We start from the raw sequence: 115,343 nt of genomic DNA on the forward strand, positions 1-115,343 counted from the left end.
TCGCTGACGTCGCAGCGGTACCAGCGGGAACCGGCCGCCCAGCCGGGGGCGGTGGGCAGCGCCACGGCCAGCCGCAGCCGGCCGGCCCGCCAGTCGTCGCCGACGTACCCGCTGGCGCGCGCGTCGCACTCGGCGAAGGCGCCGCGCAGCTCCGCGGAACCGGTGGCCGGACGGGTCGGGCGGTCGCCCGGGAAGGCGCCCACGTGCACGGTCTCCACCCGGTGCGGCACCGCGCAGTCGACCGGGGCGTACCCGGCCAGCGGGACCTCGTCGGCGAAGTCGGCGACCTGGCAGACGCCGGCCGCCGGAGTGAACGCGGCCGCCGTGGGCAGCGCCGCCCAGTCGTCGGTGAGATTCCCGTCCAGCCCGGCCGCGTTCCCGCAGCCGGCCAGCAGCGCCGCCGCCAGCAACGCGGCGACCACGATCGTCATCGCACGGCGCATCGCGGCCTCCCCCGCCGACGACCGTCAATCCGACGGTTCGACCAGGGTAACCAAAAATGACCTTCCGGTGACAGACCGGATGTCCGGCTCAGCCGAGGACGGCCAACGGGCTGGAGACGGGATCGCCGGCGGTGCCGGGGGCCACGGCGGCCGGGTCGGCGCCCAGCTCGACCACCCGGTTGTCGGCGTCGACGTGCACCACCCGGGGCTGGTACGACCGCGCCTCGGCGTTGTCCATCTGCCCGTACGAGATGAGGATGACCAGGTCCCCGGGGTGCACCAGGTGCGCCGCTGCGCCGTTGATGCCGATCACGCCGCTGCCCCGCTCGCCCGGGATCACGTACGTCTCCAGCCGGGCACCGTTCGTCACGTCCACGATCGCCACCTGCTCACCGGGGAGCAGGTCGGCGGCGTCGAGCAGATCCTGGTCCACGGTCACCGAACCGACGTAGTGCAGGTCGGCCTGGGTCACCGTGGCCCGGTGGATCTTCGACTTCAGCATGGTCCGGAACATCAAGGGTGCCTTTCAGCAGGGTGTGGTGGTGGGTGTTCAGGAACGGGGGGCGAGCCGGATCGCCAGGTTGTCGATCAGCCGGGTGCCGCCCACCCAGGCCGCCACCAACAGCCGGGCCGGGCCGGCCACCGGGCCGGGTTCCAGGTCCGGGTCGGTGAGCACCAGGTAGTCGAGCCGGGCGTCCGCGCCGGACGCGCCGAACGCCCGGTGCGCCTCGGCCAGCACCCCGCCCGCGTCGTGCCCCGCCTCGGCCGCGGCGACGCCGGCCCGCAGCGCCGCCGACAGGCTCAGCGCGGTGCGCCGCTCCTCCGGGGAGAGGTACCGGTTGCGGCTGGACAGCGCCAGCCCGTCCGGCTCCCGGACCGTCGGCACGCCGACCACCTCGACCGGTACGTCCAGGTCCCGCGCCATCCGCCGGACCAGGGTGAGCTGCTGGTAGTCCTTCTCACCGAAGAAGGCCAGGTCGGGGCGGGTGAGCTGGAGCAGCTTCAGGACCACGGTCAGCACCCCGTGGAAGAAGCCCGGCCGGCTCTGCCCCTCCAGGTCCTCGCCGAGCGGGCCCGGGTTCACCCGGATCCGGGGCTGCCCGTCCGGGTACATGTCGGCCACCGACGGGGCGAACACCACGTCCGCGCCGGCCCGGCGGCAGATCTCCAGGTCCGCGTCGAGGGTGCGCGGGTACCGGTCGAAGTCCTCGTTCGGGCCGAACTGCAACGGGTTCACGAAGATCGTCACGATCACGTGGTCGGCCCGCTCCCGGGCCGCCCGCAGCAGCGTCTCGTGGCCCGAGTGCAGCGCACCCATGGTCATCACCACGCCGACCGTGCCGGTCAGCCCGTCCCGGGCCTTCGCCAGCTCCGCCCGCGTGTGCACCAACTCCGTCATGGGGCCACCTCGGATCGCGACTGCGGGGCTCGCAAGATCGGCTCACTCCTCGCGCTCACAGACACCTCCCGATGGATTCCCGCCAGCACGTCGAGCAGCGATTCCGCGTCCACCGGCCGCAGCCGGCCCGCCGCGATCGCCCGATCGGCGCTCCGTCGGGCCAACGCCAGGTAGGGGGCCACGGATTCCGGGGCGGTCTCCGCCAGCCGGTCCAGGTGCCGCCGTACGGTGCCCGCGTCACCCCGGGACACCGGGCCGGTCAGCGCGTCGTCGCCGAGGCGCAGCGCGTTCTCCAGCGCGGCGCGCAGCAGCGGGGCCAGCACCTTCTCCGGGTTCGCCACCCCGGCGTCGCGCAGCCGGTCGGCCGCCTCGTTGACCAGGGTGACCAGGTGGTTGGCGCCGTGCGCCAGCGCCGCGTGGTAGAGCGGCCGGTCCGCCTCGCCCACCCACTCGGGCACCCCGCCCAGGTCGGCCACGAGCCGGGCGGCCAGTGGACGCAGCTCCGCCGGGGCGGTCACCCCGTACGAGATGCCGGTGAGGCGGGTGAGGTCGTCCGGGGTACCGGTGAAGGTCATCGCGGGGTGCAGCGCCAGCGGCCGGGCGCCCACCGCGGCGGCCGGATCGAGGACGGCCAGGCCGTGCGCGCCGGAGGTGTGCGCCACCACCTGACCGGGGCGCAGCGCGCCGGTCTCGGCCAGCCCGGCGACCACGCTCGCGAGGGCGTCGTCCGGCACGGCGATCAGCAGCAGGTCCGTCGCGGCCCGGGCCACCGAGGTGGCGGAGCGGTTGCGGGCGCCGGGCAGCAGCAGGGCGATCCGGGCCTTGGCGGCGCCGGAGACGCCCGAGGCGGCGACCACCCGGTGGCCGGCGGCGACGAGTGCCGCGCCCAGCACGGCGCCGACCCGGCCGGCGCCGATGACGCCGACGGTCAGGGTGCGGGGAAAGGTGAGCGGGGCGCCGGATCCGGCGCCGCCCGACAATACGGCGGCCTCACGCGGGGCGGCCGGACGCGGGCGCAGCGGTGCGCTCATGGCATCGATCCAGTCCTCGAAGGGGGTACCGGTCGACCGCAAGTATGCGCTGGGGTTACAGAGCCCAAACAAGCATGTGTGAAAACCTTCACCACCGGTGGGACCGGGCCGCCCCGGGGTGCGCGGCGGCCCCGCCGGGGGGGTGCCGCCCACCGTAGGGTCGGCACGGTGACGGCCCCGGAACGAGGAATGAAACCGACGCGCTGGCGCGACGCGATGGACCGTGCGCTCTACGGCCCGGACGGCTTCTTCGTCTCGGGGGCGGGACCGGCGGCCCACTTCCGCACCAGCGTGCACGCCTCCCCGGTCTTCGCGGCGGCCCTGCTCCGCCTGGTCGAGCAGGTCGACGCGACCCTCGGCCACCCGCCGGTCTTCCAGGTGGTCGACGTGGGAGCGGGGCGGGGCGAGTTGCTCCGCGCCCTGGCCACCGCGATCTCCCCGGCCACCACGGCCGCCGCCGGCCCTCCGCTCGCCGACCGGGTACGGCTCACCGCCGTCGAGCGGGCCGCCCGCCCCGACGACCTGCCGGCGGAGATCGGGTGGTGCGACGAGATCCCGACGGGGATCGTCGGCCTGCTGACCGCCACCGAATGGCTGGACAACGTCCCGCTCGACCTGGCCGTACCCACCGACGACGGCTGGCGCTACCTGCTGGTCGACCCGACCACCGGCACGGAGTCGGTCGGCGAGCCCGTCGACCCCGCCGACCGGGACTGGCTCGACCACTGGTGGCCCAGCACGGGCGGCGGGATGGCCGGCCGGGCGGAGATCGGGCGGAGCCGGGACGAGGCGTGGGCGGACGCCGTCGGCCGGGTCGAGCGCGGACTGGCCCTGGCCGTGGACTACGGGCAACTGCGCGACGACCGGCCGGTCGACGGGACGTTGACCGGGTACCGGAACGGCCGGCAGGTGCCGCCGGTGCCGGACGGGTCGTGCGACGTCACCGCGCACGTCGCCATGGACTCCGTCGCCTCCGCCGGTGAGCGGGTCGCCCGGTGCGCGTACTCCCTGATGGTGCAGCGGGAGGCGCTGCGGGCGCTCGGGGCCGACGGCGGCCGACCGCCGCTGAGCCTGGCCGGTTCCGACCCGGCCGGGTACGTGCGGGCGCTGGCCGCCGCGTCGGCGGCGGCCGAACTGACCGACCCGGCCGGGCTCGGCGGCCACTGGTGGCTGCTCCAGCCGGTGGGCGTGCACCACCGGTACGGCGGGCCGTCCATGGCACGATGACGGACATGACCACCGACGCCGGCGACCTCCGCGAACTGACCGTCGGCACCGGGGCCGGCGGGGAGCAGCTCGGCACCGACATGGTGCTCAACATCGGACCGCAGCACCCCTCCACGCACGGCGTGCTCCGACTGAAGCTGGTGCTCGACGGCGAACGGGTGATCTCCGCCGAACCGATCGTCGGGTACATGCACCGGGGCGCGGAGAAGCTCTTCGAGGTGCGCGACTACCGGCAGATCATCGTGCTGGCCAACCGGCACGACTGGCTCTCCGCGTTCTCCAACGAACTGGGCGTCGTGCTCGCCGTCGAACGGCTGATGGGCATGGAGGTGCCGGAGCGCGCGGTCTGGCTGCGGATGGCGCTCGCCGAGCTGAACCGGGTCCTCAACCACCTGATGTTCCTCGGCTCGTACCCGCTGGAGATCGGCGCGATCACCCCGGTCTTCTACGCCTTCCGGGAGCGGGAGACCATCCAGGCCGTCATGGAGGAGGTCTCCGGCGGCCGGATCCACTACATGTTCAACCGGGTCGGCGGGCTCAAGGAGGAGGTCCCGGCCGGCTGGACCGGCCGGGCCCGGGCCGCGATCGGCGAGGTGCGCCGGCGGATGCCGGACCTGGACCACCTCATCCGGCGCAACGAGATCTTCCTGGCCCGCACCGTCGGGGTGGGGGTGCTCTCCGCCGCCGACGCCGCCGCGTTCGGCGCGTCCGGGCCGGTCGCCCGGGCCTCCGGCCTCGACCTGGACCTGCGCCGGGACGAGCCCTACCTCGCCTACGACCAGCTGGACGTCCCGGTGGTCACCAGGAGCGCCGGGGACTGCCACGCCCGCTTCGAGGTGCTGCTCGACCAGGTGTACGCCTCGCTCGACCTCGCCGAGCAGTGCCTGGACCGGGTGGACCGGCTCACCGGCCCGATCAACACCCGGCTGCCGAAGGTGCTCAAGGCCCCGGAGGGGCACACCTACGCCTGGACCGAGAACCCGCTCGGCATCAACGGCTACTACCTGGTGTCCCGGGGCGAGAAGACCCCGTGGCGGCTCAAGCTGCGCACCGCCTCGTACGCCAACGTGCAGGCGCTGGCCACCCTGCTCCCCGGCTGTCTGGTGCCGGACCTGATCGCCATCCTCGGCTCGATGTTCTTCGTGGTCGGCGACATCGACAAGTGACCGACCCGGCCGTGGACCCCCGGCCAGGTCAGCGCCAGCTACCGCCGGCGCGCGGGACGTCGTCCCGCGGCGGGTAGCCGTACCGTTCCCCGCCGTCCCACTGCTGGCGAGCGCGCGGCTCCGGCTCCGGCTCCGGGGCCCGCCAGGACCCGGCCGACTCCCGGTCCCGCTGCGCGGGCGCACGCCACGCCTCGACCGGCTGCCGGCCCCACCGCTCCTCGGCCGGCTGCTCCCACCGGTCCCCGGCGGGTTGCTGCTCGCGGGCCGGTCGCCACTCCTCCGGTACGGGCACCCCGCCGACCGGCAGCGCCGGCCGGTCCGCCGGCTCGGCCCGGTCACCCCACTGCCCACCGGGCCGGTCGTGCTCCCGGCGTCCCTCGGTCCGGCGCGGCTCCTCGTGGCGCACCTCGGCCCACCGGTCCGCGTACCGGAAGCCGGCGCCGTCGGCGTGCACCTCCGCCCGCCGCTCCCCCACCCGCAGCTCGCGGGCGTTCCCGTCGTCGCGCACCTCGGCCCAGCGGTCCCCGGCCCGGGCCCCGGACCACTCCCCGGCCTCCTCCGCCGGGTACCCCCGGCCGGCCCAGGACTGGACGGGACGGTCCTCTGCCGCCCCGGGCCAGGAGCGCTCGCCCCGCTGCCCGTCCGACCAGGACCGGTCGTCACGCTCGCCGGCCGACCACTCTTCCCGCTCGTCGCCCGACCGGGTCCGGTCGTCCCGCTCCGGCGCCGCCCAGGACCGGTCGTCGCGCGGCGCGGCCCGGTCCTCCCGCGAGCGACCGCCCCAGGACCGTTCCTCGGCGGTCCCCGGCCAGCTCCGATCGGCCGACTCGGACTGCCCCGGCCAGGCGTTCTCCGGCTCGCCGGCGGGCCAGGCGGCCTCCTCCGGCGCCCACCGGCCGGCGTAGCCGGCGTACGCGTTGCCGACCGCCGGGTCGGCGCCGTCCACCACGGTGTGCCGGGTGGTGACGTGGACCGTCTCGGTGTGCCGCACCACCCCGAGCGGGCGCTGGGCGGAATCCGGGACGGCGGCGGCGCCGCGCGGTTCACGGGTCGACCCGCCGTACACGCCGGGCTGACCGGCGGCGGCACGCTCGGTGCCGTACCGGCGGCCGGCCGGCTCGTCGTCCTCCCGGTCCGGGGCGGCCCAGCCGCGGGCCGCCGGGGCCTCCTCAGCCGACCGACGGCGACCGGCTGACGCCTGGTCGTGCTGCTGCTCCGGCGCCGGTACGCGGGCCCGGCCGGCGCCGGCCCGTTCCTCGGCGGCCGGAGCGCTGATGCCGGCGGCGGCGGCGATACCGGCCGCGGCGGCGTCCAGCCGTCGACGCAGGGCGATGACCTGCTCATCGACCCGCTGGGCATGGTCGAGTGCCTGGTTGCCGCGCTGGGCTGCGGCCACGATCTCGCCGCGCAGCTCGCGGCGCAGCTGCTCCAGCTCGTCCAGCAGCTCGTCGTCGTACGGCCGGCCACCGCCGTCGGCCCGCAGCGCAATGGAGAGACCGATCAGGACCACCGCCGTGATGGCCAGCACCGCGGCGAACCGGAGCGGGCCGTTGCCGTCGGCGACCAGCAGGATCAGCGCGGCTATCGGAGCGAGCGACACACCGATCCAGAACAGGACGGTCAGCAGCGACGAGGTGCGCTTTTCGGGGAGGACCGGGGCCGACATGGCTGTGCAGCCTACCGAGAGTTGCCCTGGCTGGGAACGGTCCCGGTGGCAGTTCCCCGCCCGTTCTCCCGTGCTGGGCCCCGGTCGCGGCCGGAATGGACCGACCGCGACCGGGACCGGGGTTCAGCAGCTGGCGAAGATCAGCCGGCGAGCACGGCGTCGGACGAGAAGACCAGGCCCACGCTGGCGCTCCCCGTCTTCAGGGCGTTCTTGGTCTGCGGGCCACCGGCGTCCAGCGAGCTGAACGAGCCGGCCTTGAAGTCGTAGACCTCGACCAGGCCCTTCTGGCACTTCGGCCGCTGCGGGCACTCCGGCGGCCCGGCCAGCACCGTCGCCTTGCCCGAACACTTGGCGGCCAGGTCGGAGAGGGTCTTCACCTGGTATTTGTCGGCGAAGGCCGTGGTGACCGCGAAGGCGTTCTGGTCCTGCGCGGCGGCCGGGGTGCCGAAGGTGATGCCGACCTTGTCGCCCTCCGACTTCAGGGCGGTCACCGTCTTGTCCAGCTCCGGCGCGGAGACCGGCGTGGCACTCTGCCCGTTGGCCTTGGTGTTCAGGAACTCGGCCATGGTCGCCGCGTACTCCGGGACGACCTGGATCTCACCCTTCTCCAGGGCCGGCTCGTAGAGCTCCCGGTTGCCGATCTGCTGCACCTTGACCTGGTAGCCGGCTGCGGTGAGGGCGATGTTGTAGAGCTCGGCCAGGGTCTGACTCTCGGAGAAGTTGCCGGCGCCGACCACGATCTGGCCGCCCGGCCCCTTGGCGATGCCGGCGGTGATGTTGTTGGCGGAGGCGAACTCCTCGGCGGCCGACTTCGGCGTCTTGCGGTCAACGTCGACGGCCTTGTTGAGCGCGATCAGCTTCGGCGTGTCCAGCGCCGCGGAGACCTTGTCCAGCGCGGCGAGCAGCTGAGGCTTGGCCGCGTCGGCGTTGACCGCCGGGATGATGTTGTCGGTGTTCTGGAGCTTCTTGTCGTCGTCGAGGACGACAAGTTTGTTGCCGGCGACCGGGGCGCAGCCCGCCCCGCTGGCGCCCTGCTCCGGCGCGTCGGTGCCGGACGAGCCGGCGCCCCCGCACCCGGTGAGCAGACCCGCCACGGTGAGGGCGCCCACCGCGCCGACCGCCAGCCGTGTCCGTACGCGCATGATCGCGCCCGCCTTCCGTGTCCCGGCGCGGCCCCGATCGGGCCGGCCGCGTGTCCGACGGACGATCCGGTCGGGCCGCCCGCGTTTCCACCCAACATCTTCCGGGTGGGACCGACAACTCGGCGGGATGTTCGTCACCGGATCGTCACCGGGAGGTTCAACTTCCCGCGATCGCGCCCGCCGCCCGCCGGTCGGCCCGCGCCCGGGTACGCCGCAGCGGGCGCGGCGTGACCAGCCGCTCGACCACCGCGAGCAACCCCTCGACCAGCAGCGCGAGCCCGGCCACCAGCACCCCGCCGGCGATGATCTGCCCACCGCCGGCCGCGATGTCCAGCCCGAACCCGGCCCGGATGATCTGGCCCAGCCCACCGCCGTTGACGAACGACGCGAGCGCGGCGGTGGCCACCACCTGCACCGCGGCCGTCCGGAACCCGGCGGCCAGGTACGGCACCGCCAGCGGCAGCTCCACCCGGCGCAGCACCTGCCAACCGGACAGCCCCATCCCCCGCGCCGCGTCCCGCGCCTCCGGATCGGCCTGCCGCACCCCGGTGTACGCGTTGGCCAGCAGCGGCGGCACGGCGAAGACCGCGAGCGCCACCACCACCGCCGGCCGGCCGAAGCCGAGGAAGGTCAGCGGCAGGATGGTCAGCAGCGCCAGGGTGGGAATGGAGAGCGTCAGGTTGGAGATCAGCACCACCGCGCCGCCGCCCCGGCCGCTGTGACCCAGCCAGAGCCCGATCGGCCAGGCCACCAGGCAGCCCACCAGCACCGCTGCGGCGGACATGCTGAGGTGCTCGCCGAGCCGGTCCAGGACGCCGCCCGGGTTGGTCCAGTTCAGCGGGTCGTTGATCCAGCGCACCGCCTGCTCGACCGGGTTCACGCCCGCCCTCCGTCCGTGACCGTGGCCGGGGCCGTCACCGGGCCCGCCCGCGCAGCCAGGGGGTGAGCAGCCGGCCCAGCCCGGCCAGGATCAGGTCCAGCACCAGGGCGAGCAGGACGCAGAGCAGCGTCCCGGTCATGATCTGGGCCTTGTAGAAGTTGTTCTGGAAGCCGGCGAAGATGAGCTGACCCAGGCCACCCCGGCCGACCACCACCCCGACGGTGACCAGGGCGACCGTGGAGACGGTGGCCAGTCGTACGCCGGTGAGGACGCCGGGCAGCGCCAGGGGTAGGTCGATCCGGAGCAGCCGGGCCCAGCGGCCGTACCCCATCCCCTCGGCGGCGTCGCGCACCTCCGGCGGCACCTGGTTGAGCCCGGCCACCGCGTTGCGCACGATGACCAGCAGCGCGTACAGCACCACCACGGTCAGCACGGTGACCGCCCCGATGCCCAGGTACGGCGCGATGAAGGCGAACAGGGCCAGCGACGGGATCGTGTAGAGCACGCCGGTGAGTGCGAGAATCGGCCCGGCGAGGCGGCGGAACCAGTACGCGGCCACCGCCAGCGGCAGGGCCACCAGGGCGGCGATCAGCACTGCCCGCGCGGTCAGCGAGGCGTGCTCCCGCAGCGCGGCCAGGATCGTGTCAGAGTTGTCCCGCACGTACTGCCAGGAGAACCAGGGGTTACCCGGGTCGGCCCGGTAGCTCAGGTGGAAGGACACACGTGGACGTTACCCCGGGGACCTCCGGTGACGCCGGACAGAGCGCGGCCTCGATCACGTTGGACGGCATTCGCAAGCGCTACCCGGACGGCACCGAGGCGGTGCGGGAGCTGAGCCTGGAGGTCAAGGCCGGCGAGCTGGTGGTGCTGATCGGCCCGTCCGGTTGCGGCAAGTCCACCGTGCTGCGGATGGTCAACCGGCTGATCGAGCCGACCGGCGGACGGATCCTCCTGGGCGACGAGGACATCACCCGGGTCGACCCGGTGAAGCTGCGCCGCCGGATCGGGTACGTCATCCAGAATGTCGGGCTCTTCCCACATCAGACCGTGGCCACCAACGTCGGCACCGTGCCCCGGCTGCTCGGCTGGTCGAAGGAGCGGATCCGGCAGCGCAGCGGCGAGCTGCTGGAACTCGTCGGCCTCGACCCGGCGCAGTTCGGCCGGCGCTACCCGCACGAGCTCTCCGGGGGTCAGCGGCAGCGGGTCGGGGTGGCCCGGGCGCTCGCCGCCGACCCGGTGGTGCTGCTGATGGACGAGCCGTTCTCCGCGGTGGACCCGATCGTCCGGACCCGGTTGCAGGAGGAGTTCCTGCGCCTGCAGGCCGAGGTCCGCAAGACCATCGTGCTGGTCACCCACGACCTGGACGAGGCCGTCCGGCTGGGCGACCGGATCGCGGTGCTCTCCCAGGGCGGCCGGCTGGAGCAGTACGACACCCCGGCGGCCCTGCTCGGCGCGCCCACCTCCCCCTTCGTCCGGGAGTTCGTCGGCGCCGACCGGGGCATCCGCCGGCTGGCGGTCACCCCGGTCACCCGCGAGGTGCTGGCCCCCGGGCCGGGCGACACGGGCCTGCCGGCGGTGCCGCTGGGCGGGTCGGCGTACGACGCGCTGGCCGCGATGCTGACCTCCGGCTCGGACGCGGTCGTGGTCACCGACGACGACCGCCCGGTCGGCACGCTCAGCCGATCCCGGGTGCTCGAACTCGGCCAGACCGGCGCCTGAGCGTGGCCCGGTGGCGGGGCGTCAGGCCCGGCCGCCGAGGCTGGCCAGCCCGATGATCCAGCCGGCGAAGAAGCCGTAGGTGGCCCCCGTCCCGGTGGTCTGGAACGCGGCGAGCATCGACCCGTCGGCGGTCAGCAGCGCCGCCAGCAGCGTGGCGACCCCGGAGGCGAGCGCGTACGCCGCCCAGCCGGAGAGGAACTGGCTGGCCGAGCCCTGCACCCGGGCCACCTGCGAGGTGGGCAGCAGGTAGAGGAAGGCCGCCGCGAAGACCAGCAGCAGGATGGCCCGCAGGTCGGTGGCGAGCACGCCCTGCCCCGGCTCGGCGGAGTCCAGCCGCCAGGCCGGCCAGGCGAGCAGCCGCACGAACCAGCCGCCGGCGGAGTTCGGGTCGGTGTGGTCCGCCCAGGCCACGTACCACGGGCTGCCGCAGACGCCGACCAGGATGAGCGCGGCCAGGGTGCCGGTGCCCGCGGCGGTGCCGTACCCGCTGACGGTCCGGGGGCGGTTGGTGAGGGCCATGCGGCGGGAAGTTCCCGAGCCACCGCGACCGGCAAACCTCCGCCACCCGGCGGCAGGTCCGCTCAGTGCTTCAGCAGGTAGTCGATGAACGCGGCCCGCAGCAGCGGCGCGGACTCCTCGTAGCCGTGGCCGGTCAGCTCCCGCCACAGCGCCGACGCCTCGTCGATGGTCGGGCCGACCGAGTTGGGCGCCCCGTCCAGCGCGGCCGCCTCGTCGGCGTTGGGCAGGTGCCGCAGCACCGACCAGAAGAACCCCACGTCGCGGCGCTCCCGGGCCAGCGTGAAGGCCCGCTCCCGCAGCTCCTCGGTGGGCAGGGCGTCGAGCTCGTCGAAGGTACGGCCGGTGCCGGCGGAAGGAGTCTCGGTCATGCCCGCGAGCCTAACCGGCGAGATCACCTCGGGCCCGCCGGACGCGGCGGCCCGGCTGTGCTCAGCGGTCGCCGGCGTCCCAGCGGTCGGGGGCCTTCTCCCAGCGCGGCGCCGTCCACGGGTCGGACGGGGTGGCGTCCGTCCGGTCGGGCAGCGCGGGCGGCCAGTTGCCGGTCCCGTTGGATCGGGGCAGCGACCAGCCGGAGCTGATCGTGCCGTCGCCCGCCGGGACGAACTCGGCGCGCTCGGCGACCGTGCCCCGGGGCCGGCCGAACGTCTCGACCAGGCGGGTCACCACGAGTCCGACGCCGAGCGCCGCCGCTCCGACGGACCACCGGCTGACCGTCCAGCCGCGCGCCTCCGCCCAGGCCAGGAAGACGACCACGAGGCACACCGCCAGCAGGGTGCCGAAGATGCCGCCCCGCCGGCCGTACGCGCTGGTGCCGGCGAGCATCGCCACCCCGATCGCCAGCACCGTCCAGTCCAGCCCGGCGGCCGGTACGACCGGGCCGGCGTCGTTCGCCGCGACCAGCACGCCGGCCAGCATGGCCAGCACCGTGGAGCCGACCAGTCCGGCCGAGGTCACCATGGCGGCCACCACACCGCGGCGGCGGGCCGGGTCGGCCACCGGCCGGTACCGGCCGACCAGCCGCCGGACCGTCCGGAGCGCACCGAAGATCCCGCCCAGCGCGGCGACCGCGGCGAAGCCGGCGAACAGGTAGAAGGCGGTGCGGTGCGGGTCGTAGTCGCCCTGCACCGGCACCGGGCCGGTGCGCTGCTCGATCCAGACGATCACGCCGGACGCGGCGGCCAGGCTGGCGGCCCAACCGGGCACGTGCAGCACCACCACCGCCCAGGCCAGGGCCAGCCCGCCGAGCGCCGCGGCCACCAGGGCCGGGGTGAGGGCCGCGGTCACGCCCCGGTCGCCCTGCTCGGCGAAGTGCAGCGCGGCGGCCACCGCGACCGGCCCGATCGCCAGGTTCACCGCCGCGGTCCGCAGGCTCAGGCCGGCGGCGAGGGCGAGCAGGCCGAGCGCGACCACGTCGACCAGGAGGCCGCGCAGGCCCGTGCCGCGCAGCGCGTCGGCGTTCTCCCGCCAGAGCAGCACGGCGAAGACGGCCAGCGCGACCAGGAGCACCGCCTCCCAGAGCAGGTGCACGCCGATCCGGTCCCGGCCCGGCTCCCCGTGGGTGGGGTCGTCGAAGACGTTCTCGAGCACGGCCGGGGGGACGCCCGGCGGGGGCTCCACCGACGCGGTGCGGCCCGGTTCGTCGTACGCCATGCCGTGCCTCCCACATGGCCGGCCGTCATCGTCGACGGCCGGCTGATTCCGGTCGCCAGGGACGGTACCTGCGCCGGAGGCCGGGCGTAACCCCCCTGATCAGCGCTGGCCGGGGCGGCCCCGCCGGTCGGTGCCCTCGCGGTCCTCGTCGTCCTCCTGCTCGGGGACCCGGCAGGAGCGTTCCAGCCAGAGCGCGGCGGCGACCAGGGCGAGCGAGGCGAGGACCCCGGCCCCGGCGGCCGGCCGGTCCTCGATCGCGGCGTTGGTCCGCTCGACGAAGAGCCAGCCGGTCAGGCCGGCGTAGAAACCGGTGAAGATGGCGCCGGCCAGCGCCGAGGCCTTGGCCAGCACGACGAAGCGGGCGACCATCAGCGGGTTGACCGGGTCCCGGCCGGGCCTGCGCTCGATCCGGTTCCGGGTGTTGACCGCCGCGTACGCCTCCAGCACGGCGAGCGCGGCGAGGGTGACCACCGGCAGCCAGGGCAGCCGCGGGATGCCGCTGTAGTAGAGGCTGCTGATCAGCAGCCAGGCCAGGGCCGCGGCGGCGAGCGCGGCGACCACCAGGGTGGAGATCCGGGTCGGCCCCATCCGGCCCCGGTCGGGCTCCGGGCCGCGGGGCGGTCGGGACTGCGCCTGCGTCATGCCGGCCGGCTCCAGTGGGTCATGGAGTCGACTCTAACGCCAGATCCGGGCGGGGGCGCAGTTCCAGGGCGTCCCCGGCCAGCGGCTCGGCGTTGAGCAGATCGGTGAGCCAGCCGTATCCGGGGAGCCGGCCGTGCGGCTCGATGTCGATCCACGGCCGCAGCACGAAGGCCCGCAGGTGGGCGCGGGGGTGCGGCAGGGTCAGCTCCGGGTCGTCGCTGAGCACCGGCTGGCCGGCGTCGTCCCAGACCGCGATCACGTCCACGTCGAGGGTGCGCGGTCCGAACCGGCGCTGCGGGTCGCGGGTCCGCGCGGCCGCCGCCTCGGCGGCCCGGGCCCGGTCCAGCCAGTCGCGCGCGCCCGCCGCCGGGTCCGCGACCATCACCGCGGCGTTCAGGTACGCGGGCTGGTCGGTGTCCCCCCACGGTGGAGTCTCGTAGACCCCGGAGACCACCAGCACCGCGTCGTCGAGGATGGCCAGCGCGGTGCGCAGGTGGGCCAGCCGGTCGCCGAGGTTGCTGCCGAGCGACAGCACGGCCCGGGTCACCGGGTACGCCGCATCGTGACGGCCACGTCGGCGAAGGTGTGCGGGATGGGGGCCTCCGGCTTGTGCACGGTGACCGTGGCGGCGGCGACCAGCGGCTCGGCCAGGCAGACCGCGAGCAGCCGCTCGGTAAGCGTCTCGATCAGGTTGACCGGCTCGCCGGTGACCACGGCCACCAGCTTCTCGGCCAGCTCGCCGTAGTGCACGGTGTCGGTCACCTCGTCGGAGCGGGCGGCCGGGGCGAGGTCGAGTTCGAGCACCGCGTCGACGACGAACTCCTGCCCCCGGGCGCGTTCGAAGTCGTAGACGCCGTGCCGGCCGTGGGCGCGCAGGCCGGTCAACTCGATCCGGTCGGTCATCGTGCTTCCTCTCAGTGGCGGGCGGCGGTCGCGGGTCCGGCCCCGCCGGTCCGCCCGGTTCCGGTGCCCGCGGCCCCAGTGCCCGCGGTTGCCGTGGCCGGGGCCGACGGGCGGTCACCGCCGGTGTCGACGGCCAGCCGGGGACGACCGGTGGCCGCCCAGACCGCGAGCGCGTCGGCGGTGCCGCGGACGTCGTGCACGCGTACCCCCCAGGCGCCGGCGGCGACGGCGAGCAGGCTGGTGGCGGCCGTGGCCGCCTCCCGTTCGGCGGTGGGGCGGGGTTCGCCGTCGGGACCGGCGAGCAGCCGGCCGAGGTAGGACTTGCGACTCGCCCCGAACAGCAGCGGGAAGCCGAGGTCGACCAGCTCCGGCAGGCGCGCGCTGAGTTCCCAGTTGTGCGCGGCGGTCTTGGCGAAGCCGAGGCCGGGGTCGACGATGATCCGGTCGGCGGCGATCCCGGCGGCGAGCGCCTCGTCGATCCGCTGCCCGAGTTCGGCCCGGACGTCGGCGACCACGTCGGTGTAGCTGGCCAGCTCGCGCATGCCCCGCGAGTGGCCACGCCAGTGCATCAGCACCCAGGGGCAGCCGGCGTCGCGCACCACCCGGGCCATGTCCGGGTCTGCCAGCCCGCCGGAGACGTCGTTGACCACGTCCGCGCCGGCGTCGAGGGCCGCCGCGGCCACCGAGGCGCGGGTGGTGTCGATGCTGACCGTCACGCCGACCGCGGCCAGCTCGCGGATCACCGGGACCACCCGGGCGGCCTCGGTCCCGGCGTCGACCCGGTTGGCGCCGGGCCGGGTGGATTCGCCGCCCACGTCGACCAGGTGCGCGCCCTCCGCCCGCAGTCGCACTCCGTGTGCGACCGCCGCGTCGAGGTCCGCGTACCGGCCGCCGTCGGAGAAGGAGTCGGGCGTGACGTTCAGGACGCCCATCACCACCGGGGTCTGCGCCCGTACCAGATCGGTCACGACTAGACCGTACCGGTCGTTCCGCGCTGCTCCGGCGGCCCCCGCCGGCGCCCTCCAGCCGGGGGCTGACGTGGGCATTGGAACAGGTGTACGATCGGTCGTCCGGGTCGAATCGGGCCGACTCCTCGCGGGTTGTCGCAAAGGGGGACGGCCCGTACGCTGTGGAATTGCCCAGCATCGAGATGGCGAAGCCTGGAGGGAGGGCCGAAGCGGGAAGAATCCCCCCAAAGCTCACCACTCTCCGTGGTGGGTAACGAACGTAGCGTCGTCAACGCTGCGCAAGTGAGCACATTCCCGCCAGGCTTGCCTACTGCACCGCCGCGGCACCGCCGGCCGCGATATGGGGAGGTTCCAGTGATCGCCTTCGAGCTCATGGAGACGGCGTCGTCCGGCGTCGCGCAGGCGCTGCACACCCTGGCGTCGGCTCCACTCGCCGAGCAGGCCCCGAAGGGCATCGACACCAACGGGGTCGTCACCTTCTTCGCCAGCAAGATCGCGCCCATCCTGCTCGCCGTGCTCGGTGTCATCTTCATCGGCCGCGCGAGCCGCGGCGAGATCTCCAAGGTGCTCACCAGCTCGGCCATCGCGATCGTCGGCCTGGCCTTCATCGCCGGGGCGGCCACACTCTTCTTCGTCGGTGACTACCTGATCGACCTGATCTTCGAATAGGCGCGGGCATCAGATGCGGCTGCGCACCGACGACGACATCTACCGGGCCCGCCTGGTCTACCTCGGGCCGCCCGGCTACACCCTTCCCGTCCACCTGCCGTACGCCCAGTACGGCCTGTTCATGCTGCTCGTACCCCTCTACATGTTCATCCACTGGCTGTTCACGCTCCAGGTCGAACTCTTCCCCGCGTGGGAGATCGCCCTCGCCATCGTGAGCACCTCGTTCATCTTCCGGTACGTCGACCCGGACCGGCCGGCGCGGATGGTCATCCGTACCGCGCTCACCGACTGGCGACGCACCCGGGAACCGGCCACCGAGCTGCGGGACCCCCGCCTGGTCGGCAGCCGGATCAGGATCCGGGAGGAACTGGCATGACCGGGCGTACGTCGAACGGGCGGTCGCAGCAGCACGCGGGTGAGGCGGTCGAATGAGTCGCTCTTCCACGCCGGGCTATCCGGCCGGACGTCACAGCGCCCCGCACGGTAACCGTGCGCGGTCGTTCGACTACCCGGAGGACGAGGCCCGCGACGAGGAGACCTACGACCCGACGCTGCTCGCCAACCCCGGGCACGGTGGGGTCGGGGTGTTCCAGGCGCCCCGCCCGGCCGGCCGTGGCACGCCCCCGGTCGAGCCGGTCTCCGCCGCGCCGATGCTGGTCGGCGACGGTACCGACATCGACTCGCCGTTCCTCGACCTGTTCGGCGGCCCGCACCCGGGCGCCGCGCCGGCCGTGCCGCCACCGGCCGCGCCGCGCCGCGCCATCGGGCGGGAGCAGGCGTCGATCCCGCACCAGCCCGTCGCGCCACCCACCCCCGTCTCCCCCGCGCCCGAGGCCACCGCACCGCCCGCCATCGAGACGAACCGGCTGGCGGCCATCGAGCCGCCCCCGGCCGCCGACCCGCCGACCCGTACCCGGGTGCCCCACCAGCCCGCGGCCCGGTTGCCGGTGACGCGGCCGCCCGCCGAGCCGGAGCCGACCCCGGACCGGGCGGTGGAGGCGCCTCCGCAGCGGTCGCCGCGCCGACCCCGGACCGAGCCCTTCCCGCGCCGGGACACGGCCGGGAACGCCGGGCGGGTGACCCCCGAACGCGACGCCGAACCGGCCGGGCGTGTGGCCCCCCGCCCGCTCCCGGAGCCGGTGGCGGCACCGGCGGAGCCCGGGCCCGCCGACCCGTTCCCGCCGGACATCGCCGAGGCGTACGCCGCCGAGCCCTACGTCCACCCGGAGGCCGAGCCGGTGGCGCCGGCCCCGCCGCCCCGCCGGGTGGTCGCCGAGACGGGCCCCCGCGCGCTGACCGGGACGGGATCGCAGGAACTCGCGGAGCCCGCCTCCCGGGAGCTGGCCGAGCCGCGACAGCGCGCCGCGACCACCCGGAGCGCCGCCAACAAGCCGGTCCGGGTCCGCCCCCCGAAGATCAAGTTCGGCGACCGGGACCCGTCGGTCGACCTGGCCATCACCGAGATCGCCGGGCACCTGACCTTCACCCCCAACACCGTCACCGCCTGGTACTGGCTGCCCGAGGTGCGCTGGGCGTTTCGCCCCGACGCCGAGCGTGAGGCGCTGCTCGCGGCGATCTCCGAGCAGTACGCCGGTCTGGCCGGCTTCCGGCTGCACCTGCGCCGCACCACCCGGCCCTTCCCCGCCGACGAGTGGGCCCGCACCATCGACGCGCACACCGTGTCGCCGCTGCCCGACGTCCCCGGCACGGCCGGCTGGGCCGACCACCTGGTCGCCGCGCAGCGGCACCTGATGGCGGTCAACCACGCCGAGGGGCAGACCTACCTGGGCGTCACCTTCGCCCGCCGCTCGCTCGGCGACTCGCTCACCGAGCGGCTGCTGCGCGCCTTCGGCCGGGGCACCGCCGACGGCGAACGCCGCAAGCTGGGCCGTACCGTCGAGCAGTTCGACGAGGTGCTCGGCGCCTTCGGCATGCGCGGCCGGCGGGTCAGCTCCCAGGAACTGGAGTGGCTGCTCTACCGCTCGGTGGCGCTCTGCATGGCGCCGCCCGGCGCGCTCTCCCCGATCACCAACGGGCGGTGGGAACGCGGCGACCTGCTCGCCCTCACCGAACAGGTCGAGCGCTACCGCACCCCGTACGGCTCGACGGTCAAGCTGGTCAACCGGATGACCGGCGAGGAGCGGCACGTCGCCGTGCTCGCCGTCGGCCGGATGGAACCGCTGGAGATCCCCGAGCGGCACGAGCCCTGGCTGCACTTCCACGAGCGGCTGCCCTGGCCGATGGAGATCTCCACCCGGGTGGACATTCTCGGCTCCGGCGACTCCTTCCGGAACCTCGAACACCGGCTGCGGATGATCCGCTCCCAGCAGCTCGACTACGCCGAGCACGGCATCGACGCCCCGCCCGAGCTGGAACGGCTGGCCAAGCGGGCGTTGGTGATCGGCGACGAGATGACCACCGGCCTGCCGGTGGACTCCGCCCGCGCACACGGCTGGCACCGGATCGCCGTCGGTGGCCGGACCCGCGAGGAGTGCCTGGAACGGGCGCGCCGGCTGATCCAGCTCTACTCGCGCGAGCTGCGCATCTCGCTCCAGCACCCGAAGAACCAGGACTGGCTGGCCCGCGAGTTCATCCCCGGTGAGCCGATCGCCAACACCGGCTACGTCCGGCGGATGCCGGTCAACCTGCTCGCCGCCGCGCTGCCGCAGGCCGCCTCCACCGTCGGCGACCGGCGCGGCGACCTGATCGGCCGTACCGCCGGGACCTGCCGCCGGCCGGTCTTCCTCGACCTGCACTTCCCGATGGAGGTCCGGGAGCGCTCCGGCCTCGCGGTCTTCGTCGCCGAGCCGGGCGGTGGCAAGTCCACCCTGCTGGGCGCCCTGGGCTACCTGGCCGCCCGGCGCGGCGTCCAGGTGACCCTGCTCGACCCCTCCGGCCCGCTGGCGCGGCTCTGCGCGATGCCCGAGCTGAAGCCGTACTCCCGGGTGCTCAACCTGACCGGCTCCGAGCCGGGGACGCTGGCGCCCTACTCGCTCATCCCGACCCCGCTACGCAGCGAGTTCGGCACCGGGGCGGCGGGCGACCGGGAGTTCGAGATCGCGGTCTCCAACGCCCGCGCCGAACGCCGCATGCTGGTGCAGGACATCTGCATGATGCTGGTACCGCCGCAGGTGGCCCGCGAGGCGTCCACCGCGACGCTGTTCCGGCACGCCGTACGCCAGGTGCCCGCCGAGGAGACGTCCACCCTGGACGACGTGGTGGCCTGCCTGCAGGGGCTGGACGACGACGCCGGCCGGGAACTGGCCAACCTGCTGCTGGACACCGCCGAGATGCCGCTGGCGATGCTCTTCTTCGGCCGCCCGCCGGAGGGGCTGCTCGGCGCCGACGCGGCGCTCACCGTGATCACCATGGCCGGCCTCCGCCTGCCCGACCTCAAGATCGAGCGCGAGTATTGGTCGGCCGAGGAGGCACTGGCCCTGCCGATGCTGCACACCGCGCACCGCCTCGCGGTCCGACGCTGCTACGGCGGGTCGATGTCGTCCCGCAAGATGGTCGGCCTGGACGAGGCGCACTTCATGGAGGGCTGGCGATCCGGGCGCTCCTTCCTGGTCCGGCTCGCCCGGGACTCCCGGAAGTGGAACCTCGCCGCCCTGGTCGCGTCGCAGAACCCGAAGGACATCCTCGGCCTCGACGTGCAGAACCTCGTCTCCACCGTCTTCGTCGGCCGGATCGCCGAGGACACCGAGATCGCCTCCGAGGCGCTGCGACTGCTCCGGGTGCCGGTCGACGACGGCTACGAGGCGACCCTGGCCTCACTGTCCGCCGTGGACACCACCTCGGCCGCCCGGCTCGGCTTCCGTGAGTTCGTCATGCGCGACGTGGACGGCCGGGTGCAAAAGGTCCGGGTGGACGTGTCGTACGTCGAGGGGCTGCTGGAGCACCTGGACACCACCCCCGCCGCCCAGGTGGCCGGGCAGCTGCCGACCGTCCTGGCTGATCTGGAGGCGTGACATGGCGAGGGCCCGGGCACGGATCACGGCGCTCCTCCTCGCGCTCGGCGTACTCGCCGGTGCCACGATCGCCTGGCCGGTGGTCGCGGCCACACCGGTGTACGCCGCCCCGGCCGCGGCCCAGGCCGCCGCCGACCTCTGTACGACCAAGGAGTGGCAGGCCGACTTCCGTGCCTGCGTCGCGAAGCTGAAGCAGGTCAGTGAGACCGAGGTCGACTGCCGGAAGCCCCCGGTCCCCTCCGCGCCGGACTCGGGCCTCGCCGGCTGGTTCGCCTCCCGGCCGGACTCGGCCAAGCTTCCGGGCCCGAAGGGCCTCTACAGCGACTACGGCTACGGCGGATACAGCTTCAACACCTACGACGTCGAGGGCGGCTGCGCGTCCACCGTGCTCCACCCGGACTACAAGTTCACCACCACCGTGGCCAACGGCGAACTGATGATGGCCACCGCGATCGTGGGCGCCTCCAACGCCCTGCGCGAACGGGCCTGGGACCCACGCTCGATGTGGAACTGGGCCGACCCGCTGGTGGAGAAGGCGACGAAGGCCGTCTACCAGAAGGTCTTCAGCGTCTTTGGCATCATCACCCTCTGCGTGGTGGGCCTCTACCTGCTCTGGCGCTCCCGCCAGTCGGACATGAGCAACGCGATGACCACCGCCGGCTGGGCCCTACTGGTGATGGTGGCGGTCACCGCGTTGGCCGCCTGGCCGGTGAAGTCGGCCAATCTCGCCGACGGCACGCTGATCACCTCCCTCGGGGTCGTGCACGATGCCGTCGGACCAGCTTCCAGGGACATCCCGACCGATAAGTGTGTGCTTCCGAACCCGGACGCCTGTGTCGACAAGCGACCGCCGGCCGTCCGCGCCAGCGACACCGCCACGGAGTCGATGCTCTACCGCAACTGGCTGCGCGGGGTGCTCGGCTCGGCGGACAGCGAGACCGCCAAGAGGTACGGTCCGGCGCTCTACGACGCCAAGTCGCTCTCCTGGGGTGAGGCGCAGTCCATTCGCGCCAATCCCGCAACTCGTGAAGTGGTCGTCAAGGCCAAGCAGCAGCAGTGGATGACGGTGGCGCAGCAGATCAAGACGGAGGACCCGGAGGCGTACGAGTACCTCACCGGCGCTCGGGACATGGACCGGATCGGCTCCGGCTTCATCGCGGTGCTCGCCTCGCTGCTCTTCGCGATGTTCGACCTCACCGCGTCGGTGCTGGTGCTGCTCGGCTTCCTGATCTTCCGGTGGGCGGTGATCGCGGCCCCGATCCTGGGCACGGTCGGCCTGCTGCGACCGGCCAGCGCCGGGCTGCGCCGGCTCGCCAACGCGGTGGTCGCCGCCGTCTTCAACATCGCCATCTTCGGCACCGGTGCGGCGATCTACCTGTTCGCGGTGGACCTCATCATGAGTACGCCCACCCTTCCGGGCTGGCTGCAGGTGGTGCTGGTCTGGCTCTGCGGCGTGGTCGGCTGGCTGCTGCTGCGCCCGTACCGCCGGATCACCCAGCTCGGCGGCAAGGACGGCAGCGAGGCGGTCAGCTCGGCGGGGTCGTGGCACCGGCGGTTCTTCCGGGACATGCGGATCGCCGCCCGGCTGGACGTGGTCGAGCCCGGCGGCACCGCCGAACCGGCCATCGCGAAGCGACGCGGGGTCGCGTTGGAGTCGTCCAGCCTGCGCCCTGAGGCGCGCCGTGAGGACCCGGCCCATTCGACGATCAGCACCCCGAAGCAACGGGAGCGGCCGGACGGCCGGGAGCGCGGCGACGAGACGGGGACGACAGCGCCGCAGCGGGATGCCGGACGGTCCGCCACCCCGCCCCGCCCGCGTCGCCGGCAGCCGTCCAGCTGGACGGAGCCGGACGTGCCGGAGGAGGCGCCGAGCTTCGCGGTCTACCGACCCGACTCGGCCGAACGGGCGCCGGCCAGGCCGAGCCCGCGGGTGCGCTCCGAGGCCCGGTGACGGCGATGCGACGGGCACTGGAGTTCCTGCTCACCCGGGTCCTGCGGTCCAGGATCGGGATCGGTCTCGGGATCGCCGCGCTGGTCCTCGTGGTGATCGGCGGAGCCCGGCTGGTGGCCGGGCCGGTCGATTCCGCCAGCGGGCTCAGCAGTCGACCCCGCGAGCCGATCACCACCGTCGATCCGGAGGAGGGTGACGACGGGGCGATCGGCACCGCCGCCCCGCAGTCGCCCCGCACTCGGCCGGGTGAGCTGAACCCCGAGCAGACCGCGTCGCGGTTCACCGCCGCGTGGCTCGCCGGTCCCACCGAGACAGCGGACCAGTGGCAGGCGAAGCTGCGCCCGTTGTCCACACCCGCGCTCACCGAGAAGCTGGCCGGCGTGGACCCGTCCGGTGTGCCGGCGGAGAAGGTCACCGGCACGCCGACCCTTCAGCCACGCACGGAGGTCTTCACGCAGGTGCTGGTCCCGCTGGAGACCGGCCGTCTCCGGCTGGACCTGGTGGCGCCGGAGGGGCGCTGGCTGGTGGACGCCGTGGACTGGGAGCGGGAATGAGCGCCGAACTGTCAGGTCAGCCGACCCGTCGGCGACTGCGGATCGGCGTCGTGGCCGCCGTGCTCACCTCGTTCCTCGCCCTGCTCTGTTGCGGTGGCGGCACCGCCGCCTTCTTCCTCACCAACCTGGGCGGCGACGATGAGCAGAGCCTGGTGACCACCGCGCAGGAGTGCGTCGACAACCACCGGGTCACCGTGAACGGCCGGCTGCCGCGGATGTCCGACTACGGCCAGACGCAGATGCGCAACGCCGCCGTCATCATCAAGGTCGGCCAGGACATGAAGGTGCCGCCACGCGGCTGGGTGATCGCGGTCGCGACCGCGATGCAGGAGTCGGCCCTGCGAAACCTGGCGAACAGCACCGTCGCCGGATCCGGCTCGCTCTCCAACGAGGGCGTCGGCCGGGACCACGACTCGGTGGGGCTGTTCCAGCAGCGGGCCGGCTGGGGCAGCGTCGCGCAGCGGATGAGCCCGGACTACGTGGCCCGCAAGTTCTACGAGAAGCTGCTCCAGGTCGACGGCTGGCAGCAGCTTCCACTGACCCGGGCGGCGCAAAAGGTCCAGGTCAGTGCCTACCCGGACGCGTACGCCAAGCACGAGGACATCGCGAGCCAGATCGTCAACGCACTCGCCGGAGGCGCCGCCCGCACGGTGCAGATCGCGAACCGGATGCTCTGCGACCGGGCGTCGGCCAGGACGATCGCCGCCTCCGGCTGGACAGCACCGATCGCCGGCGGGGTGGGCTCCGGTTTCCGCACGGCGAGCCGACCGCGTCACAACGGGGTGGACATCGGCGCCGAGAAGGGGATCGAGATCCACGCCGCCGCCACCGGCCGGGTGCTCGTCGCCCGGTGCGACCCCGACCGGTTGGGCCGCCGCAACTGCGACGTGGACGGCTACCCGGGGAAGGGCGGCTGCGGCTGGTTCGTGGACATCCTGCACGCCGGCGGCTACATCACCCGCTACTGCCACATGGTGGTACGGCCGTTCGTGGTTCCCGGGCAGGAGGTGGAGGCCGGTGAGGTGATCGGAAAGGTCGGCAGCAGCGGCAACTCCTCCGGCCCACACCTGCACTTCGAGGTGCACCTGGACGGCGACCGGGGCTTCGCCGGCGCGACCAACCCGGTGCCGTTCATGCGGCAGCGGGGAGCGCCGCTGGACGGCACGGCATGAGGTTCACGCGACGATGAGCGGGCCTCTCCCCGATCCCTTCGCCGGCCAGCCCGACTGGGCTCCGCTGCCGCCGCGTCCGATCGCGGTCGTCCCCGCCACCGGCCGGGTCGAGCTGCGGGGCCGACGGGTCCTGGTCGGCCTCCCCGGCCTCGGCTGGCGGGGCGACCTGCGGGCCGACGAGCGGGTGGTGCAGGGCAGTCGCACCTACGTGCCGATCATCCCGGAGCACGAGTGGTACCGGGCGGAAGCCGACCAGGTGGAGGTCTTCGCCCCGCTGATCCCGGTGGAGCGCGTCTGGGTCGAGACGCTCGGCGGTCGGCCCACGCCCGGAGTCGCCGCTCACGACCAGGGGCTCCGCCTCGTCTCGTTGGATGCCCCGACACACCCGGCGCCGGTTCCGATCTTCGAAGCCGGTGCGGTCAGCGGCCGGCGGGTGGTACACGTCGAGGACTCCGTCGAGCACCGCGACCTGCGCGCGGTCACGGAGACCTACTCCGGCGCGGAGGGTGACATCTGCGTGCGGGTCACCCCGGAGCTGGAGTGGTACCGGTGGGCCTGGCGTGGGCAAGCACCGACCACTCTGGAGGTACCGGTCCACCTGCTCTGGATCGAGTAAGGACGGTCAGGAGCGCTTCGCTGCACATATCCGCCAACCGTCTTCACGTCGTGCCTCAAACCGCCATTGCTGACGATCGCTCTGCGAAATCCCGTCTACGAGGGCCGAGAGTATGAGGTCGACTTCGACGTCGGCACGGTCACCCTGCTGCTGAACGTTCAGGTTCTCCCAGCTCGTCGAGATCGACGTGCCGAAGCGGCGTTCCCGCGCTACGAGGTCGTCGCGAAGGAGCCGTAGATCGTCGATAGCGGCACCGTCTTGGCAGGCGAATTCGCTTGCCCTCGTGTCGTTGCGGTCCGCGAGGAATGCCTGAATGTAGCTGGCCACAACGACGTCCGGAGTGCTGCGGTCGGGCGTCGTCACACGGTCGTAAAGCACGACACTGATCACTGCTCCGCTAGCACAGAGTACCGCGAGTACCACCGCGACCACGGTGAGGACGGTGCGCAGCCGGCGGCGGGGCCGCTCGGGCGCCGGGGCGGGCGCGACGGGTGGCGCCAGATTGTCCGGCGGGGTCCGCTGCGCCGGTACGCGGGACACCTGGGAACCGGCGGGGGGCTGCACTGATTCCACCCTCTGAGGCTATCGGCTGAGCGCCTCGTACCCAATGCCCCAGATGCTGCGGATCGTGACAGGACAACCCCGAGAGGTGAGTGTTCGGCACCATTTGCCACAAGACCGGCGCAGCGCCGTCGCGCTTCCCCGGCGCACGGCTCCGGCTGGGATACGGTCTGTGCTCGGGGAGGTTTCCAACCTCGGAAAGAGGGGTGGACGCGGTGGCCGGTCCGAAGGCTCGCACCAACCGCGCCGCCGCCCTGCACCGGCGGGCCGCCGCCACCGCCGCCGCGGCGGCCGGCGTCCTCGACGAGACCCGACCAGCCCCCGCAGACCAGCGCAGGCAGTACGAGTTGGCGGACCGCCTGCGCGGCGCCGCCGCGCTGCTGGCCCCGGGCTGGGCCGGGGCGCCGCTGGACACCCTGACTCCGGAGACCCCGGCCGGTGAGGACACGCCGCCCTTCATCCGGATCGGCACGGCGGCCCCGCTGGACGACGCCCGCTTCCCCGCGCTGGTGCCGTTGCTCGGCACCGGTCACCTGACGCTCGACGTGGACGCCCGGGAGCCTCGGGCGGCGGGCCTGCTCCGGGCCGTGCTGCTGCGTCTGCTGGCCGCGACCCCGGCCGGCTGCCTGCTGGTCCGCGCGGTGGACGGCACCGGCGTGGGCGGCACCTTCGCGCCGTTCGCGGCGCTGGCCGACGCGGGGCTGCTGCCCCCACCGGCCGTCGACGTGGCGGGGCTACGGGCGGTGCTCACCGAGGCCGAGCAGTGGGTCTCGCCGGGCAGTGGCCGGCCGCGCCGGCACGATCGGACGATGCTGCTGGTCATCGCGGGCCTGCCCGCGCTGGCGGGGCCGAGCGACCTGGAGCGGATCGAGGCGCTGGCGGAACGGGGCCGACCGGCCGGGCTGCACCTGGTGGTCGCCGGCTGGCCCCCGGTCGACGCCCACCCGACGCCGCCGCTCAACGCCCACCCGACGCCGCCGGCCAGCACGCATCTGCCGCTGTCGCAGGTGTACGCCCGCCGGCCGCTGCCGCAGGCCACGCCGGTGGAGCTGCGCACGGCGTACGCGCTGCTCGGTGACCCGCCGGGCAGCCCGTTCAGCGGGCCGGGGGCGGAGTCCCCGGGCGGTCTGAACTCGCCGGTCTTCGTGGACGAGGATCCCGGGCCGGAGTTGGTCGAGCGGGTCTGCCGCCGGCTGGCCGCCCAGGTGGAGGCGGGGTCTCGGCTCAGCCTGACCGAGCTGCTGCCGCCGGACGGCGAGGAGCTCTGGTCGGCCACCTCCACCGACGGGCTCTCCACCACGGTGGGTGACGCCAACGGCCGGCCGGTCACCGTCGGCTTCACCGAGTTGACCCCGCACTGGCTGGTCAGCGGTCGGTCGGATGCCGGCCGGTCCGCCTTCCTCACCAACGCCCTGCTCGGCCTCGCCGCCCGGTACGGCCCGGACGAGCTGGTCCTGCACCTGGTTGATCTCGGCGAGGGTGAGTCCTTCGTGGAGTTCCTCCAGACCGAACGGGACCGTTCCTGGGTGCCGCAGGTACGCGCGGCGGCGATGGCCGCCGACCCGGAGTACGTGCGGGACCTCTTCGACCAGCTGAACGCGGAGGTCCGCCGGCGGGAGGGGGCGGGTGCCCGGGCGGGTGGCCAGCGCTTCGCCGAGCTGCGGCAACACCAGCCGCTGCCCCGGATCGTGTGTGTGATCGACAACTTCCCGCTGCTGCTGGCCGACCGGGATCCGGCCGCCGTCGAGGTGCTGACCGGCCTCGACGGGCTGGCCCGCGCCGGCCGCGCGTACGGCATCCATCTCGTCCTGGCGGGCGCGGGTGACCTGGGCATCGGTGCCGGGCCGGCGCCGCGCGACTCGGTGCTGGGTCAGTTCCCGGTGCGGGTCGCGCTCTCCGGCGGCGGGGCGGTGCTGATGCCGACCAACGACGCGGCGGCCGGACTGTCGGTGGGCAGCGCGGTGGTCAACACCGCCGGTGGGCTCGGTGGGCCGCGCGGCGCCACCCGCGGTCACGAGCGGCTGGTGCGCTTCCCCGACCCGCTTGACGAGCCGGAGACGGTGGAACGGCTGCGGCACCGGCTCTGGGAGGCGCGCCCGCAGGGCACGCCTGCCCCGGTGGTCTTCGCCGGCTGGGCCCGCCCGCTGCTGCGCAACGACCCCCGGCTGCGCGCCGCCGTCGCGGGCCGGTCCGGCGGTCCGGCGGCCTTGCTCGGCCGGGCGGTGGACGTGTTCCGGACGACGGTGGCGGTGCCGCTCGGCCCGGCGGCGGGGCGCAACCTGGCCGTGCTCGGCCCGGGCGTGGAGCCGGCCCGGCTGCTGGCCACCGCGGCGCGCAGCCTCGCGGCGCACCACCCGCCCGGTACGGCCCGGTTCGTGCTGGCGCCGCTGGCGGAGGGTTCCGCGCCGCTGGCCGCCGGGCTGGCGGCTGAGCTGGGCGAACGGCAGCGGGTGGACACAGTCGACGGTCCGGGTGTGCGGGCGACGCTGGACGACGACGAGCCGGCGTACCTGGTGGTGTTCGGGGTGGACGTGCCGTCGGCCGGGGAGCTGCCGGTGGAGCGGCTGCGCGCGCTTTTGCGGGAGGGGCCACCGGCCGGGCGGCACCTGCTCGGCTGGTGGCGGACGGCACCGCCGTTCGCGGCGTTGCTGGAGCCGGACGGCGAGGTGGGCAAGCTGGCCGCGGTCGCCGTGGTGGACATGCCCGGGGCGCAGCTGACGACCGTCTTCGGCCGCCCGGTGCAGTGGCGCCCGCGACCGGGGCGGGCGGTGCTCTGGGACGGCCCGGGTGACCAGGGCACGGTGCTGGTGCCGTTCGCCGACGGGGGGGAGCCGGCATGAGCCTCGACGACGTGACCACGGTGGCACCGGTGCGGCAGCGGGTCGGCGACGAGCCGGTCCCGCCGATCGCCGCCGCCTGGACGGACTATCTCGCCGCCGCCCGCCAGCTCGACGGGGTGCGCCGGAGCGCGGCGACCGCCGCCGCCGAGCAGGCCCGGGTGGTGGAGGAGGCCCGCGGCGAGCTGGCGGAGGTGCACGCCCGGTTGGCACCGCAGCAGGCACAGCTGCGGGAGCTGGGCGTACCGGTGATCTCGCTGACCCCGACGCCGCCGGAGCTGACCGAGGCGACCCGGACGATGGTGGGTGGGCCGACGGCCGTGCTGACGGCGCTGCGGGCGGCCCGGGGCTGGGCGGACGCCGCCGACGGCGCGCTCACCTCCGGCGGCACGCTGCGCCCGTCGACCTGGCCCCCGCGACTGCGCAACCTGCTGGTGTACGGCCCGCTGGCGCTGGTCGTACCGGTGATCCAGTTGGTCATGCTGCTGACCGTCGGGGCGGGCGCGGCGACCGTGGCGGCGCTGCTGGTCGGGTTGCCGATGCCGGTGGTGGCGTTCGTCGCCGGCTGGGTCGGCGTGGGCCGGCTCTTCGGGGCCGGTGCGGGTGACCGGGTGGATCGCACCCCCCGGCTGGGTGCGCTGGTCTGCCTGGTCCCGGCGGTGGCGGTGACGGCCGCGATCGTGCTGGCGCTGCTCCCGGGCTGATTCACCGAAGACGCAACGGCCGCGGCGCCCCCGGTTGTGGGGAGGCCGCGGCCGGTCGGATCGTTGCGGTCAGCGGGAGTTGATCAATGCCATCGCCTCGGCCCGGGACTTCGCGTCGTGCTGGAGCACGCCGCGGACGGCCGAGGTGATGGTCTTCGCGCCGCTCTTCTGGATGCCGCGCATCGCCATGCACATGTGCTCGCACTCGAGTATCACGACGACGCCCCGCGCCTGCAGCTTGCTCATCAGCAGGTCGGCGATCTGCGAGGTGAGCCGCTCCTGCACCTGGGGACGGCGGGCGAAGACCTCGACCAGCCGGGCCAGCTTGGACAGGCCGGTGATCCGCCCGTCCTGGCCGGGGATGTAGCCGATGTGCGCGCTGCCCCGGAACGGGAGCAGGTGGTGCTCGCAGAGGCTCATCACGTCGATGTCCCGGACGAGCACCAGCTCCTCGTGGTTGGCCTCGAAGGTGGTGCTGAGCACCTGGGCCGGGTCGACCCGGAGGCCGGCGAAGAGTTCGGCGTACGCCCGGGCGACCCGAGCCGGGGTCTGCCGGAGGCCGTCCCGATCGGGGTCCTCCCCGACCGCGATGAGGATCTCCCGGACGGCCTTCTCGATCCGGCCGAGGTCCATGGCCTCCTCGACCGGGCGGCCGGTGAGCCTGCCGCTGATCAGCCGGGCGGCCACGTAGTCGAGGGTCTCGTCCCCGTCGGGTTCGGTCGACGAGGCGGCCAGCCCCGAGTGGTCGGGGCTGGCCGCGGCGTCCGTGTTCAGTGGGTACCGTCCGAGTTGTTCGAGCCGGCAACGGAGACCCCGTCGGCCTGCGCCTGCGCCTTGAGCTTCTCCTTCTCGGCCGGCGTGAGCACCGGCGGCTCGGTGGAGGGCTGACGCTTGCCGAAGGCGTTGTAGGGGGCCATCGGCGGGCGCTTCACCACCCGCGAGCAGATCCGGGCCATGTCGGCGGTGGAGAGGGTTTCCTTCTCCATCAGCTCGAGGACCATGCTGTCCAGGACGTCCCGGTATTCCACCAGGATCTCCCAGGCCTCGTCGTGCGCCAGCTCGATCAGCGCCCGCATCTCGCCGTCGATCTCGGCGGCCACCGAATCCGAGTAGTCCCGCTCGTGGCCCATGTTGCGGCCGAGGAACGGCTCGTCGCCGCTGGTGCCGTACTTGATCGCGCCGAGCTTGGAGCTCATGCCGTACTGGGTGATCATCGCGCGGGCCAACTGGGTGGCCTTCTCGATGTCGTTGCCCGCGCCGGTGGTGGGCTCGTGGAAGACGAGCTCCTCCGCGGCCCGGCCACCCAGCGCGTACGCCAGGGTGTCGATCATTTCGGCCCGGGTCTGGGTGTACTTGTCCTCGGTCGGCAGGACCAGGGTGTGACCCAGCGAGCGACCGCGGGACAGGATCGTCACCTTGTGCACCGGTGCCGCGTGCGGCAACGCCCAGGCGACCAGCGCGTGTCCACCCTCGTGGTACGCGGTGATCTTCTTTTCGTTGTCGCCCATCACCCGGGTCCGACGCTGCGGACCGGCGATCACCCGGTCGATCGACTCCTCCAGGGAGTCGTTGCTGATCGCCCGCTGGTCCTTGCGGGCGGTGAGCAGTGCCGACTCGTTGATCACGTTGGCCAGGTCGGCGCCGCTGAAGCCCGGGGTACGCCGGGCCACCGCGTCGAGGTCGACGTCGGGGGCGAACGGCTTGCCCTTGGCGTGCACCCGCAGGATGGCCTTGCGGCCCTCCATGTCGGGGGCGTCCACCGGGATCTGCCGGTCGAAGCGGCCCGGGCGCAGCAGCGCCGGGTCGAGGATGTCCGGCCGGTTGGTGGCGGCGATCAGGATGACCCCGCCCTTGGTGTCGAAGCCGTCCATCTCGACGAGCAGCTGGTTGAGGGTCTGCTCGCGCTCGTCGTGGCCGCCGCCCATGCCGGCGCCACGGTGCCGGCCGACGGCGTCGATCTCGTCGACGAAGACGATCGCCGGGGCGTTCGCCTTGGCCTGCTCGAAGAGGTCGCGGACCCGGCTGGCGCCGACGCCGACGAACATCTCCACGAAGTCGGAACCGGAGATCGAGTAGAAGGGCACCCCGGCCTCGCCGGCGACCGCGCGGGCCAACAGCGTCTTACCGGTACCGGGCGGGCCGAAGAGCAGCACGCCCTTGGGGATCTTGGCGCCCAGGGCCTGGTACTTGGCCGGGTTCTGGAGGAAGTCCTTGATCTCGTGGAGCTCCTCGACGGCCTCATCGGCCCCGGCCACGTCGCCGAAGGTGGTCTTCGGCGTGTCCTTGGTGATCATCTTCGCCTTGGACTTGCCGAAGTTGAGCACCCGGGAGCCGCCGCCCTGCATCTGCGACATGAAGAACAGCAGCAGAAGCACCAGCAGGGCGATCGGGAGCAGGTTGACCAGCAGGCTCACCCAGACGCTGTCGGACGACACCTTGGCGTCGGCCGGGCCGGTGACCCGGTTGGCCGCCTTGGCCGCGAGGACGTCGTTCCAGACCTGGTCGCCGGCCTCGTACGGGAACTGGGCCTCGATGCGGTCGGTGGTGGTGTCGCCGAACTTGGTCTTCTGGTCCAGGTTGAGCTGGAGCGTCTGCTCCTTGTCCTGGAAGACGACCTTATCGATCTTGGCAGTGTGCAGCTGGTCGAGCGCAACGGAAGTGTCCACCCGGTGGTAGCTGGGACCAGCGGTGAACAGCTGACTGAGCACAACGGCGCCGAGGATGACCAGGATGATCCAGACCACCGGTCGGCGGAAGAAACGCGTACGTTCCATGCTGTTGTCGAGCGCCGAGACGCCCGCATCCTCCTGATCGACGTCCTGACCGTCTGAATGGTGTCACCGCCTGCGGCGGCGCCGGAGCCGCCGTGCGGGCCGGCCTCGACCCCGGGCGCGCCAACTGCCGCGCCACGGTCATTCGACGGTACACCTTGCGCGCGAGGAGTGAGCTTACGAGCCCAGCACTTACGCGGACGGCGAACCGGGGTTTCAGCCGGCGTGGCGGGGAGCTCCGACCGACCACCCGACCGCCCGGTCACGCGGGTCGAGGGGCCGAATGCGGAGAGAACCTCCACGCCACCGACACCTACCGTAGTCGGATTCGCTGAGAGCCCGCTGAACGTCGGCTCGATGGACGCCGATACGAGCAGCTCTCGGCTCTGCCGGGCCGGGTCAGGCGCGGGCGTAGACCTCGGGCTTGAGTACCCCGACGTACGGCAGCTCGCGGTAGCGCTCGCCGAAGTCGAGGCCGTAGCCGACCACGAACTCGGTCGGGATGTCGAAGCCGACGTACTTCACCGAGACCGGGACCTTGACCGCCTCGGGCTTGCGGAACAGCGCGACGACCTCGACGCTGGCCGCCGAGCGGGACTCCAGGTAGCGCAGCAGCCAGGACAGCGTCAGGCCGGAGTCGACGATGTCCTCGACCACCACGACGTGCCGGCCGGCGATGTCACGGTCCAGGTCCTTGAGGATGCGGACCACGCCGGAGGAGGTGGTGCCCTGGCCGTACGAGGAGATGGCCATGAAGTCCAGCTCGGCCGGGGGGCCCTGCCGGCCCAGCGCGCGGGCGAAGTCGGCCATGAACATGACCGCGCCCTTGAGCACGCAGACGAGCAGCAGTCCGTCCTCGACGTGCGCGTAGTCCGCCGAGACCTGCTTGGCCAGTTCCGCGGTCTTCTCGCGGATCTGCGCCTCGGAGATGATCACGTGATCGATGTCGGCGTCGTACCAGGAGCCGTCAGCCATGACTCCTAGCCTGCCGTACGCCGGATGGCCTTCGTCGGCGGGGCCGCCCCTTTTGCCGCTGTCCCGCCCCGGATTTTTCCGGCCATCCGGACCAATCGCCTCAGCAGGTGCCGGACTGCCAGCGGCGGCCGTCGTCGCTCGGCTTCCAGTCGGCGGAATCGTGGGTGTCGGTGGTGAGGCCGGCCGCCGAGGCGACGGCCAGTCCGAGGAGGAAGAGAAGGAAGAGCAGGAACTCCATGGCGGCGCTCGCTTTCACATGGTCTGAGTGGTTTTCGCCGCCGGTGCGCACCGGACACCACCTAGTTTCCGCCGGGCCAGGGACGCCGGACAGTGGCAGAGATGCCATTGCCCATCGATTTACTGCCAACCTGTCGGTTACCCTCGTCACATGCTGCGCTCGGTCGCCGTCGTCGCCCTCGACCAGATCGCCCCGTTCGAACTCGGGGTGCTCGCCGAGGTGTTCGGCACCGACCGCACCGCCGACGGTTTCCCCGGCTACCGCTTCGCGGTGTGCAGCGTGGACGGCGCGCCGGTGCGGACCGCCGCCGGCTTCGGGCTGACCCCGCACGCCGACCTCGCCCCGATCGAGGAGGCCGACCTGGTCGCCGTACCGGCGCACGGCCAGGGCGGCGCGGTCCCGCCGACGGTGCTCGACGCGCTGCGCCGGGCCGGCGACCGGGGCGCGTGGCTGCTCAGCGTCTGCTCGGGGGCGTTCCTGCTCGGCGCGGCCGGGCTGCTCGACGACCGGGAGTGCACCACCCACTGGCGGTACGTCGACGAGCTGCAACGCCGCCATCCCCGGGCCCGGGTCCGCTGCGACTCGCTCTACGTCGCCGACGGACGGGTGCTCACCAGCGCCGGTACCGCCGCCGGCATCGACGCCTGCCTGCACCTGGTCCGCCAGGAGCACGGCTCGGCCGTCGCCACCCGGCTGGCCCGGCGGATGGTCGTCCCGCCCCACCGCGACGGCGGCCAGTCCCAGTACGTCGAGGCGCCGATCCCCGCCACGCCCGAGGCGCCCACCCTCGAACCGGTGCTCAGCTGGCTGATCGGGCGGCTGGACCGGCCGACCACGGTGGACGAGCTGGCCGGCCGGGCCGGCATGTCGCCGCGCACCTTCGCCCGCCGGTTCCGCGCGGAGACCGGCACCACCCCCCACGACTGGCTGACCAACCAGCGGGTGCTGCTGGCCCGCCGGCTGCTGGAGGAGACCCGGCTCAGCGTGGAGGAGGTCGCCGACCGGGTCGGGTTCGGCGACGCCGCCGCCCTGCGCCACCACTTCACCCGCCGGGTGGGCACCACCCCGCACGCCTACCGCACGACCTTCCGGGACCGGGTCGCCGCGGGCTGATCACCAGCCGAGCGCCGCGCCGTCGACCCGGGACTCGGTGCCCGCCGCGTAGCCGCCCGACTCGAGGCGCCAGATCGCCTGGCCGTACCCGAAGACCGACGGCTCCTCGGCGACGGCGACCTGGTGGCCCCGGGCGCGCAACCCGTCGACCAGGCCGGGCACCGCCGCCAGTGCCGGCTCCACCAGCAGGGTCCGGCCGGCGTGCCAGTACCAGCGGGGCGCGTCCAGCGCCGCCTGCGGGTCGAGGCCGTCGTCCACGGCGGCCGAGATCAGCTGGACGTGCCCCTGCGGCTGCATGTGCCCACCCATCACCCCGAACGGCCCGACCGGGGCGCCGTCGCGGGTCAGGAAGCCCGGGATGATGGTGTGGAACGGCCGCTTGGCCGGCGCCACCACGTTCGGGTGGTCCGGGTCGAGACGGAAGCCGAGGCCCCGGTTCTGCAACGCGAAGCCGTACCCGGGGAGCACCACGTGCGAGCCGAACGCCAGGTAGGTCGACTGGATCAGACTGACCATCATCCCGCCCGCGTCGGCCGCGCAGAGGTAGACCGTGCCGCCCCGCTCGGGGTCGCCGGCCACCGGGTCGCCGGCGCGGTCGGTGAGCAGCGCCCGGCGGGCCGCCGCGTACCCGGGGTCGAGCAGGGCGGCGGTCGGCACCGGCACCCGCTCCGGGTCCGCCACGTGGGCGTGCGCGTCGGCGAAGCCGAGCTTCACCGCCTCCACCCGACGGTGCAGCCGCTCCTCCGGGTCCAGCCCGGCCAGGTCGACGCCGTCGAGCAGCTGCAGCGCGAGCAGGGCGGCGATCCCCTGCCCGGGCGGCGGCAGCTCCCAGACCTCGTGCCCGCGGTAGCGCACGCTCACCGGCTCCACCCAGGTCGAGGTGTGCCGGGCCAGATCCGCACCGGTGATCAGGCCCCCGGTGCGGGCGGCGTGCGCGTCCAACGCCTCGGCAATCGAGCCGGAGTAGAAGTCCTCCGCCCCGGTCTCGGCGATCCGGCGCAGGGTGCGGGCCGCGTCCGGGTTGCGCCACCGCTCGCCGGGGCGCGGCGCCCGGCCGCCGACGGTGAAGACCCGGTCGAACTCGGCGTACTCCTCGCCGACCAGGCCGGCGTGCCCGGCCACCGCGCGAGCCCAGCTCGCGGCGGTGCCGGCGGCGACCGGGAAGCCCTGCTCGGCGTAGCCGACCGCGTCGGTGAAGAGGTCGGCGAAGGGCAATGAGCCGAACCGGTCGTGCAGGTCCCGCCAGCCGGCCGGCGCGCCCGGCACGGTCACCGGCAGCCAGCCCCGGGCCGGCATCGCCGGGCCGCGCGCCTGGGCGCCGCCGAGCGCCTCCGCCGGCTCCCCGCCGCGCCGCCCCGTCGCGGTCAGCACCACCTCCCGGGTGAGCGCCGCCGGGGACCGGCCGGCGGCGTTCAGCCCGTGCAGCCGCTCGCCGTCCCAGACGATCGCGAACAGGTCACCGCCGATGTCGGTCGAGGGCGGTTGGAGCACGGTCAGCGCGATCGCCGTGGCCAGCGCCGCGTCGACGGCGTTGCCGCCGCGCCGCAGCACGGCCAGGCCCGCGGCGGCCGCGAGCGGCTGGCTGGTCGTGACCGCACCGTGCGGGGCGAAGAGCGGCTGTCGGGGGTACGCCATCGGTCATGTCTACCGCCTCCGGCGGCTCCCGGGGAGGGGCCCGGCGCGCCGGGTGTCCGACTCACTCTCGGCACGCTTTGCTCTGCTGCAGCCACGGCAACAGTCGGCCGCGCCCGGTGTTGCCTCCACCGCAGCAGAGCAAAGCGTGCGACGGGGTGACCCGGATCCACCGTTGACGGCGCCCTCAGTGTGGGTCGACGGGCATCAGTGAGCCCTCGCGGCGGACCACCCGGATCGCACCGGGCAGGTGCACCGCACCCTGCCCTCGCCACTCGGTGACCAGGGCATCCAATGCCGCGACGTGCCGGTGCGACAGGGCGGCCGGCGGGGCGCCCAGCTCCCGTGCCCAGGCATGCAGCACCCGGGTGCGCACCGCCTCCGGCAGCGCGGCCAGCGTCGTGATCGACAGCCCCGGTCCAGCGTCCCCGGCGGCGGCGAGGGCGGCGGCCGCCAGGTCGTCCAGCGCGGCGGTGTCGGCGGCCACCAGCCGGGCCGTCCGGGCCAGGTTGTCCAGCACGCCCGGCCCGAGCGTGCGCACCAGCACCGGCAGCACGTCGGCGCGCACCCGCGCCCTGGCGTACGCCGGGTCGGCGTTGTGCGGGTCCTCCCACGGGGTCAACCCGAGCGCGGCGCACGCTTTGCGGGTCTGTTCCCGGGTGATCTCCAGCAGCGGACGCAGCAGCGGCACCCCGTCCCGCTCCCGGCGCGACGGCATCCCCGCCAGCCCATGCGGGCCGGCGCCCCGGGCCAGCGCGAGCAGCACCGTCTCGGCCTGGTCGTCGCGGGTGTGGCCGAGCAGCACCGCGGCGGCCCCGTGGTGCCGGGCGGCGGCGGTGAGTGCGGTGTAGCGGGCCTCGCGGGCGGCCGCCTCCGGGCCGCCGGGACGACCGGCGACCGTCACGGCCACCGCGTCGACCGGGTCCAGGCCCTGCTCACGGGCCCACCGGGCGACCGCCTCGGCGCGCTCGGCGGACCCGGCCTGCAGGCCGTGGTCGACGGTGACCAGGCCGGCGCGGCGCCCCGCCCGGGGGGCCACGAAGGCGGTGGCGGCGGCGAGGGCGAGCGAGTCCGCCCCACCCGAGCAGGCCACCAGCACCGGGCCCGCGTCGCCGGGCAGCCCGGCCAGCGCGCGGCGGACCGCGATCCGGATCGCGGCGACCGGCGGTGCGAGCGCGGCCACGGGCGTACGGTCAGCCGGCGGTCGGGGTGGTGGCGGCCGGGCCGTGCACCCGGGCCACCCAGGCGTCCGGGTCGCCCAGCTCGTCGAGCCGGGGCAGGGTCAGCGGCGAACCGAAGATCTTGTTGAAGCCGTCCATGCCGACCCGCTCGACGACCCCGTGCACGAACTTGCGTCCCTCGGCGTACTGGCGCATCTTGACGTCCACGCCGAGCAGCCGGCGGATCGCCTTCTCCAGCGGGTTGCCCGACTCGCGGCGCCGGTTGAACGCCGCCCGGATCCGCTCCACGCTCGGGATGACCTGCGGCCCGACCCCGTCCATCACGAACTCGGCGTGCCCCTCCAGCAGGGTCATCAGCGCGGTGAGCCGGTCCAGCACGGCCCGCTGGGCCGGGGTCTGCACGATGTCCAGCACGCTGGCGCGGCTCTCCGGGTCCTTGACCGCGTCGGAGAGCGTGGCCACCCCGCGACGCAGCCGCTCGACCAGGTGCTCGCTGCCCTGCGAGGCGTCCACGAACGCCTGCACCTCACCGAGGAAGTACGCCCGCATCCACGGCACGGCGGTGAACTGGGTCCGGTGGGTGACCTCGTGCAGGCAGACCCAGAGCCGGAAGTCGCGCGGGTTCGCCTCCAGCTTCCGCTCCACCTCGACGATGTTCGGCGCGACCAGCAGCAGCTGGCCCGGGTCGGCGGAGAAGACCTCGTACTGGCCGAGGACCCGGCCGGAGAGGTACGCCAGCACGGTGCCGGCCTGCACCCCGGTCAGTCGGGAGCCGACCGCCTCGGTGAGCGGGCCGGGCCGCTTGTCGCCGGTGAGCCGGTCGACCAGCGGCGTGATCACCTCACGCAGCCCGGCGATGTTGGCGGCCGCCCAGTCCCGGCGGTCCACCACCCGCACCGGCGGGTGGGTCACCTGGGACCGCAGCCCGGTGTAGTCGGCGACGTGCCCGGCCGCTTCCTCGGTGAGCCGCCGCAGGTCGCCGACCACCTCGGTGGCCTCCGCGTACGACACCCGAGGCCCCGACTTGCTCAAGGCCCCCGCGGTGGCGGCGGCCAGATCCCAGTCCACGAACTGCGCCATGCACCCACCGTACCCGCGCCGGAACACCCCGGCCCGGCGCGCGAGGACGGGCCTGGCCGGACCGGGTCAGCGGCAGCCGCAGGTGGCCAGCGCGCCGGCGATGCGGTCCAGGGCCCGACGGGTGACGTCGGGGTCGCCGGCCGGGGCGCGGTCGGTGAGCACGGCGAAGGTGAGCAGCCGGTTGTCGGCGGTGGTGACCAGCCCGGCGATCGCGTGGACGCCGGTCAGCGTGCCGGTCTTGGCGCGGACCACACCGGCCCCGGCCCGGGTCGCCGCGACCTGGTAGCGGTCGCCCAGCGTGCCGGACCAGGCGGCCACCGGGAGGCCGCCGAAGATCGCGGCCAGCTCGGGGTGGCTGCCGTTGCCGGCGAGCGCGATCAGGTCGGTCAGCAGGGAGGGGCTGATCCGGTTGCTCCGGGACAGTCCGCTGCCGTCGGAGAGGGTGATCTCGTTGGCCGGCAGGCCCAGCTCGCCGATCACCTCGTCCATCGCCGCGGCCCCGCCGACGAACGAGGCGGGCTTGTTCCGGGCCAGCGCGACCTGCCGGGCCAGCGCCTCGGCGATCACGTTGTCGCTGTCGCTGATCATGATGTCGACCAGGCGGACCATCGGCAGCGACTGGACCTTGCCCAGTTCGGCGCCGGGCGCCGGCGCTCCGGTGGCCGCCGCGGCGGGGGCGGCCGGGGCGGGGCCCTTGCCGACCTCGACGTCGCCGAGCCCGAGCAGCCGGGCGAACGCGCGGCCGGCGGCCAGGTCGGGCTCCGCATACCGCTCGGCCGCGCCGTGGGTGTCGTCGAAGGTCTTCCGGGCGGACTCCGGATCGCGCCGAGCGCCGTCGGTCATCAGCGCGGTGATCGACGCGCCGTACCCACCGGTCGGGATGTCGGCGTCCCAGCCGGGGCCGTGCACCGTACCGGGGAAGAGGGTCGAGTCCACCACGACCTTGGTCGGCGCGGTGCCACCCAACGCCTGCTTCACCTGCCGGGCCAGCTCGTCGAGGCGGGCCGCGCCGGGGTAGAAGCCGTTCTTGTCCACCGCCAGGGTGGGGTCGCCACCGCCGACCAGCACCACCTCGCCGGGGTTCGCGCCGGCCACCGCGCGGGTCGGGATCCGGTAGCCCGGGCCGCGAGCGGCCAGCACGGTGACGCCGGTCGCCAGCTTGGTCACCGAGGCGGGCACGGTGCCGTCGTCGCCGCCCCGGGCGTAGAGGGACTGCCCGGTCGTCACGTCGGCCACCGACACGTTGACCCGGCTGCCCAGCTCGGTCGCGCCGATCAGCGGGTCGAGCGCGGTGCGCACCCCGTCCGGGGTGGGCTCGGGCGCGTTGGCGTCCGGGCCGGCCAGCACCGGGGACGGGTCGGGCTCGGGCGGCCGGGCGGCGGCCGTCGCGGTGGTCTCCTCACCCAGCCAGCCGGCGACCGGGCCCGGGCGGACCACCACGGCGACCCCGGCGAGCACGAGCAGCAGCACGGTGGCCAGCACCGCGACCGGCAGCAGCCGGCTCCGGCGGCGCGGTGGCGGGGTGGGCTGCGGTGGCAGCGGGCGGGTGCTCACCGGCGGCGGGTAGCCGTACGAGGGCGGGACCGATGCCGAGCCGGCGGCCGGCGAGACCGGTACGCGTCCCGTGGCGGGTGCCGCGCCGTACGTCTGGGGGCGGCCGGACGGGTACGCGCCGGGCACCTGGACCCGGCCGCTGGCGCCTCCGGAAACGGATCCGGCGGACCCTCGTCCGTCAACCCCCTCCGGGCGGTAGTGTGAATCTTCCCTCCCCACGACCCCCTCCTCCCGCATCCCGAACCAGCCTGGGTGACACTACTTCGGTCCGAAGACTATGCGGCGTCCGGAGCCGGCGGGTGACACTTCACCCGTCCCGGGGCGTCAGTGGTTCCGTTTCAGCCAGCGTGGGCAGACGAGGGAGCGTGGAAGATGGATTTCGACGTCACGGTTGAGATCCCGAAGGGTCACCGGAACAAGTACGAGGTGGACCACGCGACCGGCCGGATCCGGCTGGACCGCACCCTCTTCACGTCGACCCAGTATCCGGCCGACTACGGATTCATCGAGGGCACCCTGGGCGAGGACGGCGACCCGCTGGACGCGCTGGTGCTCGTCCCCGAGCCGACCTTCCCGGGCTGCCTCATCCGGTGCCGCACCATCGGCATGTTCCGGATGACGGACGAGAAGGGCGGCGACGACAAGGTCCTCTGCGTGCCCTACGAGGACCCGCGCCAGGAGCACCTGCGCGACATCCACCACCTGGGCGAGTTCGACCGGCTGGAGATCCAGCACTTCTTCGAGGTCTACAAGGACCTGGAGCCGGGTAAGTCGGTCGAGGGTGCCACCTGGGTGGGCCGGGTCGAGGCCGAGGCCGAGGTCCGCGCGTCGTACCAGCGGGCCAGGGACGCCGAGGCCGCGGGCGGCGCCGGGCACTGACCACCACACGTCGAGGAAGGCCCGGGCCGGCGGCCCGGGCCTTCGTCGTGGGTCAGCCCAGCAGGCCGCGGGCGGAGTCGTAGAGGTCGAGCACCGCGCAGGCGACCGGGACCACCGAGACCACCAGCGCGGTGTCGGTCAGGTCGGCCACCCGACCGAGGTACGGGGAGACCGGCCGGCGGGCGTACGTCGTACCGGCGGCGACGGTGAGCAGGGCGACCAGCAGCCCGCCCCCGGCCAGCGCCAGCAGCCCGGTGGCGCCGGCCCGGCCGGCCAGCACCCCGCCGAGCACCGCGAACCCCGCCAGCCCGGCCGCCACCGGCGGGACCCGGTGGCGGACCGCCACGAAGAGCCGGGAGCGCAGCAGCAGCACCGCCGAACCCACCGCCACCAGCAGCCGGCCGGCGACCCCGCCGGTCAGCCCGAGCACGACCGCGGTGGCGACGGCCAGCACGGCGTGCCCGAGCAGCATCCCGGTGAGCATCTCCTCGGTGCGGGCCACCGCGGCGTGCACCCGGGCCCGGTCCGGCAGGTCCCGGACGCCGTCCGGCCCGCCGGCCGGGCCGGCCGGGCCGGCCGGGAGGGTGATCGGCGGCAGCGGCACCTTGCCGAGCCGGATGGCCAGCAGCGGGAGCCCGCCGAGGGCGAAGACCAGCGCGCAGAGCAGCACCGCCGCCGTGTCCGCCGGATCGAGCAGCAGGCCACCGAGGGCCGCGACCGCACCCAGCGCGCCCACGGTCGCCCCGGCCACGAAGACCCGCAGCCGGGTGGCCGTGCCGAGCAGGCCGAGCACCGCGACCAGCAGCAGCGCCACCGCGCCGGCGAGCAGTTCGGGGGCGCCCAGCCAGGGCAGCGGCCGCAGCGGGCCGACCGGGTCCCCGGAGGCGACCGCGAGGGCGCCACCGGCGAAGGCGTACGGGAGGGCGTACCCGCCGAGGGTGGCGCCGGTCGGCGCGTCGCCGTACGCCCGGGAGGCGACCGTGCCGGCGAGCGCGAGCAGCAGCGCCACCGCCACCGCGACGGGCCAGCCGGCGTGCTGCCCGGGCCCGGCGGCCAGCACGGCGAGCAGCCCGACGGCGAGCGGCACCCCCGCCCCGGCCAGCGCGGCGGCCCGGGTGGCCCGGGGGGACCAGGCGGCGCCCCGGCGGCGGGCGCCGTCGGCGATCGCCTCGACCACGTCGTCGTACTCCAGCTCGGGCCACTGGTCGTGGGCCGGCACCAGGTGCAGCACCTCGCCGTCGCGCACCCCTTGGGGCAGCAGCGCCTGCGCGGTCGCCAGCACCGCGCCGTCGGTACGCCGGAGCACCCAGCCGCCGTGCCGCTCGCCGTCGTCGGCCAGCCCCTCGCCGGCGTGCCGCAGCACCTCGGGCAGCAGCTCGGCCAGCGGGACCTGCTCCGGCAGCGCCACGTCCACCCGCCGCAGCGGTGCGCTGATCGTGACTCGGGCCAGCCCGGTAGTCATCGACTGATCTCCATATCGATCGGTAACGGTGGCTGACGGACGACAGGACTTTACCTACCATGAGCCAGGCTCGGGTTACCGAGAGCCATGGGAGGCTCAGTGTCCACTGTCGTCATCAAGCGACCGCCGCGCCGGCCGGCGCCGGAGATCCCGGTCGGTGACCTGCCCGTGGAGGCGCCCCCGGAGATCCCCGCCGTCACCGGCGCCCGCTGGCAGCAGGCGCTGATGGTGCTGCCCATGCTGGGCGGCACGGTGGCGATGGCGATGATGTTCGGCCGCGGCGGCGGGGCGTACTCGTACGTGGTGGGCGGCATGTTCGGGCTCTCCTCGGTGGCCATGCTGGTCACCTCCTGGGGCAGCGCCTCCGGCACCCCGAAGAAGTCGGAGATGATGGCCGCCCGCCGGGAGTACCTGCGGCACCTCACCGCGCTGCGCCGCCGGGTCCGACAGACCGTTGGGCAGCAGCGGGCCGGGCTGTACTACCGGCACCCGGACCCGGCCCGGCTCTGGTCGACGGTGGACAGCCACCGGGTCTGGGAACGCCGCCCCACCGACCCGGACTTCGCCGTGGTCCGGGTCGCCGTCGGCCCGCAGACCCTGGCCACCCCGCTGGTTCCGCCGGTCACCCGGCCGCTGGAGGAGCTGGAACCGATGACCGCCGGGGCGTTACGACGCTTCCTCGACGCGTACTCGGTGGTGCCGGACCTGCCGGTGGCGCTCTCCCTGCGCAGCTTCGCCCGGGTGCACGTGCGCGGCCTGCCCGCCGCCCCGACCCGGCCGGACGCGCAGGCGCCGGGCACCGGCTCGGCGGAGGCCCAGGCGCTGGGCCGGGCTCTGCTCACCCAGCTCGCCGTCTTCCACGCCCCCGACGAGCTGCTGGTCGCGGTCTGCGCCGGGCCGGAGCGGCGCGCCCTCTGGGAATGGGTCAAGTGGCTGCCGCACGCCCACCACCCGACCCGGGTGGACGCGCTCGGCCCGGTCCGGCTGGTCACCTCCTCCGCCGCCGAACTGGAACGGCTCCTCGACGACGTGCTCGCCAGCCGGTCCCGGTTCAGCCCGGCCGGCCCGGCCACCGACGGGCCGCACGTGGTGGTGCTGCTCGACGGCGGCGACCTGACCGGGGCGACCGACCTGACCGGCGACGGCGGCATCGACGCCGTCACCGTGATCGACCTGGAGACCCCGCCGCCGCGCCTGCTGGACCGCTTCGCGCTGCTGCTCGAGGTACGCGGGGACCGGCTGCACTCCTGGTCCGCCGAGGGGCACGCCGAGGTGGGCACCGCCGACCGGCTGGAGATCGCCGACGCGGAGGCCGTCGCCCGCCGGCTCGCCCCGCTACGGCTCGCCGCGACCGTACGCGGGGCGGAGGCCGCCCCCGGCGCCGAGCTGGGCCTGCCCGAGCTGCTCGGCATCGGCGACCCGGACGGGTTCACCGCCGAGCAGGGCTGGGCGCCCCGCCCGGCGCGGGACCGGCTGCGGGTGCCGATCGGCGTCGGCGCCGACGGCGGCGCCATCGAACTGGACCTCAAGGAATCGGCGCAGGACGGCATGGGCCCGCACGGGCTGCTGATCGGCGGGACCGGCTCCGGCAAATCCGAGCTGCTCCGCACCCTGGTGCTCGCGCTGGCCGCCACGCACAGCTCGGAGCAGCTCAACTTCGTGCTGGTCGACTTCAAGGGCGGGGCCACCTTCGCCTCGTTCGACCGGCTGCCGCACACCGCGGCGGTGATCACCAACCTGGCCGACGCGCTGCCCCTGGTGGACCGGATGGTCGACGCGATCAACGGGGAGCTGGTCCGCCGCCAGGAGCTGCTCCGCCGGGCCGGCAACTTCGCCAGCCTGCGCGACTACGAGCGGGCCCGGGCGGCCGGCACACCGCTCGCCCCGCTGCCCTCGCTGCTGCTGGTCTGCGACGAGTTCTCCGAGCTGCTCTCCGCCAAGCCCGACTTCATCGACCTGTTCGTCCAGATCGGACGGCTGGGCCGCTCCCTCGGCGTGCACCTGCTGCTGGCCAGCCAGCGCCTGGAGGAGGGGCGACTACGGGGGCTCGACACCCACCTGTCGTACCGGATCGGGCTGCGGACCTTCTCCGCGCTGGAGTCCCGGACGGTGCTCGGCGTCCCCGACGCGTACGAGCTGCCCCGCTCGCCCGGCCACGGCTACCTGCGCGCCGGCACCGAGCCGCTGGTCCGGTTCAAGGCCGCGTACGTCTCGGGGCCGGTCGCCCGGCGCGGCGGCGCGGCCGGCGGCGGCCCGGGCGGCAGCCCCCGGCTGCTCTCCTTCTCCACCCACCTGGTGCCGCTGCCCGAGTCGGCCACCCCGGTGGCGCTGCCCGCCGCCGAGGAGGAGACCGAGAGCCTCCTCGACGTGCTGGTCGGCCGGCTGGCCGGGCAGGGGCCGCCGGCGCACCAGGTCTGGCTGCCGCCGCTGGACCTGGCGCCCACCCTCGACGAGCTGCTCGGCCCGGTGAAGGTGGAGCCGCAGCGCGGCCTCGCCTTCGCCAATCCGGGGCTGCACGGCGCCCTCCAGGTGCCGGTGGCGGTGGTGGACAAGCCGTACGAGCAGCGGCGCGACCTGCTCTGGTTGGCGCTGGACGGCGCGGCCGGGCACGTCGCCGTGGTGGGCGGCCCGCAGAGCGGCAAGTCCCACCTGCTCCGGACGCTGATCTGCGCGCTGGCGCTCACCCACACCCCGGCCGAGGCGCAGGTCTACTGCCTGGACTTCGGCGGCGGCGGGCTCTCCGCGCTGCGCGACCTGCCGCACGTCGGCGGGGTGGCCGGCCGGGCCGACCCGACGGTGGTCCGCCGGACGGTCGGCGAGATCGGCACCGTGCTCGCCGAGCGGGAGCGTCGCTTCACCGAGCTGGGCGTGGAGTCGATGGCGGCCTGGCGGCAGCGCCGCTCCGCGCTGGCCGCGGCCGGTCAGCCCGCCGTCGACCCGTTCGGCGACGTGTTCCTGGTCGTCGACGGCTGGGCCACCCTGCGCGGCGAGTACGACGACCTGGAACCGCTGATCACCGACCTGGCCACCCGTGGCCTGTCGTACGGGGTGCATGTGGTGGCGAGCGCGGTCCGCTGGATGGACTTCCGGCCGGCCATCCGCGACCTGTTCGGTTCCCGGTTGGAGCTGCGGCTGGGCGATCCGTCGGACTCGGTGGTGAAGCGGAGCGCGGCGGCGACCGTACCGGAGAAGAGGCCGGGCCGGGGCGTCACCGCGCAGAGCCTGCACTTCCTCACCGCGCTGCCCCAGCTCACGGGCGGCGAGCCGGGCGAGCTGGTGAAGGCGGTCGCCGACGGGTGGGCCGGCCCGCCCGCGCCCCGGGTCCGGCTGCTCCCACCGGTGCTGCCCTACGCCGAGCTGGACCGCTCCGACGCGACCGGGCTGGCCTTCCCGATCGGGGTGGCCGAGTCGGACCTACGTCCGGTGACGCTGGACTTCGCCACCGAGCCGCACTTCGTGGTCTTCGGCGACGCCGAGTGCGGCAAGTCGTCCTTCCTGCGGGCGCTGGCCATCTCCATCGTCACCCGTTTCACCCCGGACCAGGCCCGGGTGATCCTGGTGGACTACCGGCGCAGCCTGTACGGCACGGTCGAGTCGGACCATCTGATCGGGTACGGCACCGCGGCGGCGCACACCACCGAGCTGATCGAGTCGGCGGCCGGCTACATGCAGCGCCGGCTGCCCGGCCCGGAGGTGACCCCGGCGCAGTTGCGGGACCGGTCCTGGTGGTCCGGGCCGGAGCTGTTCGTGCTGGTCGACGACTACGACCTGGTGGCCAGCGGCCCGGCCAACCCGCTGCGGGGCCTGGAGGAGCACCTGCCGCAGGCCCGGGACGTCGGGCTGCACCTGGTGCTGGCCCGCCGGGCCGGCGGCGCGGCCCGGGCCCAGTACGAGCCGGTCATCCAGCGGCTGCGGGAGCTCTCCACCGCCGGGCTGGTGATGAGCGGCAGCCCGGACGAGGGGCCGCTGGTCGGTCAGGTCCGTCCGGGGCCACTGCCGGCGGGACGCGGTCGTTTGGTCACCCGACGCGAGGGGGTACGGCTCGTCCAGCTGGCCCACCTGCCGCCACAGTGACCGGTGTGCCGGGAACGCTCCGTCAGGCAGGGGAAAACCGGTAATCTCTCCCAGCAGCACGTGTCCGCCGCGATGAATGGCTGAGGATGTGACCAGGGTTCGGCAGGGCTCCACGACGGCGCTCCACCGGTTCGCCGGCCGGGCACTGCTCGGTGCGGCGGCGACGGCCGTGACCGTGGTGGGCGCCGTGCCGTCGCCGGCGTCCGCCGTCCCGGCCCACCGGGCGACGACCGTCGCGGCGCCGGCGGCCGTGGCGCCCCTGGCCGAGCCGGACTTCGCGCCGGTCGACACGACCGCCCGGGCGGACCGGGTCCGTGACGACCAGTTCCAGCTCGAGGAGTTGGGGGCGTCGACGGCCTGGCGCACCTCGACCGGGCGCGGGGTCACCGTGGCGGTGATCGACTCCGGGGTGGACGCCTCCCATCAGGACCTGGTCGGGCAGGTGCTGCCCGGCATCGACCTGGTCTCCCCCGGCGGCGCCGCCGAGCCGGATCCGGTGGGTCACGGCACCACGGTGGCGAGCCTGATCGCCGGCCGCAACGACGACCGGCGGGGCGTGGTCGGGCTGGCGCCGGACGCGCGCATCCTGCCGGTCCGGGTGCTCGACGACGAGAACCGCTACGACGACGCGCTGATCGTCGCCAAGGGGGTCCGCTGGGCGGTCGACAACGGGGCGCGCGTGATCAACCTGTCGCTGGGCGGCGGCGGCGACAGCCCGGCGCTGGCCGCCGCCCTCGACTACGCCTTCGCCCGGGACGTGGTGGTGGTGGCCTGCACCGGCAACGTGGCCACCTCGACCAGCACCAAGGTCTGGTACCCGGCCCGGGAGCCCGGCGTGATCGCCGTGGCCGGCCTGGAACGCGACAGCGAGAACCTCTGGGCCGGCTCGATCACCGGGCACGCCACCGTGCTGACCGCCCCCGCCACCGGGCTGATCGGGGCGCGGCCTCCCGGCGGCTACTGGGGAGTGCAGGGCACCAGCTTCGCCTCGCCGCTGGTCGCGGCGACCGCCGCGCTGATCCGGGCCCGCTACCCGCAGATGTCCGCCGGGGACGTGGTGAACCGGCTGCTGGTCACCGCGAAGGACATCGGGCCCGCCGGCCGCGACGACCGTTTCGGGTACGGCCTGGTCGACCCGGTCGCGGCGCTGACCGCGGACGTGCCGGCGACGCACCGCAACCCGCTGGACGACAACGCCTCCCCGGGGGTGGTGGGCTTCGGCCCGGCCCCCGGTTCGGCGGACGGCGCCCAGGCCGGCGGCACCGGGGCGGACCCGCTCGGCTTCACCGCCCCCCGCCAGCACGCCCGCTGGACGGCCCAGCCAGCCGGTGCCGGGGAGGACCCGGCGCCCCGCCGGCTCTGGACCGGTGTCGCCATCCTGGTCGCCCTGGTCACCGGCGCGGCGCTGATGATCCGCCGGTTCCGCCAGTGGCGGCGCTGAGGGCGGTCTGATCTCGCCTCCGGCTGGGTAAGTGCTGCTCCCATGAGCCACCCCGGTCACCGCGACGCCGTAGCCCCACCGGACCGGCCCTGGCGGGCCCGCCGCCTGGACCGCGACCATTCGCTGGGCCTGCGGCTGACCGTCGCCTCGGCGGCGGCGTTCCTGGTGCTGGTGCCGTTCGCGCTGCTGGCCGTGCTGGTGGTAGGGGCCTGGCCGCCGCTGCACGAGCTGGACGCCACGGTGACCCACGCGCTGCACCGGTACGCCGTCGACCATCCCGCCTGGGTGCGGACGATGGACGTCTGGACGCACGTCTTCGGGCCCGGGCCGCTGCGGGTGGCCGCGCTGGTCGTGGTGCTCTGGCTGTGGAGCCGGCAGGCGCGGCGGCTGGCGCTCTGGGTGGTCACCACGATGGCGGTCGGCGGGTCGCTCGGCGCGCTGCTGAAGCTGCTGGTGGGCCGGAGCCGGCCGGACCTGCTCGACCCGGTGGCCCGGGCGGCCGGCTTCTCCTTCCCGTCCGGGCACGCCTTGAACGCCACCCTGGCCGCCGGGGTGCTGCTGCTGGTGTTCCTGCCGTTCACCCGGGGCCGGCCGGTCGCCCGGGTCGCCCTCTGGGCGGCGGCGGTGCTGATCGCCGGCGTGACCGGGCTGAGCCGGGTGGCGCTCGGCGTGCACTTCACCAGCGACGTGCTGGGCGGTTGGCTGCTCGGTACGGCGGTGGTGGCGGCGACCGCCGCCGCGTTCACCACCTGGCGGGCGCGGACCGGCCGGCCCACCGCACGCCCGGCGAAGGAGGGCGTGGAACCGGAGCTGGCCGACCCGACACCGCCGGGCCACGCGTAGTTCATCGCCGGAAGGGGTAATGGGCGGCCCATGTCCGATGTCGCGGTGCAGGTCCTCAAGCGGGTGCTGTTCCCGGTCACCCTGCTGCTCTCCTTCATGATCCTGCTCGGGGTGCTGGTGACCCGGGTACTCGACAAGACGTGGCCGTTCACCGTGGAGGACATGGTCAACCGGGAGCTGGCCGCGGATCGCACCGGCGGGTGGAACGACGTCTCGCTGGTCTTCAGCACCCTGGCCAGCACCCAGGTGATCGTCGTGGTCACGGTGCTGGTGGCGCTGATCCTGCGGCTGGTGCTGCACCGCTGGCGGGAGCCGCTGTTCCTGTGCGCGGCGGTGAGCGCCCAGGCGCTGGTCTTCCTGCTGACCACCATGGCGATCGACCGGCGCCGGCCGGCCGTGGAGCACATGGACGTCTCGCCGCCCACCTCCAGCTTCCCGTCCGGGCACACCTCGGCGTCGGTGGCGCTCTACGTCGGCATCGCGCTGCTGCTGGCCCTGAGGGCGAAGAGCACCGCGGCGAAGGCCACCTGGTGGACGCTGCTGGTGCTGGTGCCGATCGGGGTGGCGGTAGGCCGGATGTACCGGGGCATGCACCACCCGAGCGACGTGGTCGCCTCGTTCGTCAACGGCGGCATCTGCGTGGCGATCATGGCGCGGGCGGTGCTGGACCGGACCCTCCACTGGGGTCGGGCCAAGCTCCCCGGGCTCACCACATCGGGCGACGTGGGCGCCGCCCGGGCCTCCGCCGGGAGCTGACCCCGACCGCGGTCGGCCGGGGTCCGCGGGCGGGGCTCAGGTGCACTCGCCGGTGCCCACCCCACGGGTACGCTCCGCGCCGGCCAGCGCCACCGCCCGGGCCTCGGCGGCGGTCACCGCGAAGCCGGTGTTCGGGTCGTCCGCCGCCGCCGCGAAGATCACGCCGAGCACCAGGCCGTTCGAGGAGACCAGCGGGCCGCCGGAGTTGCCGCTGCGGACCAGCGCCCGGATCGTGTAGATCTCCCGGGTCACGTCGCCGGAGGAGTAGATGTCCGGCCCGGTGATCCGGTCGACGTCCCGTACCCGGGCCGGCCGGGCGTCGTACGGGCCGTCGAGCGGGAAGCCGAGCACGATCGCGTCCGCGCCGGAGGCGGCCTGCCCGGCGGCGAAGCGCAGCGACGGGCCGGGGAGCCCCGGCACGTGCAGCACGGCGAGGTCGCGGTCCGGGTCATAGACGACCACCTCGCCGTCGTACCGTTCGCCGCGCAGCTCGACCGCGACGGAGCGGGTGCCGGCGACGACGTGCGCGTTGGTCATCACCCGGTCGTCGGCGTACACGAAGCCGGAGCCCTCGATCCGGCGGGCGCAGCTGGGCGCGGAGCCGAGCACCTTGACCACGGCGCGCTGGCTGTTGGCCACCACCTGCGAGCCGGCGAGCGCCGGGTCGGGCGGCGAGACCTGCCGGGCGGAGGTACGGCCCAATCCGTTGAAGACGTCCGGGAAGCCGTTGGTGTCGACGGTGTCCCGCAGCGCGGTGGAGAGCTCCTGGGCCCGGTCCGGCAGGACCCGGTCCACCACGGTCAGCAGGGCGCTGTTCTTGACCGAGGCGGCCAGCCAGGGCAGCGACGACGAGCCGAGCGGCACCGCGACCAGCCAGGCCACCAGCATCACCGCGAAGATCGAGACGAACGCGCCGCCGACGTCGTCGGCGCGCTTGGCCACGTCATTGGTGATGGTGCGGCGCAGGTGCGAGCCGAGCCAGCCGGCGAGCGCCTGGCCCAGCACGGCCAGCCCGAAGACGGCGACCAGAGAGACCAGCACCCTGGTCCCGCTGTCGACGAACTGCCGGGCCAGCAGCGGGCCGACCTGGAGGCCGATGAGCGCACCCAGGAAGAACCCGGAGAACGACAGCGCTCCGATGACGAAACCCTGGCGGTATCCGCTGATCGCGAACACGAGCATGAGCAGGAGCAGAACGAGATCCACGGCGGACACGGGTCAAGGGTACGGGCACCGGGCTCGGCGGAGGTCCACCGCTTGCGGAACGTGACCGTCAGGTCAGCGGGCCGGCCATCTCGTCGACTTCGTCGGTGCCCGCCGAGGGCGCCGGGGTGGCCCCGACCGGCGGCAGCTCCATGACCCGGCCACGCGGCCAGGGACGGGCCCAGCCGCCCATCTCGAGCAGGGTGGCGAGCACCCCGGCGGTGAAGCCCCAGACGAGCATCCCCCGGGCCGAGAAGGCCGGGCCGATCCAGCCGCTGGGGTGGCGTACCCGCATCCGGTTGGCCGGGTCGACCAGTTCGGCGATCGGCAGCCGGGCGACGTGGGCGACCTCGGCCGGCTCGCGGGGGTGCACCGGGTGCGGGGTGTGCCACCAGGCCAGCACCGGGGTGACCACGAAGTCGCTGACCGGGATCCAGAGCTTCGGCAGCTCGGCCAGGACGGTGACGCTGGCCGGGTCGAGGCCGACCTCCTCGTTGGCCTCGCGCAGCGCGGTGGCGGAGGCGTCGGCGTCCTCCGGGTCGGCCGCGCCACCGGGGAAGGCCGGCTGACCGGCGTGGTTGCGCAGGGTGGCGGCCCGCTGGAGCACCAGCACGTCCGGGCCGGCGCCCGGCTCCTCGCCGAGCAGCACCAGCACCGCACTCTCCCGGCCGCCCTCCTCGGGGGTGGTGAGCCGGGTGAAGTCCTCGGCGCGGGCGGTGCCGAGCCGGCCCAGCAGCGGGTCGATCCAGGACGGCGGGCGGCGGGTCACCGCGACACTCCTGGTCGCGACCGCGCGGCTCGCGGCTCACTCGTCGCGCTCACGACGGCACCGCCACACCCAGGTGCCGCTCGACCAGCGCGGCGAGGCGGGCGTCGTCGAGGGCGCCGGTCGCGTCGACGTGGCGTACCCGCCCGTCGGCGTCGACGAGCAGGGTGAGCGGAAGGGCGTTGCGCCGCAGTTCCCGTTGCAGCGCCTCGCCCTGGTCGACCAGCATCGGGAAGCGGACGCCGAAGTCCTCGCCGATGGACCGGGCGCCGTCGCGGGTGTCCCGGCTGTTGACCCCGAGCACCTGGAACCGGCCGGCGGAGCGTTCGCTGAGCCGCTGGAAGGCGGGCAGTTCCTTGCGGCAGGGCGGGCACCAGGACGCCCAGACGTTGACCACGGCGGGGCCCCGCACGTCGCGCAGCGCCACCGGGCCGCCCCCGGTGAAGCAGGAGAGGGTCAGCTCGGGCAGCAGCTCCCCCGCCCCGCCGGCAGCCGCGGTGGCGGCGCCGGCTGCTCCGCTGCCCAGCGGCGACGCGCTGCCCGTCCGGGCGGCAATGCCCGTCGGGGCGGCACTGCCCGTCGGGGCGGCACTGCCCGTCGGGGCGGCGCTGCCGCTCGGGGCGGCGCCGGGCGGGCTGGTCAGCGTGGCGCAGTCGGCGAACGGCGACGGCCGCTCGGCGCGGGCGGTCGGGGTGGCCTGCTCCTGCTCGGTGGCGGTGCAGCCGGCGGCGGCCAGCAGCGCCGGGACGAGCAGGGCGGCGAGTCGCCGGTTCACGGCGCCTCCGCGGCGATGGCCTGCTGGGGCACCAGCTCCGGGTCCACCCCGGCGGCGACCGCGAGGTCCCACGCCCGGGGGCCCTTGAGCAGCTTGGCGGCGGCGGTCGGATCGGTCGGCCCGGTCCCGTACGACGGGCAGAGCTTCGCCAGCGTGCACGCGCCGCAGGCGGGCTTGCGGGCGTGGCAGACCCGCCGGCCGTGGAAGATGATCCGGTGCGAGAGCATGGTCCACTCCCGCTTCGGGAAGAGGGCGCCGATCTCGTGCTCGATCTTGACCGGGTCGGTCTGGGCGGTCAGCTTCCAGCGCTGCACCAGCCGCTGGAAGTGGGTGTCGACGGTGATCCCCGGGACGTCGAAGGCGTTGCCGAGGATGACGTTGGCGGTTTTGCGGCCGATCCCGGGCAGCGTCACCAGGTCGACAAGCTTGCCGGGGACCCGGCCGTCGTACCGCTCGACCAGGGCCTGGCCCAGCTTGATCAGCGAGTCGGTCTTGTTGCGGTAGAACCCGGTCGGCCGGATCAGCTCCTCCAGCTCGGCCCGGTCCGCGCCCGCGTAGTCGGCGGCGGTCGGATAGCGGGTGAAGAGCTTCGGGGTGACCTCGTTGACCTTTTTGTCGGTGCACTGCGCGGAGAGAATGGTGGCGACGGCCAGCTCCAGCGCGTTGGAGTGGTCGAGTTCACAGTGCGCGTCGGGGTGCGCCTCGGTCAGCGCCCGGCCGATCCGCCGGGCGCGCCGGGTACGACCGAGGTCGGTCTCGGTGGAACTGATGGTCACGCCGGCCAGCCTACGTCGCCGGGACGACAACCCGCCGGGCCCACGCCCCGGGGTCGCCGGGTTCAGCCGGCCTGCGCTGCGCTGATCTTCCCGGCGGCGTCGAACCGGGCGCCGCGCTCCCCGAAGTCGCTGCGGCTGAGCTGCCTGACCAGGCCGAGCCCCTGGTCGGCGGGGTCCATGGTCGGCTTGCCCACGGAGCTCATCCGGGTGGAGGTGAACGAACCGCCGGCGAAGCTGCCGTCCGGCTTGAGCGACACCTTGAGCACGCCGCCCCAGCCGAGCCGCCCGCTCGGATTCAGCGACCGCCCACCACCGGCGAAGTTGCCGAGGCTGTACGCGATCAGCCGGCCCTGGTAGAACTCCATGCCGCGCAGCACGTGCGGGCCGTGCCCGACGATCAGGTCCGCCCCCGCGTCGATCATGGCGTGGGCGAACTTCACCGGGTCACCCCGGTTCTCGCCGTAGAAGAGTTCGGTGCCCGGCCTGACCCTGGTCTTGTCGGCGCCCTCGGCTCCCATGTGCACCTGCACGACCACGATGTCGGCCATGGTGGAGGCCTTCTCGACGACCAGGTTCGCGGCGTCGATGTCGGTCAGGCTGTTGGACCAGGGGTACGACGAGAAGCCGGCGACCGCCACCTTCACGCCCTTGACCTCGACCACGGTGATCTGGTCGGGCGCCCCGGTGTGCTTCAGCCCGTGCGCCTCGAGCGCCCTGCGGGTGTTCGCGTAACCCTGGGGGCCGTAGTCGTAGCCGTGGTTGTTGGCCTGGTTGAGCAGCTGGAAGCCGGCTTCCTTGAGGTGGGCGGCGTACTCGGCCGGGGCCCGGAACTGGAAGCAGTTGGTGGAGCCCGGGGCGCACTTGCCGGTGCCGGTGTCCGCGGTGAGCGGCTCCTCCAGGTTCCCCATCACCAGGTCGGACTTCAGCGCGTCGGAGATCTCGTCGAAGAAGCCCTTTCCGCCGTTGGGCGGGAGCTTGGCCGGGGCGTTGCCCATGATGACGTCGCCGGTCGCCGAGAGGGTGATCGCGCCGGTCGCCCCGTCGGCGGTGGGTGCCGGCCCGTCGGTCGGGACCGGGGAGCCGGTGGCGCCGCCACCGCCACCGGGCTGCCAGACCGGCGCGGGATCGTCCGACCGGGTGCAGCCGGCGCCGAGCAGCACGCCGAGCAGAGCGCCGGCGGCGAGCGCGGCGCGGCGGCGGGGGCGCGGGGGTGCGGCAGCGTACATCGGGCGCCACGCTACCGGGTATGCATCCGCCCGACGATGGCCGATCGGACGGAACTTCAGCCCGCCGGCCGGTCCGACCACGGGACGCAGGGTGCCGCGCCGCCGTCCCGGACGGCGGCGTGCACGGCGCGGGCGAGCGGGGCGCCCCAGGTGGAGCGGGGGCCGCCGTAGGGCTCGGCGGGGCCGTCCACCGGGCAGAGCACGGTGACTGCGTCGGTGGGCGTACCGGTGGCCGGCAGGCCGAGCTCCCAGATCGCCTGGGCCTTCGCCTCGGTGGCGGTGGCGACCGCGTTGACCAGGGCGGCGTCGCTCAGCGCGGCCGGCACGTACGCCACGATGTTGACCGTGCCGACGCGCTGCGCCGGGGCCGCCGGCGCGGCCGCGGCGGCCCAGAGCGGGGTGCCGAGGCCGACGGTGGCCCAGACCCGCACGCCGGTGTCGGTCCGGGTCACCACTTCCGCGACGTCCACCCCGGTCAGCAGGCCGACCCCGGGCCCGTCGAGGCCCTGGCCGTGGGCCAGCGCGATCAGGTGGTCCGCCGGGTCGTCCCGGTGGTACGACATCGACACGGTCGCGTTGACCACCCAGCGGCGGACGCCGATCCCGCCGCCCAGCGGGCCGGAACTGACCGCCCGCAGTGGGCCGTCGGCGCGCCACACCAGCAGGGGGACGTCCCGCCCGTCCTCGGGTCGGGTGGCCAGCACAGGCTCGTTCAGCACGCCGGTCACCCTACGACCCACGCCGGCGACGGCCGGTGACAACCCAGGGCGCGCGCGGGATACTAACCCTTGATCAGGTCCGCAGGGTTACGCCCAACGATCAAGTTTCGAGGGGTGCGGCTCTGATTCATGCTCACGTGCGCCTAGACTTGGCGGCGCGCGAGGGATCAGCGGACGGCGGACCCGGCCGACGGACGGCACGCGCAACCGGAGGTGCGCGATGGACGAGGTACTGGCCCGCAGCGGGATCTTCCAGGGTGTCGACCCGGAGGCTGCCGAGGCGCTCGCCAAGGAGATGGAGACGATCGACGTCCGCAAGGGCGAGATCGTGTTCAACGAGGGCGAGCCCGGCGACAGTCTCTACATCCTCCTGTCGGGAAAGATCAAGGTCGGGCGTCGGGCGGCCGACGGCCGGCAGAACCTGATCGCGGTGATGGGCCCGTCGGACATGGTCGGTGAGCTGTCGCTCTTCGACCCCGGTCCGCGTACGGCCACCGCCACCGCGGTCACCGACACCCGGCTGGTACGGCTGCGCAAGCAGGCGCTGCGGCCGTGGCTGAACAACCGGCCCGAGATCGCCGAGCAGTTGCTGCGGGTGCTGGCCCGCCGGCTGCGCCGGACCAACGACTCGCTGGCCGACCTGATCTTCACCGACGTGCCGGGCCGGGTCGCCAAGAACCTGCTCCAGATGGCCGGCCGCTTCGGCACCCGGGACGGCGGCGTCCTGCGGGTGACCCACGACCTGACCCAGGAGGAGATCGCCCAGCTCGTCGGCGCCTCTCGGGAGACCGTCAACAAGGCGCTCGCCGACTTCGCCTCGCGCGGCTGGCTGCGCCTGGACGGCAAGAGCATCATCATCCTCGACCCGGAGCGGCTGGCCCGCCGCGCGCGGGTCTGACAGGTCAGATCGGTCTTCCCGGCCCGGCCCGCCGTCGTGCGGTCCGGGCCGGTCCGGTTTCTGCCCGCGCCCGCCCCGGCCACGGATACTGCCGTTCCCCCAGGGGCGGCACCGGTCGGTGCTGCCGCCAGTCCTCCGCCTGTCCACGCCAGTGCGACCAGGTGCGCCGGAGGTACCACCCGTAGAGCGCGCCGGGGACCAGCCCGAACGCGACCAGACCGGCGTCGGCGACCGGCGACGGCCCGCCGAGGGGCAGGGACACGTCCTCCGGCTCGGCCGGGTCGTAGACGACGGTGACCACGTCACCGGGGGCGGGCCGCGGTTCGGGTATGGCCGACGTGCTGCCCCGCACCGCCCGACCCTCCGGCGTGGTGAACCGCACCTTCATCGCCGACCTTCGCGGGAACACCGACACGCTCTCCACGACGGCCGGGGTGCTGACGCCCCGCTCCCGTAGCTGCCACCCGTCGACCAGGGCACCGATCCCGCAGGCGAGCACGGTGACCGTGCCACAGCAGACCAGAAACGCCGCAAGGGCCGGGTGCCGGAGCCAGTACCCGGGCCGCCAGCGGCTGCGCGGTTCCCGCTCGACCGGGGCGGCCGGTGGCGCCGCGGCGGCTGTGCGCGCTCGGCGCGGTCGGCCCGGTCGCCACGGTCGCCCGCGTCGGCTCCGCCGACCACCCATCGCCACCTCCCGTGCCTCCGGCTACCGCGTCGCGCCGTTCGACCGGCGCCCGTCGGGCCGGCCCGACGGTAGGCCGCCCTGGCAAGCCTGGACACCGTCTGCCCGGGGCAGAATTCCTGGACATCGGACGCGAGCCGGGGCCACGGTGTGCCGATGCTGCAACGTGTCGCCGTACTCTCCGACATCCACGGCGTGCTGCCGGCGCTGGAGGCCGTCCTGGCCGAGCCGGACGTGGCCGCCGCCGACCTGATCGTGCTCACCGGTGACCTCGCGGCCGGGCCGCAGCCGGTCGAGGTGCTGGACTTGCTCGCTGGGCTGGGCGAACGGGCCCGCTGGGTCCGGGGCAACGCGGACCGGGAGCTGGTCGAGGCCCGGGCGGGCACACCCTCCCCCATCGAGGTCTCGAACTGGGCGGCCGCGCAGCTGCGCGAGGACCAACTGGCCCGGTTGGCCGCCCTGCCGCTGACCGTCACCCTGCCGGTGGCCGGCCTCGGCGATGTCCTGTTCTGCCATGCCACGCCCCGGGACGACGAGGAGGTCGTGCTGGTGGACTCCCGGCCGGCGCGCTGGGCGGAGGTCTTCGCCGGCCTGCCGGCCACGGTCGGCACGGTGGTCTGCGGGCACACCCACATGCCGTTCGCCCGGCTCGTCGACCGCCGGCTGGTGGTCAACCCGGGCAGCGTCGGCATGCCGTACGGCGGGCCGGGGGCGTACTGGGCGCTGCTCGGGCCGGGTGTGCAGCTACGCCGAACAGAGTTCGACGTGGACGGCGCGTGCGCGCGGGTGACGGCCGAGTCCGGCTTCCCGGACGCCGCCGGATTCGCCGACGAGTACCTGCGCTCCCGGCACAGCGACCTGGACGCGCTCGCCGCCTTCGGTCCCCGCGACGGCCGCTGACCCCCGCGCCCGCCACCGCGCCGGCCGGTCGCCACCGGTCCGGCGACGCTCCCCGAAAAAAGTCAGTCTTGACTGTTTGTTTCGGTGCCGGCACGCTGTCCCCGTGCCCACCGCATCGACCCGCATCCCTCAGCAGGAGCGCAGCCGCGCCACCCAGGCCCGGCTGCTGGAGGCGACCGTCGAGTGCCTGGTGGAGCACGGCTGGTCCGGCACCACGACGACCGTGGTCGCCGCCCGGGCCGGCGTCTCGCGCGGCGCCCAGCTGCACCACTACCCGACCAAGGCCGCGCTGGTCACCGCCGCCGTCGCACACCTCGCCGAACGGCGGGCCGGGGAGCTGCGCACCGAGGCCGAGGCGCTGCCCACCGGCCCGCAGCGGCTCGACCGGGTGGTCGACCTGCTCGGCGCGGCCTTCACCGGCCCGCTCTTCGTCGCCGCCCTCGAACTCTGGGTGGCCGCCCGCACCGACGCCGAGCTGCGCGACGCCCTGGTGCCGCTGGAGGCCCGGGTCGGCCGGGAGATGCACCGGCTCACCGTCGGTCTGCTCGGCGTCGACGAACGCCGGCCCGGGGTCCGTGAGGCGGTCCAGGCCACCCTGGACCTGCTCCGCGGGCTCGGCGTGGCCAACCTGCTCAGCGACGACTCGGCCCGCCGCACCGCCCTGCTGCACACCTGGAAACGCCAGCTCGCCGCCCTGCTCACCCCGGATCCGGGCCCGCAACGCCCGGCTCCGGACGCCGGCACCTGACCGGCCCACCGCCCGGAGGCACCATGGTCGACCTGACAGCACTGCTCGCGGACCTGGCCGCCGAGTCCGAGCAGCTCGACGCCCTCGTCGCCGCGCTGCCGGCGGACGGATGGTCGCGGCCCACACCGGCTCCCGGCTGGACGGTCGGCCACCAGATCGCCCACCTCGCCTGGACCGACCACGTGGCCCGGCTCGCCGCCACCGACGCCGAGGCGTTCTTCGCCTCGGTCACCTCGGTCCCCGACCCGAGCCGGCTGGTCGACGACGGCGCGGAGCAGCTCCTCGCGCCGCCGGCCGAGCTGCTCGCCCGCTGGCGGGCCGGCCGGGTCGGGCTCGCCGAGGCCCTCGCCGCCGTCCCGCCCGGGGAGAAACTGCCCTGGTACGGCACCCGGATGTCGGCCGCCTCGATGGCCACCGCCCGGATCATGGAGACCTGGGCGCACGGCGAGGACGTCGCGGACGCGCTCGGCGTACACCGCACCCCGACCGAGCGGCTGCGGCACGTCGCGCACCTCGGCTTCCGTACCCTCGGGCACGGCTTCGCCGCCCACGGCCGGCCGGTCCCCACGGCGCCGGTGCGGGTGGAGCTGACCGCGCCCGACGGGTCGACCTGGGGCCTCGGGCCGGCGGGCGCGGCGGACCGGGTCACCGGCCCGGCGCTCGACTTCTGCCTGCTGGTCACCCAGCGGCGGCACCGCGCCGACCTCGCGCTGGTCGCCACCGGGTGGACCGCCGACGCCTGGCTCGACGTGGCCCAGGCCTTCGCCGGCCCGCCCGGCGCCGGCCGCCGGCCGCGGACCACCAGCGGGGCCCGGGCATGACCGGGGTACTGCGGGTCGGCAACGCCTCCGGCTTCTACGGCGACCGCCTCTCCGCCTGGCGGGAGATGCTCGACGGCGGCGAGCTGGACGTGCTCACCGGCGACTACCTGGCCGAACTGACCATGCTGATCCTCGGCCGGGACCGGATGCGCGACCCCGACCTGGGCTACGCGAAGACCTTCCTCCGCCAGCTCGAAGGCACTCTGGGCACCGCGCTGGACCGGGGAGTGCGGATCGTGACCAACGCCGGCGGGTTGAACCCGGCCGGGCTGGCCGCCGCGATCCGGGCGCTCGGCGACCGGCTCGGCCTCACCGTGCGGGTCGGTCACGTCGAGGGTGACGCCCTGCCCCGCCCGGACGCGCTCACCGCGAACGCGTACCTCGGCGCGTTCGGCATCGCCGCCTGCCTCGACGGCGGCGCCGACGTGGTGGTCACCGGCCGGGTCACCGACGCCTCCCTGGCGGTCGGGCCGGCGATCGCCCGTTTCGGCTGGGGGCGCGACGACCTGGACGCCCTGGCGGGGGCGACCGTCGCCGGGCACCTCATCGAGTGCGGCACGCAGGTCACCGGCGGCAACTTCAGCTTCTTCACCGAACTGCCCGACAGGGGCCACCGCCCCGGCTTCCCGATCGCCGAGATCCACCCGGACGGCTCCGCCGTCGTCACCAAGCATCCCGGCACCGGCGGCGCGGTCACCGTCGAGACGGTCACCGCCCAACTGCTCTACGAGGTGGGCGGGCCGGCGTACCTCGGTCCGGACGTGGTGACCCGGCTCGACACGGTGCGGCTGCGCCAGGACGGGCCGGATCGGGTCCACGTCTCCGGCACCCGGGGCACCCCACCGCCGGACACCCTCAAGGTCGGCATCAACAACCTCGGCGGCTTCCGCAACTCGATGACGTTCGTCCTCTGCGGGCTGGACATCCCGGCCAAGGCCACGCTGGTCCGGGCGCAGCTGGAGGAGGTGGTCGGCAAGGAGGGGCTGGAGTTCACCCTGGCCCGCACCGACCACCCGGGCGCGAGCGACACCGAGACCGCGAGCGCGCTGCTGCACGTACACCTGCGCGACGGCGACCGGGAGCGGGCCGGGCGGGCCTTCTCGGCCGCCGCGGTGGAGCTGGCCCTGGCCTCCTATCCCGGCTGCACCCTCACCACCCTCCCCGGTGACGCCGCCCCGTACGGCGTCTTCACCGCCGTCGCGGTCCCGCAGGACGAGGTTGCGCACGTCGCGGTGCTGCCCGGCGGGGAGCGGGTGCCGATCGCCCCGCCGATCCGGACGACCCCCGCACCCGCGGAACCGGCGCCGACCGCGCCGGCCGCTCCACCGGATCCGGGGCGGCCGACCCGGCGCGGGCCGCTCGGTGAGCTGGTCGGGGCGCGCTCCGGCGACAAGGGCGGGGACGCCAACCTCGGCGTCTGGGCCCGCACGGACGCCACCTGGGCCTGGCTGCGCGGCTGGCTCACCGTGGACCGGCTCGCCGAACTGCTGCCGGAGACCGCCCCGCTGACCGTCGAGCGGTACGAGCTGCCGCACCTGCGCGCGGTCAACTTCGTGCTCCGCGGCCTGCTCGGGCAGGGTGTGGCCGCCTCCACCCGATTCGACCCGCAGGCGAAGGCGCTCGGCGAGCTGCTCCGCTCCCGGATCGTCGACCTGCCGGCGCAGGGGTGACGGCGATGACCATCGTGGACACTCCGGAACGCCGGCAGCTGCGCGAACTGACCCGGGCCTTCGTCAAGAAGGAGGTCCTGCCGCACCTGGCCGACTGGGAGCGGGCCGGCGAGGTGCCGCGTGACCTGCACGCCACCGCCGCGAAGATCGGCCTGCTCGGCATCGGCTTCCCCGAGTCGGTCGGCGGCAGCGGCGGCGACCTGCTCGACTCGATCGTGGTGACCGAGGAGATCATCCGGTCCGGTGGCTCGTCCGGGCTGGTCGCGGCGCTCTTCACGCACGGCATCGCCCTGCCGCACATGGTGGCCGCCGCCGGCGGCCGGGCCGGAGGCCTCCTCGGCGGCCGGCTCGGCGGGGGCGGGGCGCCGGGCGACAACGACCTGGTCGACCGGTACGTCCGCCCCACCCTGGCCGGGACGATGATCGGCGCGCTGGCGATCACCGAGCCGGGCGGCGGCTCGGACGTCGCCGCGATCCGCACCACCGCCCGCCGGGACGGCGACCACTACGTGGTGAACGGGTCGAAGACCTACATCACCAGCGGCATCCGGGCCGACTTCGTGACCACGGCGGTCTGCACCGACTTCCCGGGCAGCGGCGAGCTCAGCCTGCTGGTGATCGAGAAGGGCACGCCCGGCTTCACCGTCGGGCGGCGGCTGGAGAAGCTGGGCTGGCACTGCTCGGACACCGCCGAGCTCTCCTTCGTCGACGTACGGGTGCCGGTGGCGAACCGGATCGGCGAGGAGAACACCGGCTTCCTCGCGATCATGCAGCACTTCGCCGCGGAGCGGCTCTCGCTGGCCACCCAGGCGTACGCGACCGCGCAGCGCTGTGTGGAGCTGGCGGTGCGGTGGTGCCGGGACCGGGAGACGTTCGGCCGGCCGCTGGCCAGCCGGCAGGTGGTCCGGCACCGGCTGGCGGAGCTGCACACCCGCGCCGAGGCGGCCCGCGCGTACGTGCACGACGTGGCGGCCCGGGTGGCGGCCGGCGAACCGGTGGTGACCGAGGTGGCGATGGCGAAGAACGTCGCGGTGGCCGCCTGCGACCACGTGGTCGACGCGGCGCTGCAACTGCACGGCGGCTTCGGCTACCTGCGCGACGCCGAGGTGGAACGGCACTACCGGGACGCCCGGATCCTCGGCATCGGCGGCGGCACCACCGAGATCATGAACGAGATCATCGCGAAGGGCATGGGGCTGTGAGTGCGAGGAGTGAGCTGGGTCTGCGAGCCCCGCAGTCACGAACGGAAAGGAGCCCTGTGACCACACTGGACAGCGCGATCGACCCGTCCTCGCCCGGCTTCACGGCCAACCGCGAGGGGCTGCGGGAACGCCTCGCCGAACTGGAGGCCGCGCTCGACCAGGCCCGGGCCGGCGGCGGTGAGAGGTACGTGACCCGGCACCACCAGCGGGGAAAGCTGCTCCCCCGGGAGCGGATCGAGCTGCTGCTCGACCCGGACAGCCCGTTTCTGGAGTTGTCCCCGGTGGCCGCGTACGGCACCGACTTCCCGGTCGGCGCCAGCACGGTCACCGGCATCGGCGTGGTCGAGGGCGTGGAGTGCCTGGTCGTCGCGAACGACCCGACGGTACGCGGCGGCGCGGTCAACCCGTGGGCACTGGCGAAGACCCGGCGGGCCGGCGAGATCGCCCTCGCCAACCGGCTGCCGATGATCAATCTGGTCGAGTCGGCCGGGGCGGACCTGCCCACCCAGGCGGAGATCTTCATCCCGGGCGGCCGGGTGTTCCGCGACCTGACCCGACTCTCCGCGGCGAAGATCCCCACGGTCAGCGTGGTCTTCGGCAACGCCACCGCCGGCGGCGCGTACGTGCCGGGGATGTCCGACTTCACCATCATGATCCGGGACCGGTCGCAGGTCTACCTGGCCGGGCCGCCGCTGGTGAAGATGGCGACCGGCGAGGTCACCGACGACGAGTCCCTCGGCGGGGCGGCCATGCACGCGTCGACGTCCGGCCTGGCCGACTTCCTGGCGGAGGACGAACGGGACGGCATCCGGCTGGCCCGGCAGTGCGTCCGCCGGCTGAACTGGCGCAAGCAGGGGCCACCGCGGCGTACCGCCTCTCCCCGGGAGCCGAAGTACGACCCGGAGGAGCTGCTCGGCATCGCCAGCGCCGACCTCAAGGTGCCCTTCGACCCGCGCGAGGTGTTGGCCCGGGTGCTGGACGGCAGCGAGTTCGACGAGTTCAAGCCGGCGTACGGGACCGCGCTGGTCACCGGCTGGGGCGAGCTGCACGGGTATCCGGTCGGCGTGCTGGCCAACGCTCGCGGCGTGCTGTTCAGCGAGGAGGCGCAGAAGGCGGCCCAGTTCATCCAGCTCGCCAACGCCGCCGACACCCCGCTGGTCTTCCTCCAGAACACCACCGGCTACATGGTCGGCACCGAGTACGAGCAGCGCGGCATCATCAAGCACGGCGCTCTCATGATCAACGCGGTGTCGAACTCGAGGGTGCCGCACCTGACGGTCAACCTGGGCGCCTCCTACGGCGCCGGCAACTACGGCATGTGCGGCCGGGCGTACGAGCCGAGGTTCCTCTTCACCTGGCCGAACGCGAAGTCGGCGGTGATGGGGCCGGCGCAGCTCGCCGGGGTGCTCTCGATCGTGGCCCGGCAGGCCGCCGCCGCCCGGGGGCGCGACTACGACGAGGACTCCGACGCGGCGATGCGGATGATGGTCGAGCAGCAGATCGAGTCCCAGTCCGGGGCGCTCTTCCTCTCCGGCCGGCTCTACGACGATGGGGTGATCGACCCCCGGGACACCCGTACCGTCCTCGGGCTCTGCCTGTCGGCGATCCACAACGGACCGGTGAAGGGCGCCGACGGCTTCGGCGTCTTCCGGATGTGAGGGGCAACCAGTGATCACCCGACTTCTCGTGGCCAACCGGGGCGAAATAGCCCGCCGGGTCTTTGCCACCTGCCGTGAGCTCGGCGTCGAGACGGTCGCCGTGCACTCCGACGCCGACGCCGACGCACCCTTCGTCGCCGAGGCCGACCAGGCCGTCCGCCTGCCCGGGAACACCCCGGCCGAGACGTACCTGCGGATCGAGCTGATCCTGGACGCGGCCCGGCGGGCCGGCGCGGACGCCGTCCACCCGGGCTACGGCTTCCTCGCCGAGAACGCCGAGTTCGCGGCGGCGGTGACCGACGCGGGGCTGACCTGGGTCGGCCCGCCGGCCAAGGCGATCGCCGCGATGGGCGACAAGATGGCCGCCAAGGCGCTGCTGGTCGATGCGGGCGTGCCGATGCTGCCGACCTGGACCGACGGCGACCAGGTCACCGACTTCCCGGTGCTGGTCAAGGCGTCCGCGGGTGGCGGCGGCCGGGGGATGCGGATCGTCCGCGACGCCGCCGGGCTGGCCGAGGCCGTCGCCTCCGCGCGCCGCGAGGCGGCCGCAGCGTTCGGCGACGGCACGGTCTTCATCGAGCGGTACGTCGAGCGCGGCCGGCACGTCGAGGTGCAGATCTTCGGCGACACCCACGGCTCGGTGGTGGCGCTCGGCGAACGGGACTGCTCGATCCAGCGCCGGCACCAGAAGATCGTCGAGGAGGCTCCGGCGGTGGCCGCCCCGGAGCTGCGGGCCCGCCTGCACGAGGCGGCGGTGGCGGCCGGCCGGGCCGTCGACTACGCCGGCGCCGGCACGGTGGAGTTCCTGCTCGCCCCGACCGGGGAGTTCTTCTTCCTGGAGATGAACACCCGCCTGCAGGTCGAGCACCCGGTCACCGAGGCGGTCACCGGGCTGGACCTGGTCCGGCTGCAACTGCTGGTCGCCGAGGGCGCGCCGCTGCCGCTGGCGGCGACCCCGCCGGTCGACGGTCACGCGATCGAGGTACGCCTCTGCGCCGAGGACCCGGCCCAGGGCTTCCGCCCGGCCACCGGCGTCCTGCACCGTTTCGCGGTCCCCGGGGTGACCGGCGAGTTCGCCCCCACGCGCGGGCTGCGGCTCGACTCCGGCGTGGTGGACGGCTCGACAATCGGCGTGCACTACGACTCGATGCTGGCCAAGCTGATCACCTGGGCGCCGACCCGCGGCGAGGCCGCCCGTGCCCTCGCGGGCGCGCTGGCCCGGGCCGAGTTCCACGGCGTCGCCACCAACCGGGACCTGCTGGTCCGGGTGCTGCGCAGCCGGGAGTTCGGCGCGGCCGAGGTCGACACCGGCTTCCTGGAGCGGCACGACGAGGTCTTCGCCCCACTCCTGCCGGCCGAGCAGGTGCCCCTCGTGGCGCTGGCCGCCGCGCTCGCCGGTGCGGCCGACCGGCGGGCGACCGCCCCGGTGCTCCCCGGGCTCCCCTCGGGCTGGCGCAACGTGCCCGCCTTCCCGCAGGTCACCCGCTACGCCGGGCCGGACGGCGAGATCGAGGTCCGCTACCGGCTGGACCGGACGGGCGCCCTCGCCGAGTGGTCCAGCACCTCCGGGACCACCGGCGACCCCGCGGCCGACCGGACCGACCCGGCGCCGACCGGGACCGCCGGGCCGGCCGGAGACGCCGCCGGGCAGCCGCCGACCGTGGCGCTGGTCGAGGCCACCCCGCACCGGGTGGTGCTCGACGTCGACGGCGTGCGGCGGGCCTTCCGCGTACATCGGGTGGGTGCGGAGGTCTTCGTGGACGGCCCGGACGGGGCGGCGAGCCTGACCGAGCTGCCGCGATTCCCGCTGCCCACCGCGGAGCTGGCGGCCGGTTCGCTGCTGGCGCCGCTGCCCGGCACGGTGACCCGGGTGCACGTCGAGGTCGGCCGGCGGGTCATTGCCGGAGAACTGCTGCTGACCCTGGAAGCGATGAAGCTCGAACATCCCGTGCTCGCCCCGACCGACGGCGTGGTCGCCGAACTGCCGGTGCCGGCCGGCGGCCAGGTCGAGACCGGCGCCGTGCTGGCCGTGGTCAACCTCGAGGAGGACCTCCGATGAACTTCGACCTCACCCCCGAACAGGACCAGCTCCGCGACGCCGTCCGCGCGCTGGGCCGCAAGTACGGCCACTCCTACTTCGTGGAGAAGGCGAAGGCCGGCGGGCACACCACCGAGCTGTGGAGCGAGGCCGGCCGGCTCGGCTACCTCGGCGTCAACATCCCCACCGAGTACGGCGGCGGGGGCGGCGGCATCACGGAACTGGCCATCGTCTGCGAGGAGCTGGCCGCGGCCGGCTGCCCGCTGCTGCTGCTGGTGGTCTCCCCGGCCATCGCCGCCACGGTGATCAACAAGCACGGCACCGACGAGCAGCGCAAGCGGCACCTGCCCGGCCTCGCCGACGGCACCCAGAAGATCGTCTTCGCGATCACCGAGCCGGAGGCCGGCTCGAACTTCCACCGGCTCGGCACGGTGGCCCGCCGCGACGGCGACGACTGGCTGCTCTCCGGCCGCAAGTGCTACATCTCCGGCGTGGACGAGGCGCAGTACGTCCTGGTCGTGGCGCGTGTCGCCGTCGGAGACGGTCAAGGTGGCCCGGGGGACGCCTCTCCGCAGAAGCTCAAGCCGGCGCTGTTCATCGTGCCGACCGACGCTCCCGGGCTGACCCGCTCCAAGCTGGACATGGAGATCCTCTCCCCGGAGAACCAGTTCCTGCTCTACCTGGACGACGTGCGGCTGCCCGCCGACGCGCTGGTCGGCGAGTCGCTCGACGCCGGCCTGCCGGCGCTCTTCGCCGGGCTCAACCCGGAACGGATCACGGTCGCCGCGATGGGCGCCGGCACCGGCCGGTACGCCATCGAGCGGGCCAGCGAGTACACCGCCACCCGCAAGGTGTGGGGCGGCCGGAGCATCGGCTCCCACCAGGGCGTCGCCCACCCCCTCGCGCACGCGGCGGTGCAGGTGGAGCTGGCCCGCCTGATGATCCACAAGGCGGCCACCCTCTACGACGCCGGCCGTGACCTGGAGGCCGGCGTCTCCGGCAACATGGCCAAGTACGCCGCCGGCGAGGCCGCCGCGCTCGCCGTGGACACCGCCGTGCAGGCGCTCGGCGGGGCCGGCATGACCACCGAGTACGGCGTGGCCACCCTGCTCGGCGCGGTCCGGGCCGGCCGGATCGCCCCGGTCAGCCGGGAGATGATCCTCAACTTCGTCGCCCAGCACGTCCTCGGCCAGGACAAGTCGTACTGACAGCGCGTCGGCGGCGACTCCGGCCGGGCACGCCGCCGGCCTGACGTGCCGCCGGCGGAAAGGGTGACCGTTTCGACACCCTGCGTTCAACCGCCCTCCACTGCCACGATCGGGGCGACGATCCACAGGGGAGGGTGTCATGGACAGAAGAGCCATTCTCAAGGGGCTGGCCGCCACCGCGGTGACCGCGCCGGCGGCCGGCCTGCTCGGCGCCGCGCCAGCCGAGGCGGCGACCCACTACGTGATGGCGACAGAGCAGGCCAGCGGGCGGATCCTGCGCTTCAACCCGGCCGCCTGGAGCAGCGGCACGGTGCTCTGGAAGGCGCCGAGCACCACCGGCACCTGGACGAACCTCTCCGACGTCAAGCGGCGGGCGACCGCGCGGTGGGGCAACGTCATGCTGGTGACCTCCTCCGGGGTGGGTGACTACCTGGGCCGCGCCGCGATGATCGACGAGAGCGCGATCAGCTCCGCCAGGACCGGCGGCATCGTCTGGCAGGCGACGGTGGACGGCAACCCGCACTCCATCGAGCGGATCGAGGGCAAGGGCGCCATCGTGGTCGCCACCTCCAAGGGGCCGACCGGTTCGTCCACCGGCGGCGGGCTGCACCTCTTCGTGCCGTCCAGCAACGGCGGCAAGCCGGGCACCAGCGCGGTGAAGTTCTACGGCTTCCGCGGCGCGCACGGGGTGATCTACCACCAGAGCGGCTTCGTCATCGCGGTCGGCAGCGGCGAGGTGCGGCTGTACGCGATCACCGGCAACGGATCCAGCACCCGGCTGTCGTACCGGACGAAGCTGACCTTCAGCGACGGCGCCGGGCGGGCGAAGACCGGACACGACATCCTGCCCGACCACGACGGCAGCGGGTACTTCTTCACCTCGTCCTACAACGTGCGCTCGCTCAGCGTCGTCTACGCGGGCAACAGTTGGCAGCTGACCTCCAGCGTGGTCAGCGGGGCCGACCACGTGAAGGCGTACAGCCGGCTGCTCAACGGGGTGCGGACCTGGGTGGTGCCGGGCTCCGGCGAGGGGGAGTGGAGCCGGACCATCCACTTCAGCTCGGGCAACCACAGCAAGAGCGGCGCCCGCTTCTACCGGGTGCGGTACTACACCACCGCCTTCGCGTGACCGGCCGTTCCGGGTCGGCACCTCGCTGACCAGCCGGGGCACGGCGGGCGACCCGATCGCCCGCCGTGCCCTGGAGTCGGTCAGCGGACGGTCAGCGAGCCCACCACGGGCAGCGGCGCGACGACCGGCGGGAGCCGCTTCGGCTCGCCCGCCCGCCGGGCGAGAGCCGGCTCGCGCTCCACGAACGGCTGCGCGTCACCGGTGCAGACCGTCCCCCTGGCCGGCAGCTTCAGCCGGAGCAGGTAGGCGTCCACCGCGCCGGTGACGCACGCGGACGTGCCGTACGCGGTGTGGCCCCAGCTGTCGCTGCTGAGCAGCCGGCTGTTCGGCAGCAGCTTCGCCGAGCTCACCGCGCCCTGGTAGTTGGTGGCCGGGTCCCAGTAGTTCCCCACCACCAGCACCGGGTTGGCAGTCCGGCGGTTGAACGGGCCGGTGTAGGCGTCCTCGTCCCGAACGGTCCAGCTGTCCCGGGCGCAGGGTGCGGTGCCCCAGGCCCAGGCCCGCCCGAAGTACGGCGCCCGCTTGTCCTCCGCGGCGCTGAGCGCCGGCCAGTCCGCGAGCTTCTTCGGGTGGTACGAGTCGGTGCAGTCCACGCCCAGGAACGTCTCCAGGCCGTTGTCGTACGGGAAGTCGTACCGCCGCTGCTGGCGGGCCTGCGTGGCCCGCTGGCCGAGCGCCTTGCGGGCCTGGGCGAGCCGGGCCGGGGTGACCGACTGCGGGTCGGTGAGGGCCAGCAGGTCGCTGGTGATCCCGATGATCGACTGCCACCCGTCCGGGCTGTACAGCGCGCCGAGGCTGGCGCTGACGAAGTCGGCGTAGCTGACCGTGTAGGAGCCGTACTCCGGGTCGTCCACCACCACCGGCTTCTTGCGCAGCCGCTGGGCCACCAGCTCGTACGAGGCGACGGGGTCGCCGGCCGCAAGCGGGCAGGCCGGCGCGCCGGCCTGGTCGCAGCGGACCAGGATCTCGTGCAACGCGTGGTACGCGCCGTCGGCACTGCGCAGCCGGGTCTCCTGGAGCTGGCCGCCGGCGGCGCCCTGGCCCACCCAGGCGTCCGGGTTGAGCACCCCGTCGACGACCACCGCCCGGACCCGGTCCGGGAACATGTTGGCGTAGTACTGGCCGAGCGCGGTGCCGTAGCTGAAGCCGAGGTAGCTCAGCTTCTTGTCGCCCACCGCCCGGCGCAGCACGTCCATGTCGCGGGCGACCTCGGCGGTGGACATCGCCCCGGTGAGCGGCCGGCCGGTCGACGAGCACGCCTTCCCGACCGCCTTCGACGAGGCCAGGTAGGCCTTCGTCTCGTCCGCCGTCCACGGGAAGGCCACCTTGAGCCCGGTGTACGCCCTGGTCTGGTCCTTCACCGAGGGGAAGCACTTCACGTTCTCGCTGGCCGCGATCCCGCGCGGGTCGACGCCGACGACGTCGAAGCGGTCGAGCAGGTCGTCACCGAGGAAGTAGGGGGCGGCGAGCGCGATGCCGGTGCCGGATCCGCCGGGGCCGCCGGGGTTGAGGAAGAGGCTGCCGATGCGGTGCTGCTGGTCGCGGGCCCTGACCCGGAGCAGGGCGATCTCGGTGGTGGCGCCGCGCGGCTGGTCGTAGTCCAGCGGCAGCCGGACGGTGGCGCACTCGGCGGAGTCGTAGCAGGCGTACCAGTCGAGCTTCGGCGTGGGCACGCGGTCGACGCGGCGGGCCTCGGCGGCGCTGGTCCGGTCCGACGTGGCCGGCGGGCCCCAGCCGGGGGTGGCCGCCGCCGAGGTGGCGGGGACCACCGCCGATCCGGTGAGGACGAAGCCGGCGAGCGCTGCCGCGGCCAGGGACCGGGTTCTACGTGGCATGTGGATGCCTTCCGGTGGAGGACGGGGACGGTCGAGGAACACCTCGACCTCCGTCACTCTAGGAACGACCGACAAGGCGGGCGGCCCGGCAAAACACCATCAAAGCCGCGTTCCTTCGGAATGATGTAACGAATTTTTCATGGTCGACGCTGTTGGTATTTCGGTCCGGTGACCGCCCGAATTGTCAGGCCCGGAACGAGGCGGCGTGTCACCGATGCGTGGATTGACAGCCCCGCCGGGTCGGACATGCTTGTCGGATGGGCCGAATACTCAGGCCGGACCCGCGGATCGTCGCGGCGGTCGCGTCGCTCGCCACCGTCGCCGTGCTGGTGGTCCTGGTCGTCTGGCACCCCGCCGGCATCCCCACCGTGGGGTTGGCGTTGCTCTGCGTCGTCCTCGCGACGACCGCCGGCACGGCGGTGGCCGCGCTGCCCCAGCGCGACCATCGGGAGGAGGCCGCCACCCTCGGGCAGCCCGACGCCGCGCTGCCCGGCCTCGACGCGGACACCCTGGACGCGCTGGACAGCGCGGCGGTGCGAGCCCGGCTGGACCCGCCCGCCCAGCGGGTCAGCGACCGATGAGGGTCGGCCCGACCAGGGCGTCCACGCCCCGGCCCGCCAGGCAGCGGTACCGGCGGTCGAGGTCCGCCCCGGTCGGCGGCAACACCTCCAGGTGCCAGCCGGCGGCCTGCTGGATGCCGCTGGTCAGCCGGAACGTCCGCGCGTTGCAGACCGCCCCGACCACCGGATCCGCGCTGACCTCGGCGTGGCCGGCCTCGACCAGCCTGGCCGGAAGCTCACCCTCCAGGTAGGACTCCCAGGTGTGCCGGCCGTCGCAGGAGGTCCGCGCCGCCTCCGCCCGGTCCCCGCGCAGCCGTACCGGCCCGAAGCACTCCAGCTCGGCGGCGCACCGCGCGGCCACCGGCAGGGACACCGCCGGGCCGAGCGCCGCGCAGGCCGGCAACGCCCGCCCACCGGCCGCCGGCGAGGACGACGGGGTGCTCGCCGCCGCCGTCGCAGCGGGCCCGGCCACCGGCGGGGCGCCGCCGGCCAGCCACGCCCCGGCGCTCGCCGAGGCGGCCAGGGCGAGGACCCCGGCACCGCCGAGGAACCACCGGCGCCAGCGCCGGCCGGCGTGTGGCACGGTCGGATGGTCGCTCTCCGCCGGCGACCGCGGGCCGGTCCCGACCGGGGGGTACGGGCTACCGGTGGTGGCACGCCCGCCGACCGGCGACCCGGAGATCGGGGCCCCGCTCACCGGCGCGCCACTGACCGGGGCCGGGGCCGGATCCAGCGGCAGGGCGAGGAGCAGGTCCCGCAGCTCAATCGCGGACGGCCGCTCCGCAGGGTCGTTCGACATCCCGGCGCGCAGCACGTGGACCAGCTCGGGCGGCACCCCGGGCAGTTCCGGGATCGGCTGGTGGAACATCTCCAGCACGGTGACCAGGCTCGGGTTCCGCTCCGACTGCCAGCGCGGCGGCTTCCCGCTCATCACCGCGTAGAGGGTGGCGCAGAGGGCGTAGACGTCCACGGCCGGCGAGGGCGGGCTGTGGCTGAACATCTCCGGCGGCGCGTACGCCGGGGTCAGCACCTCCAGCGTGACCGACGCGTCCCGCACCTCGGCCAGCACCGCCAGCCCGAAGTCCGCCAGCACCGCCGGGTTGAAGTGCGAGTAGAGGATGTTGGCCGGCTTCACGTCGCGGTGCAGCACCCCGGCGGCGTGCGAGTGGGCGAGCGCGTCGGCGATCTTGATGCCGAGGTCGCGGGTCTCGGGCGCGCCGAGCGGGCAGTGCCGCATCCGCTCCGCGTACGAGCCGTCGCAGAGCTCCATGATGAGGTAGGGGTGCTGGTCGACGGTCACCCCGACGTCGAAGAGGTCCACCACGTGCGGGTGGGAGGACATCTTGCCCGCCGCCCGCGCCTCGCGCAGGAACCGGGCCTGGTCCCGCTCGCTGTCCAGCGTGCGGTTCTCGACCTTGACGGCGACCTCCCGCCCGACCGAGATCTGGGTCGCCCGGTACACGGTGGCGTAGCCGCCCCGGGCGAACACCTGCAGATCGGTCAGACCGGGCACGATGGGCAGCCGGAGCGCGCCGGGCGAGGTCTCGGTCACGGCTTCGAAAATACCCGTCCCGCCGGGGCGCTCAGCGGACCGTACCGGCGGAGGACGCGGGACCGGCGGCGGCCGGGCCGGCCTCCGCACCCGTCACCGGGCCGCTGGCCTGCGCCTTCACCCCCGGCTGCGGCTCGGCGTCCGGCGCATCGGCGAGGCTCGAACCGTCGCCGGCCGGGCCGTTCACCAGCCCCGGTCCGGTGACGCGGCGGGCGTCCCACCACAGACCGACGGCGGTGGCGACCGCGCCCAGCCCCTCCCAGAGGGCGACTCCGATGAACCGGTCCGGCGCCACGCCGGCCAGCACGGTCAGCGTGAAGACGGTGAAGGTGACCAGCCGGAAGAAGACGGTGAAACGGTAGAACGACCGCCACTCGGTGGCTGTCGCCAGCAGGTAGTAGACGCCCATGTTGAACGAGGCCATCGAGGACGCGGTGAGGAACGTGCCGGTGTAGTCGCCGGCCGACCGCCGCGCCGGCACCTCGAAGCCGAGCAGCCGCAGCTGCGCCTCCGGCCAGAGCAGCCCGAGCGCGCCCATCACCAGCGCCAGGACGCCGAAGACCGCGATCGTCCAGCCGGCGCCGGAACGCGGCAGCCTCATCTGTCCTCCCCAGGCGGACGGCGCGGCCGTCGCATCCGGACGACCGCGTGGAAGTGCCACGCTAACCGGCCCTCACCGCGGGACACATCCCCGAAACCGGCAGACCTTGCCCGAGGGGCGGGAGCGACGGATCAGACCCCGGCGGCCAGACCCGCGCGCAGCGCGTCGGCCGAGGCGCGCTCGCTGCGCTGCTCGGTCGCGTACGCCAAGCGGACCGCCTCCTCCGCGCAGGCCAGCGCTTCCACCGGCCGGCCGCAGGCGGCCAGCGTCTCGGCCAGCACGCTCGCCCCGATCACCTGGCTGCGCACGTCCTCGGCCGGAGCGGCGACCGCCCGCTGGGCCCAGTCCAGCGCCTGCTCCCGCCGGCCGTGCGCGAGCAGCGCGGAGGCGTACCGGGCCATCGTCTGGCGACGGGAGAAGAGCAGGGTCGGGGCGCTGGCCGCGGTGGTCGCCACCGGGGCGAGCAGCCCCACCGCGGTGGCCGGGTCACCGGCGGCGAGCCGGGCGGTGGCCAACAGCACCCGCGGCCCCACCTGGGCCGGCGCCTGCGGATTGTGCGGTTCGACGGCGGTCAGCACCGCCCGGGCGTCCCGCTCGGCCAGCTCGCAGTCGCCCATGTCCAGCGCCACGAAACCGCGCAGCGTGCCGGCCATCCCGGTCAGCAGCGGGTGCGAGGTGCGCTCGGCGTACGCCAGCGCGTCGGTCAGCAGGTCCGCCGCGTGCTCCGGCTCGCCCAGGCCGCGCGCCACCACCCCCCGGACGACCAGGGCGAAGCCGCGCCCCCAGTCGTCCGAGACCTCGGCGAAGTCCCGGTACGCCCGGCGGGCCTCCCGGTCGGCCTCGGCCACCTCGCCCAACTCCGCCCCGGCGAACGCGTGGACCGCCCGCAGCGTGCCCACCGCCCACGCCTCGCCGACCCGCTCACCGAAGGGCAGGAAGACATTGGCCAGCCGGCAGGCCTCCTTGAGCCGCCCGGCGAGCAGCCGGGCGAACGCGGTGGTGCCCCGCAGCCAGGCCCGCCCGTACGGGTCCTTCAGCTCGGCGAAGAGCCGGGCGGCCCGGCCCAGCACCGCGTCCGTGCCGGCGAAGTCGCCCCGGGTGGTGGTCACCCACGCCAGGTTCTGCAACGACCAGGCCTGCCCGCGCGGGTCCTTCGCCGCCAGGCTGACCTGGTACGACGCCGCGAGGCGGCTGCTCGCCTGGCCGAGTCGACCGGCGATGAAGTCGGCCATCCCGAGCCGGCGCATCGCCGAGGCGCGCAGGGTCGCCAGGTTGCCGTCGGTGGCCACCTGCAACGCCTCCTGCCAGCACGCGGTCGCCCGCTGCTGGTCGCCGAGGGTCTGCCAGGCCTGCCCGGCGAGCAGCAGCGCGCTGGCCCGGGTGCCCTCGTCGGTGGTGTTCGCGGCGATCTTCTCGGCGAAGGCGAGCGCGTCGGTGGGGCGCCCGACCTGGAGCAGCGCCCGGGCGTGCACCACCCGGTCGGCCGGCGGCACCCCGTCCCGGGCCAGCTCGGCGGCGCGTTCGGCGTACTCGACGGCCAGCGCCGGCTCCCCGGCCTGGAGCGACCGGCGGGCGGCCCGGCCCAGCGCGGCCACGCCCAGCGGGGTGACCGTACGCGCCGGCGCGTCCGGCCGGAGCTTGACCGCGTCGGCCAGCGCCGCGGCCCGTTCCACGTGCTCGGCGACGAAGTCGTCCCGGGCGGCGTCGGTGAATCCGCCGGGCGCGGTGACCGGGGAACCGCTGGCCGGCGCCGCCCACCGGGCCAGCGCGGCGTGCCGCTCGGCCAGCTCGGCCTTGCTCACCCCGGCGTACGCGGCCTCCCGCATCAGCGGGGTGGCGAAGGCGTACCCGGTCCGGGTGCGATGCAGCATCCGTCGTTGCAGCAGCTCCTCGACGGCCCGTTCCAGCTCGACCGCGGCCACCGCGGCGGGCCGTCCGTCGCCGCCCGCGCGCTGCCCGCGCAGCGCCTCCAGCGCCCCGGCGGGCACGCTGTCGCCGACCACGGCGGCGTCCCGCAGCACCGAGCGGGCGTCCGTCGGCAGCGCGTCGATCCGGGCGGCGAGCACGGCGGCCAGGTCGCGGGAGAGCAGCCGGCTGCCCAGCGAGCCGGGCACCAGCCGCCAGCCGCTGTCCGATCCGGCGGTCAGCGCGCCGCGCTCACGCAGCAGGGTGACCAGCTCGGCCAGGTAGAACGGGTTGCCCTGGGCGGTGGCGAGCAGCCGGTCCGTGTCGGGCTGCGGCAGCCGGCCGCCGCTCAGGTAGCCGGTGAGCAGGCGCGAGGCGTCCGCCCCCCGCAGCGGCGGCAGCGCGTGCACCTCGGCGTCCGCGACCCGGGTCAGCGCCCCGGCGGTCCGCACCAGCTCCGGCCGGCCGAGCAGCAGCACCAGCGCCGGGCCGGTGAGCCGGGACAGGGTCAGCCCGAGGGCGCGGATCGTCTCGGCCGTGGCGTCGTGCAGGTCGTCCACGACGATCACCAGGGGCGCCTCGCCGGCGAGCGCGCTGAGCAGCCCGGCCACCGCGTTCGGCACCGCCTCGGCGTCGGCCGGGGGCGGGCTGGCGCTCCACTCGCCCTGGTCGCTCGGGCTGCCGGCGGGCAGTTCGGCGTAGCCGAGCAGGGCGAGCAGCTGGTCGGTGGCGAGCGGCGTCGGATCCGGGCGCAGCCGGCCGAGCCGCTGGCCGAGCCGGCGCAGCCGCTCCTCCACGGCCGGCCGGGTGAGCGCGGTGGCCGGGTCGTTGGGCAGGCCGACGGCGGCCCGTACCAGGTCGGCCAGGGGGGCGAGCCGGCGTCGCTCGCCGAAGGCGGCGCAGCGTACGGAGAGCACCCGGGCCCCGCTGTGCGCCGCGTACCGGCCGGCCCCGACGTCGTATCCGGCGGCGAGGCGTTCCACCTCGGCGGCGAACCGGGACTTGCCGATGCCCGCCTCCGCGGTCATCAGCACCACCCGGGGTTCGCCCCGGTCGATCACCTCGGCGAGTCGCCCGGCGATCCGGCCGATCTCGGTCTCCCGGCCCACGAAGGGCGCCTCGTCACCGAGGCCGGAGCGGGTGCCCGGCGCGTCGAGCAGACCCAGCAGCTCGTACGCCTCGACCGGTTCGCGCTTGCCCTTGAGCCGCAGTGGCCGCAGCGTCCGCCAGGAGGCGATGTGCCGGGTGGCGGCGGAGGTCCGCGCACCGGCGTAGACCGCGCCGACGGCGGCGGCGTCGGCCAGCCGGGCGGCGGTGTTCACCGTGTCGCCGATGACGGTGTATTCGATGGCGGCCTGGATGCCGGCGATGACGTCGCCGGTGTTCAGGCCGACCCGCAGGCCGAGCGGCGCGCCGCCGCCCCGCTCGTCGTCGAGCACCCGGCGGACCGCGCGTTGCATGGACAGCGCGGCCCGGACGGCCCGCTCGGCGTCGTCCTCGTGGGCCACGGGGGCGCCGAAGACCGCCATGATGCCGTCGCCGGTGAGCTTGTCGACGTGCCCGCCGAAGGTCTTGACCGCGCCGGCGAGCGCGGCGAGCACCCGGTCGGTGACCGCGCCGACCCGTTCCGGGTCGAGGTCCTCGGACCAGGAGGTGAAGTCGGAGAGGTCGCCGAAGAGCACGGTCACCACCCGGCGCTCGGCGGCCGGCAGGGTGGCGGCGGCCGGGAGCGCGGCGCCACAGTTGTGGCAGAACCGCGCGCCGGGCACCGCGACGGTTCCACACACGGGGCAGGTCACGGCTGCTCCAACTCCGCACCCCCGGCGCCGGATTCCCGGGGTTCGACACCGAGGTACTCCAGTTGGGCCCGGACCGACCATTCGGCGGCCCACCAGAGCGACCGGTCGACGTCCGCGTAGACCCGGGCGACCACCTCCGGGGCGGTGGTGGCGCCCTCGGCGACCGCGGCCCGGACCTGGTCGAGCCGGGCCCGGCGGTGGGCCAGGTAGAACTCGGCGGCGGCGCCGCAGTCGGCCAGCGCCGGGCCGTGCCCGGGCAGCGCCGGGATCCCCCGGTACGTGGCGAGCAGTTCCAGGCTGGTCAGGTAGTCGCCGAGGTGGCCGTCCGGGTGGGCCACCACGGTGGTCCCCCGGCCCAGGATGGTGTCGCCGGTGAGGACGACCCGCTCGTCGCCACGCTCCGCCAGGAAGCAGACCGAGTCGGCGGTGTGCCCGGGGGTGGGCAGCAGCCGGAGGGTGAGGCCGGCGGCGTCCAACGCGGCCTGTGGGGTCAGCGGCCCGGCGCCGACGGTGTGCGCCGGGTCGGCGGCCAGCACGGGGGCTCCGCCGAGCAGCTCGTGCAGGCGGGTCGCGCCCTCGGTGTGGTCCGGGTGCCCGTGGGTGATCAGCACGGACCCGACCGGCCCGTGCGCGGCGATCCGGGCGAGGTGCTCCTCGTGGGCCGGGCCTGGGTCGACGACGACCGCGTGCTCCGCCCCGGGGGCACGCAGCACCCAGGTGTTCGTCCCGTCCAGCGTCATCGGCCCCGGATTGGGCGCACGAAGGAGGGTCACCCAGCCCGGCAGACCGTCCGCGAGCGCGGCCGCCGGCCCCGTCACATGCCCGCCCATGGCTGCGATCGTACGACCCCGCCCGCCACTCCCCGCGATCTTGCTGCTTCCGCCCGGCATTTGTGGCCGTTCACGGCTTTCGCCGGCGTACCAACTGCAAGATCGCGGGGACCGACGGTGACGTCAGCCGACCTCGACGATGACCTCGACCTCGACCGGGGCGTCGAGCGGGAGCTCGGCGACCCCGACCGCGGAACGGGCGTGCCGGCCGGCCTCGCCGAAGACCGCGCCGAACAGGTCGGAGGCGCCGTTGATCACGCCGGGCTGACCGGTGAAGCCGGGCGCGCTGGCGACGAAGCCGCTCAGCTTCACGATCTTGACGACGTTCTCCAGGCCGACCAGCGAGTCGATCGCCGCGAGGGCGTTCAGCGCGCACCGCTCGGCCAGGTCCTTCGCCTGGTCGGCGGAGACACCCGCGCCGACCTTGCCGGTGGCGAGCAGCTTGCCCTCGGCCATCGGCAGCTGGCCGGAGACGTAGACGTGCTGGCCGGACTGCACGGCCGGGACGTAGCTGGCCACCGGAGGCACCACGTCCGGCAGGGTGAGGCCGAGTTCGGCCAGCTTCGCGTGGGGTCCGTTGCTCACGAGCCTCAGCCCTTCGGGCGCTTCAGGTAGGCGACCAGCTGGTCCGGGTTCGGGCCGGGCACCACGGCGACGAGTTCCCAACCGTCCTCGCCCCAGTTGTCGAGGATCTGCTTGGTCGCGTGGACCAGCAGCGGGACCGTGGAATATTCCCACTTCTGCATCGGAGGAAGGCTCCCTTGCCTGCGCGTGGACTGCTTTCCGGCACAGCCTACGGTCCGGAGCTCGGCCGGGGCGCGGGACGCTGCTCGGGGGCGGCCGACACCTCGCCGCACCGGCCCTCGTGGTCGTACGGCTGGGGGCAGCGGGACCGGTCCGGCAGCAGCAGGTCGCAGAAGACCCGGTGCCGGTTGTTCTGGTCGTCGGCGGTGGAGACGGTGGTCTCGCCGGCGTCCAGCTCGACCAGGAAGCCGAGCGAGGTGGCCACGGTGCCGGCCAGCGCCGTCGCGGCGGCCAGGTCGGTCACCCGGATGGGCAGGTGGATGACGTACCCGGGCTCCTCCTCGTCCCGCCCCCGCTCGGCGGGTCGGCCGAGCATCCGGAGCATCTCGGACGGCTCGGCGCAGTGCCCGTACGACCGCTCGTTCACGGGCATGCCGCCCGTCCCGTCGAGGTCGCCGCCGGCCCCGGACCGCCTGGCCCGCTCGCCGGGCGGGAACTGGGCTCGGGCGATGTTGTCCGCGTCGCGCATGTACTGCCTCCGGGCCTCGTACCTGTATGACCGCCGTCCGGACCGGACCCACCGCCCGACCCGCTCCCCCGCACCTGGACGAACGTAGGACCACCTGCGGGACGCCACAACGGGGCGTGCACGTCCGGTCACTTTAAGTCACATATGCGACACACCGCCGATCCGGAACATGACCGCGCGGAACAGCACTTCGTGAGCGGTCCGGCACGCGGTGCCCATCGACCGCTACCCTTCTGCGTCGGACGGGCGATCAGGGGTCGCCCGCCGTGCCGAGCCCGCGTCGTCGCCTGGGGCGGCGAGGACGCCCCACCCCCGGGGGACCACATGACCCAACCGCCGTTCGGTGGCGCGAGCGGATCGCCGGACACGCCGGCGTCCCGGCAGGAGGGGGCCGGCCGCACCGGGCCGACCTCCCCCGGCACGCCGACCCCGGGCGCCGTCCCGCCGGCCTATCCCGCGTACCAGGCACCGGCCGCACCCCGCCGGCGCGGCCTGCTGATCGCCTCGATCGTGCTGGCCGCGGCCATCCTGCTCTGCGGTGGCGGCGGGACCGCCGCCTTCCTGGCCCTGCGGGACACCGAGAGCGGCGAGGGCTCCCCGGAGCCGACCGTCGCGGTGGACGGCTTCCTCACCGCCGTCTACCGGGACCGGGACGCGCGCAAGGCGGCCACCTTCGTCTGCTCCGCCTCGCGGGACAGCAAGAAGATCGACGGCAAGGTCGCCGAGGTGAACCGGTACGCCACCGACTACCGCAATCCGCGCTTCCGGTGGTCGAGCCCGAAGGTGGACAACCAGACCGGCGACCGGGCCACCGTCACCACCAAGCTCACCATGACCACCGCGGACGAGAAGGTCGCCGAGCAGTCGCTGCGCTTCACGGTGGTGCGGAAGACGGGTTGGTGGGTCTGCGAGGTGGGCTGACGCCGCCGGGTGGTTAGGCTCGACGGGTGCGATCAGCTGAGCGGCCGGTGGACCCGGCAGGCACCGGATGGCCTTCCCGCCTGCACGTGGTGACCGGCAAGGGCGGCACGGGCAAGACGAGCGTGGCGGCCGCGCTGGCGCTCGCCCTGGCCGGCGACGGGCGGCGCACGCTGCTGGTCGAGGTCGAGGGGCGGCAGGGCATCGCCCAGCTTTTCGGCACCGAGCCGCTGCCCTACGAGGAGCGGCACCTGACCGACGCCCCCGGCGGCGGCGAGGTGCGGGCCCTGGCGGTGGACGCCGAGGAGGCGCTCCTCGAGTACCTGGACATGTTCTACAAGCTGGGCGCGGCCGGCCGGGCCCTGCGCAAGGTCGGCGCCATCGACTTCGCCACCACCATCGCCCCGGGCCTGCGGGACGTGCTGCTCACCGGCAAGGTGAAGGAGGCGACCACCCGTACGACCGGCCAGCGCCGGGCGTACGACGCGGTGGTGCTGGACGCGCCGCCGACCGGCCGGATCGGCCGCTTCCTCAACGTGACCGCGGAGACCGCCCGGCTGACCAAGGTCGGCCCGATCAAGACCCAGAGCGAGGGGGTCTCCGCCCTGCTGCGCTCCCCGATGACCGCGGTGCACGTGGTCACGCTGCTGGAGGAGATGCCGGTCCAGGAGACGGTGGACGCGATCACCGAGCTGAACCAGTTGGGCTTCCACGTCGGCCGGGTGATCGTCAACGCGGCCCGGCCGCCGCTGCCGACCGGCCGTGAGGTGAGCCGGGCCGAGCTGAAGCGCGGGCTGGTCGCGGCCGGGCTGCCGGCCGACGTGGCGACCGTCGCCGGACTGGCCGACGAGGCGCGGGACCAGCAGGTCCGCCGGGAGCTGGAGGACTCCCTCCGGACCGACCTGATGGAGCTGGACCTGCCCCTGACCGAGCTGCCGCTGCTCCCCGACGGGGTCGACCGGGCGGGGTTGGAGACGCTGGCGAAGATCCTCGGCAGGGCGGATTGACTCACACCTGACGTCGGCACGGGAGCGCGGACCGCACCGGCCCGATACGCTCGATTGGTGCCTTCCGAAGACGCGGCGCCACCGCTGGACGTCGACCAGATCCTCGCCGACCCCGGCGTGCGGATCGTCGTGTGCTGCGGCGCGGGCGGGGTGGGTAAGACGACCACGGCGGCCGCCCTCGCGCTGCGCGCGGCCGAACAGCACGGCCGTCGGACGGTGGTGCTCACCATCGACCCGGCCCGGCGGCTGGCCCAGTCCCTCGGCCTGACCGAGCTGGACAACACCCCGCGCCAGGTCAAGGGGATCGACGTCGAGGTCAGCGGCGGCGAACTGCACGCCATGATGCTGGACATGAAGCGCACCTTCGACGACGTGGTGCTGCAGCACACCGATCCGGTGAAGGCGGCGGAGATCTTCGCCAACCCCTTCTACCAGGCCATGAGCTCCACCTTCGCCGGCACCCAGGAGTACATGGCGATGGAGAAGCTGGGTCAGCTGCACGCCCGCGGCGAGTGGGACCTGATCATCGTCGACACCCCGCCGTCGCGCTCCGCGCTGGACTTCCTGGACGCGCCGGCCCGGCTCTCCCGCTTCCTGGACGGCCGGATGCTGCGCCTGCTGCTGGCGCCGGCGCGCAGCGGCGGGCGGAGCATGTTCAGCTTCGTGACCGCCAGCTTCGGGATGTTCTCGAAGGTGGTGCAGAAGGTGCTCGGCGCCCAGTTGCTCACCGACCTGTCCGGCTTCGTCGCCGCGCTGGACTCGATGTTCGGCGGTTTCCGGCAGCGGGCCGAGCAGACGTACCGGATCCTGCAGGCGCGGGAGACGGCCTTCCTGCTGGTCGCGGCGCCGGAGCCGGACGCGGTCCGGGAGGCGGCCTACTTCGCGGGGCGGCTGCGGGAGGAGCGGATGCCGCTGGCCGGCCTGGTGCTCAACCGGGTGCACCGGCCGAAGGTGGAGACGCTGGATCCGGCGGAGAGCCTGGCCGGGGCGGCCCGGCTGGCCGAGCTGGGCGGCCACGACGGCACCGTCGAGGTGCTCCGGGCGCACGCCTCGCTGGCCCAGCAGGCGATCCGCGAGCAGCAGGTGGCGGCCCGGTTCACCGAGGCGTTCCCGGCGGTGCCGGCGGTGTCGGTGACGGCCCAGCCCGCCGACGTGCACGACGTCGACGGGCTGCGGACGATCGGCGCGGCGATCGGCCGGCCGTGACCGGCGTCAGCCGGCGGAGGCGGTGACGAGGACCTTGTCCTTGCCGGTCTTGTCCTTGGCGTTCTTCTTCATCGCGGCCTCGAACATCTTGCGCCAGCTCGTCACCTGGGGGTGACGACGCAGCAGCGCCCGCCGTTCCCGTTCGGTCATGCCACCCCACACCCCGAACTCGATGCGGTTGTCGAGCGCGTCGGCCAGGCACTCGTACCGAACTGGGCAGCTCCGGCAGATCCTCTTCGCCACGTTCTGTTCGGCGCCCTGTACGAACAACGCGTCCGGGTCCCCGTTCTGACACGCCGCCAGTGACGGCCAGTCAGTGATCATGCCCATGTGTACACGTCCCCCCTTGCAGTACCTACCGACCTCGTGCGACCAGCCGAGTCGATCCCCCCGGTCGTCCGGCCCGTTCCTTCCCCAAGGAGGCACGGACGACGTGTGGCCATGTCGCCGCCACCATCATGCTCTGTAGTCGCCTGATTACGCAACGTTGTCGGCTAAATCCATCATTCCGGACACTCCCGGCTTCCCGGGCCTTCGCGCGCCGCTTACCCGGCCGGAGTACGTGAAAACGCCGCGGTACTCCCCCGTTCGGAGGAGACTCGGCGTCAGGTCACACGCAACCACGCACCGGGGGTCGTGCGTTTAGCACAACGAGGTCGGCGCGCGCAGGAAATGGGGAAAGAACGCCCCAGCGCCCCTCGTTCCCTACTCGCGTACCCTGTCGAGGTGACCTGGATGCGGAAACGTGACCACAATGTCTTCACCAACGCCGCATCGCTACTGATCTGTGGCCTGCTGGCCGGCGTGGTCGTCGCGGCGGCGGCCTTCCCCGCGGTGGCGATGTCGGGCCTGGCCGCCAAGGCTGGCGCCGAGACCTTCGGCGCCCTGCCCAAGGAGCTGACCGTGGCCCGCGCGCCGCAGATCAGCTACCTGCTGGCCTCGGACGGCAAGACGCCGCTGGCGACCATGTACGACGAGAACCGTCGCGACGTGAAGCTCAAGGACATCTCGCCGCTGATGCAGAAGGCCATCATCGCGGCCGAGGACCATGACTTCTACAAGCACAACGGGGTCGACATCAACGGCGTCGCCCGGGCGTTCGTCAACAACCAGGCCGGCGCCTCCCAGCAGGGCGCTTCCACGCTGACCATGCAGTACGTCCGGCTGGCCATCGCGTACTCGGCCACCCACCCGGCCGACGTGGTCGCCGCGACCGAGGACACCAGCGCCCGCAAGCTGCGCGAGATGCGCTACGCCCTCCAGATCGACAAGGAGTTCTCCAAGGAAGAGATCCTGGAGCGCTACCTGAACATCGCCTCCTTCGGCAACGGCGCGTACGGCATCTTCGCCGCCAGCCAGGTCTACTTCGGCAAGCCCCCCAGCAAGCTCAAGCTGGAGGAGGCGGCGCTGCTGGCCGGCATGGTCAAGGCGCCCACCACCAACGACCCGACCACCCGCAGCGGCAAGCCGCTCGCGCTGGACCGGCGCAACTACGTCCTGCAGAACATGGTCGACACCGGTGCCATCAGCCAGCAGGAGGCGGACGCCACCAAGGCCACCCCGCTGGTCGTGAAGGACAAGCGCACCCCGAACGGCTGCGTCGCCACCAACCAGAAGAACTGGGGCTTCTTCTGTGACTACTTCTACCGCTGGTGGATGTCCCAGCCGACGTTCGGCTCGACCACGTACGACCGGGAGCGCCGGCTGAAGAGCGGTGGCTACACCATCGTCACCAGCCTCGACGCGCAGGCGCAGAACGGCGCGGACAACGCGGTGCGCCGCAATCTCGGGGTGAACAGCAAGGCCGCCCGGATGGTCGCCGTGATCGAGCCGGGCACCGGCCGGGTGCGGGCCCTCTCGGTGAACCGGAACTTCAAGATCGACGACCCGAAGAAGCCACAGAACCCGCTCTCCAGCAACCCGGCCAAGGCGAAGGCCAAGATCCGGGCGAACTACCCGAACACGGTGAACCCGCTGCTCTCCGGCGGTCAGGGCATCACCGGCTACCAGGCCGGCTCGACGTTCAAGATGTTCACCATGGTGGCGGCGCTGGAGAAGGGCATCCCGCTCAGCTACACGATCAACTCGCAGCCGATGTTCAGGTCGAACTACCGCATCGAGTTCAACTCCCCGGCCGCCTGCCCGAACACGTTCTACTACTGCCCGAAGAACGCGAACCCGAGCATGACCGGCGTGCACAACATGTGGACGGCCTTCGGCAAGTCGGTGAACACCTACTTCGTGCCGCTGGAGCAGCAGGTCGGCGCGGAGAACGTGGTCAAGGCGGCGCAGAAGCTCGGCATCACCTTCCGGGACCGGGAGGACGCCCGCCTGGCGGCCGACGCCAACCAGTGGGGCGCGTTCACCCTGGGCGTCTCGGCCACCACCCCGCTGGAGATGGCCAACGCGTACGCGACCCTCGCGGCGGACGGCAAGTACTGCGAGCCGATCCCGGTGCAGGAGATCCGGGACCCGGACGGCAACAAGCTCGACGTCGCCAACCCGCGCTGCGAGCAGCGGATCGCCACCCAGGTGGCCCGGGCGGCCGTCGACGCCGCCCGCTGCCCGGTCGGTGACCGGTCGGCCACCTCCAAGTGCAACGGCGCCACCGCGCGCAACGTCCGGCAGATCGTCGGCGCCCCGGTCGCCGGAAAGTCCGGCACCACCGACGGCGACAAGACCTCCGCGCTGATCGCGATGACCAAGCAGTACGCGGTGGCCGGCATCATGGCCGACCCGGACTGGCCGCAGACCAACCAGAAGATGGGTCACGACGAGACGCCGAGGGGCATCAACCCGGCGGTCTACGAGACCCTGCGGGACGCGATGAAGGGCAAGGAACGCATCGAGTTCACCCCGCCGAGCGGCAAGATCATCGAAGGTGACCAGAAGGCCATCCCGGGCGTGACCTGCCAGTCGGTGGACAGCGCCCGGTCCCGGCTCAAGGACGCCGGCTTCGAGGTGGTCGTCTCCGACAACAAGGTGCCGTCGAACTGCGCGGCCGGCTCCGTCGCCGGCACCAGCCCGGACGGCCGCACCATCAAGGGCGGCGTGGTGACCATCGAGGTCAGCAGCGGCAGCGGCACCACGCCGCCGCCGGGCACGAACGTCAAGCCGGGCACCATCATCCCGCCGCCCACAGGGCGGCCCGGCCGGCCACGCGGCTGACCGACCGTAAGCACGCAGAACGGGCGGGCACCCTTCGCGGGGTGCCCGCCCGTTTCGCGTACGGCGGTCAGATTCCGAGCTGTCGGCGTACCTCGGCGGCCACCCGGCCCCCCTCGGCCTGGCCGGCCACCGCGGCCTGGGCTGCCTTCATGGCCGGGCCCATCTGCGCCTTGCCGGTGAAGCCGCCGGCGGCGAGCGCCCCCGAGACCAGCTCGGTCAGCTCGGCGTCGGAGAGCTGCTTCGGCAGGTAGCGCTCCAGCACCTCACCCTCGGCGGTCTCCTTGCCGGCCTGCTCCGCGCGGCCGGCGTCGGCGAAGGCGGTGGCGGCCTCCCGCCGCTTCTTCGCCTCCTTGGTCAGCACCGCGACCACCTCGTCGTCGGTGAGCTCGCGCTTGGCCTTGCCGGCGACCTCGGCGGTGCCCACGGCGGCCAGGGCCATCCGCAGCGTGGAGGTGGTCAGCTCGTCACGCGCCTTGAGTGCGGCGCGCATGTCGGCAGTGAGACGGTCCTTCAGCGTGCTCATGGACGGTCAAACTACCCTGAACGACATGCGAAAGCGCACACTATTCCGGCTCGGAGCCGGAACCGTCGCCGCGGGCGCCGCCACGCTGGCGTACGCGTCGCTCATCGAGCGCAACATGTTCACCCTGCGCCGGTACGACGTGCCGGTGCTGCCGGCCGACGCCGAGCCGCTGCGGGTGCTGCACCTGTCGGACCTGCACATGATGCCCGAGCAGCGACGCAAGCAGCAGTGGGTGGCGTCGCTGGCCGCCCTGGACCCGGACCTGGTCGTCGTCACCGGGGACAACATGGCGCACCCCGGGGCGGTGCCGGGCGTGTTGCGGGCCCTGCAACCACTGCTCGACTACCCGGGCGCCTTCGTCTTCGGCTCGAACGACTACACCGGGCCGGTCTGGAAGAACCCGTTCACCTACTTCCTGCCCGACCGGGAGTACACCGAGGGTGCCGAGCTGCCCTACGGCGAGCTGCGGGACGTCTTCACCGGGGCCGGCTGGGTCGACCTGAACAACGCCCGTACGTCGATCAAGGCGGGCGGACGGCTGGTGGAGCTGGTCGGCGTCGACGACCCGCACGTCGAGCGGGACGACTACCCCTCGGTGGCCGGCCCGGTCTCCGCCTCGGCGGACCTGGCGGTCGCGCTCGCCCACTCCCCCGAGCCGGCCGTGCTCGACCAGATGGCGGCGGACGGCTTCGGCCTGCTGCTCGCCGGGCACACCCACGGCGGTCAGGTCTGCGTGCCGGGCTACGGCGCGCTGGTGACCAACTGCGGGCTGCCCCGCTCCATGGCGCGTGGGCTGCACCGCTGGCCCGGCTCGGACGCCTGGCTGCACGTCTCCGCCGGGCTGGGCACCCACCCCACCGCGCCGGTGCGGTTCGCCTGCCCACCGGAGGCGAGCGTGCTGACCCTCATCCCGCGCTGACCCGCCCCGGGGGGTACCGAGTTTGACCATCGGATCGGGTGGGCTACTATTTGTCGGCACGCCTCGGGGTGTGGCGCAGCTTGGTAGCGCGCTTCGTTCGGGACGAAGAGGTCGTCGGTTCGAATCCGGCCACCCCGACCAGAGGCCAGAAGGCCAGGTGAGATCATCTCTCACCTGGCCTTTTGCTATGCCCCCGGCGCCCCCCCTCAGTCGGCTCAGGCCGCCGGCTAGTCGGCGCTTTCCTCCTCGTCAGCCTCGAAATTCGGCGAACGAGTCCCTGACCTTCTCGGCGCCGGCCTCGAAGGCGTGGGTGTAGCGGTCCAGCGTGGTCGAGATCTGCTCATGCCCCATGACCCGGGCCACGTCACTGATCGGTACGCCGTCCGACACCAGCCACGTCGTGAGGCGCTCCACCTTGTCCCCGTCCGGGGAGGCCGGACGGTCTACGGCTGCCCGACGAGGAGATCCGCTTAGTCCAGCTGACCGGGTATTCGTCACTGACGACCAGCACTACCACCGGATCGTGGCTCGCCAGGCCAACTCCTGCGGGGTCGGTTCGTCGCTGATGCCGCCGTTCTCGCGGAACCAGGTCAGCGTCTTGGCTAGACCGGTGGCTAGGTCGTCGTGGTTTGCCACCACGTGCGTGGCAAGCCGGCTCACGTCGAGCACCAGTTCCGCGTCGCGGAACGGGAAGTAGTCACGCGCACGGACGGTGGGGTCGGGGGCGGAGACCACCGTCGGCCGCACTCCGGCGACCTCCCCCAGGATCGCGAGATACTCGCGGAGGGTGTAGCTGGCCGGCTCGCCCACGTTGAACGTTCCCGCACCCAGCTGGCCCGCGCACGCGGCGGCCACCACCTCGGCGAGCGCTTGGGCATAGCAGAACTGGATGCGGGTGCCGCCATCTCCGGGGACGAAGACCGGCTGGCCAGCCAGGAAGCGAGCCCACAGGAACTGCTCGCGCGGCTCCGGGTTGTGGGGACCGTAAACGTACGGCGGCCGGAGGACGGTCAGACCGGTGTGACACGCACCCCGCAGCACGGCCTCGCACTCCGCCTTCGCCTCGCCGTAACCGCCCCAGATGGTGTCGCCGTCGGCCTGGTCGCCCTCTCGGAACGGCGGGGACGCCACCGACCGGTTGTAGACGGCGGCCGAGCTGATGAAGACATAGCGCAGCTCCTGAAGATCCGGCATCGCCGCGAGCACATTGGTGACGTGGTGCGGTTCTGTGCCCGAGACGTCGACGACCGCGTCGAAGCCCGCCAGGCCCAGTTCCTTCAGCTGCGCGCCGTCGTTGCGGTCCGCGACGAGCTGCCGTATCCGCGGATCCCACAGCGGCCTGGAACCCCGGTTAAGGACGGTGACCTCGTGGTCGTCGAGCAGCGCAGTCACGATGGCGCGGCCGATGAACTGGGTACCGCCCAGCACCATTACCTGCATGGTCACTCCTTGAGAATGGCGGGCGACGCGCCCGTGGTCAGCCTGCCATCAGACGGCATCATCCCTCCGTGCCATTAGCGTGCCATCGAGCTAGGACAGCAGGGGCCAGCCGAGACCACTAGAGACCACCGCGACCAGGTCGCCAAGTCCGTAGACAGTCAGACATCGATGGCACGGTCCGCCTCGGCCGTGGCGTGCTGATAGATCAACGTGGACTGCGATGAGTCATGCCCCATCCGGGTTATCAGGTCACGGGTGCTCGCCCCGGTCTGAGCGGCGAGGGTGTTCCCGGTGTGCCGCAGGTATTGAGGTTGCCGCGCCAGATCGGCCGCCCGCTCTCGGTGGTGAACACGAGCGCGTCCGGGTTGGCATCGACCTCGGCCGCCAAGTGGGTTCGGACGACCTCGACCACGGTCGGTGGCAGGCTGACCGCGCGCCGGCTCGCCCGGGAGTTCGGTGGACCGAGGACCAGGCCGACGCCGCGCTGTTCTGTGTACGCCTGCCGGACCCGGATGGTGCCGACTTCCGTGTCGATGTCCTGTCGTTGGAGCGCGGCGACTTCACCCCAGCGCAGGCAGCCGAAGGTGGTGACTAGGACCAGGGCGCGATACCGGGACGGCACGATGTCGGCCAGCTTAAAGACCTGGCGCCACCCACGACGAGCAGGAAGCACGGGTCGCGCTACACACCCGCACCGACCTCGTGCCCACGATCGTGGAACGAGCAAACGCCGAGCACCCCTACGAAGTACCGTGCGTCATCGCCACGCCAGTCGTTGTAGGCAACCCGGCCTACGTGCAGTGGGTCCTGGACGAGACAGCCGCAAGCCAAGCCCATCGGCAGTGTGATCCGCCAACTTACCCGCGACACATCTCCGCCAGGTGATGTGCGACAGGTGGTCTAGGACGCTCTTGGCCCCAAATCATGATCGGGGTGTGAGTCTGCATGACAGAAGACCGCATCACGGCCGTGGCCGAGCTGTGGGAGGCGCACCAGCAGTCCCCTTTCCCCGGCCGGCTACGAGGCATGGACGTCGCTGGCGTCGAGATGGTGATGCTTGACGCCGACGTCGCGGGCGGTGTCATGAGCTGGCTACACAATGGCGGTGACATCGATGATCAGCGTTGGGGCCAACTGGCGGCGTGCGAGGAGCAACTCGCCCTCGTGATCCCGGAACTGGCCGGCTAGTACGGCAGCCGCCGTTTGAGATCTTGCTGCTGAGCTGGGGCGGACGCGAGGCGGCCACCGCCTGATCCTCTGCGCGTTGTGGACACAACATCAGATCTTGCGGTGGCCGTGTGCCACAGCGTAGCCGTCGCTCGGTGGGAGCGTGTGTGGCCGGGATGCTCGGGTGCCTTGCGGTCCGGTTCCGGCGAGTGGAGCCTCGTCGTGCGACGGCGGCGTTCGTGACGGGGCTGCTGTCCGATCTTGAGATGAAGACGTGTTGGCAGTTGGCGGAGCAGGCCGGGCATGCCCGGCCGGGTGCGAGAATGCGGCCCCGGCGGGAAGTTGCCGGGGCCGCATCTGGCGTCCGTCGTCTGTTACGACGTCATGTCGATGAAGCCGACGTCGATGGTGGTGTCGCTGCCAGCGGTTACGTCGATCACCGCGCTGTTGCCGGCGTCGATGCCTCCGTAGATTTCCCGCTGAACGGTGACGATGTCGGAGTCGGTGGCGTCATCGCCTACATCGGGAAGGGTGAAGTCGAGGTACTGGGACTCGATCTGCACTTGGACGATGTACGGGCCGGGTTTGAGGGCCGCTGAGTAGGTCCCGTCCGGGTTCAGCACGCCCGTGATCTCCGTCGGATCCCCGTCGACAGGGGCCTGCGGCAGGAACAACAGGGTGCGGACGCCGGCCGTGGCCGGCTCGTCGGAGTCCCGTTGTCCGTCGCGGTCCTGGTCGATCCACAGGCTGCCGCGGATGGTGCCCGGTTCGACGACGGCGACGCTGGCCTGCGCCGTGTTGTTGGCCGTCGACACCTCGCCGTCGACCGGGCGTACCGTTGCGGTGGCCGTTTGCGTCTCACCTGGCGTGCCGCTGTCCACCCTCGCGCGGAGCCAGGCCGGTTCGAGGACCTGACCAGGGTGGATGGGGCCGCGGTGCACGCAGTAGTAGTCCCCGAAGCCAGGCGCCGGGTTGAGCAGGACCTGACAGTCCCAGTCACCCTGAGGAAACCCGGCCGTCGGCGTCATCGTGTCGGGGAGGTAGACATCCAGCTGGAAAGCCCCGGTAGTCTCGCCGGCGCCTATGTTCTGGACGTTGAGCGTAAGGATCACCTCGCCGCCGACGATCACCTCTTCAGGGATGGCCGTCATGCCGATTGCGAGGTCGGCAGCGGCGTAGTGCACCGTCACCTGGTCGGTGTTGTTGGTGGTGGTCAGCTCGCGGCTGCTCGTCGTCGCCGCCGCGCCGATCGTCACCGCCTCGCCATGTGCGCCGCCAGGCAGGTACAGATCGAACCTCAACGACTCGGCAGCCGCGCCGGCGGCCAACGGCCCGTGGATACAGGTCCACGTCGGTGCGGTGGAGACATCGCACTTCCACTCGGCGAAGTAGGGCGGTTCGGTGGCCATGCCGGCGCCGGGCGGGAGGGTGAGGGTCACGGTCACGTCGCTGGTGGCGTCCGTGCCGACGTTGCGCACCTCGGCGGTGGCGGTGGTTACGCCGCCCGTCGCGGTTACGTCGGTGGGGCTTGCCGTGAGGGTGACGGCGACGTCAGCACGGCGGGGGCCGGCGAGCGCCGGACTGGCCGGGGCGACCGCGGCGACCATGCCGGACAGCGCCAACAGGGCGCAGCCGGTGCGCAGTGCTCGGCGGCTGCGCTGCCCGATGGAGGTGACGATCGGCGCACTCCCCGCGAGTGCGCCGAGCAGCTTGAGACGTCGTTGCTTGTGCAGAGACATAGAATCCTTACGCCAGAGGGACGCGCCGGACGGCTCCGGCCCGGACAGGGACCGATCCTGTCTGTCTGTACGGCGCTAAACTGATGACCTTCGTTACGTCTGTCCTTAAAGGAGCCCTTCCTGTATTGGTCGGGCCGAGAACCACCACCAGGCGGCAGCCCGCTTGCCTTCCGAGCAAGGTGCCCTGGCTGCCGTTTCTAGCTAGTACGGCAGCCGCCGTTCGAGATCATGGCTGAAGTTCGAGGTTGAGGCGGCGTGTGTAGTGGGATCGTCGGGCTCGGGCTTGATGCCGGCGGCGCCACTGTGACCAGTGCAAACGATGGGCGAGATTGCTGAGCGGGCGGATGATGCAGACGTTGATCAGACGGCGGACCTCGTTGACCGTCAGCTTGATCAGCCCGGTGTCGGCCGGGTCCTGGTGGGCCGCGTCGGCGGCGCAGATCGCCAGCACGGCGAGAGCGGCCAGGGCGAGGGTGGTGAAGCGGTGCCAGGAGTCCCAGCGGCGGACCTGGTGTTGGTCTAGGCCGACCTGACTCTTGGCGGCCTGAAAGCTCTCTTCGATGGTCCAGCGGATGCCCGCGACCCGGACGAGTTGGGCGAGAGTTGCCGGCTTCGGGGTCCAGCAGCGGTAAAAGGCCAGCTCACCGGTGGTGGTGTTGCGGCGGATCAGGAGGCTGTGGTGGCCGCCGTCGTTGGGGTCGGCGTCGGTGGTGACCTGATCCAGCCAGGCCCAGTCGTAGAAGCGGGGACCCTTCGGCCCGACGCCGGCTGAGCGGCGCTGCCACGCCGATGCCGGTAGTTCGGCGGCTACCCGATCGGCGCGAACCTTGACCTTGCCGCCGTCGATCGGGATCAGGTCGCTGCAGGACACCGCGAGGACGTAGCCGAGCCCGTGTTCGCGCAGGCCAGCGCGGAACACGGCGCTGTTGCCGTAGGCCTCGTCCGCGGCAGCCCATGCCGCCGGCACGCTGGCGTCGATCGCGGCGTTGATCATGTCGGCGGCCAGCTGCGACTTGGTGGCGAATTCGATCTCGTCGGGCACGCCGGCGGCCTGACACCGCTGCCGGTCGTCGGTCCACGACGCCGGCAGATACACTCGTCGGTCGATCAGGGTGTGCCCGTCCCGGCCGGCGTAGCCGAGGAACACCCCGACCTGGCTGTTCTCGATCCGCCCAGCGGTGCCGCTGTACTGCCGCTGCACCCCGACCGAGTGGATGCCCTTCTTCAGATCACCGGTCTCGTCGACGACCACTACCGCGTCGGGGTCACCGAACCGGTCGACCACCACCTGCCGCAGGTCGTCTCGGACGGCGTCGGCGTCCCACACCGCCCGGTACAGCAACCTTTGCATCGCATCCGGCCGGGCGTGACCGGCCTGCTCCGCCAACTGCCAGCGCGTCTTGACCTCAACGTCGGACAGCAGCCCGGTCACGAACTCCGCCGCCGCACGACGAGGCTCCACCCGCCCGAACCGGCCCCCGAAGCACCCCAGTACCCCGGCCAGAACCCGTTCCCACCGAGCAACGGCTACGCTGTGGCACGCGGCCACCGCAAGGTCTGATGTTGTGTCCACAACGCACAGACGATCACGCGGTGGCCGTCTCGCGTCCACCCCGGTTCACCAGCGAGATCTCAAACGGCGGCTGCCGTACTAGGAGGCCGTCTACCACCAAAGGCTGCTGGACATGACGGGACATGTCCTGGGTCCGCATTGAGCGGGGTGCGCTCTCCTGACGCGATCTCGCTGGTGTCGCAGATCAGTTGGCGGACTACTGTCGCACGTCAGTCGACGGAGGACAAAGCCCATCGGTAGCAGTTGCCGAATTGCGCTCTATCAGATCAGGGCGGCCCGCAAGCGGGCCGCGCCGGCCCGGCCCCGGCCTGCTGGCGACCTCCGGCCGGCATCGGCCGGGCCGGCCGGCCACGCTGACACTGTGATCAGAACAAGTCACAGCGGCGCGAGGATCATAAGGATCTCGTCTCGGTCATCGCCCGCGCCAAACCGCAGCGCCCCGGGCCACCGGCCGATTTCCTTCCAGCCGAGGCGGCCGTAGAAGTCCTCCAGGCCGACGCCGCCTCGCGCGGAGAGGCGGAGCTGTTCAAGCCCCATCTCGTCACGGCCGATCTGCCGAACCTGATGCATCATCGCTGCGCCGATCCCGCGACCTCGGTAGTCGGGATGTGTTTGGACGCGGTTGACGGTGCCCCAGTGAGCCACGAGTGGATCCACGTGACGGGATAGGTTCAGCCAGCCCGCCAGTGCCCCGTCGACGACCGCCAGCAGGAGCCTGCTGCGCTGAGGCTCTAGGTCGGCGATGAGGCGCTCGGCCACGGGAGCGACCTGTTCCAATGCGACGGGTGGGAACGCGAAACCCACTGCACCGCCCGTGTTTGCCACCGTGATCCAGCACTCGACTAGCTCGCGTGTCTGGCGGGCACTGATCTCGGACGGGTGGGAGATCTGCCTGAACTCGACAAGGTCATGACGGATCATGACGGGAAGTATCGCGCATAGCGCCGGCAGCAACACCAGCAAGCGAAGGGCTCTAGCCACAACCGACTGGGGCTCCGCCCCATACCCCGGCCGTCCCTCGGAGATCAGCGAGGCGGGCAGCGGGTGGGATGGCATCCCTGGGCCACCCACAGGCCAGCAACAGTAGCGCGCACCGGTCATGAACGGGCACGAGTGGCAACACGACGGGCCGCCGATCGCAGGCGTTCTGGGCATCACGACCGGTTGAGCACGCTCTTCCAAACTGAAGATCTGAGCCCTGCGCCATCCAGGGGTCGCCCGTTACGACGGAACAATCCCGAACTTCTCCCTGATGAACCGCCAGAACAGCGGTACCGCGTCCGTGACCGGACGGTAGATCCGATCATCGCGACCCGTGACCGTTACATGCTCGATCAGCACCCACCCCGCACCAACCACGCGAATCGACGATGGCGAGCACACTCGAATCACGTCGTACGGCGGATCTGGCACTGGTGTCGGCACGACGAGCAGATCGTGCATGGAAGTGCATCCGGCGAGATCCGTCTCCGCACCGCGGCCGATCACGGTGTCGACGATCGCGGCCATATGAGCGAACTCGGGATGCGCGCCTGCCATATCGTCGAGAAACGACGCGATCTCGCTCCATGGGCGCGGGACGAACGGGTGTTGTTGCCACACATGTGACCGCAACGGCTTCCCCCTCTGCCGGCAAACAACAACCACGATGCCGTACAGCCATCCGTACAGCCAAGCAGAGCGACCCGAGCCGGAAGAGAGCAGTACAGACCGACGAGCGGTGCAGCTCGCCGACGATGACCGCCGTGAGCCGACAACGCGCTTGATCTTTGCAAGGCAGGGGTCAACGACGCACCCAGCCAGTCCTGACCGTAGCGAGGCCGGGCACACTGAGCGGATGTCGCACCAGGATGTCGCCGGTGACATGGATGCGTGGTCGAGTGCCCAGGTGCGCCAGTGGATGAGCACCTTGAGCGAGGACAACGCCCCGCGATCGGTCAATTGGTGGCTCAGGACGCGATGGAGCGCCCAGCTCCACGCCTACGACCGGACCTTGACCGCAGAGGCGCGCCGGGAATGGGCCGAGGTGGCGTTGTCGCTGACCGACCACGCCGAGCGGTTCGCCGGTTACGACCGCTGGAGCGCAGCTGCGGACGCATTCAATCTGCGTAGCCTGCTGATCGGGGAACTCGGGTCGGTGCCGGGTGACGCGACGTGGGACCAGGCCGCGCTGATCCGAAGCGTCCTGGCGGCGGTGACACTGATACCGGCCCAGGCAGGCGAGTTGGCTGAACGTTGGCAGACGCTGCCAATCGAGCAGATCCAGATGCTTCGCCGCCACAAGAACCTGCTTGCCCCGCTCGCGCCGCTTGGCGATCAGTTGCCCGCCGGGCCCGATGCTGACCGCGTCCGCACATGGTTGGCGGTCCTGCCGAACTTGCCGTGACGCGCCAGCAGATGACCCCTGCTTGACCCCAGCGCAACGCCACCGAGCGCCATCACGAGAACGTCGGCCCGCACCTGCCGACGAGGCGAGCAGGGGAGGAGCCGAACTCGGACGCTCCTTTGGCTCAGATGGCATCCAACCACCTCGTGCAGCGCGTCAGCAGAAAGTCAGCGAACGCTGACAGCGGTTCCCCCCAAACGAGCCGGAGACAGCTGCCGAACCTGGGCCACGGCCGACGAACGACAGCGGCCGATAGCGGATGACAGCAGCGACGGCCGTTCGGGACGAAGAGGTCGTCGGTTCGAATCCGGTCACCCCGACCGGAGGCAAGGGCCAGGTGAGACAGACTCTCACCTGGCCCTTTTCGTTGCCCTGGTGATCTTCCCCATCGGATCTGGTCGTCGGCTAGACCGAGCAACGGACCCTCGATCTGGAGGCATCGCAACCGGTGTTCGAAATCTGGCACGTCGCCTACACCGCTGAGGAACGGCCGGTCTCGGTGACTATCCACGTCATGCCAGGCCACCTCTGGACCCTTCGCTACGGATGGGATGACCAGCCCGCACCGAAGGCCCCATGAGCCGCCCCGACCGGCCGGTACCGCCGCGGCCGGGGCGGTTGTGCATCTGCTAAAGGAGGGCCGGGACCTGTCCTCGATAAGCGGCACTCCTGGCCGACAGCTCCTATCGTCTGCTGCCTGCCTGCCTACCTGCCCCGCCTCACTTCAGGTGCCGGGCGAAGAACCGGTTCCCGTCGTCCCCCTCGAACTGCGGGACGCCGGTGTGCCCGCCCATATTGGCGTGCAGCGTCTTCTCCTTGGAGCCGAAGGCGTCGAACAGGTCCAGGGCCAACTGCCGGTCGTTTCCTTCGTCGTCCCACTGCAGCAGGACCTGCAGCGGAATGGTGACCTGCCGGGCCTCCTCGAACATGGTGCGGGGCACGAAACTCCCGGCGAACAGAAGGGCGGCCGAGATGCGCGGCTCGACCACCGCCAGCCGGAGGCCGATGGCGATCACGCCTCCCGCGTACCCGACCGGGCCGCCGATCTCGGGCAGCGAAAGGAGGGCGTCCAGGGTGGCCCGCCATTCCGGGACCGCCTTTTCGACCAGCGGGAGGACGAGCCGGTCGACGATCTCGTCGTCTACCGGCTCGCCGGCCTCCAGCGCCCGGCGCAGGTCGGCGCGGGCCTCCTCAGCGGCGGCGGAACGGGGCCGGTCACCGCTCCCGGGGAGCTCGATGGTGGCTGCGGCGAAGCCCTCCGCCGCGGAGTGCCGGGCCCGGGCCACCAGGCGGGGGTACATCATCTGCAGTCCGCCGGGGTGACCAACCAGGATCAGCGGCGCCGGTGCGGATACGTATCCGGGCGTCCACAGGATGCCGGGGATCTCGCCGAGGGTGAATTCGCGCTCGAGGACGCCGTCGTCGAGGCGCTGTTCGGAAGTGAATCGCAAGGTCGTGCCTTTCGGAGTGCTCCTGAACGGCGCTCCCGGACGACCTATCGCCCGACCGTGACCCCAGGGGGGAGCACCCATGTCGATACGTTCACGGGTACCACCTCCTCGGTCTCTGGCACGGCCTCCGGAAAGGTAACAGTGGTCGCCGTGGTCTGCCAACGGGTTTTGCGGAGGCTCCGTGGCCGGACAACGGCGGTCGTCTTGATCCTTGCAAGGCGAGGGTCGCTTCCGCCGAGAGCAGTCCCCCATCCCGGCGGCCTGCCGGAGATCGACAATTCGCGAGCTGACAGTGCTGGTTCGATTCCCGTCACCCGCTTGAGCACGAGAAGGACTAAGGCTCCTGGACTCAACTCCTGCCCCGCTGACCAGTCACAGCGCTCAGCGCTGGCCGAGGTCGTCCGGGCCACCAGCGGCCCCCGCGCGGGAAGGTCGACGGCCGACGCCAGGGCGAGGACGATTCTCGCGCCAGGCGATCACTCGACTCGGGCGCGATCGTCGTTGCTGCAAGGTTCCGCTGCCCATGATCGGGCGATTGGGTCGCGTGAGAATACCGAGCATTGGCGGCGCAGGCCGTGTCAGGATGCTCGGCATGTCTGGTCGCGCACTGAGCTTCGGAGCGGTGGCGGAAGCATACGAACGGTTCCGGCCGGGGTATCCCGTGGAGCTTTTCGACATGGTGATGACGTACGCGGGTCAGGCGGTTCAAACTGCCCTCGAGATTGGCGCTGGGACAGGCAAAGCAACCCGTCTGTTCGCTCAACGGGGGGTCATGGTCACCGCGACCGATCCTGACGGGGCCATGCTCGCCGAGCTGCGTAAGCACGTACCGGCAAACGTCAAGACGGTGCAAGCCGCGTTCGAGGACCTCCGACCGGGCGAGAGCTATGGGCTGGTTTACGCGGCAGCGGCGCTGCACTGGACGAAACCGGAGGGTCGGTGGTCGCGGATGGCAGCGCTGCTGGAGCCGGGTGGCGTGTTTGCCTCGTGCGGTGGCCCCATCCAGCTTGCTGACCCGGCTGTGGAGGAGGCTGTTCGCGCGGCCCGGGCGCCGTTCTTGGAGAGCGACGAGGTTCCGTCTCGAGATGGGACGCCGCCGGGACATGACATGCAGTGGCCGGGTACGGAGCTCCAACGGTCTGAGTGGTTCGCCGATGTCCGGCAGTCCGTGATCGAGCGGCGCTTGACGATGAGCGCTCGCGACTACGTCGGCCATCTCTCGACGATCTCGGCCTATCTCGAATTGCCGATCTCTGAGCAAGAGCAGGTATATAGCCGGATCATGCAGGTCCTGCCTGGGACGGTCGAGATTGCCGCCGACATCATCGTCCATCTCGCGCGCCGCCGTTGCGAGCAGTAGTGCCGCGATGCGCGCACCTGTCGGGGACCATGGGGATTCCGCGGAGGCGCCTCCGGGATCAAGGCCCGGCGGACCGAGGCAGTGCTCGACCCGTCAGCAGTCGGTGGCGTGCACGAGGCCGCCGGGCAGCGGGACGCGGACAACGTGCAGTCGCACGCGATAAACCCGGGTGACGTCGGTGGTCAATTCCGCGAAAATGGCCGACGTGGAAGAGGTCGAGGTCGTCGTCGCCCATAACGAGCGCGCGACCCTGCGCGTCGGCGACGTGTTCCTGAAGATCGACGCTGATCAGACGCGCACCGACGTCGAGGTCGAGGCGATGGCCATGGCGCCGATCCCGACTCCGGAGGTCCTGTGGCGGAAGCCACCCGTGCTCGCGCTCGCCGCCCTCCCAGGCACGGCACTCGGCCGCCTCGGCGAACCGTCGCCCGCGTCGCCTGCAGCGTGGGCCGCGGCGGGTGCCGCCGCACGGATGCTGCACGACGCGCCGCTGCCGCCATGGCCCGGTCGTCGCCTCGACGAGTTGGCGTCGCGCCTCGACGGTGAATGCGAGTGGCTCGTCACGAACGGTGTCCTTGCCACCGACCTGGTCACCCGTAACCGCCAGGTTGCTGAAGCTGCGCTCCGGCCATGGACACCGGCGTTCATGCACGGCGACCTGCAGATTACCCACGTGTTCGTCGACGGTGACAAGATCACCGGCGTGATCGACTGGTCCGAGGCGGCCCAGGGCGATGCTCTGTACGACCTCGCCGTCTTGACGCTCGGACACGAGGAGCACCTTGACGACGTCGTCGCCGGCTACGGCACCGACGTCGACCTCGACGTGATCCACGCGTGGTGGTCGTGGCGAAGCCTGGTGGCGATCCGCTGGCTGGTCGAGCACGGCTTTGACCCGTCCTTGCCAGGCTGCGAGGTCGACGTGCTGAAAGCCCGGATGTGAGGCTGCACGAGCCCGACGGCCACGATGCATCCCCACATGGTGCGCCACACGTTCGTGACAATCATGCTCGACGCCGGCGTCAGCCTGCGCGACGTGCAGATCGCCACCCGCCACACGCCGACGCGCGAACCATGCGCTACGACCGGGCAATCAAGAACCTCGACCGGCACCCCAACTACATCCTGGCCGCGTACGTGGCCTCCGGGACATCAGCCGCTCGTGGCTTGCCGATGAGCGATAGACGGTTCCGAAGGACCACCGATCGCGCGGGAGCTACGGGCTGCCCCAACGGGCGATCGGGCTACTGCGTCTGAGCCGCTCGCGAAGGGGCGTGGAGGAGTACCTCGTACAGGTAGAGGTCACCGTTGGTGCCCTTTTGGCGGAACCCGGCACGTTCGAGGGTCCGCTGGGAAGCGACGTTGTCCACGGTGGTGTCGGCGACAACTCGGGACAATCCGTGATCGGCCGCGACGTTCAGCAGGGCGACGAGTGCCTCCGCTGCATAGCCGTGACCACGGGCTGATGGGGCAAGGCCGTAACCGACCCCGACACATCCGTCGTCCGGCTGACCCTTGAAACCGATTCCACCGATGGCCTTCCCGTCGGCGGTCCGGGTGATCCGGTAGTGCCCGAAAGGGCGCTGGTCCCCGTGGGCCGCCGTAGCCGTGAGAAAGGCCGTGACGCCGATGACGTCGCCGTCGAAAGGAAAATCCTCGGCCCAGGCATCCCCGGCTCCGGCGCGCCGCCCGACGATGCGTTCACCCTCTGCTGTGTCGATGGCGTACAAGCACAGTCGCGGCGTTTGAAGTTCGGTCACGGGCAACAGCGAAGCAGCCCTCGGAACTCCACACAAGCCGATTACGCCACCTCGGAGAAGGCCAGTCGCGGCACCCTTGGGACACGCGCACATGCCGCCGAAGGGGCATCACGGTACGTGACCGAGGACGACAGAGCCCAGCGTCAAGACAATCCAAGCTCCATTCGCGAGTACCACGGTTGCCCGTCGGCCCCTCCGCCGCTCTGACATGCGCCGCGAGCCGAGTGGAGCAGAGTCGATGGTGGGCGACTTACGGCGGGTCGATCTCCATGATGGCCATTCCGGTCGTCCCCGGTTGGACTTGCGCCACCACTTGGCCGACGGGGTCAATGACGCAGGTCGGGCCCAGCCCGATCCGGGACTCGTCACGTTCGCCGGTGACGTCGGCGGAGATCAGCCACATGCCCGTCTCCTGGACCCGTCGCGCGCGGATCTCGTTGTGCCGGGCCTGCCACCACAATGCCTTATCGCGGCGCATCATGTTCTGCGCCGGCACCAGCAACACCTGCGCCCCACCCGCCGCCACCGCTGCCGCTGCTTGCGGGAACTGCGTGTCGTAGCAGATGTTGATGCCGAATCGCACACCCTCGTGGGTGAACACCGGGTAGGTGTCACCCGCGGTGAACACCGACTCTCCGCCGGTCAGGAAGGTCTTGCGATACTCGCCTTTTACTCGGCCGCCCGTGACGACCAACGCCGTGTTGTAGTACCGGCCCCGCCACCGCTCGATCATGCCGAGCACGAGCATCTGCCGAATGCCGGCCAGCCGTGCCAACACCGCGGCGAACTCCGTCGAACGCACGTCGAATGCGTGGCGGTGCACATGCTGGCCCGTGACCAGATAGCCCTGTAGGAAGCACTCCGGGAACAACAGAAGTGCAACCCCCGCCGCGTCAGCCCGGTCCGCGAAGTCCTGGATGACCATTACCGCCGCGTCCACGTCACCCAGGATCTCCCGGGTCTGGCAGGCACCGATCCGCACCGCGCCAACCTACCCGCCAGCCGCAGGAGAGCTGGGTGCGCATCAGATCAGAAGATTGCCGGTCCGGTCCGAAGATCCGGTGCACGGATCTGAAGCCCGACAGGGCGGCTGGGTTGGGCTGACCGGCGCCGGGTCAGCGGACCAGCCCGGCGATGAGGTTGACGGAACCCGCCACGATCACCACGCCGAACACGTATGACAGGACGGCATGGGTCAGCACGGTGCCCCGGATCCGAGGATCGCTGATGGCCGTGTCCGATACCTGGTAGGTCATGCCGATCGTGAAGGCGACGTAGGCCAAGTCGCGGTAGGTGGGCCGCCCCTGCACAGACTGGCCGCCGAAGTCGATCCCCCCGGTCGTAGATCGGAATTGCAGGTCGGCGTAGCGCAGGGTGAAGACCGTGTTGACCACGGTCCACGACAGCAGGACGGTCAGTATTGCGACGCCGATGAGCAGCACCCGGATTGAGCCGCCATGCCGTCCGGCAGTGCTGAGCGCAAAGCCGACGCCCAGCAGGCTGGTGACGCCGGCCCCTACCAGCAGCACTGCGGCGGATCCCCGCGTCTCGTCCTCACGTGTGGCGAGTAGCTCGGTGTGGGAGCTGTCCGCTCGGACAATGATCGGCCAGATGGTGAGGAGGAAGGCGAGCGCGGCGGCGTCCCAGCCCCCGACGGCGGCCAACTCCCACGTCATGAACCGCAGGAGCGCCAGAGCGACGATGAGCCCGATGGAGGCGACGATGACGGCTCGCCGCAGGGCAGGGGCGTGCCAGCCCAGCGCTCGGCGATAAATCGTCTCCGGGGGCATGCCGGTCATCGTCCGAGTGTCTCCCGCCGCATCGCATGGCGTGCTCATAGCCGCGCACAACGAGCCCGTGGGTCACCTGACCGGCCCACTGATCCAGCAATCGGCACGCCTCTGCGCCCGTCGCGCCGTGCGATTCGACTGCATGCGAGCGGCACCCGAGCAGTCCGTGGCTCGATTGCTCCTGCCGCCAGCACGCGCGCTTCGGCGGCCGCCCGGTCCGGGGCACGGAGGCGGGCCCGGCGCCCGACCGGATGGTCGGAGCGCCGGGCCCGGTGACAGAGGTACGTCAGATAGGGCGGTTCGGCTCGCTCACCGGGCCACCCGGGTACGACGTGGTCCCGGTCTCGGGTACCACCTCCACCTCGGTCACCACGTAGTCCGTCTCCGTGGTGGTGCCGGGCGTACGGTCGTCGTCGCCGGAGCGGTGCTTGGCGGCGGCAGCAGCGGCGGCAGCAGCGCCCGCGACGGCGGCACCGGTCGCGACCGCGGCGCCGGAGACGCCCGCCTTGCCACTGTCACCCTTGGACGCCGCGGCGTGCGCCACGCCCGGCGTGCCGACGCCGTGCCCCTCACCGACGGAACCGCGCCAGGCGCCGCTCTCGGCACCCCGGGACTCGATGAAGCTCTTGAACTTCTCCAGGTCCGACTCGGCCTGCTTCTCGACGATGTTCAGCTTGTCGCCGGCCTTCTCGACCAGCCCCTCCGGCTCGTACTCCAGGTGCAGCCGGACCATCGTGCGGTCGGTGCCGATCGGCTGGAAGTAGACGGCGCCGGCGTTCGTGGCGCCCTCGGTGGCCGCCCAGGCCACCTTCTCGTCCGGCACCTGCTCCAGCACCCTGGCGTCCCACTCGCGCTTGACCCCGGCGATCTGGGCGACCCAGTGCATCCGCCGGTCGTCGAGCTGGCGAACCTCCTGGACCCCGCCCATGAAGCGGGGGAACTCCTCGAACTGCGTCCACTGGTTGTAGGCGGTGCTGACCGGGACGTCGACTTCGATCGACTTCTCAACCTTGGTGGTCATAACAATCCTCCTCGTTCCGGTCGAACCTCCCTGGGGAGGGATCCGTCCTTCTCGACAGAATCGGTACCCCCGGATCGGCGACTCAACCGAAATGACCGGAGCCGGCGTCCCCCCGCTGGTCGGGGGCCGCCGGCTCCGAGGGGTACGCGGGTCAGGACGCCGCAGCGATGAAATGTCCGGACTGGTCGATGATCATGTGGGTGTAGCCGAGGCTGTCGTTGAAAGAGACGGCCTGGCCGTCCGGGCCGACACCGACGATGACCATGTTCGCGGCCGTCTCACCGACCGCGAAGTTCACGTTCGACGTGCCCGCCTGGTCGGCGTCGCTCGGCCGGAAGGCCAGCGCGCCCGCCCTGGTCGGTTGGGTGGCGGTCACGTTCGCCACCAGCGCGGTCGGCCGAGGCGTCGTGTCGTTGCCGGTCGGGTCCACGTAGAACACCAGCACGCTGCCGTTGGTGTTGGGTGCCAGCGCCGAGATCGCACCGCCGAGCCGGGTGTCGAGGGTGCGCCGCGGACCGTACGGCACGAAGACGTCGCTGGCACCTCCGCCGAACCATCCGGACAGGTCGACCACCACGTGGGTGCTGCCGGAGCTGAAGTTGTGGATCGCCACCCTGCCGTTCACCACCGGCACCATCACCAGGTTGGGGATGGTCTGCCCGGCGACGAAGTTCAGGTTCGACGCGGTCGGCAACGCCGAGCCGTACGGAAACACGGTGAGCACACCCGCCGCTGCCGGCCGGGTCACCGTGACGTTGAGGACGACGGCCGTCGCGCCCGTCGGGATCCGGCCGCTCAGGTCCAGCGCCCGGGTCGTGTTGGGCGGGAAGGCGGAGAAGCCGGCGTTGCGGGTGTCCAGCACCCGGACCGGCTGGCCCACCTTGAATCCCGAGCCGGCGGCCGAGTAGAAGCCCTGAAGGTCGGCGATCACGTGGACGGTGCCGCCCCCCGTGTTGCGGATGCGCAGGTTGCCGTTGGACATCGGCACGGTGACCAGGTTCGGCACCGTCTCCCCGGCGACGAAGTTGACGTTCGACACCTCCGGCAGCGGGGTGCCGTCCGGCCAGATCCGCAGCACCCCCGCCGTGGTCGGCTGGGTCACCGTCAGGTTGAGCACCACCGCGGTGATGTCCGCCGCGGACACGCCGTCGATGCTCGGCAGCGGCAGCACCAGCTCGGAGTTGCCGGCGAGCGGCAGCCGGGTGCCGATCCCGATCGCCGCCCGGGTGTCCAGTACCCGGGTCGGCGCCACCGGCGTGTACCGGGCGCCGATCACCGTGCACGGCCCGTTGGAGGTGAACTGGTTCGGCGCCCGGAAGCCGTTCCAGCTGAGCTCGTTGATGACGCAGGCCGCGCCGGCCCGGCGGAACCGGTGGTCGGCCGGCGCGATCGGGCCGGTACGGAAGAACCGCTCGTCGCTCCACCTTCGCGCGACCGTGCCGACCGGCCCGTCCGTGGGCCACTCCGACCGGACGGCGATCGGCGTGGTGACGTCGAACGGGTTGCCGCCGACCCGACGCCGGATCTCGTTGCCGGTGACGCTCAGCTTGCCCTGCAACTCGACGGCGCCCCGGTCCCGGTAGCCGCCACCGGTGTTCGGCGCGCTCGGGGAGTCGGCGTGCGCGTTGCCGAGAAGGTCCGACGGGGTGGCGCCGGCGGCCGCCGGATCCGCCGAGTCGACCGCCGGCGAGGCGGCGCCGAGCGGGAACCAGCCCCGCTCGGTCCCCTGCTGGTCCTGGAGCAGCGCCGGGGCGGCCAGGTCACCACCACCCTGGCCGGTTGTCGCCACGAACGCCGGCAGGTCGGCGTAATCGCTGCCGGCCCAGGAGTAGAGCGGGCCGGCCGAGGCCGGGTCGATCAGGTTGTGACCGGCCGCCGACCCGGGGGCCGAGGCGGCGGAGACGGTGATCGCCGTCGCCGTGGCCGGATCGGCGCAGCGCTGCGGGTCCGACACAGCGCCACCGCCGGTCCGCACCACGTTGTTCCGCACAGCGACGCCCGGCGAGGCGCCGGCGACGAGAATGCCGGGGGTGCAGTCGGTGACGACCGTGTTCCCGGTGATCGTGCTGCCCGAGGCGTCGGTAATCGCCAGGGAACTGCGGTGGAAGGTGCTCGCGGTCACCACCGTGCCGGTCACGCCGGCCTCGACGGAGACCCCGACCCCGCCCTGACCGGCGAACCAGCCCCGGCTGACCGTGACGTCGCGCGATCCGCCGGACACCCGTACGCCGGCCCGGCTCCCGGTCCGGGCGGCGATCCCGTCCAGGGTGACTCGGCTCGACCCGTCCACCTGGACCGCGTCCGCACCCGCCGGGAACAGGGTGAGACCCTCCACTACGACGTCGTGCACCGCGGTGAGGGAGAGCGGCGAGCCGGTCCAGGTGGACCAGCCGAAGTTGCCCACCCGAACCGTCGAGCTCGGGCCGTTGACCGCACGGAAGGTGATCGGCGCGGACTCGGCGCCGGAGCGGGTCAGCTCCACCTTCTCCGGGTAGTTGCCCGCCTGGATCCACACGGTCTGGCCCGGCTCGGCCACCGCTGCCGCCGCGGAGATGGTGCAGAACGGCGCTTCGACCGACCCGTTGCCGGACCTCGAACAGGTCGCTGCGGTGCCACCGACGTACAGGTCGGATCCGGAGGTGACCGCCGGGCCGGCGACCGGCTCCGCCCCCGCGGGCGCGACCGGCGCCACCAGTCCCGCCGCCCCGACCAGCGGTACGACCGCCAGCCGCGCGAGCCCGTGTATGAACATTCGACGCCCCCGTGACGTGTCGATCGATGCGTGCGGCGGGAGTTTATCCCGACCGCTACCGATCGGCGTGCCCCCGAACGGCCCTGACCCGCACGGCCTGTCGGCGTGCCCGAGGCAGACAGTCTTACTCGCCGCCGGCCCGTGACGGCGACGGCCGCGCACCCCCGGTCAAGGGGTACGCGGCCGTCGCCGCCACGAGCCCGTCAGTACTGCCGGGCGGACACGAGAGTGGTGGCGTGGCTTTGCTGGCACAGTTGTCGGATGACCGCGCTGATCCGCTCTCGCCTGACCGAATGGACCTTCGCCGTACCCGTGCTCGCGGTCGTGCTGCTGATCCTCACCTGGGGGCGGGACCTGCCCGGTGTCGTGGTGGCGGTGGTCGCGAGCTTCCTGGCCGGCGCGGTCCTCGCGGCCGTCCACCACGCCGAGGTGGTCGCCCACAAGGTCGGCGAGCCGTACGGGTCGCTGGTGCTCGCGGTGGCCGTCACCGTCATCGAGGTGGCGCTGATCGTCACCCTGATGATCAGCGGTGGGGAGAAGACCCAGGCGCTGGCCCGGGACACCGTCTTCGCCGCCGTCATGATCACCTGCAACGGCATCCTCGGACTCTCCCTGCTGCTCGGCGCGCTCCGGCGCAGGGTGGCGGTGTTCAATCCGGAGGGCACCGGCGGCGCGCTGGCGACGGTGGCCACCCTGGCCACGCTGAGCCTGGTGGTGCCGACCTTCACCACCAGCCGTCCCGGCCCCGAGTTCTCGCCCGACCAGCTGATCTTCGCCGCCATCGCCTCGCTGGCCCTCTACGGACTCTTCGTGCTCGTGCAGACCGGGCGGCACCGGGACTACTTCCTCCCAGTCACCAGCGACGGCAGGGTGCTCGACGCCGACGGCGACGGGCACGCCGACCCGCCGTCAACGCGTACCGCCCTGGTCAGCCTCGCCCTGCTCGTCGTCTCGCTGGTCGCCGTGGTGGGCCTGGCGAAGACGGTCTCCCCGGCCATCGAGGCCGGGGTGGCCGCCGCCGGCCTGCCGCAGTCCTTCGTCGGTGTGGTCATCGCGCTGCTCGTGCTGCTCCCGGAGACCCTCGCGGCCGCCCGCGCCGCCCGTCGGGACCAGGTGCAGATCAGCCTCAACCTCGCCCTCGGCTCCGCCATGGCCAGCATCGGCCTGACCATCCCGGCGATCGCGCTCGCCTCGATCTGGCTGGACGGCCCGCTGCTGCTCGGCCTCGGTGGCACCCAGCTCACCCTGCTCGCGCTGACCGCGGTCACCGGGGTGCTCACCGTCGTGCCGGGGCGGGCCACCGTCCTCCAGGGTGGGGTGCACCTGGTGCTGCTCGCAGCCTTCGTCTTCCTCGCCGCCAGCCCGTGACCACGACGGCCGCCCACCCCCGGTCAGGGGTAGGCGGCCGTCGCGACATCGGGATCGTCAGGGAGCGGCGATGAAGTACCCCGCCTGATCGACGATGGCGTCGGTCGAGCCACCACTCTGGTGATAGGCGGCGACCTCGCCGAGGGTGTCCACCTTGACGATGGCCGCGTTCGCGGCCGTCTCCCGGGCGACGAAGTTGACGTTCGACGCCGTCGGGCGCGCCTCGAGATACGGGTAGGCGGTGAGTACACCCGCGGCGGTCGGGGCGGTGACGGTCAGGTTCAACACGGCGGCCGTCGGCTTCGGGCAGCCGGCGTCGCAGGTCTCGATCGACCAGGGGGCGAACCGCCCCTTCTCGTACGGGCGCAGCGGCCCGGAGACCATGCGGCCGGTCCAGCCGTTGGTGGTCCGGGTGTCGGCGATGCGGGACGGACCGAGCGGCACGTAGACCTGGGTCGCCCCGTACTCCGGCAGGGCGAAGTACCCGGCCAGGTCCGCCACGACATGGGTCGTGCCGGCGCTGGCGTTGCGGATCATCGCCTTGCCAGCCACCACCGGCACGATCGCCAGGTTAGGGATGGTCTGCCCGGGCACGAAGTTCAGATTCGACGCCAGCGGCGCAGGCCACGTGTCGGGATAGAGCGTCAGCACCCCGTGCGCCTTCGGCGCGGTCACCGTCACGTTGAGGACCACCGCCTTCACCCCAGCCGGAAGCTTGCCCGACATGTCCAGCTGGCGGTATCCGTTGGCCGCCACCGGTGTGCCCGCACCGGCCCGGGTGTCGAGCACCCGGGTCGGAGCGAGCGGCTTGAACCCGGTGCCTTGCCGCCCGTAGAACCCCTGAAGATCGGCCACCAGGTGCACCGTGCCGCTGCCGCTGTTACGGAAGCGGACGGAGTCACCGGCCATCGGCACGGTCACCAGGTTGGGCACGGTCTCACCGGCGACGTAGTTGACGTTCGACGACCCGGGGAGCGTGCCGCCGTCGGGGTAGACGGTGATGAACCCCGCGGCGGTCGGCGCGGTGACCGTCACGTTGAGGACCACCGCGGTCATCTCCCGCGCCCGGGTGCCCTCCGTGGTCGGAATCCGCAGCACGATCTCCGAGTTCGGCGGAACGGGGGTGGTGCCGTTGGTGCCGAGCGCGGACCTGGTGTCCAGTAACCGGTACGGCGAGCCCACCGGCCAGAAGAGTGCTCCCACCACCGTGCAGTGGCGATTGAGGTACGTGCTCCACCGGAACCCGTTGGTGCTGGTGAAGATGGAGACGCAGGCGGAACCGGCGCGCGCGAAGGAGTGCTCCAGTACCTGGGCGCTGGTTACTCGGAAGAAGTGCTCGTCGGAGAACTTGTAAGCGATCGACCCGCCCTCGCCGTCGGTCGGCCAGGCGTACCGCTGTGGGGAGGTCGCGGTCACCGAGAGCGGGTTCGCGCCGGGCGTTCGCGTGAGGCCGGTCTGGCCGCTCTCCACACCGCCCTGGAACTCCACCGCGCCACGGTCGTAGAACGCGCGTCCGGTTCCCGTGTTGGGGACGGACGGGTCGTCGGTGCGTGGGTTGCCGAGCAAGTCGCGCCCGTTCGCACCCGGTGCCGTGGCGTCCCCCGAATCGATCGCGGGCGACCCAGCCAGCAACGGCATCCAGTCGCGCTCGGCCTTAATGCTGGTGTCCACCCGTGGGTCGGCCGCCAGGTCGTGCCCGCCCTGGCCGGTCACCTCGCGGAACGACGCGAGGGACGAGTGGCTCGTACCGGCCCAGGAGTAGAGAGCGCCGCCGTAGGTCGGGTCGATCAGGTTGTAGTCGGCCGTGGTGCCGGCCACCGCCTCCGCCGCCACCGAGATCGCCGTCGGGTTTCCGGTGTCCTTGCAGACGGTGGTGGTGACGCGGGCCTGCACGATGTTGTTGCGGATGGAGGCGCCCGTGGAGGCGCCGGAGACGCCGATGCCGCCCGTGCACCTCGCCAGGATCGTGTTTCCCGTGATGACCGTGCCCGGGGCGTCGGTCACCCGCACTCCGCTCATGGCCAGCTGGTTCAAGGTCACCATGGTGTTGGTGGCACCGCCGTCGACCAGCACGGCGGGGGCCAAGGTGAGTAACCAGCTCCGGCTGATCGTCACGTCCACCGACCCGCCCGTCACCCGGACGTGGCTGGTCGGGCCGTCGGACGATGATGCCAGGCCATCGACGACCACCCGCTGCGACCCGTCCACCAGCACCGGCTCGTCGCCCGCCGCGGCGCGCACCGTGAACCCCTCGACCACCACGTCATGCACGCCCGCGATGGAGAAGGCGTGGCCGGTCACCGTGCTGGCGCCGAACCGGCCGACGCGGACGATGCCGTCCGGGCTGTTGACCGCCCGGAAGGTGATCGGCGCCGTCTCGGTGCCGGACCGGGTGAGCGTGACCGCCTCCAGGTAGTCGCCGGGCTGCACGAGGACGGTCTGGCCGGGCTGCGCCACCGCCGCCGCCGCACCGATCGTGCAGAAGGGCGCGTCGACGCTGCCGTCCGCGCCCGGTGTGCAGTACTTGTTGCTGACGTACAACTCGTCGGCCGGCACGGCGACCGCCGCGATCGGCGCCGGCGCCGCGAGCGCGACGGGCACCGCCGGGCCGACCAGACCCACGCCCGCGACCAGCGGTACCACCGCCAGCCACGCCAGATGTCTCCCCATCAACCGCCCCCGCGCAAGTCGATCATGTAGTGGCGGGAGCATACCTCGACGCCCGCCGATGCGAGCCCCCGCCGATCGGTTAACATCCACAGCCGCGCCGGGGACGCCACCGTCCCGAACGGCGACGGCCGCGCGCCCCGGCGAGGCGATACGCGGCCGTCGCGGCACGAACCGGTCAGCGGTTCGGACCGTCCACTCACCACGGTGTCGGGCCGCCCGAGCAGCTCAGTCGTGCCGCTCGGTGCGCTCGATCTCGGTGAAGGCCGCCGTGAGGAAGCCCTCCAGCGGCCGGTCCGTCGCGGTGAGCAGGTCGGCGACGAGGAGCGGGGCGTGCCGGGCGATCGCCGCCGGGTCGGGCGGGGAGTCGTCCTCGCCCGGGTCGTAGACGCCGAGGGCGCCGGCGAGCAGCACCAGCACCACGTGCGGGTCGACGTCCGGCCGCCAGTCCGCCGTCGACCGGACGCAGTGCTCCAGCACCTGCCGGACGTCGTCACCGTCGAGCCCGTCGCCGTGGGTCTGCTCCAGCAGCAGCCGCACCACGGCACCGAGCACCAGCCCGGAGCGTTCCGCCCCGGCGAGGCGGACGGTCGCCGCCTCGTACGCCTCGACGTCACGCGCCCGGACGGCGGCCACGGCGTCGGTGGCGGCCACGGCGATCTCCCGGGCCGACGCGGGCAGGTGTCGCCAGGTCACGGTCACCCGGCCAGCATGGCAGAGCACTCCGACACCGGTGCGGGCCCGGGGCGGCCGGCCCGGACGTGCCCTTGGTCACCCGGCCGGCCCACCGCCCGCGAGCGCGCCGGTAAACGGCTCGCGGCCTGTCACACCGGGCGACCAGAATCGCGGCATGCTGCGTCGTGCTCTCCCTCGTCGTCCGGAAGCCCGGCGGATCCTGCTCGGCACTCTGCTCTCGGCGGTCGGCCGCGGCCTCACCCTGCCGTTCCTCTTCATCTACCTGACCGACGTGCGTGGTCTCTCCGACCCGCGCGCCGGCCTGGTGATCGGGTGGTACGGCGCGGTCACCCTGGCGCTCTCCCCGCTGGGCGGCACCCTGATCGACCGGTTCGGCGCGCGCCGGGTGGTGCTGCCGTCCCTGCTGGTGGAGGCGCTCGGCACCGGCGCGCTGGCCCTGGTCGACTCGACCGCGTCGGCGTTCGGGGTGGCCACGCTGATCGCGATCGGCGGCTCGGCGATCTGGTCCGGGCAGAACACCATCCTGGCCTCGCTCACCGCGGACGACGAGCGCCAGCGGGTGTACGGCCTGAACTTCGCCCTGCTCAACCTGGGCATCGGTGTCGGCGGGCTGATCTCCGGCGCGATCGTGGACACCGCCCGGCCGGCCTCCTTCCAGCTGATCTACCTGTTCGATGCGGTCAGCTACCTCACGCCGGCGCTCATCCTGCTCAGCCTGCCGCACGTCGGGCATCGGCTCGCCGCGGCCAGGACCGGCGCGGAGAAGTCGAGCGGCGGTTACCTCACCGTCCTCCGGGACCGTCCGTTCCGCCGCTTGGTGATCTTCGGCCTGGTCCTCACCACCTGCGGCTACGCCCAGATCGAGGTGGGCTTCACCGCGTACGCGGTGCGGGTGGCCGAGGTGACCCCACGGGTGGTGGCCTGGGCGCTGGCCGGGAACACCCTGATGATCGTGCTGTCCCAGCTGCTGGTGATCCGCCGGATGGAGGGGCGCAGTCGTACCCGTGCGCTGGCCGCGGTGGGCGGCGTCTTCGCGACGGCCTGGCTGGTCCTCGGTGCCGCCGGCCTCGTCGAGACCGGGGGCATGCTTGTTCCGGCGCTCGGCGTGGTGTTCTGCGCGGCGATCTTCGGGTTCGGCGAGACGATGCTGTCGCCGGTGATGCCGGCGCTGACCAACGCCCTCGCCACCGACGAGTTGCGCGGCCGGTACAACGCGATGAGCTCGATGATCTTCGGGATCAGCGGGGTGATCGGTCCGGTGACCGCCGGGCCGCTGATCGGCGCGGCCGACGGGAAGGTGTGGGTGGCCTTCGTGGTGGGTGGCTGCCTGGCCGCGTCGTTGCTCGCCCTTTCCCTGCGCCCGCTGCTGACCGCCGCCCAGGACGGTCGCGCCCCGGCCCTCACCCCCGAGCCGGCCCCCGTCTGACCCGGCCCATGCGCGCCCGAGCCGGGCGGGGCGTGGAACGGGAACGGGCCCCGGAGCGGATGCTCCGGGGCCCGTCACGGGCGGGGGTCCTGCCGTCAGGCGACGGGAACCTCGGCGGTGGTGCGGATCCGGTCCAGGGCCGGCGCGGAGACCGGCGAGCTGGCGGTCAGGTACGCCACGAAGGCGTCCAGGTCGATCATGCCGGTGACCAGGTTCGTGCCGCCCTTGAGGACGGTGAAGCCGTCCCCGCCGCCGGCGAGGAAGTTGTTCACCGTGACCCGGTAGGTGCCGCCGTCGGTGACCGCGACGCCGCCCAGGGTCAGGCTGCCCCGGACCACCCGGGTGCCGGCGCACGGGTCGGCGGTGGTGCCGGTGGTCCCGTTCACGTCGACCGTGTAGTGGACCGTCGAGGACGGGTAGAGCGTGCGGCCGGTGACGAACTGCTGCTCCAGCGTGCAGTAGAGCTGCGCGCCGGTGAGGTCCAGCGTCACCAGGTTGTTGGAGAACGGCTGGACGGTGAAGGCCTCCTCGTAGGTGACCGGGCCGGCGTCGAGGTCGGCGCGGACACCACCGGGGTTCATGAACGCGCCGAGCGCACCCTGCTCGTTGTCGGTGGCGGCGAACTGCGCGTCCGCGATCACGTTGCCGAGCGGCGACTCGCCCTTGGCCGTACCGAAGAGGGTTTCCTGGTTGCGGTTGAGCACCTCGGTGGTCTCACCGACGACCTTGGTGGCGACCGGGCCGAGCGCGGTCTTGTACCGAGTGATCAGCTCGGTCTGCGCCGCGTCCTTGGCGACGTCGCGGGTGACCACGACGTTGTTCGCCTTGGCGGTGAGCACGTCGCCGGTCTTCCGGTCGATCTTCAGGTCGATGTCGGTGACCAGGCGGCCGAAGGAGCTGGCGCTGGTGACCAGCTTGCCGTTGATCTCGCAGTTGTACGCCTGGTGGGTGTGGCCGCTGACGATCGCGTCGATCGACGGGTCCATCCGGTTGGCGATGTCGACGATCGGGCCGGAGAAGCCGGCGCAGCCGTTGATGTCGGTGCCGGTGGTCTGCACGCCACCCTCGTGCAGCAGCACGACGATGCTCTGCACGCCCTGGGCGCGCAGGATGCGGGCGTACTTGTTGGCGGTGTCCGCCTCGTCGGCGAAGGTGAGGCCGGCGACGCCCTGCTGGCTGACGATCTCCGGGGTGCCCTCGAGGGTCATCCCGATGAAGCCGACCTTGACGCCCTCGACCTTCTTGACCGCGTACGGCGGCAGCAGCGGCTGGCCGGTCGCGGTCTTGAACGCGTTGGCGGAGAGGTACTGGAAGCCGGCGCCCGCGTACGGGGTGCCGTCGGCGCAGCCGTCGACCGGGTGGCAGCCACCGTTCTGGATGCGGAGCAGCTCGTTGGCGCCCTCGTCGAACTCGTGGTTGCCGACGCTGGCGAAGTCGAGCCCGGCCATGTTCAGCGACTCGATGGTCGGCTCGTCGTGGAACGCGGCGGAGAGCAGCGGGGAGGCGCCGATCAGGTCACCGGCGGCGACCGTGATGGTGCGCTCCTGCTCCTCCTCGGTGGCCCCGCGCAGCTTGGCGAGCTGGGTGGCCAGGTACTCGGCGCCGCCGGCGGGCTGTCCGGCGATGACACCGCTGGAGCCGGTGGGGGGCTCCAGGTTGCCGTGGAAGTCGTTGATGGCGAGCAGCTTGACCTCGACCGGCGGGGGACCGGCCTCGGCCTGGCTCGGGTTGACGGCGACCGTGCTGAGCGCGGCCGCGGCGAGTGCGGTCAGGCCGACAGCGGCCCGACGCATCCCGGGGACGGACATGGAACTCCTCGTGAGGTTCGGCCTTGGACGCTGCGCGGGCGATGGTTCGCCCGGCGACCCTGATCCGTGCCGTGACAGGGGGTGGATCACGGATGGCGGCGGTCGGGGATGCCGCTCCGTCGGGGACAGCCTCTCATCTCCGGCCGCGCCGGTCGACTGGGGAAGTCGAACAGACCTGCGGATACGTCAGGTGGCCCCGGACGGACGTTCGGACGATTCCGACATGACGGGTAGATGAAGCGATGACTCAGCCCTCGGCCGCCGGACCAGGCGCGACCAGGCCGGTCAGCTCAACCCGATCCCACTGCCCGGCCACGCCGGGTCGCGCCGCCAGGTATTCGATGGTCCGTTCGGTGGACCAGCCGTGCGCCTCGCGTAGCCCGTCGGCGATCAGACGGAGGTAGATCGGCGCCGGCCGGCGCCACGACACCTCCGACGCCCGCCACGGCGCGGTGAAGGTCAGCATCGGCACCCGGTCGCGCACGCCCCCCGGCGAAGTAGACCCCGCCGGGGACCAGCACCGGGACCGCCCGGCGCGGTGGCCGGCAGTCCCGACACCCGGGGTACGACCGCAGCCCGCCGGGCGGGCGTCCCCCGGTGAGGTACCAGCCGAGCCGGGCGGCGTGCATGTTCGACCCGTACGCGACGTACCAGAGCAGGTCCACGATGGAGCCCCGGTCAGAACCCGCAGGTCTGCCCGGCGGCGTGGCTGACCTGCACGGTGTGCGTGGCGCAGCCGTCGTCGGTGACCCGGTGCAGCAGGAAGGCGGTCGGCTCGTCCACCCAGCCGATCTCGTCGTCGGCGGCCATGGTGAGCGACGCCTGCCGCCAGGTGCTCGGCGCGACGGTGAGCACCGTGCCGGCGAAGCCGGTGGTGACCGGGCGGTGCAGGTGGCCGGCGGCGACGCGTACCACGTGGGGGTGCCGGCGGACGACCTCGGCGAGCGCGTCGCCGTCGGCGAGCCGGATGGCGTCGGCGGCCGGGATGCCGACGGCGACCGGCGGGTGGTGCAGGAAGACCAGCGCCGGCACGTCGGGCCGGCCGGCGAGCACCCCGTCGAGCCAGCCCAGCTGCTCGTCGCCGAGCCGGCCACCTCCCTCGCCGGGGATGAGCGAGTCGAGCGCCACGACGGTCAGCCCGGGATGGTCGACGTGGTAGTAGGCGGAGAAGCCCCCGCCCAGGTAGGGCGTGCCGCCGAAGGCGTCGAGCAGCGACTCCCGGTCGTCGTGGTTGCCGGTCACCAGGTGCACCGGCAGCGGGAACCGGCCGATCACCTCGCGCAGCGCGGCGTACTCGTCGGGGCGGCCGTGGTCGACCAGGTCGCCGGTGATCACCACGCAGTCGGGGCGGGGGCGCAGCGCCAGCACCCGGCCGAGCGCCCGGTGCAGGCCGGCGGCGGGCACGGCAGCGAGCACGCCGGTGGTCAGGTGCGGGTCACTGAGTTGGGCGACGAGCATGGTGGCTCCTCCACTGCGACCGGGACCCTCACGCTAACCCGCCGGGCCCGCCCGCCGGGTACCCACAGGCCCTGTCCACACCCTGTGGATGAAACATGTGTACGAACAAATCGATCTTGATGGGCGGGTTGGTCGCCGGCTGAGTACGCTTGATCGCAGCCCCGGCGCCGGCCGGGACCCTCCCTCATCTGGAAGAACGTGGATCACGAGCGAGTCGTCCGGGACGCCACGGTCCGCCTGCCCATGGCGTCGACCGCCGTAGAGGCGTGCACCTGGACGGTGGCCACGCTCGCCCGGTACACCCCGGCCACGATCTCCGTCCTGCTCCAGGTCCACGATCGGCTGCGCTGCGTCGCGGCGACCGGGGCCTGGCAGGTCTTCTCCACCGTGCCGCCCAAGTCCGGCATCGTCGGTCGGGTCTACGCCTCCGGCGCGTCCGCGACCGTCCCCGACGTCGCCGACGACCCCGACTACCTCCCGGTACGCCCCGACGTCACCGCCGAGATCTGCGTACCGGTGCTCGACCCCGCGGGGCGCCCGATCGGCGTCCTCGACCTCCAGTGGAGCGAGGCGACCGAGCTGGGGCCGTGGCGGGAGACCGCCGAGCGGCTCGCCGCCCGACTCGGCGCCCGGATCATGGCGCTCGGCGGCCCGCCCGCCGAGAGCCGCAGCGAGAAGCTGCTCCGGCACGCCACCGCGCTGACCTCCGCCCCCACCGAGTGGGACCTGATGACCGCCGCGATCGTCGCGGCCCGGGACGTCTCCACCCTCTCCGCCGCCGTGCTGGTGCTCAACGGCCGGCGGGGTCCCCGGCTCGGCGCGCCGACCGGCACCCCCGGCGAGCTGGAGTCCCGGATCCGCGCCGAGCTCACCGAGGCCGGGGTGGGCCGGCTCGGCCGGCTGATCAACCGCGCGCACCGGCAGGGCTCGGCGTACACCCTGGGCGAGGCGGGTCATCCGCCCATCGACGAGTACCAGCCGCTCGCCCGCGCCGGGGTGCGGACCCTGGTGTCGGTGCCGATCGGGCAACCCGACGTCGGTGGGGTGCTGCTGGTGGCTGACGAACGGCTGCTGCGCCCCGACCCGACCACGGTCAACCTGATCGAACTGCTCGCCGGGCAGGCCTGGGGCGCGGTGGACCGGCTGCGCACCCTGGCCCAGTTGCGCGAGCAGGCCAGCTCCGACCCGCTCACCGGGCTGCGGCACACCGGGCCCTTCGGGCAGCGGCTCGCGGCGGCCACGCCGGGGCGTACCGCCCTGCTGGCCATCGACGTGGACGGCTTCAAGACGGTCAACGACACCTACGGCCACCAGGCCGGCGACCGGCTGCTGGTCGGGCTGGCCCGGGCCCTGGAGGGCGCGCTGCGGCACGGCGACGAGCTGTACCGGGTGGGCGGCGACGAGTTCGTCGCGGTGATCGAGGTGAGCCGCCCGGAGGAGGCGGTCCGGATCGCCGAGCGGCTCACCGAGGCGGCCCGCCGTACCGGCCGCACGATCAGCGTCGGCGTGGCCCTCCCCCAGCCCGGCGAACCGGCGGAACGGACACTACGCCGCGCCGACCAGGCCCTCTACCAGGTCAAACGCCAGGGGCGCGACGCCGTCCGCCTCGCCGCCGCCTAACGCGGGGTGAACTCCCGGGCGAGGAGTTCGGCGATCTGGGCGGTGTTCAGCGCGGCGCCCTTGCGGAGGTTGTCGCCGGTGACGAAGAGGTCGAGGGCGCGGGGGTCGTCCAGGGCGCGGCGGATGCGGCCGACCCAGGAGGGGTCGGTGCCGACCGCGTCGATCGGCATCGGGAACTCGCCGGCCGCCGGGTCGTCGACCAGGATCACGCCCGGGGCGTTGCGCAGCGCCTCGCGGGCGCTCTCGGCGTCCACCTCGGTGGCGAAGACCGCGTGCACCGCCACCGAGTGACCGGTCACCACCGGCACCCGTACGCAGGTGGCGGAGACCTTGAGGTCGGGCAGCCCGAGGATCTTCCGGGACTCGTTGCGGATCTTCATCTCCTCGGAGGACCAGCCCCCGTCGGCGAGCGAGCCGGCCCACGGCACCACGTTGAGCGCCAGCGGCGCGGGGAACGGCCCCAGCTCGTCGCCGACCGCCTGCCGCACGTCACCGGTGCGGGAGCCGAGCACCCGGTCGCCGGCGATCTTGCCGAGCTGGAGGTGCAGCGCGTCCACGCCGGCCTGCCCCGCCCCGGACACCGCCTGGTACGACGCGAGCACCAGCTCGCGCAGGCCGTACTCGCGATGCAGCGGGGCGATCGCCACGATCATGCCGAGGGTGGTGCAGTTGGCGTTGGCGATGATCCCCTTGGGCCGGTTGCGCACCTGCTCCGGGTTGATCTCGGGGACCACCAGCGGCACGTCCCGGTCCATCCGGAAGGCGCCGGAGTTGTCGACCACGACCGCGCCACGGGCCACCGCGATCGGCGCCCACTCGGCGGAGATTTCGTCCGGCACGTCGAACATGGCCACGTCGACCCCGTCGAAGGCCTCCGGGGTCAGCGCCGCGACGGTGAGCTCCTCGCCCCGGCAGCGCACCCGCCGCCCGACCGAACGCGCGGACGCGAGCAGTCGG

At 73.1% G+C, this 115,343-nt stretch carries 102 protein-coding genes, 1 tRNA gene and 2 pseudogenes (2 of these 105 only partly in view); 44 read left to right on the plus strand and 61 right to left on the minus strand.

Going from position 1 to position 115,343, the window contains the following annotated elements; translation table 11 throughout:
• The 4 genes from V6U81_RS03080 to V6U81_RS03095 form a co-directional block, all read right to left on the minus strand.
• A protein-coding gene (locus tag V6U81_RS03080; RefSeq protein ID WP_334484044.1) for a septum formation family protein crosses the window boundary here: on the minus strand, positions 1-443 show its 5' end (the start). 454 nt of this gene lie to the left of the window's left edge; the window shows 443 of its 897 coding nt (coding positions 1-443); the start codon lies at positions 441-443; the stop codon falls past the left edge of the window.
• A gap of 88 nt (positions 444-531) precedes the next feature.
• Positions 532-957, minus strand: a complete 426-nt coding sequence (gene panD / locus V6U81_RS03085) for an aspartate 1-decarboxylase (RefSeq protein ID WP_334484046.1) — start codon at positions 955-957, stop codon at positions 532-534.
• Between the two features lie 36 nt (positions 958-993).
• Positions 994-1,842 (minus strand): pantoate--beta-alanine ligase, encoded by an 849-nt coding sequence (gene panC, locus V6U81_RS03090; protein ID WP_334484049.1) that lies wholly within the window; start codon positions 1,840-1,842, stop codon positions 994-996.
• Complete coding sequence (locus tag V6U81_RS03095; RefSeq protein WP_334484052.1) at positions 1,839-2,873, minus strand: Rossmann-like and DUF2520 domain-containing protein; 1,035 nt, start codon at positions 2,871-2,873, stop codon at positions 1,839-1,841. Before V6U81_RS03095 ends, panC begins: the two co-directional genes overlap by 4 nt.
• A 189-nt stretch (positions 2,874-3,062) precedes the next feature.
• On the opposite strand from V6U81_RS03095, the gene V6U81_RS03100 reads away from it, so the two are divergent.
• Both V6U81_RS03100 and V6U81_RS03105 read left to right on the plus strand, forming a co-directional pair.
• The gene (locus tag V6U81_RS03100) at positions 3,063-4,100 is read left to right on the plus strand and encodes an SAM-dependent methyltransferase (RefSeq protein ID WP_334484055.1); all 1,038 of its coding nucleotides are present in this window, start codon (positions 3,063-3,065) and stop codon (positions 4,098-4,100) included.
• Positions 4,097-5,266 carry an NADH-quinone oxidoreductase subunit D gene (locus V6U81_RS03105; RefSeq protein WP_334484058.1) on the plus strand — a complete coding sequence of 390 codons (1,170 nt, stop codon included), beginning with the start codon at positions 4,097-4,099 and terminating at the stop codon, positions 5,264-5,266. Before V6U81_RS03100 ends, V6U81_RS03105 begins: the two co-directional genes overlap by 4 nt.
• Before the next feature lie 28 nt (positions 5,267-5,294).
• Here V6U81_RS03105 and V6U81_RS03110 read toward each other — a convergent pair whose 3' ends face one another.
• The 4 genes from V6U81_RS03110 to V6U81_RS03125 form a co-directional block, all read right to left on the minus strand.
• A complete protein-coding gene (locus tag V6U81_RS03110; protein WP_334484060.1) occupies positions 5,295-6,932 on the minus strand; it encodes a hypothetical protein in 1,638 nt (545 codons plus the stop codon).
• A 140-nt stretch (positions 6,933-7,072) separates the two neighbouring features.
• Complete coding sequence (locus tag V6U81_RS03115; protein WP_334484062.1) at positions 7,073-8,074, minus strand: glycine betaine ABC transporter substrate-binding protein; 1,002 nt, start codon at positions 8,072-8,074, stop codon at positions 7,073-7,075.
• A gap of 157 nt (positions 8,075-8,231) precedes the next feature.
• The gene (locus V6U81_RS03120; protein WP_334484065.1) at positions 8,232-8,954 is read right to left on the minus strand and encodes an ABC transporter permease; all 723 of its coding nucleotides are present in this window, start codon (positions 8,952-8,954) and stop codon (positions 8,232-8,234) included.
• A gap of 34 nt (positions 8,955-8,988) precedes the next feature.
• Positions 8,989-9,675, minus strand: coding sequence for an ABC transporter permease (locus V6U81_RS03125; protein WP_334484068.1), 687 nt, complete (start codon positions 9,673-9,675; stop codon positions 8,989-8,991).
• Positions 9,676-9,677: 2 nt separating this feature from the next.
• Between V6U81_RS03125 and V6U81_RS03130 the strand changes: the two genes are divergently transcribed.
• A complete protein-coding gene (locus tag V6U81_RS03130; protein WP_334484070.1) occupies positions 9,678-10,673 on the plus strand; it encodes an ABC transporter ATP-binding protein in 996 nt (331 codons plus the stop codon).
• Between the two features lie 21 nt (positions 10,674-10,694).
• Here the strand turns inward: V6U81_RS03130 and V6U81_RS03135 are convergent, their stop codons facing one another.
• The 7 genes from V6U81_RS03135 to folP form a co-directional block, all read right to left on the minus strand.
• Positions 10,695-11,192 (minus strand): hypothetical protein, encoded by a 498-nt coding sequence (locus tag V6U81_RS03135; RefSeq protein WP_334484072.1) that lies wholly within the window; start codon positions 11,190-11,192, stop codon positions 10,695-10,697.
• Between the two features lie 62 nt (positions 11,193-11,254).
• Positions 11,255-11,560 (minus strand): hypothetical protein, encoded by a 306-nt coding sequence (locus V6U81_RS03140; protein WP_334484074.1) that lies wholly within the window; start codon positions 11,558-11,560, stop codon positions 11,255-11,257.
• A 61-nt stretch (positions 11,561-11,621) separates the two neighbouring features.
• Positions 11,622-12,842, minus strand: coding sequence for an ABC transporter permease (locus V6U81_RS03145; protein WP_334484077.1), 1,221 nt, complete (start codon positions 12,840-12,842; stop codon positions 11,622-11,624).
• 99 nt (positions 12,843-12,941) lie between these two features.
• Complete coding sequence (locus V6U81_RS03150; RefSeq protein WP_334484080.1) at positions 12,942-13,484, minus strand: DUF3180 domain-containing protein; 543 nt, start codon at positions 13,482-13,484, stop codon at positions 12,942-12,944.
• 19 nt (positions 13,485-13,503) lie between these two features.
• The gene (folK, locus tag V6U81_RS03155; RefSeq protein ID WP_334484082.1) at positions 13,504-14,031 is read right to left on the minus strand and encodes a 2-amino-4-hydroxy-6-hydroxymethyldihydropteridine diphosphokinase; all 528 of its coding nucleotides are present in this window, start codon (positions 14,029-14,031) and stop codon (positions 13,504-13,506) included.
• Positions 14,028-14,387: a dihydroneopterin aldolase gene (folB, locus tag V6U81_RS03160; RefSeq protein WP_334484083.1), complete on the minus strand. Its 360-nt coding sequence runs from the start codon at positions 14,385-14,387 to the stop codon at positions 14,028-14,030. The genes folK and folB overlap by 4 nt, the downstream gene beginning before the upstream one ends.
• A gap of 11 nt (positions 14,388-14,398) precedes the next feature.
• Positions 14,399-15,355, minus strand: coding sequence for a dihydropteroate synthase (gene folP, locus V6U81_RS03165; RefSeq protein ID WP_334484086.1), 957 nt, complete (start codon positions 15,353-15,355; stop codon positions 14,399-14,401).
• A gap of 354 nt (positions 15,356-15,709) precedes the next feature.
• Here folP and V6U81_RS03170 point away from each other — a divergent pair, with 354 nt between their 5' ends.
• The 7 genes from V6U81_RS03170 to V6U81_RS03200 are packed head-to-tail and all read left to right on the plus strand — an operon-like array spanning position 15,710 to position 24,288.
• Positions 15,710-16,024 carry a hypothetical protein gene (locus tag V6U81_RS03170; RefSeq protein WP_334484089.1) on the plus strand — a complete coding sequence of 105 codons (315 nt, stop codon included), beginning with the start codon at positions 15,710-15,712 and terminating at the stop codon, positions 16,022-16,024.
• Positions 16,025-16,037: 13 nt separating this feature from the next.
• Complete coding sequence (locus V6U81_RS03175; RefSeq protein WP_194821406.1) at positions 16,038-16,400, plus strand: hypothetical protein; 363 nt, start codon at positions 16,038-16,040, stop codon at positions 16,398-16,400.
• 52 nt (positions 16,401-16,452) lie between these two features.
• Complete coding sequence (locus tag V6U81_RS03180) at positions 16,453-19,995, plus strand: ATP-binding protein (RefSeq protein WP_334484093.1); 3,543 nt, start codon at positions 16,453-16,455, stop codon at positions 19,993-19,995.
• A 1-nt stretch (position 19,996) separates the two neighbouring features.
• A complete protein-coding gene (locus tag V6U81_RS03185; RefSeq protein ID WP_334484095.1) occupies positions 19,997-21,946 on the plus strand; it encodes an MFS transporter in 1,950 nt (649 codons plus the stop codon).
• Complete coding sequence (locus V6U81_RS03190; RefSeq protein ID WP_334484097.1) at positions 21,943-22,500, plus strand: hypothetical protein; 558 nt, start codon at positions 21,943-21,945, stop codon at positions 22,498-22,500. The genes V6U81_RS03185 and V6U81_RS03190 overlap by 4 nt, the downstream gene beginning before the upstream one ends.
• Entirely contained in the window at positions 22,497-23,672 is a 1,176-nt protein-coding gene (locus tag V6U81_RS03195) for a M23 family metallopeptidase (protein WP_334484100.1), read from the plus strand. Before V6U81_RS03190 ends, V6U81_RS03195 begins: the two co-directional genes overlap by 4 nt.
• 13 nt (positions 23,673-23,685) lie before the next feature.
• Positions 23,686-24,288, plus strand: a complete 603-nt coding sequence (locus tag V6U81_RS03200; RefSeq protein WP_334484103.1) for a hypothetical protein — start codon at positions 23,686-23,688, stop codon at positions 24,286-24,288.
• Positions 24,289-24,294: 6 nt separating this feature from the next.
• Here V6U81_RS03200 and V6U81_RS03205 read toward each other — a convergent pair whose 3' ends face one another.
• Positions 24,295-24,861, minus strand: a complete 567-nt coding sequence (locus tag V6U81_RS03205) for a hypothetical protein (protein ID WP_420883957.1) — start codon at positions 24,859-24,861, stop codon at positions 24,295-24,297.
• Between the two features lie 194 nt (positions 24,862-25,055).
• Here V6U81_RS03205 and V6U81_RS03210 point away from each other — a divergent pair, with 194 nt between their 5' ends.
• Positions 25,056-27,689: an FtsK/SpoIIIE domain-containing protein gene (locus V6U81_RS03210; RefSeq protein ID WP_334484106.1), complete on the plus strand. Its 2,634-nt coding sequence runs from the start codon at positions 25,056-25,058 to the stop codon at positions 27,687-27,689.
• Entirely contained in the window at positions 27,686-28,390 is a 705-nt protein-coding gene (locus V6U81_RS03215) for a hypothetical protein (protein WP_334484109.1), read from the plus strand. Before V6U81_RS03210 ends, V6U81_RS03215 begins: the two co-directional genes overlap by 4 nt.
• A 69-nt stretch (positions 28,391-28,459) precedes the next feature.
• Here the strand turns inward: V6U81_RS03215 and folE are convergent, their stop codons facing one another.
• The 4 genes from folE to V6U81_RS03235 all read right to left on the minus strand — a co-directional run bounded on the left by folE (position 28,460) and on the right by V6U81_RS03235 (position 32,374).
• On the minus strand, positions 28,460-29,125 hold the full coding sequence (gene folE / locus V6U81_RS03220; protein ID WP_334484319.1) for a GTP cyclohydrolase I FolE: 666 nt from the start codon (positions 29,123-29,125) through the stop codon (positions 28,460-28,462).
• 35 nt (positions 29,126-29,160) lie between these two features.
• Positions 29,161-31,164 (minus strand): ATP-dependent zinc metalloprotease FtsH, encoded by a 2,004-nt coding sequence (gene ftsH, locus V6U81_RS03225; protein WP_334484111.1) that lies wholly within the window; start codon positions 31,162-31,164, stop codon positions 29,161-29,163.
• Positions 31,165-31,560: 396 nt separating this feature from the next.
• On the minus strand, positions 31,561-32,136 hold the full coding sequence (gene hpt, locus V6U81_RS03230; protein WP_334484113.1) for a hypoxanthine phosphoribosyltransferase: 576 nt from the start codon (positions 32,134-32,136) through the stop codon (positions 31,561-31,563).
• A gap of 100 nt (positions 32,137-32,236) precedes the next feature.
• Positions 32,237-32,374, minus strand: coding sequence for a hypothetical protein (locus tag V6U81_RS03235; protein ID WP_334484115.1), 138 nt, complete (start codon positions 32,372-32,374; stop codon positions 32,237-32,239).
• Positions 32,375-32,524: 150 nt separating this feature from the next.
• On the opposite strand from V6U81_RS03235, the gene V6U81_RS03240 reads away from it, so the two are divergent.
• Positions 32,525-33,487 carry a GlxA family transcriptional regulator gene (locus V6U81_RS03240; RefSeq protein WP_334484117.1) on the plus strand — a complete coding sequence of 321 codons (963 nt, stop codon included), beginning with the start codon at positions 32,525-32,527 and terminating at the stop codon, positions 33,485-33,487.
• On the opposite strand, the gene V6U81_RS03245 is transcribed toward V6U81_RS03240, so the two are convergent.
• The 4 genes from V6U81_RS03245 to dacB all read right to left on the minus strand — a co-directional run bounded on the left by V6U81_RS03245 (position 33,488) and on the right by dacB (position 38,919).
• On the minus strand, positions 33,488-35,122 hold the full coding sequence (locus V6U81_RS03245) for a gamma-glutamyltransferase family protein (protein WP_334484119.1): 1,635 nt from the start codon (positions 35,120-35,122) through the stop codon (positions 33,488-33,490).
• 184 nt (positions 35,123-35,306) lie between these two features.
• Complete coding sequence (tilS, locus tag V6U81_RS03250) at positions 35,307-36,302, minus strand: tRNA lysidine(34) synthetase TilS (protein WP_334484121.1); 996 nt, start codon at positions 36,300-36,302, stop codon at positions 35,307-35,309.
• A 10-nt stretch (positions 36,303-36,312) separates the two neighbouring features.
• The gene (locus V6U81_RS03255) at positions 36,313-37,380 is read right to left on the minus strand and encodes a zinc-dependent metalloprotease (RefSeq protein WP_334484124.1); all 1,068 of its coding nucleotides are present in this window, start codon (positions 37,378-37,380) and stop codon (positions 36,313-36,315) included.
• A gap of 66 nt (positions 37,381-37,446) precedes the next feature.
• A complete protein-coding gene (gene dacB, locus V6U81_RS03260) occupies positions 37,447-38,919 on the minus strand; it encodes a D-alanyl-D-alanine carboxypeptidase/D-alanyl-D-alanine endopeptidase (RefSeq protein ID WP_420883961.1) in 1,473 nt (490 codons plus the stop codon).
• A gap of 387 nt (positions 38,920-39,306) precedes the next feature.
• On the opposite strand from dacB, the gene V6U81_RS03265 reads away from it, so the two are divergent.
• Positions 39,307-39,813 (plus strand): inorganic diphosphatase, encoded by a 507-nt coding sequence (locus V6U81_RS03265; RefSeq protein ID WP_334484128.1) that lies wholly within the window; start codon positions 39,307-39,309, stop codon positions 39,811-39,813.
• Between the two features lie 52 nt (positions 39,814-39,865).
• Here the strand turns inward: V6U81_RS03265 and eccD are convergent, their stop codons facing one another.
• On the minus strand, positions 39,866-41,275 hold the full coding sequence (gene eccD, locus V6U81_RS03270; protein WP_334484131.1) for a type VII secretion integral membrane protein EccD: 1,410 nt from the start codon (positions 41,273-41,275) through the stop codon (positions 39,866-39,868).
• Positions 41,276-41,374: 99 nt separating this feature from the next.
• Between eccD and eccCa the strand changes: the two genes are divergently transcribed.
• The 4 genes from eccCa (at position 41,375) to V6U81_RS03290 (ending at position 48,389) form a co-directional block, all read left to right on the plus strand.
• On the plus strand, positions 41,375-45,349 hold the full coding sequence (gene eccCa, locus V6U81_RS03275; protein ID WP_334484134.1) for a type VII secretion protein EccCa: 3,975 nt from the start codon (positions 41,375-41,377) through the stop codon (positions 45,347-45,349).
• A gap of 76 nt (positions 45,350-45,425) precedes the next feature.
• Entirely contained in the window at positions 45,426-46,790 is a 1,365-nt protein-coding gene (gene mycP / locus V6U81_RS03280) for a type VII secretion-associated serine protease mycosin (protein ID WP_334484137.1), read from the plus strand.
• A gap of 42 nt (positions 46,791-46,832) precedes the next feature.
• Positions 46,833-47,633: a phosphatase PAP2 family protein gene (locus V6U81_RS03285; RefSeq protein ID WP_334484139.1), complete on the plus strand. Its 801-nt coding sequence runs from the start codon at positions 46,833-46,835 to the stop codon at positions 47,631-47,633.
• Between the two features lie 30 nt (positions 47,634-47,663).
• Positions 47,664-48,389 (plus strand): phosphatase PAP2 family protein, encoded by a 726-nt coding sequence (locus V6U81_RS03290; protein ID WP_334484141.1) that lies wholly within the window; start codon positions 47,664-47,666, stop codon positions 48,387-48,389.
• Between the two features lie 36 nt (positions 48,390-48,425).
• Here the strand turns inward: V6U81_RS03290 and V6U81_RS03295 are convergent, their stop codons facing one another.
• From V6U81_RS03295 to V6U81_RS03320, 6 genes are all read right to left on the minus strand, one after another.
• The gene (locus V6U81_RS03295; protein ID WP_334484143.1) at positions 48,426-49,604 is read right to left on the minus strand and encodes a MarP family serine protease; all 1,179 of its coding nucleotides are present in this window, start codon (positions 49,602-49,604) and stop codon (positions 48,426-48,428) included.
• A gap of 58 nt (positions 49,605-49,662) precedes the next feature.
• Positions 49,663-50,361 (minus strand): NUDIX hydrolase, encoded by a 699-nt coding sequence (locus V6U81_RS03300; RefSeq protein WP_334484145.1) that lies wholly within the window; start codon positions 50,359-50,361, stop codon positions 49,663-49,665.
• 49 nt (positions 50,362-50,410) lie between these two features.
• Positions 50,411-51,133, minus strand: a complete 723-nt coding sequence (locus V6U81_RS03305; protein ID WP_334484146.1) for a TlpA family protein disulfide reductase — start codon at positions 51,131-51,133, stop codon at positions 50,411-50,413.
• On the minus strand, positions 51,130-51,909 hold the full coding sequence (gene nth, locus V6U81_RS03310) for an endonuclease III (protein WP_334484147.1): 780 nt from the start codon (positions 51,907-51,909) through the stop codon (positions 51,130-51,132). Before nth ends, V6U81_RS03305 begins: the two co-directional genes overlap by 4 nt.
• 62 nt (positions 51,910-51,971) lie before the next feature.
• Positions 51,972-53,135 (minus strand): CapA family protein, encoded by a 1,164-nt coding sequence (locus tag V6U81_RS03315; protein WP_334484148.1) that lies wholly within the window; start codon positions 53,133-53,135, stop codon positions 51,972-51,974.
• Positions 53,136-53,191: 56 nt separating this feature from the next.
• Entirely contained in the window at positions 53,192-53,854 is a 663-nt protein-coding gene (locus tag V6U81_RS03320; RefSeq protein ID WP_334484150.1) for an adenosylcobinamide amidohydrolase, read from the minus strand.
• Positions 53,855-54,074: 220 nt separating this feature from the next.
• Between V6U81_RS03320 and V6U81_RS03325 the strand changes: the two genes are divergently transcribed.
• Complete coding sequence (locus V6U81_RS03325) at positions 54,075-54,752, plus strand: Crp/Fnr family transcriptional regulator (RefSeq protein ID WP_067306583.1); 678 nt, start codon at positions 54,075-54,077, stop codon at positions 54,750-54,752.
• Positions 54,753-54,756: 4 nt separating this feature from the next.
• On the opposite strand, the gene V6U81_RS03330 is transcribed toward V6U81_RS03325, so the two are convergent.
• Entirely contained in the window at positions 54,757-55,251 is a 495-nt protein-coding gene (locus V6U81_RS03330) for a DUF3592 domain-containing protein (protein WP_420883958.1), read from the minus strand.
• A 339-nt stretch (positions 55,252-55,590) separates the two neighbouring features.
• Here V6U81_RS03330 and V6U81_RS03335 point away from each other — a divergent pair, with 339 nt between their 5' ends.
• The 9 genes from V6U81_RS03335 (at position 55,591) to V6U81_RS03375 (ending at position 66,808) form a co-directional block, all read left to right on the plus strand.
• A complete protein-coding gene (locus V6U81_RS03335) occupies positions 55,591-56,334 on the plus strand; it encodes a metallophosphoesterase family protein (RefSeq protein ID WP_334484155.1) in 744 nt (247 codons plus the stop codon).
• 103 nt (positions 56,335-56,437) lie between these two features.
• Positions 56,438-57,082, plus strand: a complete 645-nt coding sequence (locus V6U81_RS03340) for a TetR/AcrR family transcriptional regulator (protein WP_334484158.1) — start codon at positions 56,438-56,440, stop codon at positions 57,080-57,082.
• 23 nt (positions 57,083-57,105) lie between these two features.
• Complete coding sequence (locus tag V6U81_RS03345) at positions 57,106-57,903, plus strand: TIGR03084 family metal-binding protein (protein ID WP_334484160.1); 798 nt, start codon at positions 57,106-57,108, stop codon at positions 57,901-57,903.
• The gene (locus V6U81_RS03350) at positions 57,900-59,573 is read left to right on the plus strand and encodes an acyclic terpene utilization AtuA family protein (RefSeq protein WP_334484163.1); all 1,674 of its coding nucleotides are present in this window, start codon (positions 57,900-57,902) and stop codon (positions 59,571-59,573) included. Before V6U81_RS03345 ends, V6U81_RS03350 begins: the two co-directional genes overlap by 4 nt.
• A gap of 5 nt (positions 59,574-59,578) precedes the next feature.
• A complete protein-coding gene (locus tag V6U81_RS03355; RefSeq protein ID WP_334484165.1) occupies positions 59,579-60,775 on the plus strand; it encodes an acyl-CoA dehydrogenase family protein in 1,197 nt (398 codons plus the stop codon).
• A gap of 56 nt (positions 60,776-60,831) precedes the next feature.
• Positions 60,832-62,433, plus strand: coding sequence for an acyl-CoA carboxylase subunit beta (locus V6U81_RS03360; protein WP_334484167.1), 1,602 nt, complete (start codon positions 60,832-60,834; stop codon positions 62,431-62,433).
• A gap of 10 nt (positions 62,434-62,443) precedes the next feature.
• Positions 62,444-64,492, plus strand: coding sequence for an ATP-binding protein (locus V6U81_RS03365; RefSeq protein WP_334484170.1), 2,049 nt, complete (start codon positions 62,444-62,446; stop codon positions 64,490-64,492).
• A complete protein-coding gene (locus V6U81_RS03370) occupies positions 64,489-65,679 on the plus strand; it encodes an acyl-CoA dehydrogenase family protein (protein WP_334484173.1) in 1,191 nt (396 codons plus the stop codon). Before V6U81_RS03365 ends, V6U81_RS03370 begins: the two co-directional genes overlap by 4 nt.
• Positions 65,680-65,818: 139 nt before the next feature.
• A complete protein-coding gene (locus V6U81_RS03375) occupies positions 65,819-66,808 on the plus strand; it encodes a hypothetical protein (RefSeq protein WP_334484176.1) in 990 nt (329 codons plus the stop codon).
• An 80-nt stretch (positions 66,809-66,888) separates the two neighbouring features.
• On the opposite strand, the gene V6U81_RS03380 is transcribed toward V6U81_RS03375, so the two are convergent.
• Positions 66,889-68,643 carry an alpha/beta hydrolase gene (locus V6U81_RS03380; RefSeq protein WP_334484179.1) on the minus strand — a complete coding sequence of 585 codons (1,755 nt, stop codon included), beginning with the start codon at positions 68,641-68,643 and terminating at the stop codon, positions 66,889-66,891.
• Positions 68,644-68,900: 257 nt separating this feature from the next.
• On the opposite strand from V6U81_RS03380, the gene V6U81_RS03385 reads away from it, so the two are divergent.
• The gene (locus V6U81_RS03385) at positions 68,901-69,224 is read left to right on the plus strand and encodes a hypothetical protein (RefSeq protein ID WP_334484181.1); all 324 of its coding nucleotides are present in this window, start codon (positions 68,901-68,903) and stop codon (positions 69,222-69,224) included.
• Here the strand turns inward: V6U81_RS03385 and V6U81_RS03390 are convergent.
• From V6U81_RS03390 to V6U81_RS03420, 7 genes and pseudogenes are all read right to left on the minus strand, one after another.
• Positions 69,211-70,755 carry a serine/threonine-protein kinase gene (locus V6U81_RS03390; RefSeq protein WP_334484183.1) on the minus strand — a complete coding sequence of 515 codons (1,545 nt, stop codon included), beginning with the start codon at positions 70,753-70,755 and terminating at the stop codon, positions 69,211-69,213. The genes V6U81_RS03385 and V6U81_RS03390 overlap by 14 nt on opposite strands.
• A gap of 145 nt (positions 70,756-70,900) precedes the next feature.
• Positions 70,901-71,356: pseudogene (locus V6U81_RS03395) on the minus strand (hypothetical protein); the annotation flags it as partial.
• Between the two features lie 131 nt (positions 71,357-71,487).
• On the minus strand, positions 71,488-75,060 hold the full coding sequence (locus V6U81_RS03400) for an adenylate/guanylate cyclase domain-containing protein (protein ID WP_334484186.1): 3,573 nt from the start codon (positions 75,058-75,060) through the stop codon (positions 71,488-71,490).
• Positions 75,057-75,890, minus strand: coding sequence for an MBL fold metallo-hydrolase (locus V6U81_RS03405; protein WP_334484188.1), 834 nt, complete (start codon positions 75,888-75,890; stop codon positions 75,057-75,059). Before V6U81_RS03405 ends, V6U81_RS03400 begins: the two co-directional genes overlap by 4 nt.
• A gap of 123 nt (positions 75,891-76,013) precedes the next feature.
• Positions 76,014-76,475, minus strand: a complete 462-nt coding sequence (locus tag V6U81_RS03410; protein ID WP_334484190.1) for a RidA family protein — start codon at positions 76,473-76,475, stop codon at positions 76,014-76,016.
• A gap of 5 nt (positions 76,476-76,480) precedes the next feature.
• Positions 76,481-76,636, minus strand: coding sequence for a Sp36 family protein (locus tag V6U81_RS03415; RefSeq protein ID WP_334484193.1), 156 nt, complete (start codon positions 76,634-76,636; stop codon positions 76,481-76,483).
• A 47-nt stretch (positions 76,637-76,683) separates the two neighbouring features.
• Positions 76,684-77,163, minus strand: coding sequence for a hypothetical protein (locus V6U81_RS03420; protein ID WP_334484195.1), 480 nt, complete (start codon positions 77,161-77,163; stop codon positions 76,684-76,686).
• Between the two features lie 324 nt (positions 77,164-77,487).
• On the opposite strand from V6U81_RS03420, the gene V6U81_RS03425 reads away from it, so the two are divergent.
• The 3 genes from V6U81_RS03425 to bagB are packed head-to-tail and all read left to right on the plus strand — an operon-like array spanning position 77,488 to position 80,294.
• Positions 77,488-78,084, plus strand: a complete 597-nt coding sequence (locus V6U81_RS03425; protein WP_334484198.1) for an Rv0361 family membrane protein — start codon at positions 77,488-77,490, stop codon at positions 78,082-78,084.
• 26 nt (positions 78,085-78,110) lie between these two features.
• Entirely contained in the window at positions 78,111-79,088 is a 978-nt protein-coding gene (gene bagA / locus V6U81_RS03430; RefSeq protein WP_334484201.1) for an ATPase BagA, read from the plus strand.
• 54 nt (positions 79,089-79,142) lie between these two features.
• Entirely contained in the window at positions 79,143-80,294 is a 1,152-nt protein-coding gene (bagB, locus tag V6U81_RS03435; RefSeq protein ID WP_334484204.1) for an ArsA family ATPase, read from the plus strand.
• 6 nt (positions 80,295-80,300) lie between these two features.
• Here the strand turns inward: bagB and V6U81_RS03440 are convergent, their stop codons facing one another.
• Entirely contained in the window at positions 80,301-80,624 is a 324-nt protein-coding gene (locus V6U81_RS03440) for a WhiB family transcriptional regulator (RefSeq protein WP_334484207.1), read from the minus strand.
• A 405-nt stretch (positions 80,625-81,029) separates the two neighbouring features.
• On the opposite strand from V6U81_RS03440, the gene V6U81_RS03445 reads away from it, so the two are divergent.
• Positions 81,030-83,462 (plus strand): penicillin-binding protein, encoded by a 2,433-nt coding sequence (locus tag V6U81_RS03445; RefSeq protein ID WP_334484210.1) that lies wholly within the window; start codon positions 81,030-81,032, stop codon positions 83,460-83,462.
• Positions 83,463-83,529: 67 nt separating this feature from the next.
• Here the strand turns inward: V6U81_RS03445 and V6U81_RS03450 are convergent, their stop codons facing one another.
• Positions 83,530-83,985, minus strand: coding sequence for a GatB/YqeY domain-containing protein (locus tag V6U81_RS03450; protein ID WP_334484213.1), 456 nt, complete (start codon positions 83,983-83,985; stop codon positions 83,530-83,532).
• A 25-nt stretch (positions 83,986-84,010) separates the two neighbouring features.
• Here V6U81_RS03450 and V6U81_RS03455 point away from each other — a divergent pair, with 25 nt between their 5' ends.
• Together V6U81_RS03455 and V6U81_RS03460 are read left to right on the plus strand one after the other, a co-directional pair.
• Positions 84,011-84,904 carry a metallophosphoesterase gene (locus V6U81_RS03455; protein WP_334484215.1) on the plus strand — a complete coding sequence of 298 codons (894 nt, stop codon included), beginning with the start codon at positions 84,011-84,013 and terminating at the stop codon, positions 84,902-84,904.
• A 64-nt stretch (positions 84,905-84,968) separates the two neighbouring features.
• Positions 84,969-85,045 (plus strand) — tRNA-Pro (locus tag V6U81_RS03460).
• A 108-nt stretch (positions 85,046-85,153) separates the two neighbouring features.
• On the opposite strand, the gene V6U81_RS03465 is transcribed toward V6U81_RS03460, so the two are convergent.
• The 3 genes from V6U81_RS03465 to V6U81_RS03475 form a co-directional block, all read right to left on the minus strand.
• Entirely contained in the window at positions 85,154-85,318 is a 165-nt protein-coding gene (locus V6U81_RS03465; protein WP_334484217.1) for a tyrosine-type recombinase/integrase, read from the minus strand.
• 96 nt (positions 85,319-85,414) lie between these two features.
• On the minus strand, positions 85,415-86,344 hold the full coding sequence (locus V6U81_RS03470) for an NAD-dependent epimerase/dehydratase family protein (RefSeq protein ID WP_334484220.1): 930 nt from the start codon (positions 86,342-86,344) through the stop codon (positions 85,415-85,417).
• Between the two features lie 244 nt (positions 86,345-86,588).
• Entirely contained in the window at positions 86,589-87,017 is a 429-nt protein-coding gene (locus tag V6U81_RS03475) for a site-specific integrase (RefSeq protein ID WP_334484223.1), read from the minus strand.
• A gap of 29 nt (positions 87,018-87,046) precedes the next feature.
• Between V6U81_RS03475 and cutA the strand changes: the two genes are divergently transcribed.
• Both cutA and V6U81_RS03485 read left to right on the plus strand, forming a co-directional pair.
• Entirely contained in the window at positions 87,047-87,229 is a 183-nt protein-coding gene (gene cutA / locus V6U81_RS03480; protein WP_334484226.1) for a divalent cation tolerance protein CutA, read from the plus strand.
• 60 nt (positions 87,230-87,289) lie between these two features.
• On the plus strand, positions 87,290-87,532 hold the full coding sequence (locus V6U81_RS03485; protein ID WP_334484229.1) for a hypothetical protein: 243 nt from the start codon (positions 87,290-87,292) through the stop codon (positions 87,530-87,532).
• A gap of 353 nt (positions 87,533-87,885) precedes the next feature.
• On the opposite strand, the gene V6U81_RS03490 is transcribed toward V6U81_RS03485, so the two are convergent.
• From V6U81_RS03490 to V6U81_RS03505, 4 genes are all read right to left on the minus strand, one after another.
• Entirely contained in the window at positions 87,886-89,250 is a 1,365-nt protein-coding gene (locus tag V6U81_RS03490; protein ID WP_334484231.1) for an SdrD B-like domain-containing protein, read from the minus strand.
• Positions 89,251-89,476: 226 nt separating this feature from the next.
• Positions 89,477-90,742, minus strand: coding sequence for an IS701 family transposase (locus V6U81_RS03495; protein ID WP_334484322.1), 1,266 nt, complete (start codon positions 90,740-90,742; stop codon positions 89,477-89,479).
• 456 nt (positions 90,743-91,198) lie between these two features.
• Entirely contained in the window at positions 91,199-91,744 is a 546-nt protein-coding gene (locus tag V6U81_RS03500; protein WP_334484233.1) for a GNAT family N-acetyltransferase, read from the minus strand.
• 300 nt (positions 91,745-92,044) lie between these two features.
• A complete protein-coding gene (locus V6U81_RS03505) occupies positions 92,045-92,437 on the minus strand; it encodes a hypothetical protein (protein ID WP_334484235.1) in 393 nt (130 codons plus the stop codon).
• A 223-nt stretch (positions 92,438-92,660) separates the two neighbouring features.
• On the opposite strand from V6U81_RS03505, the gene V6U81_RS03510 reads away from it, so the two are divergent.
• Positions 92,661-93,209 (plus strand): hypothetical protein, encoded by a 549-nt coding sequence (locus V6U81_RS03510; RefSeq protein ID WP_334484237.1) that lies wholly within the window; start codon positions 92,661-92,663, stop codon positions 93,207-93,209.
• A 719-nt stretch (positions 93,210-93,928) separates the two neighbouring features.
• On the opposite strand, the gene V6U81_RS03515 is transcribed toward V6U81_RS03510, so the two are convergent.
• Positions 93,929-94,660 (minus strand): alpha/beta hydrolase, encoded by a 732-nt coding sequence (locus tag V6U81_RS03515; protein ID WP_334484239.1) that lies wholly within the window; start codon positions 94,658-94,660, stop codon positions 93,929-93,931.
• A 592-nt stretch (positions 94,661-95,252) separates the two neighbouring features.
• Here V6U81_RS03515 and V6U81_RS03520 point away from each other — a divergent pair.
• The 3 genes from V6U81_RS03520 to V6U81_RS29095 all read left to right on the plus strand — a co-directional run bounded on the left by V6U81_RS03520 (position 95,253) and on the right by V6U81_RS29095 (position 97,197).
• Positions 95,253-96,020 carry a class I SAM-dependent methyltransferase gene (locus tag V6U81_RS03520; protein WP_334484241.1) on the plus strand — a complete coding sequence of 256 codons (768 nt, stop codon included), beginning with the start codon at positions 95,253-95,255 and terminating at the stop codon, positions 96,018-96,020.
• Positions 96,021-96,198: 178 nt separating this feature from the next.
• Positions 96,199-96,963 carry a phosphotransferase family protein gene (locus V6U81_RS03525; RefSeq protein WP_334484244.1) on the plus strand — a complete coding sequence of 255 codons (765 nt, stop codon included), beginning with the start codon at positions 96,199-96,201 and terminating at the stop codon, positions 96,961-96,963.
• A gap of 24 nt (positions 96,964-96,987) precedes the next feature.
• A complete protein-coding gene (locus V6U81_RS29095) occupies positions 96,988-97,197 on the plus strand; it encodes a hypothetical protein (protein WP_420883959.1) in 210 nt (69 codons plus the stop codon).
• Between the two features lie 67 nt (positions 97,198-97,264).
• Here the strand turns inward: V6U81_RS29095 and V6U81_RS03530 are convergent, their stop codons facing one another.
• The 5 genes and pseudogenes from V6U81_RS03530 to V6U81_RS03550 form a co-directional block, all read right to left on the minus strand.
• Positions 97,265-97,780 (minus strand): GNAT family N-acetyltransferase, encoded by a 516-nt coding sequence (locus tag V6U81_RS03530; RefSeq protein WP_334484246.1) that lies wholly within the window; start codon positions 97,778-97,780, stop codon positions 97,265-97,267.
• A gap of 250 nt (positions 97,781-98,030) precedes the next feature.
• Positions 98,031-98,762, minus strand: coding sequence for a carbon-nitrogen hydrolase family protein (locus tag V6U81_RS03535; protein WP_334484248.1), 732 nt, complete (start codon positions 98,760-98,762; stop codon positions 98,031-98,033).
• 133 nt (positions 98,763-98,895) lie between these two features.
• Entirely contained in the window at positions 98,896-99,579 is a 684-nt protein-coding gene (locus V6U81_RS03540) for a DUF1345 domain-containing protein (RefSeq protein ID WP_334484251.1), read from the minus strand.
• 565 nt (positions 99,580-100,144) lie between these two features.
• Positions 100,145-100,591: pseudogene (locus tag V6U81_RS03545) on the minus strand (SRPBCC family protein); the annotation flags it as partial.
• A 151-nt stretch (positions 100,592-100,742) separates the two neighbouring features.
• Positions 100,743-103,343, minus strand: a complete 2,601-nt coding sequence (locus V6U81_RS03550) for a right-handed parallel beta-helix repeat-containing protein (protein WP_334484253.1) — start codon at positions 103,341-103,343, stop codon at positions 100,743-100,745.
• A 261-nt stretch (positions 103,344-103,604) separates the two neighbouring features.
• Here V6U81_RS03550 and V6U81_RS03555 point away from each other — a divergent pair, with 261 nt between their 5' ends.
• Positions 103,605-104,711: a calcium:cation antiporter gene (locus V6U81_RS03555; RefSeq protein WP_334484258.1), complete on the plus strand. Its 1,107-nt coding sequence runs from the start codon at positions 103,605-103,607 to the stop codon at positions 104,709-104,711.
• A gap of 57 nt (positions 104,712-104,768) precedes the next feature.
• On the opposite strand, the gene V6U81_RS03560 is transcribed toward V6U81_RS03555, so the two are convergent.
• The gene (locus V6U81_RS03560) at positions 104,769-107,381 is read right to left on the minus strand and encodes a choice-of-anchor Q domain-containing protein (RefSeq protein WP_334484261.1); all 2,613 of its coding nucleotides are present in this window, start codon (positions 107,379-107,381) and stop codon (positions 104,769-104,771) included.
• Between the two features lie 225 nt (positions 107,382-107,606).
• Positions 107,607-108,080: a hypothetical protein gene (locus tag V6U81_RS03565; RefSeq protein ID WP_334484264.1), complete on the minus strand. Its 474-nt coding sequence runs from the start codon at positions 108,078-108,080 to the stop codon at positions 107,607-107,609.
• Between the two features lie 148 nt (positions 108,081-108,228).
• Between V6U81_RS03565 and V6U81_RS03570 the strand changes: the two genes are divergently transcribed.
• Positions 108,229-109,500 carry an MFS transporter gene (locus V6U81_RS03570; protein WP_334484266.1) on the plus strand — a complete coding sequence of 424 codons (1,272 nt, stop codon included), beginning with the start codon at positions 108,229-108,231 and terminating at the stop codon, positions 109,498-109,500.
• Positions 109,501-109,595: 95 nt separating this feature from the next.
• On the opposite strand, the gene V6U81_RS03575 is transcribed toward V6U81_RS03570, so the two are convergent.
• The 3 genes from V6U81_RS03575 to V6U81_RS03585 form a co-directional block, all read right to left on the minus strand.
• A complete protein-coding gene (locus V6U81_RS03575) occupies positions 109,596-111,308 on the minus strand; it encodes a bifunctional metallophosphatase/5'-nucleotidase (protein ID WP_334484269.1) in 1,713 nt (570 codons plus the stop codon).
• 247 nt (positions 111,309-111,555) lie between these two features.
• Positions 111,556-111,792 (minus strand): hypothetical protein, encoded by a 237-nt coding sequence (locus tag V6U81_RS03580; RefSeq protein ID WP_334484272.1) that lies wholly within the window; start codon positions 111,790-111,792, stop codon positions 111,556-111,558.
• A gap of 194 nt (positions 111,793-111,986) precedes the next feature.
• The gene (locus V6U81_RS03585; RefSeq protein ID WP_334484274.1) at positions 111,987-112,766 is read right to left on the minus strand and encodes a phosphodiesterase; all 780 of its coding nucleotides are present in this window, start codon (positions 112,764-112,766) and stop codon (positions 111,987-111,989) included.
• A 243-nt stretch (positions 112,767-113,009) separates the two neighbouring features.
• On the opposite strand from V6U81_RS03585, the gene V6U81_RS03590 reads away from it, so the two are divergent.
• Complete coding sequence (locus V6U81_RS03590; protein ID WP_420883962.1) at positions 113,010-114,386, plus strand: GGDEF domain-containing protein; 1,377 nt, start codon at positions 113,010-113,012, stop codon at positions 114,384-114,386.
• On the opposite strand, the gene V6U81_RS03595 is transcribed toward V6U81_RS03590, so the two are convergent.
• A protein-coding gene (locus V6U81_RS03595) for an aspartate-semialdehyde dehydrogenase (RefSeq protein WP_334484279.1) crosses the window boundary here: on the minus strand, positions 114,383-115,343 show its 3' portion. Its footprint extends 101 nt past the window's final position; 961 of the gene's 1,062 nt are visible here — the last part of the coding sequence; the start codon falls outside the window, past its right edge; its stop codon occupies positions 114,383-114,385. The genes V6U81_RS03590 and V6U81_RS03595 overlap by 4 nt on opposite strands.

The organism is Micromonospora lacuserhaii (genome assembly GCF_036902735.1).
Lineage (GTDB): Bacteria > Actinomycetota > Actinomycetes > Mycobacteriales > Micromonosporaceae > Micromonospora.

Coding starts and splice junctions, on each gene's coding strand:
- panD (WP_334484046.1), bottom strand. CDS start 957: ATGTTCCGGACCATGCTGAAGTCGAAGATCCACCGGGCCACGGTGACC.
- panC (WP_334484049.1), bottom strand. CDS start 1,842: ATGACGGAGTTGGTGCACACGCGGGCGGAGCTGGCGAAGGCCCGGGAC.
- V6U81_RS03095 (WP_334484052.1), bottom strand. CDS start 2,873: ATGAGCGCACCGCTGCGCCCGCGTCCGGCCGCCCCGCGTGAGGCCGCC.
- V6U81_RS03100 (WP_334484055.1), top strand. CDS start 3,063: ATGAAACCGACGCGCTGGCGCGACGCGATGGACCGTGCGCTCTACGGC.
- V6U81_RS03105 (WP_334484058.1), top strand. CDS start 4,097: ATGACGGACATGACCACCGACGCCGGCGACCTCCGCGAACTGACCGTC.
- V6U81_RS03110 (WP_334484060.1), bottom strand. CDS start 6,932: ATGTCGGCCCCGGTCCTCCCCGAAAAGCGCACCTCGTCGCTGCTGACC.
- V6U81_RS03115 (WP_334484062.1), bottom strand. CDS start 8,074: ATGCGCGTACGGACACGGCTGGCGGTCGGCGCGGTGGGCGCCCTCACC.
- V6U81_RS03135 (WP_334484072.1), bottom strand. CDS start 11,192: ATGGCCCTCACCAACCGCCCCCGGACCGTCAGCGGGTACGGCACCGCC.
- V6U81_RS03140 (WP_334484074.1), bottom strand. CDS start 11,560: ATGACCGAGACTCCTTCCGCCGGCACCGGCCGTACCTTCGACGAGCTC.
- V6U81_RS03145 (WP_334484077.1), bottom strand. CDS start 12,842: ATGGCGTACGACGAACCGGGCCGCACCGCGTCGGTGGAGCCCCCGCCG.
- V6U81_RS03150 (WP_334484080.1), bottom strand. CDS start 13,484: ATGACGCAGGCGCAGTCCCGACCGCCCCGCGGCCCGGAGCCCGACCGG.
- folB (WP_334484083.1), bottom strand. CDS start 14,387: ATGACCGACCGGATCGAGTTGACCGGCCTGCGCGCCCACGGCCGGCAC.
- V6U81_RS03175 (WP_194821406.1), top strand. CDS start 16,038: ATGCGGCTGCGCACCGACGACGACATCTACCGGGCCCGCCTGGTCTAC.
- V6U81_RS03180 (WP_334484093.1), top strand. CDS start 16,453: ATGAGTCGCTCTTCCACGCCGGGCTATCCGGCCGGACGTCACAGCGCC.
- V6U81_RS03185 (WP_334484095.1), top strand. CDS start 19,997: ATGGCGAGGGCCCGGGCACGGATCACGGCGCTCCTCCTCGCGCTCGGC.
- V6U81_RS03195 (WP_334484100.1), top strand. CDS start 22,497: ATGAGCGCCGAACTGTCAGGTCAGCCGACCCGTCGGCGACTGCGGATC.
- V6U81_RS03200 (WP_334484103.1), top strand. CDS start 23,686: ATGAGCGGGCCTCTCCCCGATCCCTTCGCCGGCCAGCCCGACTGGGCT.
- V6U81_RS03215 (WP_334484109.1), top strand. CDS start 27,686: ATGAGCCTCGACGACGTGACCACGGTGGCACCGGTGCGGCAGCGGGTC.
- ftsH (WP_334484111.1), bottom strand. CDS start 31,164: ATGGAACGTACGCGTTTCTTCCGCCGACCGGTGGTCTGGATCATCCTG.
- hpt (WP_334484113.1), bottom strand. CDS start 32,136: ATGGCTGACGGCTCCTGGTACGACGCCGACATCGATCACGTGATCATC.
- V6U81_RS03235 (WP_334484115.1), bottom strand. CDS start 32,374: ATGGAGTTCCTGCTCTTCCTTCTCTTCCTCCTCGGACTGGCCGTCGCC.
- V6U81_RS03240 (WP_334484117.1), top strand. CDS start 32,525: ATGCTGCGCTCGGTCGCCGTCGTCGCCCTCGACCAGATCGCCCCGTTC.
- V6U81_RS03245 (WP_334484119.1), bottom strand. CDS start 35,122: ATGGCGTACCCCCGACAGCCGCTCTTCGCCCCGCACGGTGCGGTCACG.
- V6U81_RS03255 (WP_334484124.1), bottom strand. CDS start 37,380: ATGGCGCAGTTCGTGGACTGGGATCTGGCCGCCGCCACCGCGGGGGCC.
- V6U81_RS03265 (WP_334484128.1), top strand. CDS start 39,307: ATGGATTTCGACGTCACGGTTGAGATCCCGAAGGGTCACCGGAACAAG.
- eccD (WP_334484131.1), bottom strand. CDS start 41,275: ATGACTACCGGGCTGGCCCGAGTCACGATCAGCGCACCGCTGCGGCGG.
- mycP (WP_334484137.1), top strand. CDS start 45,426: ATGGCTGAGGATGTGACCAGGGTTCGGCAGGGCTCCACGACGGCGCTC.
- V6U81_RS03285 (WP_334484139.1), top strand. CDS start 46,833: ATGAGCCACCCCGGTCACCGCGACGCCGTAGCCCCACCGGACCGGCCC.
- V6U81_RS03290 (WP_334484141.1), top strand. CDS start 47,664: ATGTCCGATGTCGCGGTGCAGGTCCTCAAGCGGGTGCTGTTCCCGGTC.
- V6U81_RS03315 (WP_334484148.1), bottom strand. CDS start 53,135: ATGTACGCTGCCGCACCCCCGCGCCCCCGCCGCCGCGCCGCGCTCGCC.
- V6U81_RS03325 (WP_067306583.1), top strand. CDS start 54,075: ATGGACGAGGTACTGGCCCGCAGCGGGATCTTCCAGGGTGTCGACCCG.
- V6U81_RS03335 (WP_334484155.1), top strand. CDS start 55,591: ATGCTGCAACGTGTCGCCGTACTCTCCGACATCCACGGCGTGCTGCCG.
- V6U81_RS03345 (WP_334484160.1), top strand. CDS start 57,106: ATGGTCGACCTGACAGCACTGCTCGCGGACCTGGCCGCCGAGTCCGAG.
- V6U81_RS03350 (WP_334484163.1), top strand. CDS start 57,900: ATGACCGGGGTACTGCGGGTCGGCAACGCCTCCGGCTTCTACGGCGAC.
- V6U81_RS03355 (WP_334484165.1), top strand. CDS start 59,579: ATGACCATCGTGGACACTCCGGAACGCCGGCAGCTGCGCGAACTGACC.
- V6U81_RS03370 (WP_334484173.1), top strand. CDS start 64,489: ATGAACTTCGACCTCACCCCCGAACAGGACCAGCTCCGCGACGCCGTC.
- V6U81_RS03375 (WP_334484176.1), top strand. CDS start 65,819: ATGGACAGAAGAGCCATTCTCAAGGGGCTGGCCGCCACCGCGGTGACC.
- V6U81_RS03380 (WP_334484179.1), bottom strand. CDS start 68,643: ATGCCACGTAGAACCCGGTCCCTGGCCGCGGCAGCGCTCGCCGGCTTC.
- V6U81_RS03385 (WP_334484181.1), top strand. CDS start 68,901: ATGGGCCGAATACTCAGGCCGGACCCGCGGATCGTCGCGGCGGTCGCG.
- V6U81_RS03405 (WP_334484188.1), bottom strand. CDS start 75,890: ATGGGCGGGCATGTGACGGGGCCGGCGGCCGCGCTCGCGGACGGTCTG.
- V6U81_RS03415 (WP_334484193.1), bottom strand. CDS start 76,636: ATGCAGAAGTGGGAATATTCCACGGTCCCGCTGCTGGTCCACGCGACC.
- V6U81_RS03420 (WP_334484195.1), bottom strand. CDS start 77,163: ATGCGCGACGCGGACAACATCGCCCGAGCCCAGTTCCCGCCCGGCGAG.
- V6U81_RS03425 (WP_334484198.1), top strand. CDS start 77,488: ATGACCCAACCGCCGTTCGGTGGCGCGAGCGGATCGCCGGACACGCCG.
- V6U81_RS03440 (WP_334484207.1), bottom strand. CDS start 80,624: ATGGGCATGATCACTGACTGGCCGTCACTGGCGGCGTGTCAGAACGGG.
- V6U81_RS03445 (WP_334484210.1), top strand. CDS start 81,030: ATGCGGAAACGTGACCACAATGTCTTCACCAACGCCGCATCGCTACTG.
- V6U81_RS03450 (WP_334484213.1), bottom strand. CDS start 83,985: ATGAGCACGCTGAAGGACCGTCTCACTGCCGACATGCGCGCCGCACTC.
- V6U81_RS03455 (WP_334484215.1), top strand. CDS start 84,011: ATGCGAAAGCGCACACTATTCCGGCTCGGAGCCGGAACCGTCGCCGCG.
- V6U81_RS03470 (WP_334484220.1), bottom strand. CDS start 86,344: ATGCAGGTAATGGTGCTGGGCGGTACCCAGTTCATCGGCCGCGCCATC.
- V6U81_RS03485 (WP_334484229.1), top strand. CDS start 87,290: ATGACAGAAGACCGCATCACGGCCGTGGCCGAGCTGTGGGAGGCGCAC.
- V6U81_RS03490 (WP_334484231.1), bottom strand. CDS start 89,250: ATGTCTCTGCACAAGCAACGACGTCTCAAGCTGCTCGGCGCACTCGCG.
- V6U81_RS03500 (WP_334484233.1), bottom strand. CDS start 91,744: ATGATCCGTCATGACCTTGTCGAGTTCAGGCAGATCTCCCACCCGTCC.
- V6U81_RS03510 (WP_334484237.1), top strand. CDS start 92,661: ATGTCGCACCAGGATGTCGCCGGTGACATGGATGCGTGGTCGAGTGCC.
- V6U81_RS03520 (WP_334484241.1), top strand. CDS start 95,253: ATGTCTGGTCGCGCACTGAGCTTCGGAGCGGTGGCGGAAGCATACGAA.
- V6U81_RS29095 (WP_420883959.1), top strand. CDS start 96,988: ATGCATCCCCACATGGTGCGCCACACGTTCGTGACAATCATGCTCGAC.
- V6U81_RS03540 (WP_334484251.1), bottom strand. CDS start 99,579: ATGACCGGCATGCCCCCGGAGACGATTTATCGCCGAGCGCTGGGCTGG.
- V6U81_RS03550 (WP_334484253.1), bottom strand. CDS start 103,343: ATGTTCATACACGGGCTCGCGCGGCTGGCGGTCGTACCGCTGGTCGGG.
- V6U81_RS03555 (WP_334484258.1), top strand. CDS start 103,605: ATGACCGCGCTGATCCGCTCTCGCCTGACCGAATGGACCTTCGCCGTA.
- V6U81_RS03560 (WP_334484261.1), bottom strand. CDS start 107,381: ATGGGGAGACATCTGGCGTGGCTGGCGGTGGTACCGCTGGTCGCGGGC.
- V6U81_RS03570 (WP_334484266.1), top strand. CDS start 108,229: ATGCTGCGTCGTGCTCTCCCTCGTCGTCCGGAAGCCCGGCGGATCCTG.
- V6U81_RS03575 (WP_334484269.1), bottom strand. CDS start 111,308: ATGTCCGTCCCCGGGATGCGTCGGGCCGCTGTCGGCCTGACCGCACTC.
- V6U81_RS03585 (WP_334484274.1), bottom strand. CDS start 112,766: ATGCTCGTCGCCCAACTCAGTGACCCGCACCTGACCACCGGCGTGCTC.
- V6U81_RS03590 (WP_420883962.1), top strand. CDS start 113,010: ATGGCGTCGACCGCCGTAGAGGCGTGCACCTGGACGGTGGCCACGCTC.